This window comes from Streptomyces sp. NBC_01803 (assembly GCF_035917415.1).
GTDB lineage: Bacteria > Actinomycetota > Actinomycetes > Streptomycetales > Streptomycetaceae > Streptomyces.
This window is the reverse complement of record NZ_CP109073.1, coordinates 3642501-3755164: the sequence shown is the minus strand read 5'-3', so window position 1 is coordinate 3755164 and position 112664 is coordinate 3642501. Positions and strand designations below refer to the sequence as shown.

General features: G+C 70.8%; 110 protein-coding genes, 4 tRNA genes, 2 rRNA genes and 1 pseudogene (2 of these 117 cut by a window edge). 52 read left to right on the top strand and 65 right to left on the bottom strand.

The features are described from left to right. The 4 genes from rplK to OIE51_RS17055 form a co-directional block, all read right to left on the bottom strand. Positions 1-402: the 5' portion of a 50S ribosomal protein L11 gene (rplK, locus tag OIE51_RS17070; RefSeq protein ID WP_326598574.1), read on the bottom strand. Its footprint begins 30 nt before the window's first position; 402 of the gene's 432 nt are visible here — the first part of the coding sequence; it begins with the start codon at positions 400-402; its stop codon lies beyond the left edge, outside the window. Between the two features lie 209 nt (positions 403-611). Further along, positions 612-1409 carry a transcription termination/antitermination protein NusG gene (nusG, locus tag OIE51_RS17065; RefSeq protein WP_326598573.1) on the bottom strand — a complete coding sequence of 266 codons (798 nt, stop codon included), beginning with the start codon at positions 1407-1409 and terminating at the stop codon, positions 612-614. Between the two features lie 41 nt (positions 1410-1450). Then, a complete protein-coding gene (gene secE / locus OIE51_RS17060) occupies positions 1451-1732 on the bottom strand; it encodes a preprotein translocase subunit SecE (RefSeq protein WP_442811945.1) in 282 nt (93 codons plus the stop codon). Between the two features lie 70 nt (positions 1733-1802). Next, a tRNA-Trp gene (locus OIE51_RS17055) sits at positions 1803-1875 on the bottom strand. 157 nt (positions 1876-2032) lie between these two features. Here OIE51_RS17055 and OIE51_RS17050 point away from each other — a divergent pair. Together OIE51_RS17050 and OIE51_RS17045 are read left to right on the top strand one after the other, a co-directional pair. After that, complete coding sequence (locus tag OIE51_RS17050; protein WP_326598572.1) at positions 2033-3262, top strand: pyridoxal phosphate-dependent aminotransferase; 1230 nt, start codon at positions 2033-2035, stop codon at positions 3260-3262. Between the two features lie 99 nt (positions 3263-3361). Then, positions 3362-4381, top strand: coding sequence for an adenosine deaminase (locus tag OIE51_RS17045; protein WP_326598571.1), 1020 nt, complete (start codon positions 3362-3364; stop codon positions 4379-4381). Positions 4382-4474: 93 nt separating this feature from the next. On the opposite strand, the gene OIE51_RS17040 is transcribed toward OIE51_RS17045, so the two are convergent. From OIE51_RS17040 to OIE51_RS17005, 8 genes are all read right to left on the bottom strand, one after another. Beyond that, positions 4475-5530, bottom strand: coding sequence for a UDP-N-acetylmuramate dehydrogenase (locus OIE51_RS17040; protein WP_326598570.1), 1056 nt, complete (start codon positions 5528-5530; stop codon positions 4475-4477). Between the two features lie 105 nt (positions 5531-5635). Beyond that, positions 5636-7078: a DHA2 family efflux MFS transporter permease subunit gene (locus OIE51_RS17035; RefSeq protein WP_326598569.1), complete on the bottom strand. Its 1443-nt coding sequence runs from the start codon at positions 7076-7078 to the stop codon at positions 5636-5638. Between the two features lie 165 nt (positions 7079-7243). After that, a complete protein-coding gene (locus OIE51_RS17030) occupies positions 7244-7810 on the bottom strand; it encodes a TetR/AcrR family transcriptional regulator (RefSeq protein WP_326598567.1) in 567 nt (188 codons plus the stop codon). Positions 7811-7870: 60 nt separating this feature from the next. Next, positions 7871-8305: a MaoC family dehydratase gene (locus tag OIE51_RS17025; protein WP_326598566.1), complete on the bottom strand. Its 435-nt coding sequence runs from the start codon at positions 8303-8305 to the stop codon at positions 7871-7873. Beyond that, positions 8302-8766, bottom strand: coding sequence for a MaoC family dehydratase N-terminal domain-containing protein (locus OIE51_RS17020; RefSeq protein ID WP_326598565.1), 465 nt, complete (start codon positions 8764-8766; stop codon positions 8302-8304). The genes OIE51_RS17025 and OIE51_RS17020 overlap by 4 nt, the downstream gene beginning before the upstream one ends. A 108-nt stretch (positions 8767-8874) precedes the next feature. Further along, on the bottom strand, positions 8875-9039 hold the full coding sequence (gene rpmG, locus OIE51_RS17015; RefSeq protein ID WP_077059582.1) for a 50S ribosomal protein L33: 165 nt from the start codon (positions 9037-9039) through the stop codon (positions 8875-8877). A gap of 97 nt (positions 9040-9136) precedes the next feature. Continuing rightward, positions 9137-9209, bottom strand: a tRNA-Met gene (locus tag OIE51_RS17010). Positions 9210-9261: 52 nt separating this feature from the next. Then, positions 9262-9334, bottom strand: a tRNA-Thr gene (locus OIE51_RS17005). A gap of 82 nt (positions 9335-9416) precedes the next feature. Here OIE51_RS17005 and OIE51_RS17000 point away from each other — a divergent pair. From OIE51_RS17000 to OIE51_RS16990, 3 genes are all read left to right on the top strand, one after another. Further along, positions 9417-10622: a hydrolase gene (locus OIE51_RS17000; protein ID WP_326598563.1), complete on the top strand. Its 1206-nt coding sequence runs from the start codon at positions 9417-9419 to the stop codon at positions 10620-10622. A gap of 121 nt (positions 10623-10743) precedes the next feature. Next, positions 10744-11403 (top strand): NAD(P)H-binding protein, encoded by a 660-nt coding sequence (locus OIE51_RS16995; RefSeq protein WP_326598562.1) that lies wholly within the window; start codon positions 10744-10746, stop codon positions 11401-11403. A gap of 40 nt (positions 11404-11443) precedes the next feature. Next, complete coding sequence (locus OIE51_RS16990) at positions 11444-12664, top strand: sialidase family protein (protein WP_442811944.1); 1221 nt, start codon at positions 11444-11446, stop codon at positions 12662-12664. A gap of 221 nt (positions 12665-12885) precedes the next feature. On the opposite strand, the gene OIE51_RS16985 is transcribed toward OIE51_RS16990, so the two are convergent. Next, a complete protein-coding gene (locus OIE51_RS16985; protein ID WP_326598561.1) occupies positions 12886-13161 on the bottom strand; it encodes a helix-turn-helix domain-containing protein in 276 nt (91 codons plus the stop codon). Between the two features lie 64 nt (positions 13162-13225). Here OIE51_RS16985 and map point away from each other — a divergent pair, with 64 nt between their 5' ends. After that, the gene (gene map, locus OIE51_RS16980; RefSeq protein ID WP_326598560.1) at positions 13226-13993 is read left to right on the top strand and encodes a type I methionyl aminopeptidase; all 768 of its coding nucleotides are present in this window, start codon (positions 13226-13228) and stop codon (positions 13991-13993) included. A gap of 400 nt (positions 13994-14393) precedes the next feature. After that, complete coding sequence (locus OIE51_RS16975; RefSeq protein WP_326598559.1) at positions 14394-15983, top strand: alkaline phosphatase D family protein; 1590 nt, start codon at positions 14394-14396, stop codon at positions 15981-15983. Positions 15984-16633: 650 nt separating this feature from the next. On the opposite strand, the gene OIE51_RS16970 is transcribed toward OIE51_RS16975, so the two are convergent. Then, positions 16634-16715, bottom strand: a tRNA-Tyr gene (locus tag OIE51_RS16970). A gap of 136 nt (positions 16716-16851) precedes the next feature. On the opposite strand from OIE51_RS16970, the gene OIE51_RS16965 reads away from it, so the two are divergent. Genes OIE51_RS16965 through OIE51_RS16955 form a run of 3 tightly spaced genes read left to right on the top strand, consistent with a single transcriptional unit; the run spans position 16852 to position 19129 of the window. Continuing rightward, complete coding sequence (locus OIE51_RS16965) at positions 16852-17340, top strand: YajQ family cyclic di-GMP-binding protein (protein ID WP_326598558.1); 489 nt, start codon at positions 16852-16854, stop codon at positions 17338-17340. Between the two features lie 31 nt (positions 17341-17371). Continuing rightward, entirely contained in the window at positions 17372-18487 is a 1116-nt protein-coding gene (locus OIE51_RS16960) for a magnesium and cobalt transport protein CorA (RefSeq protein ID WP_326598557.1), read from the top strand. Between the two features lie 24 nt (positions 18488-18511). Then, complete coding sequence (locus OIE51_RS16955; RefSeq protein ID WP_326598555.1) at positions 18512-19129, top strand: DedA family protein; 618 nt, start codon at positions 18512-18514, stop codon at positions 19127-19129. Here OIE51_RS16955 and OIE51_RS16950 read toward each other — a convergent pair. Together OIE51_RS16950 and OIE51_RS16945 are read right to left on the bottom strand one after the other, a co-directional pair. Then, positions 19126-19431: pseudogene (locus OIE51_RS16950) on the bottom strand (YccF domain-containing protein); the annotation flags it as partial. The gene OIE51_RS16955 and the pseudogene OIE51_RS16950 overlap by 4 nt on opposite strands. A gap of 262 nt (positions 19432-19693) precedes the next feature. Continuing rightward, complete coding sequence (locus OIE51_RS16945; protein WP_326598554.1) at positions 19694-21064, bottom strand: tetratricopeptide repeat protein; 1371 nt, start codon at positions 21062-21064, stop codon at positions 19694-19696. 356 nt (positions 21065-21420) lie between these two features. On the opposite strand from OIE51_RS16945, the gene OIE51_RS16940 reads away from it, so the two are divergent. The 6 genes from OIE51_RS16940 to OIE51_RS16915 all read left to right on the top strand — a co-directional run bounded on the left by OIE51_RS16940 (position 21421) and on the right by OIE51_RS16915 (position 27764). Beyond that, a complete protein-coding gene (locus OIE51_RS16940) occupies positions 21421-21729 on the top strand; it encodes a DUF7848 domain-containing protein (RefSeq protein ID WP_326598553.1) in 309 nt (102 codons plus the stop codon). A 98-nt stretch (positions 21730-21827) separates the two neighbouring features. Then, entirely contained in the window at positions 21828-22232 is a 405-nt protein-coding gene (locus tag OIE51_RS16935; RefSeq protein ID WP_326598552.1) for an ATP-binding protein, read from the top strand. 437 nt (positions 22233-22669) lie between these two features. Beyond that, complete coding sequence (locus OIE51_RS16930; protein WP_442811943.1) at positions 22670-22855, top strand: hypothetical protein; 186 nt, start codon at positions 22670-22672, stop codon at positions 22853-22855. A gap of 113 nt (positions 22856-22968) precedes the next feature. Then, positions 22969-23325, top strand: a complete 357-nt coding sequence (locus tag OIE51_RS16925) for a hypothetical protein (protein WP_326598550.1) — start codon at positions 22969-22971, stop codon at positions 23323-23325. A gap of 80 nt (positions 23326-23405) precedes the next feature. Beyond that, positions 23406-25271, top strand: coding sequence for an FtsK/SpoIIIE domain-containing protein (locus OIE51_RS16920; protein WP_326598549.1), 1866 nt, complete (start codon positions 23406-23408; stop codon positions 25269-25271). A 510-nt stretch (positions 25272-25781) separates the two neighbouring features. Continuing rightward, a complete protein-coding gene (locus tag OIE51_RS16915) occupies positions 25782-27764 on the top strand; it encodes a recombinase family protein (protein WP_326598548.1) in 1983 nt (660 codons plus the stop codon). Here the strand turns inward: OIE51_RS16915 and OIE51_RS16910 are convergent. The 12 genes from OIE51_RS16910 to OIE51_RS16855 form a co-directional block, all read right to left on the bottom strand. Next, on the bottom strand, positions 27691-27861 hold the full coding sequence (locus OIE51_RS16910) for a YccF domain-containing protein (RefSeq protein WP_442811942.1): 171 nt from the start codon (positions 27859-27861) through the stop codon (positions 27691-27693). The genes OIE51_RS16915 and OIE51_RS16910 overlap by 74 nt on opposite strands. A gap of 15 nt (positions 27862-27876) precedes the next feature. Then, on the bottom strand, positions 27877-28737 hold the full coding sequence (gene htpX / locus OIE51_RS16905) for a zinc metalloprotease HtpX (protein ID WP_326598547.1): 861 nt from the start codon (positions 28735-28737) through the stop codon (positions 27877-27879). A gap of 171 nt (positions 28738-28908) precedes the next feature. After that, on the bottom strand, positions 28909-30441 hold the full coding sequence (locus OIE51_RS16900) for an NADH-quinone oxidoreductase subunit N (protein ID WP_326598546.1): 1533 nt from the start codon (positions 30439-30441) through the stop codon (positions 28909-28911). Continuing rightward, complete coding sequence (locus OIE51_RS16895) at positions 30438-32015, bottom strand: complex I subunit 4 family protein (RefSeq protein WP_326598545.1); 1578 nt, start codon at positions 32013-32015, stop codon at positions 30438-30440. The genes OIE51_RS16900 and OIE51_RS16895 overlap by 4 nt, the downstream gene beginning before the upstream one ends. Positions 32016-32021: 6 nt before the next feature. Further along, positions 32022-33929, bottom strand: a complete 1908-nt coding sequence (locus OIE51_RS16890; RefSeq protein ID WP_326598544.1) for an NADH-quinone oxidoreductase subunit 5 family protein — start codon at positions 33927-33929, stop codon at positions 32022-32024. Further along, positions 33926-34246, bottom strand: coding sequence for an NADH-quinone oxidoreductase subunit NuoK (gene nuoK / locus OIE51_RS16885; RefSeq protein WP_326598543.1), 321 nt, complete (start codon positions 34244-34246; stop codon positions 33926-33928). Before nuoK (OIE51_RS16885) ends, OIE51_RS16890 begins: the two co-directional genes overlap by 4 nt. Continuing rightward, positions 34246-34776, bottom strand: a complete 531-nt coding sequence (locus OIE51_RS16880; protein ID WP_326598542.1) for an NADH-quinone oxidoreductase subunit J family protein — start codon at positions 34774-34776, stop codon at positions 34246-34248. Before OIE51_RS16880 ends, nuoK (OIE51_RS16885) begins: the two co-directional genes overlap by 1 nt. Continuing rightward, on the bottom strand, positions 34773-35303 hold the full coding sequence (locus tag OIE51_RS16875; protein WP_326598541.1) for a NuoI/complex I 23 kDa subunit family protein: 531 nt from the start codon (positions 35301-35303) through the stop codon (positions 34773-34775). The genes OIE51_RS16880 and OIE51_RS16875 overlap by 4 nt, the downstream gene beginning before the upstream one ends. Continuing rightward, positions 35300-36259 (bottom strand): complex I subunit 1/NuoH family protein, encoded by a 960-nt coding sequence (locus tag OIE51_RS16870; protein ID WP_442811941.1) that lies wholly within the window; start codon positions 36257-36259, stop codon positions 35300-35302. Before OIE51_RS16870 ends, OIE51_RS16875 begins: the two co-directional genes overlap by 4 nt. Next, positions 36259-37467, bottom strand: a complete 1209-nt coding sequence (locus OIE51_RS16865; RefSeq protein ID WP_326598539.1) for an NADH-quinone oxidoreductase subunit C — start codon at positions 37465-37467, stop codon at positions 36259-36261. Before OIE51_RS16865 ends, OIE51_RS16870 begins: the two co-directional genes overlap by 1 nt. Beyond that, on the bottom strand, positions 37464-37967 hold the full coding sequence (locus tag OIE51_RS16860; RefSeq protein WP_326600660.1) for an NADH-quinone oxidoreductase subunit B: 504 nt from the start codon (positions 37965-37967) through the stop codon (positions 37464-37466). The genes OIE51_RS16865 and OIE51_RS16860 overlap by 4 nt, the downstream gene beginning before the upstream one ends. Positions 37968-38017: 50 nt before the next feature. Next, positions 38018-38389: an NADH-quinone oxidoreductase subunit A gene (locus OIE51_RS16855; RefSeq protein WP_326598538.1), complete on the bottom strand. Its 372-nt coding sequence runs from the start codon at positions 38387-38389 to the stop codon at positions 38018-38020. Between the two features lie 174 nt (positions 38390-38563). Here OIE51_RS16855 and OIE51_RS16850 point away from each other — a divergent pair, with 174 nt between their 5' ends. The 7 genes from OIE51_RS16850 to OIE51_RS16820 all read left to right on the top strand — a co-directional run bounded on the left by OIE51_RS16850 (position 38564) and on the right by OIE51_RS16820 (position 46671). Further along, positions 38564-39802, top strand: a complete 1239-nt coding sequence (locus tag OIE51_RS16850) for a sensor histidine kinase (protein ID WP_326598537.1) — start codon at positions 38564-38566, stop codon at positions 39800-39802. Then, positions 39799-41088 carry a sensor histidine kinase gene (locus OIE51_RS16845; protein ID WP_326598536.1) on the top strand — a complete coding sequence of 430 codons (1290 nt, stop codon included), beginning with the start codon at positions 39799-39801 and terminating at the stop codon, positions 41086-41088. The genes OIE51_RS16850 and OIE51_RS16845 overlap by 4 nt, the downstream gene beginning before the upstream one ends. 66 nt (positions 41089-41154) lie before the next feature. Continuing rightward, on the top strand, positions 41155-41814 hold the full coding sequence (locus OIE51_RS16840) for a response regulator transcription factor (RefSeq protein ID WP_326598535.1): 660 nt from the start codon (positions 41155-41157) through the stop codon (positions 41812-41814). A 179-nt stretch (positions 41815-41993) separates the two neighbouring features. Further along, complete coding sequence (locus OIE51_RS16835) at positions 41994-43898, top strand: 2-oxoacid:acceptor oxidoreductase subunit alpha (RefSeq protein WP_326598534.1); 1905 nt, start codon at positions 41994-41996, stop codon at positions 43896-43898. Beyond that, a complete protein-coding gene (locus tag OIE51_RS16830) occupies positions 43888-44976 on the top strand; it encodes a 2-oxoacid:ferredoxin oxidoreductase subunit beta (protein WP_326598533.1) in 1089 nt (362 codons plus the stop codon). The genes OIE51_RS16835 and OIE51_RS16830 overlap by 11 nt, the downstream gene beginning before the upstream one ends. A gap of 304 nt (positions 44977-45280) precedes the next feature. After that, positions 45281-46180: an EamA family transporter RarD gene (gene rarD / locus OIE51_RS16825; RefSeq protein ID WP_442812061.1), complete on the top strand. Its 900-nt coding sequence runs from the start codon at positions 45281-45283 to the stop codon at positions 46178-46180. A gap of 80 nt (positions 46181-46260) precedes the next feature. Next, positions 46261-46671, top strand: coding sequence for a four-helix bundle copper-binding protein (locus OIE51_RS16820; RefSeq protein WP_326598531.1), 411 nt, complete (start codon positions 46261-46263; stop codon positions 46669-46671). Positions 46672-46685: 14 nt separating this feature from the next. On the opposite strand, the gene OIE51_RS16815 is transcribed toward OIE51_RS16820, so the two are convergent. Beyond that, a complete protein-coding gene (locus OIE51_RS16815; protein WP_326598530.1) occupies positions 46686-47306 on the bottom strand; it encodes a CGNR zinc finger domain-containing protein in 621 nt (206 codons plus the stop codon). A gap of 21 nt (positions 47307-47327) precedes the next feature. Here OIE51_RS16815 and OIE51_RS16810 point away from each other — a divergent pair, with 21 nt between their 5' ends. Next, complete coding sequence (locus OIE51_RS16810) at positions 47328-47780, top strand: VOC family protein (RefSeq protein WP_326598529.1); 453 nt, start codon at positions 47328-47330, stop codon at positions 47778-47780. 85 nt (positions 47781-47865) lie between these two features. On the opposite strand, the gene OIE51_RS16805 is transcribed toward OIE51_RS16810, so the two are convergent. After that, entirely contained in the window at positions 47866-48735 is an 870-nt protein-coding gene (locus OIE51_RS16805) for a LolA family protein (protein ID WP_326598528.1), read from the bottom strand. 187 nt (positions 48736-48922) lie between these two features. Then, positions 48923-49933, bottom strand: a complete 1011-nt coding sequence (locus OIE51_RS16800) for a polyprenyl synthetase family protein (protein WP_326598527.1) — start codon at positions 49931-49933, stop codon at positions 48923-48925. Positions 49934-50067: 134 nt separating this feature from the next. Here OIE51_RS16800 and fahA point away from each other — a divergent pair, with 134 nt between their 5' ends. The 3 genes from fahA (at position 50068) to OIE51_RS16785 (ending at position 53159) form a co-directional block, all read left to right on the top strand. After that, on the top strand, positions 50068-51321 hold the full coding sequence (gene fahA / locus OIE51_RS16795) for a fumarylacetoacetase (RefSeq protein WP_326598526.1): 1254 nt from the start codon (positions 50068-50070) through the stop codon (positions 51319-51321). 298 nt (positions 51322-51619) lie between these two features. Beyond that, positions 51620-52201: a hypothetical protein gene (locus tag OIE51_RS16790; RefSeq protein ID WP_326598525.1), complete on the top strand. Its 582-nt coding sequence runs from the start codon at positions 51620-51622 to the stop codon at positions 52199-52201. A gap of 334 nt (positions 52202-52535) precedes the next feature. Then, positions 52536-53159 (top strand): hypothetical protein, encoded by a 624-nt coding sequence (locus OIE51_RS16785; protein ID WP_326598524.1) that lies wholly within the window; start codon positions 52536-52538, stop codon positions 53157-53159. A gap of 82 nt (positions 53160-53241) precedes the next feature. Here OIE51_RS16785 and nuoN read toward each other — a convergent pair whose 3' ends face one another. From nuoN to OIE51_RS16715, 14 genes are all read right to left on the bottom strand, one after another. Then, complete coding sequence (gene nuoN / locus OIE51_RS16780) at positions 53242-54849, bottom strand: NADH-quinone oxidoreductase subunit NuoN (RefSeq protein ID WP_326598523.1); 1608 nt, start codon at positions 54847-54849, stop codon at positions 53242-53244. Positions 54850-54961: 112 nt separating this feature from the next. Further along, entirely contained in the window at positions 54962-56590 is a 1629-nt protein-coding gene (locus OIE51_RS16775) for an NADH-quinone oxidoreductase subunit M (protein WP_326598522.1), read from the bottom strand. Positions 56591-56600: 10 nt separating this feature from the next. Beyond that, complete coding sequence (nuoL, locus tag OIE51_RS16770; protein WP_326598521.1) at positions 56601-58496, bottom strand: NADH-quinone oxidoreductase subunit L; 1896 nt, start codon at positions 58494-58496, stop codon at positions 56601-56603. A gap of 13 nt (positions 58497-58509) precedes the next feature. Further along, positions 58510-58809 (bottom strand): NADH-quinone oxidoreductase subunit NuoK, encoded by a 300-nt coding sequence (gene nuoK, locus OIE51_RS16765; protein ID WP_326598520.1) that lies wholly within the window; start codon positions 58807-58809, stop codon positions 58510-58512. Further along, positions 58806-59693 carry an NADH-quinone oxidoreductase subunit J gene (locus OIE51_RS16760; protein ID WP_326598518.1) on the bottom strand — a complete coding sequence of 296 codons (888 nt, stop codon included), beginning with the start codon at positions 59691-59693 and terminating at the stop codon, positions 58806-58808. Before OIE51_RS16760 ends, nuoK (OIE51_RS16765) begins: the two co-directional genes overlap by 4 nt. Further along, positions 59690-60319, bottom strand: coding sequence for an NADH-quinone oxidoreductase subunit NuoI (nuoI, locus tag OIE51_RS16755; protein ID WP_326598517.1), 630 nt, complete (start codon positions 60317-60319; stop codon positions 59690-59692). Before nuoI ends, OIE51_RS16760 begins: the two co-directional genes overlap by 4 nt. Beyond that, a complete protein-coding gene (gene nuoH / locus OIE51_RS16750; RefSeq protein ID WP_326598516.1) occupies positions 60312-61685 on the bottom strand; it encodes an NADH-quinone oxidoreductase subunit NuoH in 1374 nt (457 codons plus the stop codon). Before nuoH ends, nuoI begins: the two co-directional genes overlap by 8 nt. Then, positions 61685-64177, bottom strand: a complete 2493-nt coding sequence (locus OIE51_RS16745) for an NADH-quinone oxidoreductase subunit G (RefSeq protein ID WP_326598514.1) — start codon at positions 64175-64177, stop codon at positions 61685-61687. Before OIE51_RS16745 ends, nuoH begins: the two co-directional genes overlap by 1 nt. Beyond that, on the bottom strand, positions 64174-65526 hold the full coding sequence (gene nuoF / locus OIE51_RS16740) for an NADH-quinone oxidoreductase subunit NuoF (protein ID WP_326598513.1): 1353 nt from the start codon (positions 65524-65526) through the stop codon (positions 64174-64176). Before nuoF ends, OIE51_RS16745 begins: the two co-directional genes overlap by 4 nt. Before the next feature lie 5 nt (positions 65527-65531). Beyond that, on the bottom strand, positions 65532-66362 hold the full coding sequence (nuoE, locus tag OIE51_RS16735) for an NADH-quinone oxidoreductase subunit NuoE (RefSeq protein WP_326598512.1): 831 nt from the start codon (positions 66360-66362) through the stop codon (positions 65532-65534). After that, positions 66359-67696, bottom strand: a complete 1338-nt coding sequence (locus OIE51_RS16730; RefSeq protein WP_442812060.1) for an NADH-quinone oxidoreductase subunit D — start codon at positions 67694-67696, stop codon at positions 66359-66361. The genes nuoE and OIE51_RS16730 overlap by 4 nt, the downstream gene beginning before the upstream one ends. Next, the gene (locus tag OIE51_RS16725) at positions 67693-68403 is read right to left on the bottom strand and encodes an NADH-quinone oxidoreductase subunit C (protein WP_326598510.1); all 711 of its coding nucleotides are present in this window, start codon (positions 68401-68403) and stop codon (positions 67693-67695) included. Before OIE51_RS16725 ends, OIE51_RS16730 begins: the two co-directional genes overlap by 4 nt. A gap of 14 nt (positions 68404-68417) precedes the next feature. Further along, entirely contained in the window at positions 68418-68972 is a 555-nt protein-coding gene (locus OIE51_RS16720) for a NuoB/complex I 20 kDa subunit family protein (protein WP_326598509.1), read from the bottom strand. Between the two features lie 16 nt (positions 68973-68988). Continuing rightward, positions 68989-69348 (bottom strand): NADH-quinone oxidoreductase subunit A, encoded by a 360-nt coding sequence (locus tag OIE51_RS16715; protein WP_326598508.1) that lies wholly within the window; start codon positions 69346-69348, stop codon positions 68989-68991. A gap of 619 nt (positions 69349-69967) precedes the next feature. Here OIE51_RS16715 and OIE51_RS16710 point away from each other — a divergent pair. Further along, entirely contained in the window at positions 69968-70765 is a 798-nt protein-coding gene (locus OIE51_RS16710) for a C40 family peptidase (RefSeq protein WP_326598506.1), read from the top strand. A gap of 83 nt (positions 70766-70848) precedes the next feature. On the opposite strand, the gene OIE51_RS16705 is transcribed toward OIE51_RS16710, so the two are convergent. Beyond that, positions 70849-72150 (bottom strand): geranylgeranyl reductase family protein, encoded by a 1302-nt coding sequence (locus tag OIE51_RS16705; RefSeq protein ID WP_326598505.1) that lies wholly within the window; start codon positions 72148-72150, stop codon positions 70849-70851. A 31-nt stretch (positions 72151-72181) separates the two neighbouring features. Next, on the bottom strand, positions 72182-72892 hold the full coding sequence (locus OIE51_RS16700) for a demethylmenaquinone methyltransferase (protein ID WP_326598504.1): 711 nt from the start codon (positions 72890-72892) through the stop codon (positions 72182-72184). A gap of 94 nt (positions 72893-72986) precedes the next feature. Here OIE51_RS16700 and OIE51_RS16695 point away from each other — a divergent pair, with 94 nt between their 5' ends. Continuing rightward, positions 72987-73400, top strand: coding sequence for a hypothetical protein (locus OIE51_RS16695; RefSeq protein WP_326598503.1), 414 nt, complete (start codon positions 72987-72989; stop codon positions 73398-73400). On the opposite strand, the gene OIE51_RS16690 is transcribed toward OIE51_RS16695, so the two are convergent. Then, a complete protein-coding gene (locus tag OIE51_RS16690) occupies positions 73390-74118 on the bottom strand; it encodes a hypothetical protein (protein ID WP_326598502.1) in 729 nt (242 codons plus the stop codon). The two genes, OIE51_RS16695 and OIE51_RS16690, sit on opposite strands and share 11 nt — an antisense overlap. A gap of 34 nt (positions 74119-74152) precedes the next feature. Then, positions 74153-74326 (bottom strand): hypothetical protein, encoded by a 174-nt coding sequence (locus OIE51_RS16685; protein WP_326598501.1) that lies wholly within the window; start codon positions 74324-74326, stop codon positions 74153-74155. A gap of 126 nt (positions 74327-74452) precedes the next feature. Here OIE51_RS16685 and OIE51_RS16680 point away from each other — a divergent pair, with 126 nt between their 5' ends. From OIE51_RS16680 to OIE51_RS16640, 9 genes are all read left to right on the top strand, one after another. Further along, positions 74453-74992: a GNAT family N-acetyltransferase gene (locus OIE51_RS16680; protein WP_326598500.1), complete on the top strand. Its 540-nt coding sequence runs from the start codon at positions 74453-74455 to the stop codon at positions 74990-74992. Positions 74993-75069: 77 nt separating this feature from the next. Continuing rightward, positions 75070-75624: a hypothetical protein gene (locus OIE51_RS16675; RefSeq protein ID WP_326598498.1), complete on the top strand. Its 555-nt coding sequence runs from the start codon at positions 75070-75072 to the stop codon at positions 75622-75624. A gap of 279 nt (positions 75625-75903) precedes the next feature. Next, a complete protein-coding gene (locus OIE51_RS16670; protein WP_326598497.1) occupies positions 75904-77100 on the top strand; it encodes a cytochrome P450 in 1197 nt (398 codons plus the stop codon). 7 nt (positions 77101-77107) lie between these two features. After that, positions 77108-77311 carry a ferredoxin gene (locus OIE51_RS16665; protein ID WP_326598496.1) on the top strand — a complete coding sequence of 68 codons (204 nt, stop codon included), beginning with the start codon at positions 77108-77110 and terminating at the stop codon, positions 77309-77311. A gap of 118 nt (positions 77312-77429) precedes the next feature. Further along, positions 77430-78344: an LLM class flavin-dependent oxidoreductase gene (locus tag OIE51_RS16660; RefSeq protein WP_326598494.1), complete on the top strand. Its 915-nt coding sequence runs from the start codon at positions 77430-77432 to the stop codon at positions 78342-78344. A gap of 127 nt (positions 78345-78471) precedes the next feature. After that, entirely contained in the window at positions 78472-80613 is a 2142-nt protein-coding gene (locus tag OIE51_RS16655; RefSeq protein ID WP_326598493.1) for an alpha-galactosidase, read from the top strand. A gap of 7 nt (positions 80614-80620) precedes the next feature. After that, positions 80621-81520: a carbohydrate ABC transporter permease gene (locus OIE51_RS16650; protein ID WP_326598492.1), complete on the top strand. Its 900-nt coding sequence runs from the start codon at positions 80621-80623 to the stop codon at positions 81518-81520. 11 nt (positions 81521-81531) lie between these two features. After that, the gene (locus OIE51_RS16645) at positions 81532-82506 is read left to right on the top strand and encodes a carbohydrate ABC transporter permease (RefSeq protein ID WP_326598491.1); all 975 of its coding nucleotides are present in this window, start codon (positions 81532-81534) and stop codon (positions 82504-82506) included. 15 nt (positions 82507-82521) lie between these two features. After that, positions 82522-83874, top strand: a complete 1353-nt coding sequence (locus OIE51_RS16640) for an ABC transporter substrate-binding protein (RefSeq protein ID WP_326598490.1) — start codon at positions 82522-82524, stop codon at positions 83872-83874. A 21-nt stretch (positions 83875-83895) separates the two neighbouring features. Here the strand turns inward: OIE51_RS16640 and mqnC are convergent, their stop codons facing one another. The 3 genes from mqnC to OIE51_RS16625 all read right to left on the bottom strand — a co-directional run bounded on the left by mqnC (position 83896) and on the right by OIE51_RS16625 (position 87577). Continuing rightward, on the bottom strand, positions 83896-85092 hold the full coding sequence (mqnC, locus tag OIE51_RS16635) for a cyclic dehypoxanthinyl futalosine synthase (RefSeq protein WP_326598489.1): 1197 nt from the start codon (positions 85090-85092) through the stop codon (positions 83896-83898). A gap of 80 nt (positions 85093-85172) precedes the next feature. Further along, positions 85173-86720: a serine/threonine-protein kinase gene (locus OIE51_RS16630; RefSeq protein WP_326598488.1), complete on the bottom strand. Its 1548-nt coding sequence runs from the start codon at positions 86718-86720 to the stop codon at positions 85173-85175. Between the two features lie 2 nt (positions 86721-86722). Then, complete coding sequence (locus OIE51_RS16625) at positions 86723-87577, bottom strand: menaquinone biosynthetic enzyme MqnA/MqnD family protein (RefSeq protein WP_326598487.1); 855 nt, start codon at positions 87575-87577, stop codon at positions 86723-86725. Between the two features lie 237 nt (positions 87578-87814). Here OIE51_RS16625 and OIE51_RS16620 point away from each other — a divergent pair, with 237 nt between their 5' ends. Further along, on the top strand, positions 87815-88018 hold the full coding sequence (locus OIE51_RS16620; RefSeq protein ID WP_077059682.1) for a cold-shock protein: 204 nt from the start codon (positions 87815-87817) through the stop codon (positions 88016-88018). Positions 88019-88245: 227 nt separating this feature from the next. Here OIE51_RS16620 and OIE51_RS16615 read toward each other — a convergent pair whose 3' ends face one another. Next, positions 88246-90270: an AMP-dependent synthetase/ligase gene (locus tag OIE51_RS16615; RefSeq protein WP_326598485.1), complete on the bottom strand. Its 2025-nt coding sequence runs from the start codon at positions 90268-90270 to the stop codon at positions 88246-88248. 222 nt (positions 90271-90492) lie between these two features. Between OIE51_RS16615 and OIE51_RS16610 the strand changes: the two genes are divergently transcribed. Both OIE51_RS16610 and OIE51_RS26995 read left to right on the top strand, forming a co-directional pair. Next, entirely contained in the window at positions 90493-90723 is a 231-nt protein-coding gene (locus tag OIE51_RS16610; protein WP_442811940.1) for a hypothetical protein, read from the top strand. After that, entirely contained in the window at positions 90723-90890 is a 168-nt protein-coding gene (locus OIE51_RS26995) for a hypothetical protein (RefSeq protein WP_442811939.1), read from the top strand. The genes OIE51_RS16610 and OIE51_RS26995 overlap by 1 nt, the downstream gene beginning before the upstream one ends. Here OIE51_RS26995 and OIE51_RS16605 read toward each other — a convergent pair. The 5 genes from OIE51_RS16605 to OIE51_RS16585 all read right to left on the bottom strand — a co-directional run bounded on the left by OIE51_RS16605 (position 90850) and on the right by OIE51_RS16585 (position 94206). After that, positions 90850-91146 carry a DUF4229 domain-containing protein gene (locus OIE51_RS16605; RefSeq protein ID WP_326598484.1) on the bottom strand — a complete coding sequence of 99 codons (297 nt, stop codon included), beginning with the start codon at positions 91144-91146 and terminating at the stop codon, positions 90850-90852. The genes OIE51_RS26995 and OIE51_RS16605 overlap by 41 nt on opposite strands. 53 nt (positions 91147-91199) lie before the next feature. Then, positions 91200-91727: a GNAT family N-acetyltransferase gene (locus OIE51_RS16600; protein ID WP_326600659.1), complete on the bottom strand. Its 528-nt coding sequence runs from the start codon at positions 91725-91727 to the stop codon at positions 91200-91202. A 44-nt stretch (positions 91728-91771) separates the two neighbouring features. Continuing rightward, positions 91772-92938: an aminofutalosine synthase MqnE gene (mqnE, locus tag OIE51_RS16595; RefSeq protein WP_326598483.1), complete on the bottom strand. Its 1167-nt coding sequence runs from the start codon at positions 92936-92938 to the stop codon at positions 91772-91774. A 35-nt stretch (positions 92939-92973) separates the two neighbouring features. After that, positions 92974-93435: an Lrp/AsnC family transcriptional regulator gene (locus OIE51_RS16590; RefSeq protein WP_326598481.1), complete on the bottom strand. Its 462-nt coding sequence runs from the start codon at positions 93433-93435 to the stop codon at positions 92974-92976. 78 nt (positions 93436-93513) lie between these two features. Next, the gene (locus OIE51_RS16585; RefSeq protein ID WP_326598480.1) at positions 93514-94206 is read right to left on the bottom strand and encodes a UbiX family flavin prenyltransferase; all 693 of its coding nucleotides are present in this window, start codon (positions 94204-94206) and stop codon (positions 93514-93516) included. A 269-nt stretch (positions 94207-94475) separates the two neighbouring features. Here OIE51_RS16585 and OIE51_RS16580 point away from each other — a divergent pair, with 269 nt between their 5' ends. From OIE51_RS16580 to OIE51_RS16570, 3 genes are all read left to right on the top strand, one after another. Beyond that, positions 94476-95564, top strand: coding sequence for a hypothetical protein (locus tag OIE51_RS16580; RefSeq protein WP_326598479.1), 1089 nt, complete (start codon positions 94476-94478; stop codon positions 95562-95564). Between the two features lie 238 nt (positions 95565-95802). Continuing rightward, positions 95803-96453 carry an O-methyltransferase gene (locus OIE51_RS16575; protein ID WP_326598478.1) on the top strand — a complete coding sequence of 217 codons (651 nt, stop codon included), beginning with the start codon at positions 95803-95805 and terminating at the stop codon, positions 96451-96453. Positions 96454-96490: 37 nt separating this feature from the next. Further along, positions 96491-97351, top strand: a complete 861-nt coding sequence (locus OIE51_RS16570) for an Fpg/Nei family DNA glycosylase (protein ID WP_326598477.1) — start codon at positions 96491-96493, stop codon at positions 97349-97351. Positions 97352-97370: 19 nt separating this feature from the next. On the opposite strand, the gene OIE51_RS16565 is transcribed toward OIE51_RS16570, so the two are convergent. After that, positions 97371-98906, bottom strand: a complete 1536-nt coding sequence (locus OIE51_RS16565) for a protein kinase domain-containing protein (protein WP_326598475.1) — start codon at positions 98904-98906, stop codon at positions 97371-97373. 296 nt (positions 98907-99202) lie between these two features. Between OIE51_RS16565 and OIE51_RS16560 the strand changes: the two genes are divergently transcribed. Continuing rightward, on the top strand, positions 99203-100228 hold the full coding sequence (locus tag OIE51_RS16560; RefSeq protein ID WP_326598474.1) for a sigma-70 family RNA polymerase sigma factor: 1026 nt from the start codon (positions 99203-99205) through the stop codon (positions 100226-100228). Here OIE51_RS16560 and OIE51_RS16555 read toward each other — a convergent pair. The 3 genes from OIE51_RS16555 to OIE51_RS16545 all read right to left on the bottom strand — a co-directional run bounded on the left by OIE51_RS16555 (position 100115) and on the right by OIE51_RS16545 (position 101459). After that, complete coding sequence (locus OIE51_RS16555; RefSeq protein WP_326598473.1) at positions 100115-100474, bottom strand: hypothetical protein; 360 nt, start codon at positions 100472-100474, stop codon at positions 100115-100117. The two genes, OIE51_RS16560 and OIE51_RS16555, sit on opposite strands and share 114 nt — an antisense overlap. Positions 100475-100521: 47 nt before the next feature. Then, positions 100522-100947: a GNAT family N-acetyltransferase gene (locus OIE51_RS16550; RefSeq protein ID WP_326598471.1), complete on the bottom strand. Its 426-nt coding sequence runs from the start codon at positions 100945-100947 to the stop codon at positions 100522-100524. 62 nt (positions 100948-101009) lie between these two features. Then, positions 101010-101459, bottom strand: a complete 450-nt coding sequence (locus OIE51_RS16545; RefSeq protein WP_326598469.1) for an ATP-binding protein — start codon at positions 101457-101459, stop codon at positions 101010-101012. Positions 101460-101608: 149 nt separating this feature from the next. Here OIE51_RS16545 and OIE51_RS16540 point away from each other — a divergent pair, with 149 nt between their 5' ends. The 7 genes from OIE51_RS16540 (at position 101609) to OIE51_RS16510 (ending at position 109242) form a co-directional block, all read left to right on the top strand. Continuing rightward, positions 101609-102484 carry a helix-turn-helix domain-containing protein gene (locus tag OIE51_RS16540; RefSeq protein WP_326598468.1) on the top strand — a complete coding sequence of 292 codons (876 nt, stop codon included), beginning with the start codon at positions 101609-101611 and terminating at the stop codon, positions 102482-102484. 8 nt (positions 102485-102492) lie between these two features. Next, on the top strand, positions 102493-102684 hold the full coding sequence (locus tag OIE51_RS16535; protein ID WP_326598467.1) for a DUF397 domain-containing protein: 192 nt from the start codon (positions 102493-102495) through the stop codon (positions 102682-102684). A gap of 106 nt (positions 102685-102790) precedes the next feature. Then, a complete protein-coding gene (locus tag OIE51_RS16530; protein WP_442812059.1) occupies positions 102791-103618 on the top strand; it encodes a hypothetical protein in 828 nt (275 codons plus the stop codon). Then, positions 103608-104912, top strand: coding sequence for a hypothetical protein (locus tag OIE51_RS16525; protein ID WP_326598465.1), 1305 nt, complete (start codon positions 103608-103610; stop codon positions 104910-104912). Before OIE51_RS16530 ends, OIE51_RS16525 begins: the two co-directional genes overlap by 11 nt. After that, a complete protein-coding gene (locus tag OIE51_RS16520; protein WP_326598464.1) occupies positions 104909-106471 on the top strand; it encodes an SCO6880 family protein in 1563 nt (520 codons plus the stop codon). Before OIE51_RS16525 ends, OIE51_RS16520 begins: the two co-directional genes overlap by 4 nt. A 66-nt stretch (positions 106472-106537) precedes the next feature. Next, on the top strand, positions 106538-107953 hold the full coding sequence (locus OIE51_RS16515) for an ATP-binding protein (RefSeq protein ID WP_326598463.1): 1416 nt from the start codon (positions 106538-106540) through the stop codon (positions 107951-107953). 38 nt (positions 107954-107991) lie between these two features. After that, the gene (locus OIE51_RS16510; protein ID WP_326598462.1) at positions 107992-109242 is read left to right on the top strand and encodes a type VI secretion protein; all 1251 of its coding nucleotides are present in this window, start codon (positions 107992-107994) and stop codon (positions 109240-109242) included. 6 nt (positions 109243-109248) lie between these two features. On the opposite strand, the gene OIE51_RS16505 is transcribed toward OIE51_RS16510, so the two are convergent. From OIE51_RS16505 to OIE51_RS16495, 3 genes are all read right to left on the bottom strand, one after another. After that, positions 109249-109731: a GNAT family N-acetyltransferase gene (locus tag OIE51_RS16505; protein WP_326598461.1), complete on the bottom strand. Its 483-nt coding sequence runs from the start codon at positions 109729-109731 to the stop codon at positions 109249-109251. A 126-nt stretch (positions 109732-109857) separates the two neighbouring features. Continuing rightward, positions 109858-109974: ribosomal RNA gene (gene rrf / locus OIE51_RS16500) — 5S ribosomal RNA — on the bottom strand. Positions 109975-110036: 62 nt separating this feature from the next. Then, a 23S ribosomal RNA gene (locus OIE51_RS16495) occupies positions 110037-112664 on the bottom strand (it continues 477 nt past the right edge of the window).

Below are 112664 nucleotides of genomic sequence, written 5' to 3'. Positions count from 1 at the left end.
GGCGGTGCCGGCGATGATCTTCTCGGCGGCGTCCAGGTCGTTGGCGTTGAGGTCGGGCAGCTTGGTGGTGGCGATCTCCCGGACCTGGGCGCGCGTGATCTTGGCGACCTTGGTCTTGTGGGGCTCGCCGGAGCCCTTCTCCACGCCCGCGGCCTTGAGGATCATCTTGGCGGCCGGCGGGGTCTTGGTGATGAAGGTGAAGGAGCGGTCCTCGTAGACCGTGATCTCCACCGGGATCACCCAGCCGCGCTGCGCCTCGGTCGCGGCGTTGTAGGCCTTGCAGAACTCCATGATGTTCACGCCGTGCTGGCCCAGGGCCGGACCGACGGGCGGCGCCGGGTTGGCCGCGCCGGCCTGGATCTGGAGCTTGATCAGCCCAGTGACTTTCTTCCTTGGAGCCATTCGCTCTCTCCGGGTCCTTGATGCATGAGGGGATGAGCCCCCGGGAATGTCGTGCGGCGACCCGCACGAAGACATACCGCACAACGGTAACGGCTCCCGCCGCGCGGCCAAAATCAGCCTCCTCGGGCGAGGAGACCGGCCCGGGCGACGGCAGGCCCCCGGCCCGCGGATTCACCGCCGACCGGGGGCCTGTCACCGCCCCACTGGGCTCAGTTCTTCTGGATCTGGTCGAAGCTCAGCTCGACCGGGGTCTCCCGGCCGAAGATCTCGACCAGGCCCTTGACCTTCTTGGAGTCCGGGTTGATCTCGTTGATCGTCGCCTGCAGCGTGGCGAACGGGCCGTCGGTGACCGTGACCGAGTCGCCGACCTCGAAGTCCAGCACCTGGACCTCGACCTTGCGGCCCCCGCCTCCGCCGCCCTCGGCGGCGGCCTCCGCCGCGGCCTTCTGCTCGGCCTCGGGCGCGAGCATCTTGACGATCTCGTCCAGGGTCAGCGGATACGGGTCGTAGGCGTTGCCGACGAAGCCGGTGACACCCGGGGTGTTCCGCACCACGCCCCAGGACTCGTTCGTCAGGTCCATCCGCACCAGGACGTAGCTGGGAAGCTTGTTCTGCTTGATCGTCCGGCGGTCGCCGTTCTTGATCTGGACGACCTCTTCCTGCGGCACCTCGACCTGGAAGATGTAGTCCTCGACGTTCAGCGAGACGGCCCGCTGCTCCAGGTTCGTCTTCACGCGGTTCTCGTACCCGGCGTACGTGTGCACGACATACCACTCACCCGGCAGGACGCGCAGCTCCTCGCGGAGCTGGGCGACAGGGTCGACGGGCTCCGCGACCGCGGGCTCCTCGACGGCCTCCGCGGGCTCCTCGACGGCCTCCGCCTCTTCCGCGGTCTCCGCCTCTTCGACGATGTCGTCGCGCGCGGTGTCTTCTTCGACGATGTCGTCGCGCGCGATGTCCTCGCCCTCGGCGTCGGGCGCGGCGTCGTTCGGGATCGGGTCAGACACGGTAGCTGCTTCTTCCTGACTTTCGGACGAGGGGAGGAACATCAGCCGAAGACATACTCGACGACTCGGCTGAATCCCCAGTCAAGCACGCTCAGGATGCAGATGACGACGATCACGAAGAAGATCACCGCGGAAGCGTAGGTCGACAACTGGCGCCGGGAAGGCCACACGACCTTGCGCAGCTCCGCGATCACCTGGCGGTAGAACAGCGCGAGCCTGGCCAGCGGCCCCTTCTTCGCGCGCTTTCCGCGACGGCCGGTTTTGCCCTCGCCCCGGGGCTCCCGGGGCTCTGGCGTCTCCACGGAGTCCGTGATCCCAGCCACTCGTCCTCACCTGATCCCGGTCATGGTCAAAAGCCGCCCGGCCACCCGGACGGCTGTGTATTTCGTGTAGCAGGGCCGGAGGGACTTGAACCCCCAACCGCTGGTTTTGGAGACCAGTGCTCTACCAATTGAGCTACGACCCTTTGCCGTGTGGTCCCGACAACGTACCGCATCGAGCGCCACCGCAGAGGAGTGTACGTGGTGAAGCGCCCGCCGTCGAACGGCCGCTGACGTGCCCGCCCGGCACAACCGCGGGAGCCCGGGTGCCGCGCCACGGGGCCGTCTGGAACGATGCCTCCCATGACCCTCGCTTCCTCCTCTCCCGCAGCGCGCCGGGTCTCGGCGCGGATCGGCGCTATCTCCGAGTCGGCGACGCTGGCCGTCGACGCCAAGGCCAAGGCGCTCAAGGCCGCCGGGCGCCCGGTGATCGGATTCGGCGCCGGTGAGCCGGACTTCCCCACCCCCGACTACATCGTCGAGGCCGCGGTGGCGGCCTGCCGCAACCCCAAGTACCACCGCTACACCCCGCCCGGCGGCCTTCCCGAGCTGAAGGAGGCCATCGCCGCCAAGACGCTGCGCGACTCCGGCTACGCGGTGGAGGCGGCGCAGGTCCTGGTGACCAACGGCGGCAAGCAGGCCATCTACGAGGCGTTCGCCGCGCTGCTCGATCCGGGTGACGAGGTCATCGTGCCCGCGCCGTACTGGACCACCTACCCCGAGTCGATCCGGCTGGCCGGCGGCGTGCCGGTCGAGGTGGTCGCCGACGAGACCACCGGTTACCGGGTCTCCGTCGAGCAGTTGGAGGCGGCCCGTACCGAGCGCACCAAGGTGCTCCTCTTCGTCTCACCGTCCAACCCGACCGGCGCGGTCTACTCGCGCGAGGAGACGGAGGAGATCGGCCGCTGGGCCGCCGAGCACGGGCTGTGGGTGCTGACGGACGAGATCTACGAGCACCTGGTCTACGGGGAGGCGCGCTTCACATCGCTGCCGACGCTCGTGCCGGAGCTGGCCGACCGCTGCGTCGTCGTCAACGGCGTCGCCAAGACGTACGCGATGACCGGCTGGCGGGTGGGCTGGGTGGTCGGCCCGAAGGACGTGGTCAAGGCCGCGACCAACCTCCAGTCGCACGCGACGTCCAACGTCGGCAACGTCGCCCAGATCGCGGCCCTGGCCGCCGTCGCCGGGGACCTGACGGCGGTGGAGCGGATGCGCGAGGCGTTCGACCGCCGCCGCCGCACCATCGTTCGGATGCTGAACGAGATCGAGGGCGTCACCTGCCCCGAGCCGGAGGGCGCGTTCTACGTCTACCCGTCGGTCAAGGCACTGCTGGGCAAGGAGATCCGCGGCAGGCGCCCGGCGACCAGCCTGGAGCTGGCCGGGGTGCTGCTGGAGGAGGCCGAGGTGGCGATCGTGCCGGGCGAGGCGTTCGGCACTCCCGGCTATCTGCGGCTGTCCTACGCGCTGGGCGACGACGACCTGGTCGAGGGCGTCTCCCGGCTGCAGAAGCTGCTGACCGAGGCCGCGGACTGACCGATCCACCGGGTCACGCGCCCGCCCGCCAGTTCGGGCGGGCGCACATCCGGGGCATGCGACTACCGGCCGACGCGGCGGATACGGCAAGATCTTGGGATGGATCGTGTTCGTGACGTCCGCGCTCTGCCGAAGGCTCACCTGCATCTGCACTTCACCGGCTCGATGCGCCCCGGCACTCTGATGGAGCTCGCCGACAAGTATGGCGTCCACCTGCCGGAGGCCCTCAGCAGCGGTCGCCCGCCCCGACTGCGGGCCACCGACGAGCGCGGCTGGTTCCGCTTTCAGCGGCTGTACGATGTCGCCCGCTCCTGCGTGCGCGCCCCCGAGGACATCCAGCGACTGGTGCGCGAGGCGGCGGAGGAGGATGTCCGGGACGGTTCGCGCTGGCTGGAGATCCAGGTCGACCCGACCTCGTACGCGCCCCGGCTGGGCGGGCTGTCCCCGGCGCTGGAGATCATCCTGGACGCGGTGGAGACCACCGCGCGCGAGACCGCTCTCGGCATGCGTGTGGTGGTGGCGGCCAACCGCGTCAGGCACCCGCTGGACGCGCGGACCCTGGCCCGGCTCGCGGTCCGGTACCGGGACCGGGGCGTCGTCGGGTTCGGCCTGTCCAACGACGAACGGCGCGGCTTCGCCCGGGACTTCGACCGGGCGTTCGCCATCGCCCGGGAGGGCGGGCTGCTCGCGGCGCCGCACGGCGGGGAGCTCTCGGGCCCGATGAGCGTGCGGGACTGCCTGGACGACCTGCGCGCCGCCCGGGTCGGGCACGGGGTGCGGGCCGCCGAGGACGCGCGGCTGCTGGAGCGGCTCGCGGAGGCACGGGTGACGTGCGAGGTGTGCCCGGCGTCGAACGTGGCGCTCGGCGTGTACGACAAGCTGGCCGACGTGCCGCTGCGCACGCTGTGGCGGGCGGGGGTGCCGATGGCGCTGGGCGCGGACGACCCGCTGTTGTTCGGCTCGCGGCTGGCGGCGCAGTACGAGATCGCGCGCGAGCACCATGGGTTCACGGACCCGGAGCTGGCGGAGCTGGCCCGGCAATCGGTGCGGGCCTCGGCGGCGCCGGAGGACGTGCGCGGCAAGATCCTGCTGGAGATCGACGAGTGGCTGGCGCTGTGACCAGCCGTTGGTGAGCCGGCCGACGGTGACCGAGCGACGGTGACCGAGCGACGGTGACCGGCTGGCCGGGACCGGACCGACCGGCCGGGACGGTCAGAGGGCGGTGCCGACCAGCACCGGCTCGTTGACCAGCGTGACGCCGAACGCCGCCCGCACGCCGTCCCTGACCTCGCGGGCCAGGGTGAGCAGGTCGGCGGTGGCGGCGCCGCCGCGGTTGGTCAGTGCCAGGGTGTGCTTGCCGGAGATGCGGGCCGGGCCGGTGCCGTAGCCCTTGGTGAAGCCGGCCCGGTCGATGAGCCAGGCGGCGGAGGTCTTGGTGCGGCCGTCGCCGGCGGGGTAGGCGGGCGGGGCGGCGTCGGGGCCGAGGCGCTCGGCGACGCGGGCGCGGAAGGCGGCGAACTCGGCGTCGTCCAGGACGGGGTTGGTGAAGAAGGAGCCGGCCGACCAGGTGTCGTGGTCCTCGGGGTCGAGCACCATGCCCTTGCCGGTGCGCAGCTTGAGCACGGCGTCACGGGCGTCGGCGGCGGGGACCCGGTCGCCGGGCGCGACGCCGAGCAGGCGGGCTGTCTCGGCGTACCGGATGGGCGCGGAGAGCCCGCCCGCGTCCTGGAGCTCGAAGCGGACGCGGAGCACGGTGAAACGGTCGGGGTCGGCCTTGAAACGGCTGTGCCGGTAGGCGAATCCGCAGGCGGCGCCCGGGAGGGTGACCACGGCGCGGTCGGCGCGGTCGTAGGCGACGACCTCGGTGAGGACCGTGGAGACCTCCTGGCCGTAGGCGCCGACGTTCTGGATGGGGGTGGCGCCGGCCGAGCCGGGGATGCCGGCCAGGCACTCGATGCCGGCGAGCCCGGCGTCGACGGTGCGGGTGACGGCGTCGGACCAGACCTCGCCGGCGGCCAGCTCCAGGCGGGCGCCGTCCAGGCGGAAACCGGTGGTGGCGACTTGCAGGGCGGTGCCGGGGAAGCCCTCGTCGGCGACGACGAGATTGCTGCCGCCGCCGATGATCAGCAGCGGCGTTCCGGTGTCGTCGGCTTCCCGGACGGCCGCGACGACCTCGTCGTCGGTCTCCGCGACGACGAGCCGCGTGGCCGGTCCGCCGAGGCGGAGGGTGGTCAGCGGGGCGAGCGGCGCGTTGAGGATCTCCTGCACCCCGCCAGAATACGGCGGCCCGGCCGCCCGCCCGGATGGGCGGCGGCCGGGCGACCGGGCGGCCGGGCGACCGGGCGGCACGGGGGTCAGCGGGCGACACGGGGGTCAGCGGACGTCCGCCGGCACGGGAACGGGGTGGGCGGGGCCGCCTGCCCCGGCGGGGACGGCGGCGGTCCGGCGCCGGGAGGGCGCGGTCAGGACCGCCGCCGAGGCGGCGACCAGCGCGGCCACCGCGATCCACAGCGCCGGGACCAGGCCGTCGGTGAACGCCTGCGGGGTCTCGTAGCCGCCCTGGCCGGCGAAGACGGAGGCGAGCAGCGCGACGCCGAGGGCGCCGCCGACCTCGCGGAGCGCGTTGTTCACCCCGGAGGCGACGCCCTCCTGCCCGACCGGGACGGCTCCCATCACCATCGCGCCGGTCGGCGCGAAGAACATCGCCATGCCGATCCCGCAGAGCACGAACGCGGGCACCTGGCTGCCGTAGCTGACGCCGGGCTCGGCGAGCAGCGCGAACCAGCCGATGCCACCGGCCATCAGGGCCAGCCCGGAGGCGACGATCGGCCGGCCGCCCACACGGTCGGTCAGCGCACCCGCGATCGGGGCCACGATCAGCGGCGCGGCGGTCCACGGCAGCATGCGCAGCCCGGCCTCCTGCGGGTTGTAGCCCTGGATGAGCTGGAGGAACTGGGTGAGCAGGAAGATCGAGCCGAACATCCCGACGTACATCAGCAGGCTGGCCACGTTGACGGCGGTGAAGGTGCGGTCGCGGAAGAAGCGCATCGGCAGCATGGGGACGGGGGTGCGCAGCTCCCACCGGACGAACGCGAACAGCAGCGCGGCGCCCAGCAGGAAGCCGGCCAGGACCGGGCCCGAGGTCCAGCCGTGCTCGTGGCCGCGCACGATGGACAGGACGACACCGAAGAGACCCGCGCTGGCCAGGGCGGTCCCGACGAGGTCGAGGCGGTTGTTGGGGCCCCGGCTCTCGGTGAGGCGGAGGCGGATGAGGGGCAGGACGGCCAGGCCGACGGGGATGTTCAGCCAGAAGATCCACTGCCAGGAGAGGTGTTCGGTGATGGCGCCGCCGACGAGCGGACCGCTGGCGATGGCGAGGCCGCTGACCGCGCCCCAGATGCCGAACGCGACGCCGCGCCGCCCGGCCGGGACGACGGCGGAGATGAGGGTGAGGCTCAGCGGCAGGATGATCGCGGCTCCCGCGCCCTGGGCGGCGCGGGCAGCGATCAGCGCCTCGGTGGAGCCGGCGAGGGCGGCGGCGGCGGACGCGACGGTGAAGAGCGCGACACCGACGCCGAAGATCCGGCGGCGGCCGAACCGGTCGCCGAGGGCGGCGCCGAGCAGCAGGAGACAGGCGAAGGGGAGGGTGTAGCCGTTGACGATCCATTCCAGGTCGGACAGATCGCCGCCGAGATCGTCGCGGAGGACGGGGAGCGCGGTGGTGACGACGAGGTTGTCGAGCGCGGACATGAACGTGGCCGCGCCGGTGATGATCAGCGTCCAGACGACGAGGCCGCGGGGGGCCGGGTCCTGCATGACTCCTCCACAGAGACATAGGTAGTGATTGATCAATAACTTTCTGTCGCCTACGTGACCCCGGGAGAGCCACCAAGACGGGAAAGGGCGGGGATGACGGGACGGGATGGGACGGGATGACGGGAGAGCGAGAAGAGGGGCAGCGGCGAGGGAAGGGGGCGCCGATCAGCCGGAGGGCTGGTAGATGTCGGCGCAGGCCGCCCAGACCCGGTGCCCTTCGGGGAAGCCGAGAGCCACCAGCGTGTTGATGAGCATCCCCACGCCGACGAAGTCGCCGATCTCCCGGTCGTCGGCGCCCAGCAGCAGGCGCGCCGAGTCCCACAGCTTCTCCCAGGCGGCCCGGACCTCGTCGCCGAACTGGTGGTCCCCGGCGGAGGCCGCGTTGTTCACCGCGACGAACATCTGGAGCTGGAACATCGGGCGGTCGCGATCGGTGATCAGCTCCGCGTACGCGGCGCTCATCGCCTCCCGCGCGGCCTGCGGATCCAGCCCCTCGGCCGCCCGCTCGAACACCTCGCGGACCTCGTCGGTGCACCGTCGCGCCGCCGCCAGGAAGATCGCCCGCTTGTCCGGGAAAAGCCGGAAGAGATACGGCTGGGAAACGCCCACCCGGCGGGCGATCGCGGCCGTCGAGGTGCCCGCGTACCCACCGTGGGCGAACTCGGTGATGGCCGCGCGGATGACGCTCTCGCGCCGCTCCTCCGCGGACATCCGGCTGCTCTCCTTGGCCATACGAGCAAGTTAGTGGTCAATCACTAATCTCGTCAAGCCGCCCGCGTGACCGTCCCGCGGTCAAGCCAGCCGGACGACCGCGCGGGCCATGCCGAGAACCTTCAGCCCCGCGCTGCGCGCGATGAGGTCGACGCGAACCGTGCGGGCCTCGTCGTCCAGCTTGGCCGCCACGGTCCCGGAGACCTCGATCAGGGCGCCCGCGTCGTCGTCGGGCACCACGACCGGCTTGGTGAACCGCACCCCGTACTCCACGACGGCCGCCGGGTCCCCGGCCCAGTCGGTGACCACCCGGACCGCCTCGGCCATGGTGAACATGCCGTGCGCGATCACGTCCGGCAGCCCGACCTCCTTGGCGAACCTCTCGTTCCAGTGGATCGGGTTGAAGTCCCCCGACGCGCCCGCGTACCGCACGAGCGTGTCGCGGGTGACCGGGAAGGCGGCGGCGGGCAGCTCGGTGCCGGCCTCGACGTCCGCGTAGGCGATCCTGGCCGTCATCGCTGCTCTTCCCCATCCTCTTTCTGGCGTGCCACCAGCTTGGTGTACGCGGTCACCACGTGCTCCCCCGCGGCGTCGTGGACCTCGCCGCGGACGTCCAGGATCTCGTTGCCCGCCATGGACCTGATCGACTCGATGGTGGAGGTGACCGAGAGCCGGTCCCCCGCCCGCACCGGGCGCGAGTAGACGAACCGCTGGTCGCCGTGGACCACCCGGGCGTAGTCGAGGCCGAGCTTCGGGTCCTGGATGACCTGTCCGGCCGCCTTGAACGTGATGGCGAACACGAACGTCGGCGGCGCGATCACGTCCTCGTGCCCGAGCTCCCCGGCCGCCACCGGGTCCGTGTATGCCGGGTTGGCGTCCCCGATCGCCTCGGCGAACTCGCGGATCTTCTCCCGGCCGACTTCGTACGGCGCGGTGGGCGGATAGCTCCGCCCGGCGAAGGACTGGTCAAGGGGCATCGGCAGAATCCTCAAATTCCCGGCCATCGGCCTGTCACAAAACGCCGAGGCCGCCCCCGGCATGGGAGCGGCCTCGGCGGTGAACCACTGATCGGTGTCGTGGGACGGTCAGCGCGTCTCGCGGTGAGCCGTGTGCGCGTTGCAGCGCGGGCAGTGCTTCTTCATCTCCAGACGGTCCGGGTCGTTGCGCCGGTTCTTCCTGGTGATGTAGTTCCGCTCCTTGCACTCCACGCAGGCCAGCGTGATCTTCGGGCGGACGTCGGTGGCAGCCACGTGAGTGCTCCTAGGACGGATGGACGGGTCGAACAGGAATGGAACACAGAGAAGAGTAGCCGATCAGAGGGCCAACCCTGTAATCGGCTACGTGACGTAGCGGCGACCGGACTTGAACCGGTGACACAACGATTATGAGCCGTTTGCTCTACCGACTGAGCTACGCCGCCACGAGGTGGACAGCCGCCCCCACAGTCACGTGTGGGAGACTCCGCACCTCAGAGCCCCAAAACGGAATCGAACCGTTGACCTTCTCCTTACCATGGAGACGCTCTGCCGACTGAGCTATTGGGGCGAGCGCTCAAGAGATTACACGCTCTGACCCGGAAGGCGAAATCCGTAAAGGCCGGGCCAACCGGCCTCTAGGCTCGCACACGATGCCAGAGCGTCTAGTACTCAGCGGGCCGCGGCTCTCCGACGGCCGGACCGTCGACGTCCGGCTGAGCGGCGGCCGGGTCGAGGCCGTCGGCACCCCCGGCAGCCTGTCCACCCCGGACGGGGACGGCGGCTCGCGCCTCGACCTCACCGGCTACCTGCTGCTCCCCGCCCCCGCCGAGCCGCACGCCCACCACGACACGGCCCTGACCGGGGCCCGGACCGTGGCGGCGCCCCCGCCCGACACCCCGCGCGACCTGCGCCGCCGCGTCACCGAGGCGGTGCTCGCCCAGCTCGGCCACGGTGCGACCGCCCAGCGCAGCCACGTCCGGGTCGGGGACGCGCGCGGCCTGACCGCGTTGGAGGCCGCCCTGGACGTCCGGCGCGCGCTGCGCGGCCTGGCGGATCTCGCCACCGTGGCCGCGCCCCGGCTGCTGACCGGCCTGGCCGGCGCCGACAACCGCGCCCAGCTCCACGACGCCGCCAAGATGGGCGCCGACGCGCTGGGCGGCTGCCCCGACGTCGATCCCGACCCGGCCGGCTATCTCGACATCGTCCTCGGCCTGGCCGGCGACCACGGCCGCGCCGTCGACCTGCACACCGAGGGCGACGACCCGGTCCGGCTCGCCCGGCTGGCGTCCGCCGCCGCCGCGCACCGGCCGGGGGTGACGATCGGCCCGTGCACCGGGCTCTCCCTGCTGCCCCCGGCCGCCGCCGCCCGCGCCGCCGACCGGCTCGCCGCCGCCGGGATCACCGTCGTGTGCCTGCCGCAGGGCCCCTGCGCGCTCTCCCCCGGCCACCGGCCCGGACGGATCACGCCGGTCCGCCTCCTCACCACCGCGGGGGTCCGCGTCGCGGCGGGCGGCGGGGCGCTGCGCGACGCCGCCAACCCGGTGGGCCGCGGCGATCCGCTGGAGGCGGCGTTCCTGCTGGCCTCGCGCGGCGAGTGCGGCGCGCCGGACGCCTATGCCGCCGTCAGCGGGCGGGCGCGGGCCGCGCTGGCGCTGCCCGAGGTGCGGATCGACGCCGGGTTCCCGGCCGAGTTGCTCGCGGTCCGCGGCGAGACGATCGCGGAGGCGCTGTCGCTCGCCTACAGCCGGCTGGTGATCCACCGGGGCCGGATCGTGGCCCGGACGAGCGCGGTGCGCGAGTACGGCGATCCGCCGCCGTCGAACGGGCTCGGGCTGCCCCGGCAGGCGACCGGGTAGAACCCGCCCCAGCCCGCGTTCCGGCGATCCGCGTGCGGCGGGCGGCGGGCGGCGGGCGGCGGGCGATCGGCGGGCGCACGGCGATCCGCGTCCGGCGATCGGCGGGCGTACGGTCGGACGCATGCGCACAGTGATCGCTGGAGGACATGGCAAGATCGCCCGCCGCCTGGAACGGCTGCTGGCCGGGCGCGGGGACGAGGTCTCGGGCCTGATCCGCAGACCTGACCAGGCCGGGGCACTGCTCGCGGCCGGGGCGGAGCCGATCGTCTGCGACCTGGAGTCGGCGGGCGTGGACGACGTCGCCCGGCACCTGGAGGGCGCGGACGCGGCCGTCTTCGCGGCGGGCGCGGGCCCGGGGAGCGGCGCCGCGCGGAAGGAGTCGGTGGACCGGGCGGCGGCCGTGCTGTTCGCGGACGCCGCCGAGCGGGTCGGGGTCCGCCGGTTCGTCGTGGTCTCGGCCATGAACGTGGACGAGGAGCCACCACCGGGCACCGATCCGGTGTTCGCCGCGTATCTGCGGGCCAAGGGCGCCGCCGACGACAACGTCCGGGCCCGTTCCGGCCTGTACTGGACGATCCTGCGCCCCGGCCGCCTCACCGACGACCATGGCACGGGCCGGGTCCACCTGGCGGCGAAGGCCCCGCGCGGCGCGGTCACCCGGGACGACGTGGCGGCGGTGCTGATGACGCTGCTGGACAAGCCGGGCACGGCGGGGCTGACACTGGACCTGATCAACGGGGACACGCCCATCCCGGCGGCGGTCTCGGCCGTCTTGCGCTGATCGGGCGGGTCCGTTGCCCTGTCTGGACTAGGGTCCGGGCATGTTCCCCTTCTCCCGGGCCAGACGGGTTCTCGTGGTGACGGCGGCGGTGGCCGCGTTGGGCGCGATAACGACGGTGGTGGTGGCGATGACGGATTCCGGTGCGGACCCCGGGACGGACTCGCGGGCGGCGTGCGCGTCGTCGGTGCCGTTCACGGCCGGCACGGACGGCTATGACACGTACCGGATCCCGGCCGCCGTCACCACGCCGGACGGCACGCTGCTCGCCTTCGCCGAGGGCCGCCTCGGCGGCGCGGGCGACACCGGCCACATCGACGTGGTGGCCCGGCGTTCGACGGACGGCGGCTGCACGTGGGAGCCGCTGACCGTGGTGGCGGCGGGCGGCGGTGACACCCGGGGCAACCCCGCGCCCGTGGTCGATCCGGCCTCCGGACGGGTGGTGCTGCTGACCTCCTTCAACGGCGGCGAGGTGACCGAGGCCGCGATCATGCGCGGCGAGGTCACGGCGCGGGAGAGCCGTCGGGTCTTCGTGCAGACGAGCGACGACGACGGCAGGACGTTCACCGGGCCGAGGGAGATCACCGCGGACGTCAAACTGCCCGACTGGCGCTGGTACGCCACGGGTCCCGGCCACGCGATCGCGCTGACGCGCGGGGCGCGCGCGGGGCGGCTGGTCGTCCCGGCCAACCACTCGGTCGCGCCGCCGCCGGGCTCGCCGGACACCGGCGAGGAGCCGAGGTACTACGGCGCGCACGCGCTGCTGAGCGACGACGGCGGCGAGACCTGGCGGATCGGGTACGTGGACGGCACGTACGAGGGCCTGGTCAACGCGAACGAGTCATCCGTCGCGGAACTCCCGGACGGGCGGCTGTACTTCAGCTCCCGCGACCAGAACGGCACGGGCCCGGGGAACCGGGTCGGCGCGTACTCGGCCGATGGCGGCGAGTCGTTGGAGGGCGACGGCTACGCGGCGCAGCGGGATCTGGACGCCGTGCCGGTGGTGCAGGGCAGTGTGGTGGGGATGGGCGACGGCCCACTGCTGTTCTCCGGGCCGTCGAACCCGGACGCGCGGAAGGCCCTGACGGTGTGGCGCAGCGACGACGGCGGCCGGACGTTCGACCGGCTCCGGTCCCTGTCGGCCGATCCGGCGGCGTACTCGGACCTGGTCGAGCTGGACGACGGGACGGCCGGGGTGTTCTTCGAGACGGGCGCCGAAGGGCCGTACGAACGGATCGAGTTCCGGCGGATCGAGGGCCTCTAGGCCGCCGGGCCGTCCAGGCCCTTGAGGAACCGGGCGCCGCGCGCGGTGTCGGGGTGACCGCTTCCGGCACGCGCCACCGACGGACGAGCGTGTCCTCGGCCGGCTCCCGGGTGGCGCGCGTCTCGCCCAGGTGTCCCGGGACCAGCGGCGGTCGACGCGGAGTCGTTCGAGGGTGGCGGTGAGCCCGCGGGTGGCCCGCACACCGAACCCACCGTCGAGATTCACGCCGAAAGCGCCTGCTCACCGCAGTCGCTGTCCCGCACGCAGGCGGCGGCCAATTCGTCCAAGGACACCTCCAGCGCTGCGGCCAGGGCCGCCACGGTGAAGAACGCCGGAGTCGGCGCCCGACCGGTCTCGATCTTGCGCAGCGTCTCCGCCGACACCCCCGCCGCCGCGGCGACGTCCACCATGCTGCGGTCGCCGCGCGCCTGACGCAGCAGCGCGCCGAACCGCTCTCCGCGCTGCCGTTCCCACGGGGTCAAAGGAGTTCTCACCATGCCCGTGATACTAATACCGGTATAAGAATTGGACGTCGGCGCGTGAGGCAGGGAGTCGCAGGACATGGTGGAGATCAAGACCGATACGGCGCTGGACGCGATGCGCGAAGCCGGGCGCGTCGTGGCCCAAACCCTCGCCGCCGTCCAGGAAGCAGCGGGCGTCGGGGTGTCCCTGCGGGAGCTGGACGAAGCGGCCCGCACCGTTCTGAAGAAGGCCCGGGCCCGCTCGCCCTTCCTCGGCTACCGGCCCTCCTTCGCCCCCACCCCCTTCCCCGCGGTGATCTGCGCCTCGGTCAACGACGCCATCGTCCACGGCATCCCCACCCACTACCGCCTGCGCGACGGCGACCTGGTCAGCATCGACTGCGGCGCGGAGCTCGACGGCTGGACCGGCGACGCCGCCATCAGCTTCACCGTCGGCACCCCCCGGCCCGCTGACGTGGAGCTGATCAACGCCGCCCAGCGCGCCCTCGACGCCGGCATCGCCGCCGCCACCCCCGGCAACCGCGTCGGCGACATCTCCCACGCCATCGGCGCCGTCGCCGCAGCAGCCCGCTGCGGCATGCCCGCCGACTTCGGCGGCCACGGCATCGGCCGCCACATGCACGAAGACCCCCACGTCCCCAACCGGGGACGCCCCCGCCGCGGCTTTCCCCTCCGCCACGGCCTGACCCTCGCCATCGAACCCATGCTCATGGCGGGCGGACACGACGGCTACCGCACCGGCACCGACGGCTGGACTCTCCTCACCACCGACGGCAGCCGGGCAGCCCACATCGAGCACACCGTCGCCATCACCGAAGAAGGCCCCCGCATCCTGACCCTGCCCTGATCCGGGCAGCGAACCGTCGCAGCGCTGACCATCCCCACGCCCACCCGCATGTTCACCGCGAGCCCGCGCGCCCGCGCGGGCAGGCCGGAAATCGGCACATCGGAGCCGCGAGTTCCCGCTCCACCACCTTCGGTTTTCACGAACTCGCGGGAATCACGGCCCCGCTCCGGCGTGCCGCTGGTGCTTCTGTTCCTGCCGCCGCTGGCCGCCGTCGTCCTGATGCCGGGCGACGGTCGCCCGAGCGACCCCTGCCCGCGTGACCTGACCGCGCGTGACCTGACCGCCGGGCCGCAACATTGGCCAGGTATTTACTGAGCGTTATGCCTCAGGGCATCCGGTATCGCCGGTAACGGACCATGCTGCTCAACTGCCACATATGACAAGCACCAGGAGGTTCCCCATGACGGCGCAGCATTCCGGAAGATCCGTCGGTCGGCGGGCGATACTGCGGGGCGGTGCCGTCGCGTCGACGGCGCTCGCCCTGCCGACGGCGCTGTCCGGCATGGCGCCCGCGCTGGCCCTCAGCGGACGGCCCGCCGCCCGCTGGGGCGTGCAGGTCGGGGATGTGACCAGCTCCTCGGGACTGATCTGGGCGCGGGCAGACCGCCCGGCCCGGATGATCGTCGAGACCTCAGCGACCGAATCCTTCCGCAACGCACGCCGCTGGCGCGGCCCGATCGTCGGTCCCGGCACCGACTTCACGGGGACCACCGCGCTGCGCGGTCTGCCGCCCGGCGAGCAGGTGCACTACCGGGTCGTGCTCGCGGACCCGGACGACCCGCGGCGCACCGGTGAGCCGGTGACCGGCACCTTCCGCACCGCGCCCGTACGGCGGCGCGGCAATGTGCGATTCGTGTGGTCGGGCGACCTGGCGGGACAGGGCTTCGGCATCAACCCGGAGATCGGCGGCTACCGCGTCTTCGAGGAGATGCGCCTGCGCGACCCGGACTTCTTTCTCCTCAGCGGCGACAGCATCTACGCGGACGAGCCGATCAAGGAGAGCGTGACCCTGCCGGACGGGCGGGTCTACCGGAACATCACCACGGACGAGAAGGCGAAGGTGGCCGAGACCCTCGCCGAGTTCCGGGGGAACTTCCGCTATAACCTCCTCGATGAGAACCTGCGGCGTTTCAACGCCCAGGTGCCTTCGATCGTGCAGTGGGACGACCATGAGGTGACCAATAACTGGTACCCCGGCGAGATCCTGGACGACGCCCGCTACACGGAGAAGTCCGTGGACGTCCTCGCGACGCGGGCCAGGCAGGCGTACGCGGAGTACTTCCCGATCTCGACGCTGCCCACCGCCGGCGCCCAGGAGGGTCGCGTGCACCGGGTGGTGCGGCACGGGCCGCTGCTGGACGTCTTCGTCCTCGATATGCGCACCTTCCGCAACGCCAACTCGCCCAACCGGCAGCCCGAGGACACCCAGGGCATCCTCGGGCGGGAGCAGTTGGACTGGCTCAAGCGCGAGCTGTCCAGGTCGCGGGCGGTGTGGAAGGTCATCGCCGCCGATATGCCGCTGGGGGTCGTGGTGCCGGATTACGGCACCCCGGACTTCGAGGCCGTCGCGAACGCCGACCCGGGCGCCCCGCTCGGCCGCGAGCTCCAGATCGCCGAGTTGCTGCGCTTCATCAAACACCGGCGGATCACCGGCACGGTGTGGCTGACCGCGGACGTGCACTACACCTCTGCGCAGCACTACCAGCCGTCGCGGGCCGCGTTCACCGATTTCGAGCCGTTCTGGGAGTTCGTCACCGGCCCGCTGAACGCCGGTGGCTACCCGGCGAATGACCTGGACGGCACCTTCGGCCCGGAGCTGGTCTTCGTCAAGGCCCCGGACCGGCTGGAGGTCTCTCCCGTCGAGGGCTACCAGTTCTACGGCGAGGTGGACATCGACGGCGCCAGCGGCGAGCTGACGGTGCGGCTGCGCGAGGTGGGCGGCACCGTCCTGTTCACCAAGGTGCTCCAGCCGGGCCACGTGGGTCAGTAGCCACTTCCCCGCCACCCCCCCTTCCCCGCCGCTCCCGCACGGGGAGGGAGGGGTGTGGTGCCCGACGAGCATCAGACGGATCGAGCGACGCCGAAGCCAGGACGCACCGCCTCCACCTCGACCGCGGCTTCACTCACGCAGGCCCACCACCCGCCTCACCAAGGCGGCCGAACAGCTGCCGGGCCAGGACCGGTTCGGACGTCGTGCGGCGTCCGGTTCGTTCTTGCCGTCCTCCAGGGCCTTGCGTGGCTGCCGGCACACGGCCGCCACCGTCTCCGGTCCCGGGGTGCGCCCCAGGCTCGGTACGACCTCCGACACGCGGCTGTCTCACCTGGCTGGCGTTCGGGGGTCGACCCGCAGACCGTTGCCAGGCGGGCGGGGCACAGCATCACCGTGCTGTTCCGGGTCCACGCCAAGTCCATTGAGAACAGCGACGATGCCGCGAACATGAAGATCTCCGCGCGCCTCAGCGGAGAGACCAAGCGACCCTGAGGGTATCCGCGCTGTCCCACCCGTACCCCACACGCACTGGTCAGCAGGCGGAATCCGGTGCGGCAAAAAGGAACACAGGGCACGCCTGTGATGTCGATGGGCGAACAGGGAAGGCCCCTCACCTGCTGAACCGCAGGTCAGGGGCCTTTTTCGCTGGGTGGCGGCGCCAGGATTCGAACCTGGGAAGGCTGAGCCGGCAGATTTACAGTCTGCTCCCTTTGGCCACTCGGGCACACCGCCTCGCAACGCGGTAAACGATACCCGATCTCGGGGGGTGGTCCGCCACTCGGTTGTGTGGGGTGGTTCGGGGTAGCGGGTGGCTAGGCTGAGCGCCGACCCAGCCCGATGAGCCAGAGCACGAGGAGCCAGACACACCATGGCCGACTCCAGTTTCGACATCGTCTCGAAGGTCGACCGGCAGGAGGTCGACAACGCGCTGAACCAGGCGTCCAAGGAGATCTCCCAGCGCTACGACTTCCGCGGTGTCGGCGCGTCGATCGCGTGGTCCGGGGAGCGGATCGAGATCCGGGCCAACGCCGAGGAGCGGGCCATGGCCGTGCTCGACATCTTCCAGTCGAAGCTGATCAAGCGCGGCATCTCCCTCAAGGCGCTGGACTCGGGCGAGCCGCAGGCGTCCGGCAAGGAGTACCGGCTGTACTCCACGGTCAAGGAGGGCATCTCCACCGAGGACGCCAAGAAGGTCACCAAGCTGATCAGGGACGAGGGCCCCAAGGGCGTCAAGGCGCAGGTCCAGGGTGACGAGCTGCGGGTGAGCTCCAAGAGCAGGGACGCGCTGCAGGAGGTTCAGCGGCTGGTGCGGGAAGCCGATTTCGACTTCGCGGTGCAGTTTGTCAACTACCGCTGACTCCATGGCGGACACAGGAGGTTCCGTGTCGATGATCCGCAGTCTCCGCAAGGCCGTCCGGCTGACGCAGCGCCGGCCGGGGGGTGACGGGACCTCGCAGGGCAAGGTGGACCTGAGCCACCCGGCCCGCTCCCCGTTGGGCACCGCGGTCGTCAACTGCGCGGCCTACCGCGGCGGCGTGCGCCACGACGGTCACCGGTCGCCCGAGGAGGCGCTGAACTACATCCGCAGGCGGCCGGGGCGCGGATTCGTGTGGATCGGGTTGCACGAGCCGACCGAGGAGGAGTTCGCGGGGATGGCGGAGCTGTTCGGGCTGCATCCGCTGGCCGTGGAGGACGCGGTCCACGCGCACCAGCGGCCGAAGCTCGACCGTTACGACGAGACGCTGTTCATGGTGCTGAAGACGGTCCGCTACGTCGAGCACGCGGCGCTCACCGCCACCAGCGAGGTGGTGGAGACCGGCGAGATCATGATCTTCACCGGCAAGGACTTCGTGGTCACCGTCCGGCACGGCGGGCACGGCTCGCTCGGTCCGCTCCGGGAGCACCTGGAGGCCGACCCCGGGCATCTGGCCAAGGGGCCGTCCGCCGTGCTGCACGCCATCGCGGACCATGTGGTGGACCACTACCTGGATGTCTCCGAGGCGGTCAGGGACGACATCGACGAGGTGGAGCTGTCGGTCTTCGCCGGCATCCCCGGGCGCGGCGCCGATCCCGGGCAGATCTACCAGCTCAAGCGCGAGCTGATGGAGCTGAAGCGGGCCGTGACGCCGCTGGCCCGGCCGCTCCAGCAGCTCTCCGACAACGGGCTGCCGCTGATCGACCCGGACATCAGGCGGTACTTCCGGGACGTCGAGGATCACCTGTCGCGGGTGAGCGACCAGATCTCGGGCTTCGACGCGCTCATCGACTCGATCCTTCAGGCCAACCTCGCCCAGGTGACGGTGGCCCAGAACGAGGACATGCGCAAGATCACCTCATGGGCGGCGATCATCGCCGTGCCCACCATGGTTTGCGGCGTCTACGGCATGAACTTCGAGCACATGCCGGAGCTGGGCTGGACGTTCGGCTATCCGCTCGTGTGGGGCGTGATCCTCAGTTCGTGCTTCCTGCTCTACCGGGGGTTCCGGCGCAACGGATGGCTGTGAGACCGGCGGTTTAGTCTTGGCCTCGTGGACAACGCGATCCTCGACGCGATCGAAGGCTTCATCGCCACCCCCTGGGTGTATGTGGCTCTCTTCGCCGTCGCGAAACTCGACGGCTTCTTCCCCGTGGTGCCCAGTGAGACCCTGGTGGTCACCCTGGGGGTCTTCGCGGCGGCGGACGGAAATCCGAATCTGGCCCTCATCATCATCGTCGCGGCTCTCGGCGCCTTCACCGGGGACCATATTTCCTACTTCATAGGCCGGAAATCGGGCGATCGCATCTACGCGCGGCTGAAACCCGAGGGGCGCACCCGGAAGGCATACGACCGGGTGGGTGACATGCTGGAGAAGCGCGGCGGGCTCATGCTGATCATCGCCCGCTACATCCCGGGCGGCCGGACGGCCGCCACGCTGACCACGGGCGCCACCAAGTACCCGTTGCGGTCATTCTCCGCCTACGACGCGATCGCCGCGTCGAGTTGGGCGATCTACTCCGCGATGATCGGCTTCATCGGCGGGGCGGCATTCGAGAAGAACCCGCTGCGCGGCGTCGCCCTCGGGCTCGGCCTGGCCCTGGCGCTCGCCGGCCTCCACGAGGGAGTGCGCTTCATCCGCGAGCGCCGGGCGGCGGCCAAGGTCGACTAGGACCAGCGGTACCGGGGGTACGGATCGCTGGTCGGCACGACCTCGCGGCCCAGCGGCATCAGCGAGACCGGCACCATCTTGAAGTGCGCGATGCCGAACGGGATGCCGATGATCGTCACGCAGAAGGCGATCCCGGCCACGATGTGGCCGATAGTGATCCAGATCCCGGCGACAATGAGCCAGATCACATTGCCCACCCCGGACGCCACGCCCGCGTCCCGGCGCTCGGTGACCGTGTAGCCGAAGGGCCACAGCGCGTAGCCCGCGATGCGGAAGCAGGCGATACCGAACGGGATCGGGATCCGGCGAGCAGGATCGTCCCAGCGCCGTGATCAGGTTCCGCTTCGCGTTGGCGTAGGCGCTGACCTGAGGACACGCCCGACGCGGGCGCCTGTGGTCCCGATCGCGCCACGCCCGGCACCAGACCCCCTGAGGCTCTGGCTCCCTCCGGAGGGAGCCAGAGCCTCACGCATGCGTGTGCGAGCCCCACAGCGGCTCTCAGCGCTGCGTGGAAGGGGACTCCGACAGTCACCGAGACGCCATCGTTACGGCGCCGCTCAGCGCTCACGCCTCCAATTCGGGACGCGCTGTTGCGACCAACTCGCGGAGGTGGTTCCGGAAATCCTGGGTGAGTGCTTCACGCGGATACCGCTTCACAAGTTCATCGCTAAGTTCTCCGGCTACCAGGAGAAGCGAGGGCAGTGACTTCCTCGGCGTTTGGAGCGCCCTTTCACCTATGGCTACTGCCTCTTCAAGCTCACCCGCACGCGCCGCCGCTACTCCCAGCGTGAGGCGCGCCTCAGCCACCCGCATCGGAGACGCTTCGGTGCCGTCAGGCGCAGTACTGAGTCTGATCACCTCGTTGGCGTGAGTTGAAGCCCGGTCGTCGTCTCCCAGCATGCGGTAAGCGTCCATTTCGTAGAAATCCCACTTTTCAGGATCGATTACGAAATGGTGCTCTCGGTGTTCGGGTCTCGGCAAACGTTCCAACCGGGCTCGCCCCGCGTCCAGGGCGTCGCGGACTTGGCGAGCATTTCCGACCCGCGCATATGATTTTGCCGATTGTGCATAAAGCTGCACGCCGACGCTGTGTGTAGAATCCGCTCGGTGTCCGGACTCCACGGAGTCGAGCGCCTCGGAGTATTGACCTTGCGTCAGAGAGAACCATGCTCCGAGTTCAAACGACCAGGCCACGATCTCACTATGCCCGGACTCCTGCCCAATTCGGAATGCCGTCGCCCGGCTGAGGTCAGCGGCTTCCCGCTGTCCCATGTCATATTCGAGGCAGCCGCCGAGAAGGAAAAGCCACCCTGCCGACACCAAAAGCTCTCGGTGCTGTTTTAGCGTGGTACGCCCATTCAGCAAGTCCGTGACGTAGCGAATTCCCGTTCGCGTCTCCTCGTGAAGCTTCTCGGCAGGCATGTACGGGTACGATCGGCACAACCTGTCAATCACGAGCGTAATGGTGTCCATGTCACCAGGACTAATGTCGGTAGCATTTAGTCGGCGGGCCAACTCCATTACCTCCCAGGGGCCGTGCTCTGCGGCAAGAGTGAAACTTCTATCAGCTTGCCGCGCACTGGGAAGGCTGGCAATGGGCCGATCGACCCCAACCTTATCCCGTTCGGCTCTATCGCTTTCCCAGGGGCGGGGGCCCAACGCCAGTAGGTAACCGGGAATCCGCAAACCATCGGCGATCTCAACGACTTTCTTGTATGAGGGCTGGTACGGAGGATCGGGCGGCGTGCGATGGGCATACTTGCTTACCCGATTTGAATCAACACCGATCGCATCCCCAATTCTCTTGAAACTGATGCCACCATACTTATTGGCTAGACGGAATAGCTCGCCGAAATCGTAGTGCGCAAGTGCACTACGTACGTCAGCTCGTTCCAGCACGGTGGGCGGCAGAGCCGCCGGGGGTTTGTTGATCATTCTGCGTCCCCGCATTGATCGCGATCTCTTCAAGGAGTACCACAAGACCCACGTTCGGAAGTCTACCCACGTTGGGGGCCCCACGATGAGGCCCCCAACGTGGGGGATCCCGTGGAGAGATCCGCGCGTCACTGTCGTGGTATGCAGCGTGAATCGGAGAGGCAGAAGGCGGGTGCTCGGCCCGAGCCTGGGGCGGTCGTGCGGGATGTCCGTGGCGATGTCGGCCGTGTCATGGACTATCAGGGCGGGCGAGTGTGGCTGCGCCCGCTGACCGGTGGCCGTGAGTGGGACGCAACTCCTGGTGACGTGCGGGTGATCAGTAACAGCGGCGCCGCCGTTGCGCGCGGAGGTGCGGAGTGATCCGCCGGACGATCATCAAGGCCGCTGAGTGGCAATTGTTCCAAGCAAACTCCGCTCTCACCGAGATCGGCGACGAGGACGCGCCACGAACAATCTTCCGTGTCGCGTGTGTGGATTGCGGTGCGGAGTCCGAGGCGGCGAACAACGAGTCACTGCCGGTGGAAATGTGGACGCTGAAACACACAGGCGCGAATCCGGATCATCGCCGGTACCGGTCCACGATGGAATGTTTCTGGATCGTCCTTCCCGCCCCCGGTAACCCCTACTACGACTTGGAGAAGAGAGGGGGTGATCATCCACTATGACCAGAGGTGCGGGCGGCGGTATTCCGGCGTCTGTCCGCGCGGGGCATCGGCCCCTTCCGCCACCCATTCCCCTGCAATTGGCAGCCGTACCCACGGCCTTGGGCATCGCGCGCCTTCAGACCCAAAGCGTGCTCGTGTCATGGGGTGTGGGTCCATCAAAGATCAATGACGCGCGACTCGTCACGTCCGAGTTGATCGCCGACGCGGTGCGCGAATCCTACGCAAGCGAACAGCCGCCCACCTACGCCGAATTAGCTGCCATAGCAACACTGACGCTGACATTACGGCCGGTCAGTTTAGGGGTGGCGATAGAGGTATTCGACAGAAACCCCAACCGCCGGCGTCCGGCCAGTCCGGAAAACACGCCCAAAAGCAAATATGGCCGACTGCTTCTAAATGGACTATCAACTGACTGGGGCGCGGTCCACGTGGTCGAGAAAAAACGGTACGTCGGACAAATGGTGTGGGCCTTGGTGAACTGCCGCGCCATGTGGAACCAGTAGCCGAGAAACAACCGGAAACTTCCCGGGAAAGAGTCCCGGGGAAAGGAGGAGATAGCTCCGGACTCCATAACTCAAAAACCGCGCCGCCCCTGGGGCTGGAAACCGTTAGGGCGGCGCGGCTGGGAGACGCAACGGTCACCCGGTACTCAGTGTACCGGGGCCGTTGTGCTGTGCGTAACGGCTTTTCAGAAAGGTTGTGATCTCTGAGGTTTGGGGAGGTGAGCAGCACTGTTAAGCGGAGTTAGGGAGTGCCGTACGGGACGTCGGTGCGCCTGTGGCGCGATGGCGACGGATGCGGGTGACGTGTGTACCAAGTGCACGCGGCGTGCGCGCTGGTCGCGGCGGAAGTCCGGTCGCGGTTTCCGGCCGGGCCGGTAGCCGTAACTCGGCCCGTATCCAGATATCTGTAGGTGTAGGGAGGTGAGAACTTTTTGACAGTGAATCTGTCGGTCGTCGGCATACTCAGCGTGCTGGTATTCGTGCTGTGCCGGTATGCGGGGCTGCGGATTTCCCATGCCGCCGTGTGTGTGGTGCTGGGTTTCTACCTGGCGTCATCCAGCATGGCGGGCCCGATTTCGGAGGCGATGAGTGGCCTCTTCGACGTGATCCAGGGCCAAGGGTGACCCGGTGAGGTCGTGACATGACGGTATCCAAGGGCGTCCCGCGCGCAAGGTGCGCGCGGGACGCGGATACCGGAAAAGTAAGTAGATCCCGATCAAAGGAGGTCGTCACACATTTGACAATCAACGATGAATTCGCTCGGCTTCTGCCGCGCGTGGAAATAGACCTGGAGGCCATCAACAACGCATGGGGTGCGCTGGAACGGGTGAACCACTGCGGCCGGTGCCAGGCCGACGGGCTGGCTCTGCTCCTGCATTTCTCCGCGCGTACCGTCGATTCCGCGCGGTACGCCATCGAAAACCGTCGTATGGCCGATCAGTTGGCCGAAGCGCGGGAGTCGGCCGCGAATCTGCGGGCGGCGATCCGTGCGGCTCTTTCCGCCGCTGCCGACGGGGAGCATGACCCGTTGTGGTTCCTGCGGGACGAGTACACCGCACAGCGGAACTCAGCGCCTCACCGGGAAAGGCGGTGACGTATTTGAGGCATCCGAACCCAAGGCAATTCCGCCGACAGCGGCGCGCGTGGCGACGCGACCGCGACACGGTCGGTTTCATGCTCGTGAACAGCGAACCGGTATTCGTGGCTATGCTGGGAATACTGAGCCGGTTCGTGTGGCGCCACCGGTCGGCACTCGCCCCGGTATCCCTCGCGGGAATCGCGTTTCTCGCATCCGCTGTCGCGCACGTCCGCTACCCGCATGCGTGGGTTTCCCTGATCGTGGCCACGGTCGTCATAGGCGTGGCTCTGGGTATTCCGCACACGGTTCTGAAGAGGAGCCCTGCCGGTGTGCGCGTCGCAACGGTATTGGCGCGGACGTGGTCGGCCTGCGGAATGGACCGGCCGACGGAGCGGGCGTACGGCGCCGTTGTGGTGGTCGTAGTCGGCGGGTGGTCGGCGCTGGCTATCTCCATGGGCCCGTATACCCGGCCGCTTCCAGCCGTGTGGCTGGCGGGAATCGCGGTGTGCGGTATTCCGTGGTGGCTGCATCGTCGGCGGCGCGCCCGTGTCCGTGTGGAGCGGATCACGGCCGACTGGCCGACTCTGGCGGAAAGCATGGGCCTTCCCGGATCCCGGATCGCCTCGGCAGTCGCCGATGCGTGGGGATTCTCGGCACGGCTCAGGCTGAGGAAAGGGAGCACCGTAACGGATGCGGTCGGCCGGATACCGTCGATCGAATCGGCACTCGGTATGCGTGCCGGATCGGTGCGGATCCTTCCCGACGCCAGGAGGGCCGACCGGTGCGTTATGCGAGTAGTCGAAAGAGACCCGCACGCAGAACCCCTCGCATGGCCCGCCCCGGCTGCGGCGAGCATCAACAGGCCAATCATTCTGGGCCTTTTCGAGGATGCCCGCGAAGTGGCCGTCTCCTTCCTGCGCCGCCATGTCCTCGTAGGCGGTGTGGTCGGCTCGGGAAAGTCGGGCATCGTGAATGTCATCCTCGGCGCACTCGCGGCCTGCCGCGATGCGGTGGTCTGGGGAATCGACCTCAAGGAAGGAATGGAACTCTCCCCATGGAAACCATGCCTCGGACGGCTCGCCACGACCGGGAAACAAGCAACGGAACTCCTGCGGAACGGAGTCGCGGAACTGGAACGCCGCGCCCGCATCCTCACCACGCAGGGGCGCCGTGTCTGGGAACCGGCCCCCGGCCATCCGGCACTCGTCATCGTGATCGACGAATACGCCGAACTACCGGAAGAGGCACGCGAATACGCCGATTCGATCGCACGGCGGGGGCGGGCGGTGGCCGTGACCCTGATTGTCGCGACACAGCGGCCGACACAGAAAACGATGGGAGGCGCCACACGGACACAGATGGATATCCGCATATGCCTGCGGGTGCGGGAACGCCGTGACGCTGACCTGATCCTGGGGCAGGGATTCTCCAAACAGGGCTGGAACGCCGACGCGCTCACCCTTCCCGGGAGTTTCCTGATATCCGGCCCCGAACACCCGAACGCCGACCGGGCACGCGCCTGGGAAGTCACCGATGACGCTGTCATCCGGCATGTCACCGACCACGGTGCCAGGCGCCCGCGACTGCCCGCACCCGCCGTCGCCCCGTCCGAGGCACTGAGCACGCCTCAGAGGCCCGGGGAGGGCGCGGCCGGTACCAGCGCCACACGGGCGCCCGTGGCTCCGGAAGCGGCCTTGTGGGCGGCGCTGCGCCGCGCCGGTGCGGGCGGGGCTTCGGTGGACGGGCTCATGTCAGCGTCGGGCATGGGGCGGAGCTGGGTCTACTACCGGCTGCGGGAGCATGCCGACGCAGGCCGCGCGGTGCAGCTCGCTCGCGGCCGTTGGCGCGCCGCCGACGACCAGGGGCGCGAGAGCGGCCCGGGTCCGGCCGGGCCGACCCGGACACGCCGCGCCCGGCGAGCGCGCCGCCGACTGCGGCCCCCGAACCGCGACACACAGTAACCGCCGAACGTCCAGACGGCTCGCACGCGCCTGCGCGCGTAGGGCCCGTGCTCATCCATGGACGTGGACGTGGACGAGCACAACGAGTAACCGTGACAGGTCCCGCCCCGGGGTGATCGCCCCGGGGCGGGACCGGGAAGGACCGAAATCCACAGAGGGAGGAATGCCTATGGCCGAACATCACGAATTCTCTGCCGCAGATCCGGCTAACACTCGCGAAGAACAAGAACCAGTCATGGAAGCCAGAAAGGAAACCGAGGACATGAGCCCGAAGCAGGATATTGCCCGCCCGGAAGCGACCGTTCGTGTCATCTGGCGGACTGATATCAGCTTCACTCGCGCGGAGCGGGAGTGGTTGCTACGCCTGCTATTCCGTCACAGGACTAGTGACGAAAGTGAGTTATCGGCTCCTGACAGGGCGTCCGGCGATGGCGTATGCTCTACGGAACACAACGTGCCCCGGCGGCGGCGGCAACCGCCCCGGGGCTGGCCGACTGCTTGGGAGCCGACATGGCCTATAAAACCACACCCGCCCCTGCCCCCGTCCAGGCGGTGGCCAAGATGACGCCAGTCCGTGTCCTGCGGGCGGTGGACTACCTTCGCGTTTCGACGGAGGAGCAGAAAAAGGGCTACGGCGTCGCAAGCCAGGGGAAGAAGACTCGCGGCTACATCGCGAAGAAATCCTGGAAGCACGTGGATACTTACACCGACGACGGCGTAAGCGGCAGCCTTGAGGCCGAGGATCGGGACGACCTTAAGCGGTTGATGGAGAACGCTCGCGCTCACGCATTCGATGTGGTCGTGGTGAAAGAAGGCCGGGCCATCGGACGCACGGGGCGCGCTTTCTGGCGCTGGGTCTGGGCCTTGGAAGATCTCGGAATTTTCGTCGCCATTGCGGATGGCGATATCGACAACACCACTCCGGACGGTCGCTCTGAGATGCGTAGTCAGGCTGACTACGCTGAAAGGGAGTGGGAGAAGATCCGGAGTCGCACACAGGGAGGGCTACAGGAGAAAGCACTCGATGACGGATCGCCACACATTGGGGGTCCGCCTCCCTTCGGTTACCGGGTGGAACACAAAGGGGAGAGGGGTTCCTACCTGGTCATTGACGAGTCGGAGTCGGCCGTCATTCTCCAGGTTTATGGATGGATGGTGGGCAGCGAACGACTGACCCTCCGCCAATGTGCTGCCAGACTCAACGCAGAAGGAAAACTCTCCCGTCGGGGCAAATTGTGGTCATACGCCAATGTCCGCGATCGGATTATGTCCCGCGCGGTGCTCGAAGGGGCAATCGTCTTCCGAGGGGACAATGCTAAGAGGGACAACGACGGAAATCTCCTATTCGGCGAGTCCGTCACCATCAAGTTGCCTCGGATTCTGACCGAAGAACAGGCGGCAGCGATGCAGCGAGTTGTCAGAAAGAACAAGAAGTCGACTGTCCAGGAAGGTAGCGACGGATGCTTTCCGCTTTCGGGGCGAGTTATCTCGTTGTGCGAATCTCCGCTAACGGGGCACACCCGAGGGGGTAAGCAGCGCTTCTACCGTTGCACAGGGAAGTTGGCTCAAATTCCTGGCGAAGAGACGTGCAACTGCGCTCCTTCGTACGTGAGTGCTGAAGCCATTGAAGTTCCGGTATGGCAAGAGCTAGTGAAGGTTCTCGGTAATCCTGCACAGCTTGAAGAACTCGCCTCCGAGTGGCTTGGTATGACAGTGGGGAATTCCACCGCATCGATCGAAAGGGTAGCTGAGCTTGATCGGCAGATCGACGCTCAGCGAAAGGCAATTTCCGCTGTGATGGCTATGGCGGCAAAGGAAGCGATCGCAAGGGGCGAGGATGCGCCGGAGGATTACATTCATGAGGCGACAAAGACGCTGACTGATGAACTGGCCCAGTTGCAGGGCATGCGCAAAGAGGCCGCTGACTGGCTTGCCGAGCAAGAGGATGCAGACAGGAGGGCAAAAGACCTCAAGGCGCTTGCGAGAATGGCGCATGACCACTTGGGAAGCATGACTCTTCAGGAGCAATCCGAGTTCGCGGAGCTGATTGACCTGAAGGTCTATCTCGAAGGTCCCGCCGGAATGGGAAAAGGCGGTGCCCCCTGCTCCATCCGGGGTTGGTACACGTCGATGCAGCGTGACATTCCTGCCGAAGGGCTGACAGACGACCAATGGGAATTGATTGCGCCCCTGCTGTCCGGCGGACGCCCCGCCATCCTTCGCCGGACAATTGATGCTCTGCTGTACAAGGCCCGGACGGGTGAGCCCTGGCACGCCGTAAGGGCGGCATGCGGGGCAACTCAGACCACCGCGAATTACCACTTCAAGCGGTGGTCCGCAGACGGTACGTGGGCCCGGATTGACTCTCTTCTGACCGATGTTCCCCGCGTCCCTGTACCCGTCGGCGTGGCTTCTCCTCCTATGCGTATCGAGGGGAAAATCGATCCCCGGTTGATGCTGCTACCGGGTGAGCGATCCGGAAGGGGATGGTGACGATCAGGACGAAGCAGATCAGCCCGGCCACGGCATAGCCCAGGGCTATCCACAGGCCCGAGAAGATCAGCCATAGGAGATTCAGAAGTGTCTTCACGCCCTCAGCATGGCGTCAGAACCGGCCGCCCGCCATGCGCTCCAGCCGGGCGACACGCTCGGCCATCGGCGGGTGCGTGGAGAACATCCGGGCCAGGCCCTCGCCTCTGCGGAACGGGTTGGCGATCATCATGTGACTCGCCGTCTCCAGCTGCGGCTCGGGCCGCAGTGGGCGCGCCTGGGTGCCGGCCTCCAGCTTGCGCAGGGCGCTGGCCAGCGCCATGGGGTCGCCGGTGAGCTGGGCGCCGGACGCGTCCGCCTCGAACTCCCGGGAGCGACTGACGGCGAGCTGGATGAGCGAGGCGGCGATCGGGCCGAGGATCAGGATCAGCAGCATCCCGAGGATGCCGGGCCCGTCCTCGTCGTCGCGGCCGAAGGGGATGAGCCACGCGAAGTTGACCAGGAACATCACCACGGAGGCCATGGCACCGGCCACCGACGAGATGAGGATGTCCCGGTTGTACACGTGGCTGAGCTCGTGCCCGATGACGCCGCGCAGCTCCCGCTCGTCGAGCAGGCGCAGGATGCCCTCGGTGCAGCAGACGGCCGCGTTGCGGGGATTGCGGCCGGTGGCGAAGGCGTTGGGGGCCTCGGTCGGGGAGATGTAGAGCCGGGGCATCGGCTGCCGGGCCTGCCCGGCCAGCTCGCGGACCGTGCGGTAGAGCTCCGGCGCCTGGAACTCGCTGACCGGCCGGGCGCGCATGGAACGGAGGGCGAGCTTGTCGCTGTTCCAGTAGGCGTAGCCGTTGGTGGCGAGGGCGATCAGCAAGGCGATGACCAGCCCGGCCCGGCCGAAGAAGCTGCCGATGACCAGGATCAGCGCGGACATGCCGCCGAGCAGGGCGGCTGTCCTCAGTCCGTTGTGCCGGCGGTGCACGGTGTGCCCTCCAGTAGCGCGGTGTGGGGGTGCCCGGAAGGATCCGGATGTCGGAGTTTCTCCACTAACAGTGGACACTCCCGATGTGCACAACGCCATACGGGGGAATTCCGTTCCCCCGCACACCCCGCGCGGCCCCCACACCACGGCCTTGGAACGCCCTGAAACGCCCTAGAAAAGCGTTCCCGAGGCGAACGTGAGAATGATCTGCGGGGCTCCCGACAGCACCACTCCGGTGAGCGCGGCGAGGCCGATCGCGCCGGTCAGGGGCACGGCGGGCCACCGGGCGGCTGCGGGCTCGGAAACCGCGGCCCCGTCCGCGGCGGGCTCGGAAACCGCGGCCCCGTCCGCGGCGGGCCGCTGGAACAGGTACGCCGTCCAGCGCAGGTAGTAGTACAGGGCGATGACCACGTTGACCGCCATCACCACCGCCAGCACGCCGAGGTCGGCGTCGACGGCCGTCTCGAAGACCGCCACCTTCGCGAAGAGCCCGATGACGCCCGGCGGCAGCCCGGCCAGGCAGAGCAGGAAGAAGGCCAGGGCGAGGGCGGCGGCCGGCTGCCGGGCGTACAACCCCCGGTAGTCCGCGAGCCGGTGCGCGGACCGCTGCCGCGCGACGTGCGCGGCCACGGCGAACGCGCCGAGGTTCACCACGCCGTACATCAGGGCGTACGCCACGGCGGTGCCGATGGTGTCCGTCGCGTACGCCGCCGCGGCGACCGGGACCAGCAGATAGCCCGCCTGCCCGATCGAGGACCAGGCCAGCAGCCGGACCGCGCTGTGCGGGGCCTCCGGATCGGTGCGCAGCGCGGCGACGTTGCCCGCCGTCATGGTGAGCCCGGCCAGCACGCCTGTCACCGGCCCCCACAGGTCCCCGTAGCCGGGGAAGGCGCCGGTGGTGACGAGGATCAGCCCGGCGATGCCCGCCGTCTTGCCGACCACCGACAGGTAGCCGGCCACCGGCAGCGGGGCGCCGACGTAGGTCTCGGGCACCCAGAAGTGGAACGGCACCGCCGCCGTCTTGAAGGCGAAGGCGACCAGGGTCAGCGCCACCCCGGCCTCGGCGAGCGTGGCGAGCCGGGGATCGGCGTCCGGCAGGCCCGCCGCGATCCCGTCGAGGTAGAGACTGCCGGAGCCCGCGTAGACGAAGCTGACGCCGAGCAGCCCGACGGCCGTGGCGGTGACGGAGGACAGGAAGAACTTCAGCGCCGCCTCGGGCCCGGCGCCGCCGCCGCGCCGCAGCCCCACCAGCGCGTACGCCGGGAGGGTGGTGACCTCCAGGGCGATGATCAGCGTCGCCAGGTCGCGGGCGGCGGGCAGCAGCGCGGCGCCGGCCGCCGAGGACAGCAGCAGGAACCAGAACTCCCCGCCCGGCATCTCGCCGTCCTCGGTCTCCGGGATGGACAGCAGCGCGGCCAGGAAGGCGCCGCCGAGCACCAGGAGCTGGACGGTCACGGCGAACCGGTCCGCCACATAGCTGCACAGCTCCGGATCGTCCGGCAGGCAGAACGTGGTCCGGTCTCCGTCCCGCAGCGGCAGCAGGGCGAACGCGGCCAGCGCCAGCGCCGCCGCCGCGCCCCAGCCGAGCAGGGCCTTGCGGGCGGCGGGCAGGAACAGGTCGGCGACGAGCACCGCCACCGCGGCGACGGCGGCGATCACCGGCGGCGCGATGACCGCCCACTCGACGGTCTGGACGAGGTTCATCTGACGACTCCCGGCAGGAGGCTCTGCACGGCCGGATCGGTGAGGTCGAGCAGCACGGCGGGCCACAGCCCGGCGAGCACGGTGAGCGCGGCCAGCGGCGCGAAGGCGGCGTACTCGTAGCCGCGCAGGTCGGGCAGCGCGCCGCCGTCGGCCGGGCGGTCGCCCATGCAGACGCGACGGACGACGAGCAGCAGATACGCGGCCGTCAGCAGGGTGCCGAACGCGGCGACCGCCAGATAGGTGAGGAACGCCGGCCGGCTGAGCCCGTCGGCCGGGTCGAACGCGCCGAGCATCGCCAGCAGCTCGCCCCAGAACCCGGCCAGCCCCGGCAGCCCGAGGGAGGCCACGGCGGCGAACGCGAGCAGCCCGCCGAACCGCGGCGATCGCCCGTAGAGCGCGGCGCCGCCCGCTCCCGCCAACCGGTCCAGGTCGGTGGAGCCGGTCCGCTCCTTCAGGGCGCCGACCAGGAAGAACAGCAGCCCGGTGATCAGCCCGTGGGCGATGTTCGCGAACAGCGCGCCGTTCACCCCGGTGGGGGTGAGCGTGGCCACGCCCAGCAGCACGAAGCCCATGTGGCCGACCGAGGAGTACGCGATCAGCCGCTTGAGGTCCCCGCCCGCGCCCTCCCGCACCAGGGCGAGGCAGGCCAGCGAGCCGTAGACGATGCCCGCCACGGCGAACGCGCCGAGGTACGGGGCGAACGTCTCCATGCCCTCGGGGGCCACCGGCAGCGCGATGCGGACCAGCCCGTAGGTGCCCATCTTCAGCAGCACCCCGGCCAGCAGCACGGACCCGGTGGTGGGCGCGGCGGTGTGCGCGTCCGGCAGCCAGCTGTGCAGCGGCCACATCGGTGTCTTGACGGCGAACCCGATGCCGAGCGCCAGGACGGCGAGCACCTGCGTGGTGTGCGTGAGCCCCTCGCCGTGCGCCCCGGCGAGGGCGACCATGTCGAACGTCCCGGCCTGGACGCCGATCAGCAGCAGGCCGAGCAGCATCACCACCGAGCCGAGCACGGTGTACAGCACGAACTTCCAGGCCGCCGCCGCCCGTCCGGCGCCGCCCCAGCGGGCGATGAGGAAGTACATCGGGACGAGCACCGTCTCGAAGGCGAGGAAGAACAGCACCAGGTCGAGCACGGCGAACGTGGCCAGCGTCCCGGCCTCCAGCAGCAGCAGGAGCGCGACGAACGCGGCGGGCCGCGGGCCGTCCGGCGGCCGGAAGTAGCTGTGCAGGGCGCACAGGAACGTGAGCAGCGCGGTCAGCAGCAGCAGCGGCAGCGAGACACCGTCCACGCCGAGGTGCAGCCGGACGCCGAGCGCGGGGATCCAGCTCACGTCGCTCTCGGCCTGTATCGCGCCGGGGTCGTCGTGGTCGAACGCGGCGGTCAGCACCAGCGTGGCCACGAGCACGAGCCCGGAGACGGTCACGCCGTGCCGCAGCACGTCACGGTCGGGGCCGTGCCGGCCGCGCAGGCCGGGCGGCGCGGGCAGCAGCGCGGCCACCGCGCCCAGCAGCGGCAGGACGACGACGGCGACCAGCAGCAGTCGCGTCGCGGTGTCGTTCAGGCTGATCATGGGCGGTCACTTCCCCGTGACGACGAGGACGGCGGCGACGGTCAGGATGAGGGCCCCCGCGGCCAGGGCGCTGAGATAGGTCTGGATGTTGCCGGTCTGGGCGCGGCGGGTGAGGGTGCCGAGCAGGCCGGTGCCGTTGGCGGCGCCGCGCACGTACGTGTCGACGACGGCCGCGTCGAGGAAGCGCACCAGCCGGGCGGCGGCCCGGACCGGCCGGACGAACGCCGCCGCGTAGACGGCGTCCAGGTGGAAACCGGCGGCGGCGTGCCGGTGCAGCCGGCCGAGCAGCACCGGCCCCGGGTCGACCGGCCGGTCGCCCTCGTACGCCCGCCGCCAGCCCGCCCAGGCGATCAGCGCGCCGAACAGCGCGGCCCCGGTGGCCAGCGCCGAGGTGGCCGGGGACGGGGCGAGCGAGCCGCCGTCGAACCAGTCGGGCAGCTCCCGGTAGGCCAGGCCGAGCGCCAGGGCGGGCAGCGCGAGCAGCCACAGCACGGCGGTCATCGCCGGGCTCGCGCCCTCCCCGACCGGCACCGGCTCCTCCCGGACGCCGGCCGGATCGTGGAAGGCGACCAGCCACAGCCGCGCCGCGTAGGCGGCGGTGACCAGCGCCGTCGCCAGGCCCGCTACCAGCACGATCCAGCCCGCGGCGGCCGGGACGCCGTGCGCGGAGTCCAGCGCGGCGTGCTCGGCCGCGCCCAGCACGGCCTCCTTGGAGAAGAACCCGGAGAACGGCGGCACGGCGGCCAGCGCGAGCAGTCCGATCGTCATCGCCCAGAAGGCGTCCGGCGCCCGCCGCCGCAGGGCGCGCAGCCGCGACATGGCGGTCAGCGAGCCGGTGCCCGCGGTGTGGATGAGCACCCCGGCGGTGAGGAACAGCAGCGCCTTGAACGCGCCGTGGGTGAGCAGGTGGAAGACGGCGGCCTCGCGGTCCGCGACGGCGAGCGCGCCGGTCATGTAGCCGAGCTGGCCGATGGTGGAGTAAGCCAGTATCCGTTTGACGTCGTCCTGGGCGAGCGCGGCGAGGGCCGAGCCCAGCATGGTCAGCGCGGAGACGACGGCGAGGACAGTGAGGGCGGCGGCCGAGGCGGTGAAGACCGGCAGCAGCCGGGCGACGAAGTAGACGCCCGCGGCGACCATGGTGGCGGCGTGGATGAGCGCGGAGACGGGCGTCGGGCCGGCCATCGCGTCCGGCAGCCAGGTGTGCAGCGGCACCTGTGCCGACTTGCCGGCCACCCCGGCGAGCAGCAGCAGCGCCACCAGCGTGGGGTGGTCGAGCGCGAAGGACGAGGACGGCGAGGAGAGCCGGTCCGCGATGGCGCTGATCCGGAACGTGCCCGCGTCGCCGGCCAGGATCAGGATGCCGATCAGGAACGGCACGTCACCGAGCTTGGTGACCAGGAACGCCTTCAGCGAGGCGGCGCGGGCCGCCGAGGTCTCCCAGTAGTGGCCGACCAGGAAGTAGGAGGCGATGCCCATGACCTCCCAGCCGGTCAGCAGCACGATCAGATCGTCGGTGTAGACGACCAGCAGCATCGCGGCGGTGAAAAGGGAGACAAGGGCGGCGTACGACGGGTAGCGGGCGTCGCCGCGCATGTAGCCGGTGGAGTAGAGCTGGACGCAGCCGGCGACGACGGTGACCAGCACGGCCACCAGAACGGCGTACCCGTCGAGGTGCAGGGCCAGCTCGATGGGCAGCGCGTCGTTCCCGGTGCGGGTGAGGCGGGTGGCGGCGTCGATCGGCTCGTCGCCGCCCTGACGCAGCGCCACGAAGACCGCGAGGGCGGCGGAAAGCAGCGTGGGCAGCACGGCGAGCGGGCGCGCGAACTCCGGGGCGCGCCGACCGGTGAGCAGGATCAGCGCCGCGGCGGCGAAGGGCAGCAGCGGGACGAGGACGGCGGCGGTCGTGGTGTTCACGTGACGGGCTTCTTCTCCCGGAGCTCGGTGAGCCGGTCGACGGCCGTGGTGCCGCGTCGTCGGTGGACGAGCAGGACGATGGCGAGGCCGATACCGATCTCCGCGGCGGCGAGGGCGATGAGGAAGAGCGTGAAGACCTGGCCGGCGTGGGTGGCGTCGCGCAGCCAGACGTCGAACGCGACGAGGTTGAGACCGACGGCGGCGAGCATCAGCTCCACCGACATCAGCACCAGGATGGCGTTCCGCCGGGCCAGGACGCCGTACAGGCCGACGCCGAACAGCAGCGCGGAGAGCACGGCCGGGTAGACGAGGTGCATCAGCCCTCACCGTCCTTGCGGGACAGGACGATGGCGCCGACCAGCGCGGCGAGCAGCAGGACCGACAGCGCCTCGAAGGGCAGCACCCAGACGCGGAACAGGCTCTCGCCGACCGGTCCGGTCTCGCCGTGCGGGGTGTCGAGGTCGATCCAGGCGGTGCGGAAGGCGTCGACGACCAGGGTGACGAGGGTGGCGGCGGCGGCCAGGGCGACGACGAGGGCGACGGGGCGGTTGCCGGAGTCGGCCTCGGCGGACGGGCCGATGGGCGCCTTGGTGAGCATCAGCCCGAACAGCAGCAGGACGACGACCGACCCGAGGTAGATCAGGACCTGCACCCAGGCCACGAACTCGGCGGTGAGCAGCAGGTACTGGACGGCGAGCCCGCCGAGGGCGACGACCAGCCAGAGCGCGGCGTGCACGAGTTGCTTGGTCGTGACGCACAGCACGGCGGCGCCGAGGACGACGAGGCCGGTCAGGATGAAGACGATCTCCTGTCCGGACGGCGAGAGATATCCGTTGCCGCCGGTCACGTTCCCTCCCCCGCGCGCGTCTCCCGTTCCGCCGCCTTGCGGGCGGCGGCGATCTCCTTCGGCTCCTCGGCCGCCGGGTCCAGCGGCGGCGGCTCGGGCACGGTCCACATCCACTCGCGCAGCCGGTCGCGCTCGTGGGTCAGCTCGTGGATGTCGGTCTCGGAGTACTCGAACTCCGGGGACCAGAACAGCGCGTCGAACGGGCACACCTCGACGCAGATCCCGCAGTACATGCACAGCGAGAAGTCGATGGCGAACCGGTCGAGGACGTTGCGGCTGCGCTCCCGCCCGCCGGGAGCGGTGGCGGGGAGGGTCTCCTTGTGGGAGTCGATGTAGATGCACCAGTCGGGGCACTCGCGGGCGCAGAGCATGCAGACCGTGCAGTTCTCCTCGAACAGCGCGATCACGCCCCGGCTGCGCGGCGGCAGCTCGGGCTGGACCTCCGGATACTGCCGCGTGACGGCGCGGCGCGTCATCGTGCGCAGCGTGACGGCCAGCCCCTTGACGAGACCGGATCCGAAGCTCATGCGATCACCACCCTGACGACTCCGGTGAGGGCCACCTGCGCGAGGGCGAGCGGCACGAGCACGGTCCAGGCGAACTTCTGGATCTGGTCGGCGCGCAGCCGCGGCCAGGCCACGCGGGCCCAGATGACGAGGAAGGCGAGGCCGCCGGTCTTCAGCAGCATCCACAGCCAGCCGAGCTGGTCGGCGGCCGGGCCGTGCCAGCCGCCGAGGAAGAGGACGGCGGTCAGGGCGCAGATGACGACGATGCCGGCGTACTCGGCGAGGAGGAAGAGGGCGAAGCGGAGGCCGGAGTACTCGGTGTAGGCGCCGAAGACGATCTCCTCGTTGGCGATCGGCGCGTCGAACGGCGGCCGTTGCAGCTCGGCGAGGCCGGCGGTGAAGAAGACGAAGGCGCCGGCGAGCTGCCAGGGCACCCACCACCACTCGAACTCGGCCAGGATGCCGGGGAGGCTGAGCGTTCCGGCGGCCATGGCGACGGAGGCGGCGGTGAGGAGGAGCGGCAGCTCGTAGGCCATGAGCTGGGCGGCGGTCCGCATGCCGCCGAGCAGCGAGTACTTGTTGGCGGAGGCCCAGCCGCCCATGAGCGCCCCGAGGACGCCGACGCCGAGAACGGCGAGCACGAAGAGGATTCCGGCGTCGAGGATCTGGCCGACCATCCCGTCGGGGCCGAAGGGGATGGCGATGAGGACGATCAGGTACGGGATGAGCGCGACGGCGGGCGCGAGCTGGAAGACCCGGCGGTCGGCCCCGGCGGGGACGATGTCCTCCTTCTGCGCGAACTTCACACCGTCGGCGACGAGTTGGGCCCAGCCGTGGAACCCGCCGGCGTGCATCGGGCCGACGCGGCCCTGCATGTGGGCCATGACCTTGTGCTCGCTCTGCCCGACGAGGAGGGGCAGCACGAGGAAGGCGAGCAGCACGGCGAGAAGCCGCGCGCCGACATCGAGAAGATCCATCAACGACCGCCTCCGTCGGTATCGCTGTCGGTATCGCTGTCGGTATCGCGGTCGCTGTCGTCGGAGGGAACCTGATTCCACGGCACATCGGTCCGCCGCCGCGCCGCCTCACCAGCCGACGCGGAGCCGGCCTCCCGACTCGCCGAATCCTCGTCGGTGGAGCGGTCCGGGCGGGACGCGGGGCGGCCCTCCCCGGCAGACGCCGTCGTGCCCGCCTCCGGCGCGTCATCGCGCCGGCTCGCCGAACCCTCGCCCGCCGAGCGGTCCCGACGGGACGTGGGGCGGCCCGCCGCGGCAGACGTCTCGCCGCCCGCCTCCGGCGCGTCGTCGCGCTGGCTCGCCGAGCCCTCGCCCGCCATGCGACTCCGACGGGACGCGGCCCGGCCCTCCCCGGCAGACGCCGTCGTGCCCGCCTCCGGCGCGTCGTCGCGCCGGCGCATCGAACCCTCGCCCGCCGAGCGGTCCGGGCGGGACGCGGGGCGGCCCTCCCCGGCAGACGCCGTCGTGCCCGCCTCCGGCGCGTCGTCGCGCTGGCTCGCCGAACCCTCGCCCGCCGTGCGACTCCGGCGAGACGCGGCCCGGCCCTCCGGCGGGGAGGCGCCCGTGCGGCGGGGGGGTCTGGCCGCCGGGAGGTCGGGGAGCTGGCCCTTCAGGGGGCCCCATTCGTTGGGGTCGGGGACGCCGGGGGGCAGCATCTGGCGGCGCTTGGGGCCGCCGTGGGCCGATTCGCCCGGCTCCTTCGCGCCGGGCCACGCCTTCGCCACCCTCGCCGCGAGGACGAAGTCCTTCCGCAGCGGGTGGCCCTCGAAGTTCTCCGGGAGCAGCAGCGGAATCAGCTCCGGGTGGCCCGGGAAGTCGATGCCGAACATCTCGTGCGTCTCCCGCTCGTGCCACGACGCCCCCGCGTACACGCCGGTCACGGTCGGCAGCGCCGGGTTCTCGTGCGGCACGGTCGTCCGCAGCAGCAGGCGGCGCGGTGGGGTGCCGAGGGCGGCGACGTGGGCGCAGACCCGGAAGCCGGTGCCCGGTTCGTCCACGGCGCTCAGCCAGTCGAAGAACGCGCAGCCCAGTTCGTCCCGCGCCGTCCGCAGCGCCTGGGGCCAGGCGGCCGGTGGCACGTCGACGGTCAGCACCTCGTACGCCTCCGACGCCTCCGCGCCCTCCCCGAAGATCTCGGCGGCGGGACGCGGCAGCCAGCCGACCGTCACCGCCCGCTCCCCTCGGGAGTGGCCGGGGTGACGAGACCGCTGGTCAGGGCCGCCGGGGAGGCCGTGTACCGCTCGGGGACCGACTCCGCCGCGATCTTCTCCTGGAGGGTGAGGATGCCCTGCATGAGCGCCTCGGGCCGGGGCGGGCAGCCGGGCACGTAGACGTCGACCGGGATGATCTGGTCGACGCCCTTGGTCACGGCGTACGAGTCCCAGTACGGGCCGCCGCAGTTGGCACAGGCGCCGAACGAGATCACGTACTTCGGTTCCGGCATCTGCTCGTAGAGCCGCTTGACCGCCGGCGCCATCTTGTCGGTGACCGTTCCGGCGACGACCATCAGGTCGGCCTGGCGCGGTCCGGGCGCGAACGGGATCACGCCGAGCCGGATGAAGTCGTGCCGCGCCATCGACGCGGCGATGAACTCGATCGCGCAGCAGGCGAGTCCGAAGTTGAACACCCAGAGGCTGTAGCGACGGCCCCAGTTCAGGACCACCTTCATCGGCTCGGGCGCCAGCCGCGCCAGCGGACCGAGGGTGGGCTTGACCGGCGTCAGGTCCACGTCAGGACTCCCTTCTTCCAGGCGTACAGCAGTCCGACGCCGAGGAAGCCCAGGAAGATGAACATCTCCACCAGCGTCGTCCCGCCGAAGCCGTCCGCCGCGAAGACCGTCGCCCAGGGGAAGAGGAAGACGGAGTCGACGGCGAAGATCACGTACAGGAAGGCGTAGACGTAGAACCGCACCTGCGTGTGGGCCCAGCCCTCCCCGACCGGGTCGACGCCGGACTCGTACGTCAGCAGCTTCTCCGGCGTGGGGACCACGGGCCGCAGCAGCCGGTTCGCGCCGAACGCGACGGCGACGAACAGCACGCCGACGACCGCGACCAGACCGACGACCGAGTAGCCGTGGAAGTAGTCGGGCACGGTTCGGCCTCCGACAGCGAGCGGGAACGGGAAGTGAGGACTGACTGCACGGGAGTCTAGGGGTGGTGACCCGCTTGTGACCACGGCGGTCTCCCGAGGGGTGGGGATAGCCCCACCGCGGTTGACCGACGTACCCCATGGCGGCCGTTCCCGCCGCCCGGCACTCTTGGGGCCATGACCAGCACCATCACCGCCCCCGGGACCGGCGCGAGCGCCGAGGCCCCCGCGCCGCTGCCACCGCCGCGCGCCCCCCTGGGCGCGCAGACGTGGCGGGAGTGCGGGTACTTGCTGTCGAGCTGGCCGCTCGATCTGATCGCGTTCTGCTACGTGCTGGCGTGGATCTACGCCGGGGTGCTGCTCTCGGTGACGGTGATCGGCCTGCCGGTGCTGGCCCTCGGCCTGCTCGGCTGCCGCCGCTTCGGCGCCTGGGAGCGAGCCCGGGCCAGGGCGCTGCTGAAGCTCCGCATCGACGAGCCGAGCCCGCTGAGCGGCGCGCGGCGCGGCGCCGGCTTCTTCGGCTGGGTGTGGGCGGGACTGAAGGATCCGGTCGGGTGGCGCACCGCGCTGTTCTTCGTGGTGCGGCTGCCATGGACGACGCTGACCTGCTGGGTGACATGCGCCGCGCTGTTCGTCGCCTGGCCCGCGCTGCCGTGGCTGGCGCGCTGGATGACCAACGTGGACCGGGCGCTGGTGCGCGGCCTGCTGTCGCCCTCCGACGAGTTGGAGCGGCGCATCGCGGAGCTGGAGTCGGACCGTGTGACGGTGACCGACACGGCCAGCGCGGATCTGCGGCGGATCGAGCGGGATCTGCATGACGGGGCGCAGGCGCGGCTGGTGGCGCTGGCGATGGGGCTGGGGATGGCGAAGGAGAAGCTCACCGAGGATCCGGCGGCGGCGGCCCGGATGGTGGACGAGGCGCACGGCGAGGTGAAGCTCGCGTTGCGGGAGCTGCGGGATCTGGCCCGGGGCATCCATCCGGCGATCCTGACCGACCGGGGCCTGGGCCCGGCGCTGTCCGCCGTCGCCTCCCGCTGCACCGTGCCGGTCCGGGTCACGGTCGAGACGGCCGCCCGGCCGGCCCCGGCCATCGAGGGCATCGCGTACTTCACCGCCTCCGAGCTGCTGCAGAACGTCAGCAAGCACTCCGGCGCCGCGCACGCCTCCGTCGACGTCTGGCGGACGGAGACCCGGTTGATGCTCCAGGTCATGGACGACGGCCGGGGCGGCGCCGACGCCACCGCCGGCTCCGGCCTCGCCGGACTCGCCGAACGACTCGCCGCCGTCGACGGCCTGCTCGCCGTCCACTCACCACCCGGCGGCCCGACCACCGTCACCGCCGAACTGCCCTGGCGCGAGCGCACGTCACCGGCGGCCGACGCCTCGGAACCGGAACCGGAAGGAGCCCCCCGATGACCGTGCTGCGTCTGCCCTTCACGGCCCGCACCTGGCGCGAGGGCCTGTACGGGCTGCTGAACCTCCCGATGGCGCTGATCGGGTTCGTCGTCGCGGTGGTCGGCCTGTCGGTCAGCGGCGGGCTGCTGGTGACGTTCGTCGGACTGCCGCTGATGGCCGCCGTGCTGCTGGTGCTGCGCCTGTTCGGGCGGCTGGAGCGGTTGAGGGCCCGGCTGCTGCTGCGCCTGGACGTGGCCGAGCCGGAGCCGTCGCGACCGCGCGAGGGCCGCCGGGGGCCGCTGGCCTGGACGGGCGCGATGCTGCGCAGCAACGTGTCGTGGCGGTCGGCGGCGTACGCCCTGCTGCACCTGCCGTGGGGCGTGTTCACGTTCGCCGTGGTGATCGCGCTGTGGGCGGCGGGCTGGTCGTTGCTGACGTACCCGCTGTGGTTCTGGACGATCCCCACCTACACCGACGAGCCCGGGGTCGGGGTCAACACGGACGGCCAGGGCGGTGGCTGGAGCTGGGACGGACCGCTGGAGGTGGTCATGGCCGCCGTGCTCGGACTGCTGGTGCTGATCGCCGCCGCTCCCCTGATCCGGGGCATGGCGGCGGTGGACCGGCTGCTGGTGTCGAGCCTGCTCGGCCCGTCGGCGGCGGCGACGCGGATGTGGCAGCTGGAGTCGGACCGGTCGGTGGTGGTGGACGCCTCGGCCGCGGATCTGCGGCGGATCGAGCGGGATCTGCATGACGGGGCGCAGGCGCGGCTGGTGGCGCTGGCGATGGGGCTGGGGATGGCGAAGGAGAAGCTCACGGAGGATCCGGCGGCGGCGGCCCGGATGGTGGACGAGGCGCACGGCGAGGTGAAGCTCGCGTTGCGGGAGCTGCGGGATCTGGCCCGGGGCATCCATCCGGCGATCCTGACCGACCGGGGCCTGGGCCCGGCGCTGTCCGCCGTCGCCTCCCGCTGCACCGTGCCGGTGACGGTGGAGGTGGAGCTGGGGTCGCGCCCGGCGGAGGCGATCGAGGGCATCGCGTATTTCACGGCCTCCGAGCTGCTGCAGAACGTCAGCAAGCACTCCGGCGCGCGGCGGGCGGGGATCGACCTGTGGCGGGCCGGGGACCGGCTGATGCTCCAGGTCACGGACGACGGCCGGGGCGGCGCCGACGCCACCGCCGGCTCCGGCCTCGCCGGACTCGCCGAACGACTCGCCGCCGTCGACGGCCTGCTCGCCGTCCACTCACCACCCGGCGGCCCGACCACCGTCACCGCCGAACTGCCCTGGCGCGAGCGCACGGCCCCCTGATCCGGCGCGAGGTGAGATCCTGCGCGGGAGCTTGCCATCGTGAACGGAACATAGGGGGAACCGGACGTGCGAGTAGTCATCGCCGAGGACTCGGTGCTGCTGCGGGAAGGGCTGACCCGATTGCTGGGCGACCGGGGGCACGACGTCGTCGCGGGGGTCGGGGACGGGGAAGCGCTGATCAGCGCGGTGCGAGAGCTGGCGGACGGGGGTGAGCCGCCCGACGTCGTGGTGGCGGACGTGCGGATGCCGCCGACGCACACGGACGAGGGCGTGCGGGCGGCCGTGCGGCTGCGGCAGCGGTATCCGGAGCTGGGGGTGCTGGTGCTCTCGCAGTATGTGGAGGAGCAGTACGCCACGGAGCTGATCGCCGGGTCCAGCCGGGGAGTGGGCTATCTCCTGAAAGACCGGGTCGCCGACGTCAGCGAGTTCGTGGAGGCGGTGACCCGGGTCGCGTCGGGCGGCACGGCGCTGGACCCGGAGGTCGTCGCACAGCTGCTCGGACGCAGTCGCAAGCAGGACGTGCTCGCCGGGCTCACCCCCCGGGAAAGGGAAGTCCTAGGACTTATGGCGGAGGGCCGAACGAACTCGGCCGTCGCTCAACAACTCGTTGTGAGTCACGGAGCGGTCGAAAAGCACGTTAGCAACATCTTCATGAAACTCGGCTTGGCGCAGAGTGACACAGATCACCGGCGGGTCTTGGCGGTTCTGACCTATCTCAATTCCTAGCCTCCTGACAGGCTGGAACAGGGATCTCCGCGGGAGCAAGGGCGGGGTGCGGGGGGCTGGTTGAGGGTGCGGGAACGCCATGGGACCGGGGTACGTCCCATCATGTGATCACCTTTAGGTAGGTAACCCTTACCCACGTACCATGGCCGGGATGAGCCGCCTCGAAGGAGGACTGAGCAGTGACCACTGAGGTCGACCAGGGAAGCCGGGACAGCGGAAGCGCCAAGGACATCAGGCGCCTGGACCGGGTGATCATCCGGTTCGCCGGGGACTCCGGGGACGGAATGCAGCTCACGGGCGACCGTTTCACCTCGGAGACGGCTTCCCTCGGGAATGACCTGTCCACACTGCCGAACTTCCCGGCGGAAATCCGTGCCCCCGCCGGCACGCTGCCGGGTGTCTCCTCCTTCCAGCTCCACTTCGCCGACCACGACATCCTCACTCCGGGCGACGCCCCGAATGTCCTGGTGGCGATGAATCCGGCGGCGTTGAAGGCGAATCTTCCCGATTTGCCGCGCGGCGCCGAGTTGATCGTGAACACCGACGAGTTCGGTGCCCGCGCCCTCGCCAAAGTCGGTTACGAAAGCAATCCCCTGGAGGACGGCTCCCTCGACGGGTTCGCGCTGCACAAGGTGCCGCTGACCACGCTGACGGTCGAGGCGCTGAAGAACTTCGATCTCACGCGCAAGGACGCGGGCCGCTCGAAGAACATGTTCGCGCTCGGCCTGCTGTCGTGGATGTACCACCGGCCGACCGAGGGCACCGAGGCGTTCCTGCGGGCCAAGTTCGGCAAGCGCCCGGAGATCGCCGAGGCGAACATCACGGCGTTCCGCGCCGGGTGGAACTTCGGGGAGACCACCGAGGACTTCGCCGTCTCCTACGAGGTGGCCCCGGCCGCCTCCGCGTTCCCGGCCGGCACCTACCGGAACATCTCGGGGAACCTGGCGCTCGCCTACGGCCTGATCGCCGCCGCGCGGCGGGCCGATCTGCCGCTCTTCCTCGGCTCGTACCCGATCACGCCCGCCTCGGACATCCTGCACGAGCTGTCCCGGCACAAGAACTTCGGCGTCCGCACCTTCCAGGCCGAGGACGAGATCGCGGGCATCGGCGCGGCCCTGGGCGCGGCCTTCGGCGGCGCGCTCGGCGTGACCACCACCTCGGGCCCCGGCGTCGCGCTCAAGTCCGAGACGATCGGTCTGGCCGTCTCGCTGGAGCTGCCGCTGCTGATCGTGGACATCCAGCGCGGCGGCCCGTCCACCGGCCTGCCGACGAAGACCGAGCAGGCCGACCTGCTCCAGGCGATGTTCGGCCGCAACGGCGAGGCGCCGATGCCGATCGTGGCCCCGGCCACACCAGGCGACTGCTTCACCGCGGCCCTGGAGGCGGCCCGTATCGCGCTGACCTACCGCACCCCGGTCTTCCTGCTCTCCGACGGCTATCTGGCCAACGGCTCCGAGCCGTGGCGGGTGCCGGAGGCGGATCTACTGCCGGACCTGCGCGTCCAGTTCGCCGCCGGGCCGAACCACACGCTCGCCGACGGCACCGAGGTCTTCTGGCCGTACAAGCGGGACGAGGTGACGCTGGCCCGGCCGTGGGCCGTCCCCGGCACCCCCGGGCTGGAGCACCGCATCGGCGGTATCGAGAAGCAGGACGGCACGGGCAACATCAGCTACGACCCGGCCAACCACGAGTTCATGGTCCGCACCCGCCAGGCCAAGACGGACGGCGTCGACGTCCCCGATGTCGTCGTCGACGACCCGAGCGGCCGGGCGAAGGTGCTGGTGCTGGGCTGGGGCTCGACGTTCGGGCCGATCACCGCCGCCGTCCGCCGCATCCGCCGGGCCGGCGGGGAGATCGCCCAGACTCATCTGCGTCACCTCAACCCCTTCCCGGCCAACCTCGGGAAGGTGCTGCGGGCCTACGACCGGGTCGTCCTGCCCGAGATGAACCTCGGCCAGCTCGCCACCCTGTTGCGCGCCAGGTACCTGGTGGACGTCCGCTCCTTCACCCAGGTCAATGGCATGCCGTTCAAGGCCGAGCAGCTCGCATCCGCTTTCAAGGAGGCTGTCGACGATGTCCACTGAGACGCCCATCCCGGCCCGCACCGCGCTGGCGCTCGTCCCCACCGCCGACAGCCGTCAGACCGCGAAGGACTTCAAGTCGGACCAGGAGGTCCGCTGGTGCCCCGGCTGCGGCGACTACGCCGTGCTGGCCGCCGTCCAGGGCTTCCTGCCGGAGCTCGGCCTGGCCAAGGAGAACATCGTCTTCATCTCCGGCATCGGCTGCTCCTCCCGCTTCCCGTACTACATGAACACCTACGGGATGCACTCGATCCACGGCCGCGCCCCGGCGATCGCCACCGGCCTGGCCGCCGCCCGCCGGGACCTGTCGGTCTGGGTCGTCACCGGCGACGGCGACGCGCTGTCGATCGGCGGCAACCACCTCATCCACGCGCTGCGCCGCAACGTCAACCTGAAGATCCTGCTGTTCAACAACCGGATCTACGGGCTGACCAAGGGGCAGTACTCGCCGACCTCCGAGCCGGGCAAGATCACCAAGTCGACGCCGATGGGCTCGCTCGACACCCCGTTCAACCCGGTCTCGCTGGCGCTGGGCGCCGAGGCGTCCTTCGTCGCCCGCACCATCGACTCCGACCGCAAGCACCTGACGGGCGTGCTCCGCGCCGCCGCCGAGCACCACGGCTCGGCGCTGGTGGAGATCTACCAGAACTGCAACATCTTCAACGACGGCGCCTTCGAGGTCCTGAAGGACAAGGACCAGGCGCTGGAGGCCGTGGTCCGGCTGGAGCACGGTGAGCCGGTCCGCTTCGGCGCCCCGGCGGAGGACGGGCTCGGCGCCAAGGGCGTCGTGCGCGACCCGGCGACCGGGGAGCTGAAGGTGATCGACGTCGCCACCGAGGGCACCGACGGCATCCTGGTCCACGACGCCCACGCCGCGTCCCCGGTCACGGCGTTCGCGCTCTCCCGCCTGGCCGACCCGCACACCCTGCACCGCACCCCGATCGGTGTGCTGCGCAGCGTCGAACGCCCGGTCTACGAGGACCAGATGGCCGAGCAGCTGGAGGAGGCGGTCGAGCGGCAGGGCAAGGGCGACCTGGCCGCGCTCCTGACCGGGAACGACACCTGGACCGTCAAGGGCTGACGGCTCCGACAAGGACTGATGGCCCGTCAAGCCTGCCCGCGCCATCGCCTGCCCGCGCCATCGCCTGCCCGCACCATCGCCCGTCAGCACCACCGCCTGCCCGCACCACCGCCTGCCCGCACCATCGCCCGTCAGCACCAAAGGGCTGAAACGGGAATGACAACCCGCCCGCCCGGCGCTACCTTCGTGGAGGCGTCGGGCGATGGGGTCCCCCGGGCGAGCCCGGGGTGGGGAGGCAGTGGTGAGCACAGTCGGCGGCACGGCGAGCCGGGCGGGACTGACCTACGGGCTCGCGGCGTTCGGCATGTGGGGCCTGCTCCCGCTCTACTGGCACCTGCTGGACACGACGCCCGCCGCCGAGGTGCTGGCCCACCGCATGGCGTGGTCGCTGCCGACCGCCGTGCTCATGCTCGCCCTGGTGCGCAGCTGGAGCTGGATACGGCCGCTGCTGCGCCAGCCGAAGCGGCTGGGCATGCTGGCGCTCTCCGCGACGCTCATCTCGGTGAACTGGTACATCTTCATCTGGGCCGTCGCCGAGGACCGGGTGCTGGAAGCCTCGCTGGGGTATTTCATCAACCCCCTCTTCACCATCGCGTTCGGCGTGCTCCTGCTCTCCGAGCGGCTGCGGCCCGCGCAGTGGGCGGCCGTCGGCATCGGCGGCACGGCGGTGATCGTGATGAGCGTCGCCTACGGGCAGGTGCCCTGGATCTCGCTGGCGCTCAGCACCAGCTTCGCCACCTACAGCCTGCTCAAGAAGCGGACCGACCTGGATGGGCTGGCGGGCTTCAGCGCCGACTCGGCCCTCCAGTTCCTGCCGGCGCTCGGCTTCCTCGTGGTGATCGGGGCGCGCGGCGACGCCACGTTCACCGGGGAGGGCGTCGGGCACGCGCTGCTGCTGGTCGTCAGCGGGCTGGCCACCGCGCTGCCGCTGATCTTCTTCGGCGCCGCCGCCGTCCGCGTCCCGCTGTCCACGATCGGCCTGATGCAGTACATCGCGCCGACCACCATGTTCCTGCTCGGGGTGCTGGCCTTCCGCGAGGAGATGCCGCCGGAGCGCTGGGCCGGCTTCGCGCTGGTGTGGATGGCGCTGTGCGTGCTGACGTGGGACGCCCTCCGCCAGGCGCACCGAAACCGCAGGACGGCCGCCGTGGCCCGCCACACCCCGCCGGTGTTCGAGCCGCGCCCGGCAGCGGTGACGGACTGACGCTGTTTCCCGAGCCCGCTCACCGGTTACCCGGGGCGGGACATAACGGCTCTTCCGACACCCTGTGGGAGCGATCAATCATGACCATGGCGATCGACGACATGCTGCGCACCTATCCCGCCGACCTCGGCAGGGTGGACCGCGACCAGCTCAGGCGCTGTATCGAGGAGTGCATGGTCTGCGCCCAGGCGTGTACCGCCTGCGCGGACTCCTGTCTCTCCGAGGAGCAGGTCGCGGACCTGGCCAAGTGCGTCCGCACCGATCTGGACTGCGCGGACATCTGCGAGGCCACCGCGCGGGTGCTCTCCCGGCACACCGGCTACGACGCCAACGTCACCCGCGCTCAGCTCATGGCGTGCGCCACCGTCTGCAAGGCGTGCGCCGAGGAATGCGAGCGGCACGCCACCACGCACGAGCACTGCCGCGTGTGCGCGGAAGCCTGCCGCCGCTGCGAGCGGGCGTGCGACGACCTGCTGGCTTCGCTGGGCTGACCCGCCCACGGGCGTCAGCCCTTTCCCTCCTCCGGCTCTCCGGAGCGGCGGGCCCGGGCCCGCGAGGCCCGCACCTTGTGGCGGTTGCCGCAGTGCTCCATCGAACACCAGCGGCGACTGCCCGGCCGCGAGGTGTCCACATAGACCAGATGGCACCTCTCGCCGGAGCACATCCTGATCCGGTCCCGGAACGGGCCGGTCAACAGCTCCACCGCGTCCCGCGCGACCGTGGCGAGCAGCCGCTCGCCCGTCAGCGGGCCGGCCCAGGCCCGCTCGCCGTCCGGGCCGGCCGACGGGGCCAGCGCCGGGCGAGCGGCGGCCTCGTTCACGACGGCGAGGTCGGCGGGCGTCACCGGAGCGCCCTCGGCCCGCGCCAAGGCCAGCCGCCACAGCGCGTCCCGCAGCGCTCTGGCCGCGACCAGCTCCTCGGGCGACACCGCGACGGCGGGCGTCGGCGTCAGCCGGGAGCTCCCGGCCCAGTCGGCCAGATCAGCGGGCTCGTGCAGCACCTCGTACCGCGCGAACGCGCTGGGGCCTCCGGTCGGCAGCAGCTCCAGACAGAGGGTGCCGGGATCGAAGCGATACGGCGCGCCGGTGGCGGAACGCAGGACGAGACCTGTTGCGGACGACGTCATGTAACTACTATAAGTAGTTACATGGCACTGCACTGGAAGCTGGTCATCGATACCGAGGACGCCCCCGCGCTCGCCGATTTCTGGGCCGCCGCCCTGGACTACGTGGTGGAGGACAACAGCGCGCTGATCGAACACCTCCTGGCCGCCGGGCAGATCGGCCCCGACCTGATCGCGGAGCGGCACGGCCGCAAGATCTTCCGCGGCCTCGCGGGCGTCCGTCACCCCGACGACCCCTACGACGAGGTGACCGGCGCCGGCCGCGGCCGACGGCTGCTCTTCCAGGACGTCCCCGAGTCCAAGACCGTCAAGAACCGCCTGCACATCGACATCCACGGCGAACACGGCACGCTCGAAGAGCTGGTCACCCGCCTCGAAGGGCTGGGCGCCACCCGCGTCGAGGAGCAGAACCAGGGCCCGGCGGGCCACTGGTGGGTCATGCGCGACCCGGAGGGCAACGAGTTCTGCGTGACCTAGCCGCCGGGGCGGGGGCCGCGCCGGGGCGGCGCGTCCGGAGCCGCCCCCACGCGGCCCCGGACGGCGCTCCCACCCCCGGGATGGCTTACCTGGCGAGGTCGTCCGGCAGGAGGTCCGGGAGGATGCCCGCGAAGGGGTCCTCCGGGTCGACCTCCAGGACCTCCGCGTCGCCGGGCGGCGTGAAGTCGAAGACCCCGCCGGCCGGCTTGGCGTAGTCGATCTGGGAGAACGCCACGTCCAGCGACCGGCCCCCGTCGGCCTGAGCCGTCAGGGCCAGCGGGACGCCCGTCTCGGCGTCGATGGAGATCCGGGCCGACTCCACCTCCGTCCGCGCCGCGTCCTTCGGCTCGACCAGCAGCTGATACGCGCTGCGGCCCGCGACCCGGGCCGTGCCGTCCACCGATATGTCGGCGTGCTCGCCCGCCGCCTCCAGGAACCGCTGGGCGGCCTCCTGCGGCGTGAGCCCGCCGAGCCACTGGGCCGGGTCCCGCTCCTCCGCCTCGAAGCCCTCCGGCACCTCGGTGCGCAGGACCGTGTTGCTGTCGGAGTCATACGCCCAGAGCTCGTCGCCGTTGTGAATCACGGCGAACTCCTCGGAGCCGCTGACCACCGCCAGCCGCTGAAGCTCCGGGCCGTCCACCGCGACCCGCAGCGTGCTCTCCCCGGCGGCCAGCTCAGCGAGCCGGCCCGCCGGGCCCTCTATCCCGCTCAGCACGCCGCCCAGCATCCCGCCCAGGTCCGGGATGCCCAGATCGGCGTCCACCTCGACCGTGCCCGAGAGCTGGGCCGTCTCCGACTCCGCGACCCGCGCCAGCAGCTCCTCCGCCGTGACGTCCGGCAGCTCGGGGCCGCTGTCACTGGCGATCGCGGGCCACAGGCCCGCCCCGACCGCCGCGATCCCGGCCACCACCGCGACCGGGACGGCCGCCCGTCGCACCGCACTGTTCCAAGCCATCAGATGCCCCTCCACTCGCCGCTCGGCACAACCAATTGCACCAGGCCGGGGCGAGTCCGGCATCCGCCGAGAGTTGGCAATCCGCGTACGACCAGGGGATGACCGCGGCCCCCCGCACGCCGCCCCGTCCCGTAAGGGTCTGCCCCTACCCCGCCGGGGTTCGCACCGGGAAACGGGCCGGCCGCGGCTACACCGTGCGGTCCGCCACCACGTCGCACAGGTGGGCGAGTGCCGCCTTGGCCGGCACGTCGGGCAGCGGGTCGAGCGTCTGCCGGGCCAGCCGCGCGTACGACCACGCGTCGCTCTTGGCGACACCGAGCGCCGGATGGGCGCGCAGCCGGGCCAGCGCCTCCGCGTGACGCGCGTCATCCGTCAGATCGCCGTCCAGCAGCTCGCACAGCTCGCGGTCCTCCGGCGAGCCGCCCTGGGCGGCCATCTCCCGCAGCCGCAGCACCGGCAGCGTGGCGACACCCTCGCGCAGGTCGGTCCCCGGCGTCTTCCCCGACTCCTGGCCGTCGCTGGCGATGTCCAGCACGTCGTCGGCGAGCTGGAACGCGGTCCCGATCCGCTCCCCGTACAGCGCCATGACGTTCATGACGGACTCGGGCGCGCCCGACATGAGCGCGCCCAGCCGCCCAGCCACCGAGATCAGCGAGGCCGTCTTGCCCTCGATGACCTCCAGGTAGTGCGCTATCGGGTCCTCCCCCGCGCGCGGCCCGGCGGTCTCCTGGATCTGACCGGTCACCAGGCGCTGGAACGCCTCCGCCTGGATGCGCACCGCGTCCGTCCCCAGATCGGCCGCTATGGTCGAGGCGCGGGAGAAGAGGAAGTCCCCGGTCAGCACCGCCACCGAGTTGTTCCAGCGGGCGTTGGCACTCTGCACGCCCCGCCGCATGTCGGCCTCGTCCATGATGTCGTCGTGGTACAGCGTGGCCAGGTGCGTCAGCTCCACCACCACGGCCGCCGGGACCACACCGGGCGCGTGCGGATCGCCGAACTGGGCAGCCAGCAGCAGCAGCAGCGGCCGGAACCGCTTCCCGCCCGCGCGCACCAGGTGCTGCGCGGTCTCCGTGATGAAGGGGACGTCGCTCTTGGTGGCCTCGAACAGCCTCGCCTCGACAGCCGCCAGACCCGCCTGAAGCTCGGCGTTCAGGGGCTCGTCCCGCACGCTCACCCCGAAAGGACCCACGACGATCACGAGCGTTCTCCCCTGTGTCCGGTGAGTTGTCTCCGGCAGCGTAACCGGTCGGAGGGGGCGCCTCCCAGGCGGCCACGCCTGCGGAAGACGACGACCGCGACGGACCGATTCCGGACCCGGTCTAGGGTGTGGCCATGCCAGACCCCACGCCAGAGCCCGGCCTGTTCGGTGTCGACAACCTCCCTTACGGCCTGTTCGGCGCGGCCGGCGAATCCGGCGGTCCCGACGGTCCCGACGGTCCCGGCGGGCGCCGGATCGGCGTCCGGTTCGGGGACCGTGTGCTGGACGTGGCCGCCGCCGCCCGCGCGTTCCGCTCCCCGCACGCCGGCCTGCTCGCGGCCCCCTCGCTCCATCCGTTGCTCGCGGCCGGACGTCCGGTCTGGCGGGCCGTGCGCGCCGAGTTGCGCGACTGGCTCGGCTCCCCCGCCCACCGGGCGCGCGTGGAGCCGCTGCTGCTGCCCCTCGACGCGGTCGAGCTCCACCTGCCGTTCGAGGTGGCCGACTACGTCGACTTCTACGCCAGCGAGCACCACGCGACCAACGTGGGCCGCATCTTCCGCCCGGACGGCGCGGCGCTGACGCCCAACTGGAAGCACCTTCCGATCGGTTACCACGGCCGGGCGGGCACGGTCGTGGTCTCCGGCACCCCCGTCGTCCGCCCGTGCGGGCAGGGCCGTCCCTCGGTGGGCACCGACGCGCCCGCCTTCGGGCCCACCCGGCGGCTGGACATCGAGGCGGAGGTCGGCTTCGTCGTCGGCACGCCGTCGCCGATGGGCCGGGCCGTGCCGCAAACCGCCTTCCGCGACCACGTCTTCGGGGTCTGCCTCCTCAACGACTGGTCCGCGCGCGACATCCAGGCATGGGAGTACGTACCGCTCGGCCCCTTCCTCGGCAAGTCTTTCGCCACTTCCGTCTCCCCCTGGATCACCCCGCTCGACGCCCTCGACGCGGCCCGCGTGGCGCCGCCCGAGCGGGACCGCCCGCTGCTGCCCTACCTGGACGACGGCGGCCTGGAGCCGGGCGGCCTCGACCTGCGGCTGACCGTGCGGCTGAACGGACACCCGGTCTCCGAGCCGCCGTTCGCCACCATGTACTGGACAGCCGCCCAGCAGCTCGCCCATATGACGGTGAACGGCGCGAGCCTGCGCACCGGCGACCTGTTCGCCTCGGGCACGGTCAGCGGCCCCGAGCCGGGCCAGCGCGGCTCGCTGCTGGAGCTGACGTGGGGCGGTCGCGATCCGCTGGCGCTGCCGGACGGTGGCGCGCGCACGTTCCTGGAGGACGGCGACGAGGTGACGATCTCCGCCTGGGCGCCCGGCCCCACGGCCGGCTCGCGTATCGGTCTCGGTGAGGTCACGGGAAGGGTGGCACCGGCCTCGGCGGGGTGAGCGGCCGACGACGTGACGTGCGCGAACGTTCGCGGTGACGCTGCGCGTCCGTCCGGCCACGGGTTTGTCAAGTCCCTTATGGGGACGGCACCTTACTCTGCGGAAAGCGAGGCCCCGCGCGCGCCCCCGGCCCCCTCGTGGCGGGGCCCGGGCACCGGGCCGCATGTCCCGGTATCCGGCCAGGTGACGAGACACGTATCAGCTCAGCGGCTTTTGCCATAGACATGTAACACTCTGATCCACGCGGTCGACAGCCCTGTAACCTGCCGTGACCACGTTCAAAATCGAGGGGACATCCATGCGTAGGTCCATACGGCTCGCCCTGCCCGCGGTTGCGGCTGCGACGCTTCTGCTCAGCGGCTGTGGCGACGACGACAGCGACGGCGGCAGCCCGCTCTCCCCGGGGGGCGACGGCGGCCAGGAGCAGGAGCAGGGCGGGGACACCGGCGGCGAGGAGACCTCCTCGGGCTCGGACGGCGAGCAGACCGGTGACACCGGGGGCGACAGCGGCGGGGACAGCGGCGGCCAGGCGGGCGCGGCCCCCAGCGCGGAGGACCTTGAGGGCATGTGGCTGGAGGGCTACGAGGAGGCCGACAGCTCCCTGATGTTCTCCTCCGGCTCCGTCACCTACATCGAGGACAGCGGCGCCGAGGGCGACGTCTGCTACGGCGAGCTGAGCGGCGGCGGCTTCACCGTCGAGTGCAGCCAGATGGGCACCAGCACCTGGCCGGACACCGAGGCCACGCTGACCCTGGACGGCGGCACGCTCAACGTCGTCTGGGCCTCCGGCACGACCGAGTCCTACGAGTCGATCGGCGACATGGGTGACCTCGGCGATCTGGGGGACCTGGAGCAGGAGCTGGAGGACCTCGGCTACTGAGCCGGGCCCGGCACGAGCACATCGCAGGAGGCACGACGGTGGTCCGGACCCCGCGCGGGGTCCGGACCACCGTCACATCATCGACGACCCGTGTCCCAGCTCTCTCACAGGTGACGGCACCATGCTCCACGGAAGGGGAGGCCCTGTGCGATTCCGGACGGCGGCGGACGGTCGCGGGGGCGCCACCGAGGGCGAGGGTCACGGTATTCGGCCAGGTGACGACACACGTATCAGCTCGGCGGCGATTGCCATGAGCCTGTAACGCTCTGGTCTACCCGGCCCGACGCGACGGTAACCTGCCGTGACCATGCTAAAAAACGAGGGGACACCACCCATGCGCAGGCCCATACGGCTCGCCCTGCCCGCGATCGTGGCGGCGACGCTTCTGCTCAGCGGCTGTGGCGACGACGACAGCGAGGGCAACCCGTTCGCGCCGGACGGCAACGCCGGCCTGGAAGAGGGCGGCGGGGACAACGGCAACATCCCGGGCGCCGACGGCGGAAACGTCCCGGGCGGGGACAGCGGCGCCGACGGCGGAGAAAGCGGCAACATCCCGGGCGCCGACGGCGGGAGCATCGCCGGCGCCGCCGGCGGGGCCAGCGGAGGCGGCGGAGACAGCGGGGCCGGCGCCATCGGCGGCGACTCGGGCGGCGGCGGTGGCTCGGGCGGCGGCTCCGCTCCCACCGCGGAGCAGCTCGAAGGCATGTGGCTGGAGGGCTCCGCCTCGGAAGACAGCTCCCTGATGTTCTCCTCCGGCTCCGTGACCTACGTCGAGGACAGCGGCGCCGAGGGCGACGTCTGCTACGGCTCCCTCGTCGGCACCGGCATCACGGTCGAGTGCAACCAGTTCGGCAGCGCCCTGTGGCCCGACACCCAGGCCACGCTGAGCCTGAGCGGCAGCGTTCTCACCGTCACCTGGGCCTCCGGCACCACCGAGGTCTACGAATCCGTGTACTGAGCGGGCACGACGGTGGCCCGGACCCCCGGGGGGTCCGGGCCACCGTCACTTCGGCGGCTCGGGGCCTCACGGCCTCACGGCCTCAGCGGACGAACACCCCGGCGTCGCTCGCCAGATCGAGGAAGTACTGCGGCGCGACGCCCAGCACGACCGTCACCGCCGCCGCGAGCCCGACCACCGACATCGTCAGCGGGCTGGGGATGACCACGGAGGGCCCGTCAGCCTTCGGCTCGCTGAAGAACATCAGCACGATCACCCGGATGTAGAAGAACGCGGCGATGGCCGAGGCCAGCACGCCGACGATGACCAGGCCCATCGCCCCCGCGTCGGCCGCCGCCCGGAACACCGCGAACTTCCCGGCGAAGCCCGAGGTGAGCGGGATGCCGGCGAACGCCAGCAGGAACAGCGCGAAGACCGCCGCCAGCAGCGGCGAACGGCGGCCGAGTCCCGCCCACTTGGACAGGTGCGTGGCCTCGCCCCCGGCATCCCGGACCAGCGTCACCACGGCGAACGCGCCGAGCGTCACGAACGAGTACGACGCCAGGTAGAACAGCACCGACGACACCCCCTCCTCGCTCACCGCCACCACGCCGGACAGGATGAACCCGGCGTGCGCGATCGAGGAGTACGCCAGCAGCCGCTTGACGTCGGTCTGCGTGATGGCGATGACCGCGCCGACCACCATGGAGGCGATCGCCACGCCCCACATCACCGGCTCCCAGTCCCACCGCAGGCCCGGCAGCACCACGTACAGCAGCCGCAGCAGCGCGCCGAAGGCGGCGACCTTGGTGGCGGCGGCCATGAACCCGGTGACCGGCGTCGGGGCGCCCTGGTACACGTCCGGGGTCCACATGTGGAACGGCACCGCGCCCACCTTGAACAGCAGTCCCATCATCACCATGGCCCCGCCGATGAGCAGCAGCGCGTCGTTGCCCATCGTGGAGGCCAGCCCCGGGTCCATCTCGGCGGGCCGGCCGCTGACGACGTCCGCGATGCCCGCGTACGACAGGGTGCCCGCGTAGCCGTACAGCATGGTGATGCCGAACAGCAGGAACGCCGAGGCGAAGGCCCCCAGCAGGAAGTACTTGACGGCCGCCTCCTGCGACAGCAGCCGCCGGCGGCGGGCCAGCGCGCACAGCAGGTAGAGCGGCAGCGACAGGATCTCCAGCGAGATGAAGAGGATCAGCAGGTCGTTGGCCATGGGGAAGAGCAGCATCCCGCCGATGGCGAACAGCAGCAGCGGGAAGATCTCGGTCGTGGTGTGACCGGCCTTGACCGCCTCCCGCTCGGCCTGACCGCCCGGCACCGCCGCCGGCTGGGCGACGAAGGAGTCCACCGGCCTGCCGTGCGCGGTCGGCTCCAGCCGGCGCTCGGCGAAGAGGAACACCGAGGCCAGGCCGACCAGCAGGATGATCCCCTGGAGGAACAGCGCCGGCCCGTCCACCGCCAGCGCGCCCATGCCCGCGATCTGCGCCTCGCTGGTCGCCCGGCCGTCGGCGGCGAGCCCGACCACGGCGGCGAACGCCCCGGCCAGCGCCACCGCGGCGGTGATCACCTCGGCGGGGTAACGGGCGCGGCGCGGCGCGAACGCCTCGATCAGCACACCGATGACAGCGGCGCCGAACACGATCAGGCTCGGCGAGAGCGCGATCCACTCGATGTCCGGAGCCTCAAGCTCGCCCGGGTTCATGCTGTGCCTCCCACGTTCGCCCCGCCGCGGCAGCGGCTCATGACACTGTCGGTCGCGCGGCTCGGCGCGGCCGTCGTCGATGTCCGCGGCCCGGCGGCCGCGCGCTCGTCGTTCACCGCGTGGCCTCCACTTCAGCGTTCTCAGCGATGGTGTGCTGTGGTCCCGGATCGGTCTGGTCCACGTCGGACAAGGTGTGCTCGACCGCCGGGTTGACGATGTCGGTGAGCGGCTTCGGGTAGACGCCGAGGAAGATCAGCAGCCCGATCAGCGGGGCGACCACCGCCAGCTCCCGCGCCCGCAGGTCCGGCAGCTTCTCCAGGCCCGCCTTCACGGGGCCCGTCATGGTGCGCTGGTAGAGCACCAGCACGTACAGCGCCGCCAGCACTATCCCGGCGCAGGCGATGATGCCGACCGTCTGGTGCCGGCTGAACGTGCCCACCAGGACCAGGAATTCACTGATGAAGGGCCCCGTGCCGGGCAGCGACAGCGTGGCCAGCCCGCCGATGAGGAACGTCCCGGCCAGCACCGGCGCCGTCTTCTGCACGCCGCCGTAGTCGGCGATGAGCCGCGAGCCGCGCCGGGAGATCAGGAACCCGGCGACCAGCATCAGCGCGGCCGTGGCGATGCCGTGGTTGATCATGTAGAGCGTGGCGCCGCCCTGCCCCTGGCTGGTCATCGCGAAGACACCCAGCACGATGAACCCGAAGTGGCTGACGGACGCGTAGGCGATCAGCCGCTTCATGTCCCGCTGACCCAGCGCCAGCAGCGCGCCGTAGATGATGCTGATCAGCGCCAGCACGAGCACGACCGGGGTGGCCCAGTCACTGGCCTCGGGGAAGAGCCCGAGGCAGAAGCGGAGCATCGCGAAAGTGCCGACCTTGTCCACGACGGCGGTGATCAGCACGGCGACCGGTGCCGTGGCCTCGCCCATGGCGTTGGGCAGCCAGGTGTGCAGCGGCCACAGCGGCGCCTTGATGGCGAAGGCGACGAAGAAGCCCAGGAACAGCCACCGTTCGGTGCTGGTCGCCAGATCCAGCTCGCCGGAGGCGCGGGCCTGGAGGATCTCCTGGAGGGAGAAGGTCCCCACCTCCATCTGATCGGCGGTCGCCACGTACAGCCCGATCACCGCGGCGAGCATGATCAGCCCGCCGGCCAGGTTGTAGAGGAGGAACTTGACGGCCGCGTACGACCGCTGGCGCGACTGCCCCTCCTCGTCCAGCCCGCCGGCCCGGTCCCCGAAGCCGCCGATGAGGAAGTACATCGGGATGAGCATGGCTTCGAAGAAGATGTAGAAGAGGAAGATGTCGGTGGCGGCGAAGGACATGATGACCATCGCCTCGACCATGAGCATCAGCGCGAAGAAGCCCTGGGTGGGCCGCCACCGCCGGGTCACCGACGCCTCGCCCTCGGCCTCGTCGGCGTCGTTCCAGCCGGCGCCGATGAGGAACGGGACCAGCACCGCGGTCAGCGCGATCAGCACCGCGCCGATGCCGTCCACGCCCAGCTCGTAGCGGACCCCGAAGTCCTCGATCCAGGACCGGGACTCGGTGAGCTGGAAGCGGTCGGCGCCCGCGTCGGTGTCGAAGCGCAGCAGCACCGCGACGGCCATGCCGACCGTCGCCAGCGAGAACAGCAGGGCGAGCCACTTGGCGGCGGTGCGCCGCGCGGCGGGCACGGCGGCGGTGACGACCGCGCCGAGGGCCGGGGTGAGAGCCGTGGCCGTGAGCAGGGGAAATGACATAGGAGACCTCTCAGACCGCCCTCATCAGCAGGGTCGCGGCGATGAGCACTGCCGCTCCCCCGAACATGGAGACCGCGTACGACCGGGCGAATCCGTTCTGGACCCGCCGCAGCCGCCCGGACAGCCCGCCGAACGAGGCGGCCGTGCCGTTGACCAGACCGTCGACCAGCTTGTGGTCGAGGTAGACCAGACCGCGGGTGAGGTAGTTGCCCGGAGTGACGAACGCGGCGTGGTTGAAGTCGTCCTGGAGCAGGTCGCGCCGGGCCGCACGGGTGGCCAGCCGGCCCGCCGGCGCGACCACCGGCACCGGCCGGCGGCCGTACTGGAACCAGGCCCCGGCCACGCCCGCCACCATCACGGCGGTCGCGGCCAGCCCGACCGTGCCGTGGCTGACGGGCGAGTCGCCGTGCGCCAGCCCGGTGACCGGCTCCAGCCAGTGGACGAACGCCTCGCCCGAGTCGAACAGGAAGCCGGCGAAGACCGAGCCGAAGGCCAGCAGGATCATCGGGACCGTCATGGTGAGCGGCGCCTCGTGCGGGTGCGGCTCGTGCCCGTTCGCGTCCGGCTGCCACCGCTTCTCGCCGAAGAACGTCATCAGCATGATCCGCGTCATGTAGTACGCGGTCAGCGCCGCGCCCAGCAGCATCACGCCGCCGAGGATCCAGCCCTCGGTGCCGCCCTTGGCGAACCCGGCGTAGATGATCTCGTCCTTGGAGAAGAAGCCGGACAGGTACGGGAAGCCGATGATGGCCAGATAGGCGAGGCCGAACGTGGCGAAGGTGACCGGCATGTGCTTGCGCAACGCGCCGTAACGCCGCATGTCCACCTCGTCGTTCATGGCGTGCATGACCGAGCCGGCGCCGAGGAAGAGCCCGGCCTTGAAGAAGCCGTGCGTGACCAGGTGCATGATCGCGAAGACGTAGCCGAGCGGACCGAGGCCGGCGGCCAGCATCATGTAGCCGATCTGCGACATCGTGGACCCGGCCAGGGCCTTCTTGATGTCGTCCTTCGCGCACCCGACGATCGCGCCGAACAGCAGCGTCACCGCGCCGACCGTGACCACGACGGTCTGCGCGTCCGGCGCGGCGTTGAAGATCGCGCCGGAGCGGGTCACCAGGTACACGCCCGCGGTCACCATCGTCGCCGCGTGGATCAGCGCCGAGACGGGGGTCGGGCCCTCCATCGCGTCACCGAGCCAGGACTGGAGCGGCACCTGCGCCGACTTGCCGCAGGCGGCCAGCAGCAGCATCAGCCCGATGCCGGTCAGCGTGGCCTCGCTCGCCTCCGTCGCGCCACCGAGCACCGGCTCGAAGGCGAACGTGCCGAACGTCGTGAACATCAGCAGGATCGCGATCGACAGACCGACGTCGCCGACCCGGTTGACGATGAACGCCTTCTTCGCCGCCGTCGCCGCGCTCGGCTTGTGCTGCCAGAAGCCGATCAACAGGAACGAGGCGAGGCCCACGCCCTCCCAGCCGACGTACAGCAGCAGGTAGTTGTCGGCGAGGACGAGCAGCAGCATCGCCCCGAGGAAGAGGTTCAGATAGGCGAAGAAGCGCCGCCGCCGCTCGTCGTGCGCCATGTAGCCGACCGAGTAGAGGTGGATCAGCGTGCCCACGCTCGTGATCAGCAGCACGAAGGTCATCGAGAGCTGGTCGAGCTGGAACGCCACGTCCGCCCGGAAGTCGGCGACCGGCACCCAGCTGAACAGGTGCTCGTGGAGCGTGCGCTCCTCGCCCTCCTTGCCCAGCAGGTCGAGGAAGAGCACCGCGGCGAGGGCGAACGACGTCGCGGCCAGCGCGGTGGCCAGCCAGTGGCCCACGCGGTCCAGGCGCCGCCCGCCCACCAGGAGCACGGCGGCGCCGAGAAGTGGCGCGCCGACCAGCAGTCCGATCAATGACTCCACTGTTCTGACCCCTTTAGAGCTTCATCAGGCTGGCGTCGTCGACCGAGGCCGAGTGGCGGGAACGGTAGACGGTGACGATGACGGCCAGCCCCACCACGACCTCGGCGGCGGCCACGACCATGACGAAGAAGGCCATGATCTGGCCGTCGAGGTTGCCGTGCATGCGGGAGAAGGTGACCAGCGAGAGGTTGGCGGCGTTGAGCATCAGCTCCACGCACATGAACACCACGATCGCGTTGCGCCGCAGCAGGACTCCGCTGGCGCCGAGCGTGAACAGCAGGGCGGCCAGGAAGAGGTAGTTCTCCGGGTTCACTGGCGGACCTCCTCGGCGTCCTCGGCGGTGTCGGAACCGTCCGTGCTCTCGATGGCCGGGGCCTTGGGGGCGGGCAGGTACGCCTGCCCGTGATAGCGGGCGGCGCGGTTCTCCAGCGCCGCCACATCGGCCACCGACTGCCGCTGCACCTCGCGGATCTGGCCCCGGCCGCGCAGCGTCTCGTTCATGGTCAGCTCGGCGGCGGTGCCGTCGGGCAGCAGGCCGGGGAGGTCGACCGCGTTGTGCCGGGCGTAGACGCCGGGCGCGGGCAGCGGCGGCAGGTGGTCGCCGCGCACGCGCTCCTCGGCCTGCTCGCGTTGGCTCTTGGTCCGCTCGATCCGCTCACGATGCGTCAGCAGCGTGGCGCCGACGGCGGCGATGGTCAGCAGGACGCCGGTCACCTCGAACGCCACCACGTAGCGGGTGAAGAGGAGCGAGGCCAGGCCCTGGACGTTGCCGTCGGCGTTGGCGCGGGACAGGCCGGTGAAGGAGCCGACGGACGCCTGGCCGATGCCGGCGATCAGCAGGATGCCGAGCCCGAGCCCGCAGCCGGCGGCCAGCCAGCGCTGCCCCTTCAGGGTCTCCTTGAGCGAGTCGGCGCTGCTGACGCCGACGAGCATCAGGACGAAGAGGAACAGCATCATGACCGCGCCGGTGTAGACGACGATCTGCACCATGCCGAGGAAGTAGGCGCCGTTGGCGAGGTAGAACGTCGCCAGGATCACCATCGTGCCGGCCAGGCAGAGCGCCGAGTGCACCGCGCGGCGCATCAGCACGGTGCCGAGCCCGCCCGCCACGGCCAGCGGGCCCAGCAGCCAGAACTGCACGGCCTCGCCGGTCGAGGTGGATGTCTCCGCCGCGAGGGCGGTGGCGAGGGCGCTCATGCCTCCACCTCCGAGGAGCCGCGGTCGGTGGCCGGGTCGTGCAGCCGGGTGGCGGCGGCCACGGCGTCGTCCTCGGCGAGCTGCTCGCCGGTGACGGGCTGCCGGACGGTGCCGGGGGCCGCGCCGCGCACCTCGCCCCGGTAGTACGCCTGCTCGTCGGTGCCGGGGTACATGGCGTGCGGCGGGGCGACCATGGTGTCCTCCAGGCCGGCCAACAGCTCTTCCTTGGTGTAGATGAGGGAGGCGCGGGTCCGGTCGGCGAGCTCGTAGTCGTTGGTCATGGTGAGCGCGCGGGTGGGGCACGCCTCCACGCACAGGCCGCACAGGATGCAGCGCAGATAGTTGATCTGGTAGACGCGGCCGTAGCGCTCGCCCGGGGAGTACCGCTCCTCCTCGGTGTTGTCCGCGCCCTCCACGTAGATGGCGTCCGCCGGACACGCCCAGGCGCACAGCTCGCAGCCGATGCACTTCTCCAGGCCGTCCGGGTGCCGGTTGAGCTGGTGGCGACCGTGGAAGCGAGGCGCGGTCGGCTTCTTCTCCTCCGGGTACTGCTCGGTGAGCCGCTTCTTGAACATGGCCTTGAAGGTCACGCCGAAGCCGCCCACGGGATTGTGGATCTCAGGCATCGTCGCCCTCCCTTCCTGGTTCGGTGCTTCCGGCGGTGTCTCCGGGGGGGTCGGCGGCGACGGCCGCCTTGGCCTTCTCGGCCCGCGAGGGACGGCGGGGCACGGGCGGCAGGGTCTGGCCCGGCAGCGGCGGCACGGGATAGCCGCCGGCCATCGGGTCGAACGGCTCCTCCGGGCGGCCGGCCTCGGCCTCCTCGCGCCGCTGGTCGGCGCGGTCGCGGAAGAAGTCCACGACGAAGGAGAGCAGGAGAAGGAGCAGCACGCCGCCGGCCACCCACATCACGATGTCGCGGAACTCGTAGTCCTCGTTCTGCATCGCCCGGACGGTGGCGACGAGCATCAGCCAGACCAGGGCGATGGGGATGAGGACCTTCCAGCCCAGCACCATGAACTGGTCGTAGCGCACGCGGGGCAGCGCGCCGCGGATCCAGACGAAGAAGAAGATGACGCAGACGAGCTTGGCGGTGAACCAGAGCAGCGGCCACCAGCCGGTGTTGGCGCTCTCCCAGAAGCTCAGCGGCGCCGGGGCCCGCCAGCCGCCGAGGAAGAGGGTGACCATCAGGGCGGAGACCGTGACGGTGTGGATGTACTCGGAGAGCATGAAGAAGGCGAACTTGATCGACGAGTACTCCGTGAGATACCCGCCGACGAGGTCGCCCTCGGACTCCGGCATGTCGAACGGCGGCCGGTGGGCCTCGCCGACCATCGCGATCATGTAGATGAGGAACGAGACCGGCAGCAGGATCACGAACCACCGGTCGTCCTGCGCGTCCACGATGGCCGAGGTGGACATCGAGCCGGAGTAGAGGAAGACCGCCGCGAAGGACAGACCCATCGCGACCTCGTAGGAGATGATCTGCGCCGTGGCCCGCACGCCGCCCAGCAGCGGGTAGGTCGAGTTGGACGACCAGCCGGCGAGGACCGTGCCGTAGACGGCGATCGCCGCGGTGGCCAGCACGTACAGCAGCGCGACCGGGAGGTCGGTGAGCTGGAGCACGGTCCGGGTGCCGAAGACGCTGACCGGGTGGTCGGCCGGGCCGAACGGGATCACCGCGATCGCCATGAACGCGGGCACGGCGGCGAGGATCGGCGCCAGGATGTACAGCGCCTTGTCGGCGCCCCGGACGGTGATGTCCTCCTTGAGCATCAGCTTCACGCCGTCGGCGAGCGACTGGAGCATGCCCCAGGGGCCGTGCCGGTTGGGGCCGATGCGCAGCTGCATCCAGCCGAGCACCTTGCGCTCCATGACGATGCTGATGAGCACGCAGCCCATCAGGAACGCGAAGCAGAAGACCGCTTTGATCAGGACCAGCCAGAACGGGTCGTCGCCGAACATCGACAGGTCCGGCTCCTGCGCCAGGATCATCACGCGCTCACCTCCTCGGTGGCCTCGTTGGCGATGCGGACGACGTGTCCCGGACCGGTGCCCAGGTCCTCGTGGGCGCCGGACCCCGTGGAGTTGAGCGGGATCCAGACCACGCGGTCGGGCATCTCCCCGGTCACCGCGAGCGGCAGCGTGACGCTCCCGGCGGGCCCGGTGACGGTCAGCGCGCCGCCGTCCTCGACGCCCGCCTCGCGGGCGGTGGCGGGGGAGAGCCGGGCGACCGCGGCGTGCCGGGTGCCGGCCAGCGCGTCGTCGCCGACCTGGAGCACGCCCTGGTCGAGCAGCAGCCGGTGCCCGGCGAGCACGGCCTCGCCCGGTCCGGGCGCGGGCAGCTCGGTGGGCGTCGTGGTCGGGCCGAGCGGCAGGTCGCCGCGCCAGTCGGCCAGTCCGTCCAGCTCCTGCCTGATGGTGCGCAGGTCCGGCAGGCCGAGGTGGACGTCCATGGCGTCGGCGAGCATGTGCAGCGCGCGGGCGTCGCTCTGCACCAGCCGGCGCGTCATCTGGGCGGGCTGGATGGCGGGCGAGAACGGCCGGGCGCGGCCCTCCCAGTTGAGGAACGTGCCGCCCTTCTCGACCACGGCGGCCACCGGCAGCACCACGTGAGCCCGCTCGGTGACCTCGGTCGGCCGCAGTTCGAGGCTGACCAGGAAGCCGTCGCTCGCCACCGCGTCCAGCGCGGCGCGGGCGCGGGCCGGGTCGGGCAGGTCGGCCACCTCGACGCCGGCCACCACCAGGGCGCGGATGCCGCCGTCCGCCGCGGCCTCCACGATCTGGCCGGTGTCCCGGCCCGGCCGGTCGGGCAGGGACGCGACGCCCCAGGCGACGGCCACCTCCTGACGGGCGCGGCCGGAGGACTCGGGACGTCCGCCGGGCAGCAGGCCGGGCAGGGCGCCGACCTCGATCGCGCCGCGCTCACCGGCCCGGCGCGGAATCCACAGCAGCTGGGCGCCGGTGGCCGCGGCGGCGGCGACCGCCGCGGTGAAGGCGCCGGGCACGGTGGCGAGCCGCTCCCCGACGATCAGCACCGTGCCGGGGGCGCGCAGCGCCTCGGCGGCCCGCCGCCCGCGCTCGTCCGGAGCGTCGCCGTCGGCCAGCGCGTTCAGCCAGGCGGGCTCGGTGCCGGGGGCGGCGGGCAGCAGCGTGCCGCCGGTCTTGGCCAGGCCGCGGGTGACGTGGGTGGCGATGGCGAAGATCCGCTGGCCGTGCTTGCGGTTGGCCTTACGCAGCCGCAGGAAGACGCCGGGCGCCTCCTCCTCGGACTCGAAGCCGGCCAGCACCACGGCGGGCGCGGCCTCCAGCGCCCGGTAGGTCACCCCTTCCCCGGCCAGCGCCAGGCCGCGCCCGGCGACCCGGGAGGCGAGGAACGCGGCCTCCTCGGCGCTGTGTGCCCTGGCCCGGAAGTCGATGTCGTTGGTGGCGAGCGCGACCCGGGCGAACTTGGCGTAGGCGTAAGCGTCCTCGACGGTGAGCCGGCCACCGGTCAGCACGGCCGCGCCGCCGGCCCGGGCCGCGGTCAGCCCGGCGGCGGCGGCGCGCAGCGCCTCCGGCCAGCTCGCGGGCTCCAGCTCACCGGTCGCGGCGTTGCGCACCAGCGGCCCGGTCAGCCGGTCCGGCTGCTGGGCGTAGCGGAACGCGAAGCGGCCCTTGTCGCAGATCCACTCCTCGTTGACCTCGGGATCCTCGGCCGCCAGCCGCCGCATCACCTTGCCGCGCCGGTGGTCGGTGCGGGTGGCGCAGCCGCCCGCGCAGTGCTCGCAGACGCTGGGCGAGGAGACCAGATCGAAGGGGCGGGAGCGGAAGCGGTAGGCGGCGGAGGTCAGCGCGCCGACCGGGCAGATCTGGATGGTGTTGCCCGAGAAGTACGACTGGAACGGGTCGCCCTCGCCGGTCCCGACCTGCTGGAGCGCGCCCCGGTCGAGCAGCTCGATCATCGGGTCACCCGCGATCTGCTGGGAGAACCGGGTGCAGCGCGCGCACAGCACGCACCGCTCGCGGTCGAGCAGCACCTGGGTGGAGATCGGCACCGGCTTCTCGTAGGTCCGCTTGACGCCGTCGAACCGGGTCTCCGGGGCGCCCGCCGTCATCGCCTGGTTCTGCAGCGGGCACTCGCCGCCCTTGTCGCAGACCGGACAGTCCAGCGGGTGGTTGATCAGCAGCAGCTCCATCACGCCGCGCTGCGACTTCTCGGCGACGGGCGAGGTGAGCTGCGTCTTGACGACCATGCCGTCGGTGCAGGTGATGGTGCAGGAGGCCATCGGCTTGCGCTGGCCCTCGACCTCCACGATGCACTGGCGGCAGGCGCCCACCGGGTCCAGCAGGGGGTGGTCGCAGAAGCGGGGGATCTCGATGCCCAGCCGCTCGGCGGCGCGGATCACCAGGGTGCCCTTGGGCACGGAGATCTCGATGCCGTCGATCGTCAGCGTGACGAGGTCCTCCTGCTTGGCGGCGGTCTCGGCGTCGGTGGTGACCGTCACGTGCTCACCTCCTGGTGTGCTTGCTGGCCCTGGTCCGCCCAGGCGGTGGACCGGGCCGGGTCGAAGGGACAGCCGCCCCCGGTGATGTGCCGCTCGTACTCGTCGCGGAAGTGCTTCAGCGAGGAGAAGATGGGCGCGGCGGCGCCGTCGCCCAGGGCGCAGAAGGACTTGCCGTTGATGTTGTCGGCGATGTCCGCGATCTTGTCGATGTCGCTGAGCAGCGCCTTGCCCGCCTCGATGTCGCGCAGCAGCTGGACCAGCCAGTAGGTGCCCTCGCGGCAGGGCGTGCACTTGCCGCAGGACTCGTGGGCGTAGAACTCGGTCCACCGGGTGACGGCCCGCACCACGCAGACCGTCTCGTCGAAGCACTGGAGCGCCTTGGTGCCGAGCATGGAGCCGGCCGCGCCCACGCCCTCGTAGTCGAGGGGGACGTCGAGGTGCTCCTCGGTGAACATCGGCGTCGAGGAGCCGCCCGGCGTCCAGAACTTCAGCCGGTGGCCGGGCCGGATGCCGCCGCTCATCCGGAGCAGTTCGCGGAGCGTGACGCCGAGCGGCGCCTCGTACTGGCCGGGGCGGACCACGTGCCCGGAGAGCGAGTAGAGCGTGAAGCCGGGGGACTTCTCGGTGCCCATGGAGCGGAACCACTCCTTGCCCCGGTCCATGATCGCGGGAACCGAGGCGATGGACTCCACGTTGTTCACCACGGTGGGGCAGGCGTACAGGCCCGCCACGGCCGGGAAGGGCGGGCGGAGCCTGGGCTGGCCGCGCCGGCCCTCCAGCGAGTCCAGCAGCGCCGTTTCCTCGCCGCAGATGTACGCGCCGGCGCCGGCGTGGACGGTGATGTCCAGGCCGCCCCCGGCGCCGAGGGCGCCCTCGCCGAGGTAGCCCGCGGCGTATGCCTCGGCCACGGCGGACTGGAGCCGGCGCAGCACGGGGACGACCTCACCGCGCAGGTAGATGAAGGCGTGGTTCGAGCGGATGGCGTGACAGGCGATCACGATGCCCTCGATGAGGGCGTGCGGGTTGGCGTAGAGCAGCGGGATGTCCTTGCAGGTGCCCGGCTCGGACTCGTCGGCGTTGACCACGAGGTAGTGCGGCTTGTCGTCGCCCTGCGGGATGAACTGCCACTTCATGCCGGTCGGGAAGCCGGCGCCGCCGCGCCCGCGCAGCCCGGCCTCCTTCACATAGGCGATGACGTCGTCCGGCGGCATCGCCAGCGCCTTGGCCATGCCCCGGTAGCCGCCGTGCGCACGGTAGACGTCGAGGGTCCAGGACCCGGGCTGGTCCCAGAACGCCGACAGCACCGGGGAGAGCAGCTTCTCCGGGTCGATCTCGGTCACTTCGGACATGGTGGTCACTCACCCTCCCCGGTCACCGGACCCGCGGGGTGGTGCGGGTCGGAGGCCGAGCTCGGCTGCGGGGCGTCGTGGGAGCTGGGGTGCGTCGGATAGTCCCGGCCCGTGGGGGGCTCGGGCCGGCGCGGGGCCGCCACGGTCGCGGGACCCCGTTCGCCCTTGGCGAGCCGGAGCCCGGCCAGCGAGGCGGGGCCCGCGCTGCCGCCGGCCGCGACGGCGCCGGGGCGCTCGTCGGGGAAGCCGGCCAGGATGCGGGCGGTCTGCCGGAAGTCGCACAGGGGCGCGCCGCGGGTGGGCGCGACCTCACGGCCGGCGCGCAGGTCGTCGACGAGCCGCTTGGCGGACTCGACGGTCTGGTTGTCGAAGAACTCCCAGTTGACCATCAGGACCGGCGCGAAGTCGCAGGCGGCGTTGCACTCGATGTGCTCCAGGGTGACCTTGCCGTCCCCGGTGGTCTCCCCGTTGCCGACGCCCAGGTGCTCGCGGAGCGCGGCGAAGATCGCGTCGCCGCCCATGACCGCGCACAGGGTGTTGGTGCAGACGCCGACCTGGTAGTCGCCGGAGGGCTTGCGGCGGTACATCGAGTAGAACGTGGCGACCGCCGTCACCTCGGCGGTGGTCAGGCCCAGCACCTCCGCGCAGAACCGCGTGCCGGTGCGGGTGACATACCCCTCCTCGGACTGCACGAGGTGCAGCAGCGGCAGCAGCGCGGAGCGGCTGTCGGGATAGCGGGCGATCACCTCCGCCGCGTCCGCCTCCAGCCGGGCGCGCACCTCCGCCGGGTAGGTGGGCGCGGGCAGGTCCGGCATGCCGAGATGCACGTCCGTCATCGGTCGACGCCTCCCATCACGGGGTCGATGGACGCCACGGCGACGATGACATCGGCGACCATGCCGCCCTCGCACATCGCGGCCATGCTCTGGAGATTGGTGAAGGAGGGGTCACGGAAGTGCACCCGGTACGGGCGGGTGCCGCCGTCGCTGACCATGTGCACCCCCAGCTCGCCCTTGGGGGACTCGACGGCCGTGTAGACCTGCCCCGGCGGGACCCGGAAGCCCTCGGTGACCAGCTTGAAATGGTGGATGAGGGCCTCCATGGAGGTGCCCATGATGTTCTTGATGTGGTCCAGCGAGTTCCCCAGGCCATCGGGACCGAGGGCGAGCTGCGCGGGCCAGGCGATCTTCTTGTCGGCGACCATCACCGGGCCGGGCTCCAGCCGCTCCAGGCACTGCTCGATGATCCGCAGCGACTGGTGCATCTCCTCCAGGCGCAGCAGGAAGCGGCCGAAGGAGTCGCAGGTGTCGGTGGTCGGGACCTCGAAGTCGTAGGTCTCGTACCCGCAGTAGGGATCGGTCTTGCGCAGGTCGTGCGGGAGGCCGGCCGAGCGGAGGATCGGGCCGGTGGCGCCGAGCGCGAGGCAGCCGGCCAGGTCGAGATAGCCGATGTCCTTCAGGCGGGCCTTGAACACCGGGTTGGTGGTGCAGAGCTTGTCGTACTCCGGCAGGTTCTTCCGCATCTTCTTGACGTACTCGCGGATGGCGTCCACCGCGCCGGGCGGCAGGTCCTGGGCGAGGCCGCCGGGCCGGATGAAGGCGTGGTTCATCCGCAGGCCGGTGATCAGCTCGAAGAGGTCCAGGGTGTGCTCGCGGTCGCGGAAGCCGTACACCATGACCGTGCTGGCGCCCAGCTCCATGCCGCCGGTGGCGATGCACACCAGGTGGGAGGAGAGGCGGTTGAGCTCCATCAGCAGCACGCGGACGACGGTGGCGCGGTCGGGAATGTCGTCGGTGATGCCGAGCAGCTTCTCCACGCCCAGGCAGTACGCCGCCTCGTTGTAGAACGGGGTGAGGTAGTCCATGCGCGTGACGAACGTCGTGCCCTGGGTCCAGGTCCGGTATTCGAGGTTCTTCTCGATGCCGGTGTGCAGGTAGCCGATGCCGGCCCGGGCCTCGGTGACCGTCTCGCCGTCGATCTCCAGGATGAGCCGCAGCACGCCGTGCGTGGAGGGGTGCTGCGGACCCATGTTGACGATGATCTTCTCGTCGTCGCCGCGCTCGGCGACGCCCTGGGCCACCTCGTCCCAGTCACCGCCGCTGACGGTGTAGACGGTGCCTTCCGTGGTCTCCCTGGCCTCCGCGGGCCGGGTCGCGTGTGTGGTCATCAGGTGTACGACCTCCGCTGGTCGGGTGCCGGGATCTGGGCGCCCTTGTACTCGACGGGGATGCCGCCGAGCGGGTAGTCCTTGCGCTGCGGGTGGCCCTGCCAGTCGTCGGGCATCATGATCCGGGTCAGCGCGGGGTGGCCGTCGAAGACGATGCCGAAGAAGTCGTAGGTCTCGCGCTCATGCCAGTCGTTGGTCGGATAGACCGGGACGAGGGACGGGATGTGCGGGTCGCTGTCCGGCGCGCTGACCTCCACGCGGATGAGCCGCCCGTGCGTGAGCGAGCGCAGATGGTATACGGCGTGCAGCTCGCGTCCGGTGTCCGCCAGGTTGTGCACCCCGCTGACCCCCGTACAGAGCTCGAAGCGCAGGGCCGGGTCGTCGCGGAGCGTCCGGGCCACCCGGGGCAGGTGTTCGCGGGCGATGTGGAACGTGATCTCGCCGCGGTCCACCACGGTCTTCTCGATCGCCTGCCCCGGATCGACGCCCTGCTCCTCCAGAGCCCCTTCGAGCTCGTCGGCGACCTCGTCGAAATACCCGCCGTAGGGACGTGAAGTGGCTCCGGGCATCCGGACGGTGCGGGTGAGGCCGCTGTAACCGGTGGTGTCGCCGCCGTTGTTGGCGCCGAACATCCCACGCCGGTGCGCGATGGCCTCCCCGGCCTCCCCCCGGGCGGCGGGCAGCTCGTTTGTGTTTGTGTTCTCGTTCACCTGCTCACCACCGCTCACCGGAGGAGACCCTTCATCTCGATCGTCGGCAGCGCCTTCAGCGCCGCCTCCTCCGCCTCGCGGGCCGCCTGCTCGCGGTTGACGCCGAGCTTCTCCTCGCGGATCTTGGCGTGCAGCTTGAGGATCGCGTCCATCAGCATCTCCGGGCGCGGCGGGCAGCCGGGCAGGTAGATGTCGACCGGGACGACGTGGTCGACGCCCTGGACGATGGCGTAGTTGTTGAACATGCCGCCCGAGGAGGCGCAGACGCCCATGGAGATGACCCACTTGGGGTTGGGCATCTGGTCGTAGATCTGGCGGAGGACCGGCGCCATCTTCTGGCTGACCCGGCCGGCCACGATCATGAGGTCCGCCTGCCGGGGCGAGCCCCGGAAGACCTCCATGCCGAAGCGGGCCAGGTCGTAGCGCCCGGCCCCGGCCGTCATCATCTCGATGGCGCAGCAGGCCAGGCCGAAGGTGGCGGGGAAGACGGAGGACTTCCTGGCCAGCCCGGCCATGTTCTCGACGGTGGTGAGCAGAAAGCCGCTGGGCAGCTTCTCTTCGAGCCCCATCAGGAGTGCCTCTCTCCTAGTCCCATTCGAGTCCTCCGCGGCGCCAGTCGTATGCGTACGCGACGCCGATGAGTCCCACGAAAACCAGCATCTGAGCGAGCCCGAACATCCCCAGGGAGTCGAAGTGGACGGCCCAGGGATAGAGAAAGACGATCTCGATGTCGAAGATGATGAAGAGCATCGCCGTCAGGTAGTACTTGACGGGGAATCTTCCGCCGCCGGCCGGCTGCGGGGTGGGCTCGACTCCGCACTCGTAGGCCGACAGCTTCGCCCGGTTGTACCGCTTGGGGCCGATGAGAGCGGCCAGGACCACCGAGAAGACGGCAAAGCCGGCTCCCAGGGCCCCTAGTACGAGGATGGGAACATACGCGTTCACCGCACCTCGCTCCTTCCAGTCGACGGCGACTGCCAGCACGAAGATCACTGCTATGTGAGTCAGTTCACAAAGCTGGAGGCATCCTATGCCTCACCGCCTGTGACCTTCGACACGGGGTCGCCCAACAATCTTTGTGATCTCTCCCACCTCACCGAAGCCGAGGTCGGAGCACCCGTTCAGGATGCGCCACACAAGGTAGTTGGCCAACGACGCGACAGGAAGGGAGCCGGGCATTCGACCCGTAATCGGGTGGCTTGCACTATCACCGGCGGTCACGGGCGGGCAAATTCGCACGCGGAACCGGCCCGATGGTAGAGCGCCCGGTCGTTCAACTGATGAAGGGACGTGAAGGCGGTATGGGGAAGTGACGTGCGCCACGCCCCGGGTCGGTAACGAGGCGGCAACATTGATCGAACGGGCCCGGCATGCTAGGCCCGCGACCACCACCCGACAATCCGGACAACCAGCAGGACACGGCGGAAGGCGGACGCCCGGGGCCCGCTTCCGCCGGAAGCGACGTTCCGGACAAAGCGCCCGGCAACTCGGCGCGTACACGTCCACTGTGGCGCATCACACGTTAATTGAGATCAACCGCCCGGTGCTGATAGCCGTTATCCCCATGTCCCCAATCCGTTATCAAGGCCGGCACCGAAAACCTCGCTCGTCGCGTGCCGGCAGCCTCATACGTGGCGGCGTCCTGACGGGCGTCGTCGGTTCGGTCGCCGTCACCGGCGCGACCACCCCCGCCTCCGCCGACGAGAAGCCGACCGAGTCGACCGGAGAGCTCCCCACGCTGGACACCGTCCTCGCCCACAGCGCCACCCGGGCAGCCGAGGCCACCGAGGCGTACGTCAGCGAGACCCAGATCCAGAACGAGTGGCAGCAAGCCCAGGACCGCGCCGTCGCGCAGGCCCGTGAGGCCGCCGCGGAGCGCCGCGCGGAGCAGGAAGCGGCCGAGCGCCGGGCCAGGGAGCGCGAGGAGCGGGAAGCCGCCGCCGCGCGGGCCCAGGAGGCGGCCACGGCCACCACCAGCGCGGCCCCGGCCGCCTCCCCCGTGAGCGGCGGCTCCGGCGCCGCCATCGTGAACTTCGTCCGTGCCCAGCTGGGCGACGCGTACGCCCTGGGCGCCACCGGCGACAGCGCCTGGGACTGCTCCAGCCTCGTGCAGGCCGCCTACGCCACCGTCGGCGTCTCCCTGCCGCGCGTCGCCGCCTCACAGTCGACCGCGGGCACCCAGGTGTCGCTCGACGCCCTCCAGCCCGGCGACATCCTCTACTGGGGCGGCCTCGGCAGCGCCTACCACGTCGCGATCTACACCGGGAACGGCACCTTCATCGGCGCGCAGAACCCCTCGACCGGCGTCGCGGAGCGCGACCTGGGATGGGACAGCCCGTCCGGAGCCATCCGCGTCCTCTGAATCCTCCGATCGGGCCGGATCCCCCGATCGGGGCCGATCCCCCGATCGACCCCCGTCCGTGGGTCACGCCCCGCCGCCTCGCGTCAGGCGCGGGGCGTGACCTTCGTCAGCGCGTTGATCACCCGGTCGACGGCGTCCCCGTCGCGCGGGTCCGTCAGGTTCGCCAGCAGCTTCAGCAGGAACCGCATGGCGCCCGGGTGGTTCAGCCCCCGCTGGGTGGCCAGCCGCATGAACTTCGGCTGGCTGATCATGTGAGCGAAGGCCCGGCCCAGCGTGTAGTAGCCGCCGTAGGTCTCCTTCAGCACCCGCGGGTACCGCGCCAGGGCCTGCTCGCGCTGCGCGGGCGTCCGCCGGATCAGCGCGCCGCTGATCACGTCGGCCGCGATCCGCCCGGACTCCATGGCGTAGGGGATGCCCTCACCGTTGAACGGGTTCACCATGCCGCCCGCGTCGCCCACCAGCAGCAGCCCGCGCGCGTAGTGCGGCTGCCGGTTGAACGCCATCGGCAGCGCCGCGCCCCGTATCGGCGCGGTCATGGTCTCGGGCGTGAAGCCGTACTCGGCCGGCATGCTCGCCGTCCACGCGCGCAGCACCTCGCGCCAGTCCGGGTCCTTGCCGGAGGAGGACACCTTGATGGCGCCGAGCCCGACGTTCGCCGTGCCGTCGCCCATCCCGAAGATCCAGCCGTAGCCCGGCAGCAGCCGGTCCTGCCCGTCGCGCCGGTCGTGCAGCTCGAACCAGCTCTCCAGGTAGTCGTCGTCGGAGCGCTCACTCGTGAAGTAGGTCCGGACGGCCACCGCCATGGGCCGGCGCGCGTCGCGGTGCAGGCCCATCGCCAGGGACAGCCGCGACGAGTTCCCGTCGGCGGCCACGACGAGCGGCGCGTGGAACGTCACGCGGCGCTTGTCCTCCCCCAGCTGCGCCTCGACGCCGGTGATCCGCCCGGTCCGCTCGTCGCGCACCGGCCCGGACACGTTGCACCGCTCGAAGAGCCGGGCGCCCGCCTTCTCCGCCGCCCGCGCGAGCTGCTCGTCGAAGTCGTCGCGCTTGCGGACCAGCCCGAAATCCGGGTACGAGGCCAGGTCGGGCCAGTCGAGCAGGAGCTGCCGGCCGCCGCTGATGACGCGCAGCCCCCGGTTGCGCAGCCAGCCCGCCTCCTCGGAGATGTCGATCCCCATGGCGACGAGCTCCTTGACCGCGCGCGGCGTGAGTCCGTCCCCGCACACCTTCTCGCGGGGGAAGGCCGTCTTCTCCAGCAGCAGCACGTCGAGCCCGGTGCGGGCCAGGTGGTACGCGGTCGCCGAGCCGGCCGGCCCGGCCCCGACGACGATGACGTCGGCGGTGTTCTGTTCGACGGCGGTCTCGGCCACGAAAGGCTCTCCCATTCGGTTGGGTCCGCGCGGGACTGGGGATCGGTCAGGAGTCTAGGGGCCGGGAGGATTTGACCGCCCGGTGGAGGGCCACCACGCCGCCCGACAGATTCCGCCAGGCGGGCCGGTGCCACCCGGCCGCCCCGATCCTGGCGGCCAGCGCGGGCTGGTCCGGCCAGGCGCGGATGGACTCGGCCAGGTAGACGTACGCCTCCGGGTTGCTGGAGACGCGGGTGGCGACCACGGGCAGCGCCCGCATCAGGTACTCGCTGTAGACGGTCCGGAACGGCGCCCACGTCGGGTGGCTGAACTCGCAGACCACCAGCCGCCCGCCGGGCACGGTCACCCGCAGCATCTCGCGCAGCGCGGTGTCGGTGTCCTCGATGTTCCGCAGTCCGAAGGAGATGGTGACGGCGTCGAACACCCCGTCGGCGAACGGCAGTCGCGTCGCGTCCCCGGCCGTGAACGGCATCCACGCGGTGCGCCGCTTGCCCTCGCCCAGCATGCCGAGGCTGAAATCGCACGGCACGGTGAACGCCCCGGCGGCGGCGAACGGCTCCGAGGAGGTGCCGGTCCCGGCCGCGAGGTCGAGCACCCGCTCCCCCGGCCGGGCGTTGACCGCCCGGGCCACCTCCCCGCGCCATCGCCGGTTCTGCCCGAGGGCCAGCACGTCGTTGGTGAGGTCGTAACGCGCCGCGACGGCGTCGAACATCGCGGCTACTTCGCGGGGCTTCTTGTCCAGGGAGGCACGGGTCACTGGGTCATTCTCACCGATGCCCCGCTGCTCCGTTCGTGGGACTTGCCCGATACGGACGTGATCGGTGCGCGGTGGGGCCACTACGGTGCCTGCCATGACTCACCGATCCCAGCCCTCCCGCGCCCTGTGCCTCGCCGGACTGACCACGGGTGCCCTGCTCGCCTCGGCGGGCGGCGCGTCGGCGGAGATCCTGCCGGACGACCTCGGCGTCGGCACGGTGCCGGTGGTGGCCGACACGGTGAACGGGGTGGTGGCGACGACGACCGGCTCGCTCCAGTCCGCCGTCGATCCGGCCCTCGATCTCCAGCTCGACCCGCTCGCCAACACCACGACCGACCCGCTGTCCAACGCGGCGGGCACCCAGGTGGCCGACTTCCCCGGCCTCAGCACGGCCATGCTGACCGGTCCGGTCACCGAGGGCGCCTCCGCCCGTGAGCTGCCCGGCGAGGTGCTCACCCGGCTCCTCGGCGGTCTGCCGGTGGCCCTGCCGCCGCCCGTCAGCGGGTGACGGCGTCGTCCCAGCCGATGCCGTGCAGGCGGTTGACATGGCTGCGGAACAGCAGCAGCACCGCCGCCGCCACCCGCAGATCCCACCAGTCGGCGCGCACCTCCAGCGAGTCGAAGCGCTGCGAGCTGCCCGGTGAGGTCAGGTAGTCCAGCACCACGTCGCCGTCGACGCGCAGCCGCGTCCGGCGCGGGGACATCACCCCCTCGAACTGGAGGAAGGTGAGGAAGACCAGCGCGGAGCTGAACGGCATCAGGATCCACCAGACCACCCACCACACCAGGCGCCCCTTGTGCCCGACGGCCGCCGCCGGGCGCCCGGTCTGCCACACGGACCACCGCACCCGCCGCCCCCATCCGGCCGGCCTGCGGGTCACCACGGCCAGCCGTCCGCCCCGCGCGTCCAGCACCTCGTAGCACGCCTCGCGGCGCCGGGGGGCGGACGTGGTCACCACCCGGGCCAGCACCTGGCGCCGGTCGGCGTCCGCCCACAGCACGAAGCGCCGCCCGCCGCGCCCGCGCGCCCGGAGGTAGTCGTCGAGCGTGCCGTCGCCCTCGGTCAGCTCCCGCTCGGGCCGGCCGACGACGCGCCACTCACCGCGGCCGACCCGCCGCACCCCACGCGCCCTGACCTCGCGCGCGACGGCCCCGGGCAGTCCGAGGTCGGCATGAGGCCGCAGATCCGGCCCGCCGGGCTCGTGCAGCCAGAGAATGGTCCTCACGGTCCTCACAAGCTCGGGACCCTACCGAAAACGGTCACTCCTCACGTTCCGCCTCCCGCTCGGCCACCACGCCCTCGTAGGCGTCGACCTCGTCGAGCGTCGCCGCGTCCCAGATCTCCGTGACCAGTTCGCGCGCCGCGGCTTCGTCGATGCCGTCCGCCGCCATCTCGACGAGCCGCTTGGTCCAGGTCTCGATGAGTTCACCCATACCCTCATTGGACCGCGATCCGGACCGCCCAGCGACTTCTCGGCGTGCGTGCGGGCGCGCGGACGGGCAGACGGGCGGACGGGCGGACGTACGGGCGGGCGGGCGGACGCGCGAGAGGATGCGGGCATGGCGGGCATGGCGGGCATGAATGGTCAGGACGTGCGGCTGCGGCCGTTGGACGAGGCGGGGCTGCCCGCGCTGCTGGCGGCGGCCGTCGCGGACGCGGACCCGCTGGAGGTGATGCCGCCGGTGGCCGGGCCGGCCGGGTGGACGGAGCGGCGGCGGGCCGCGTTCCTGGCGTTCCACCGGTCGCGGGCGCTGGCGGCCGAGCCGGTGGAGACGGTGTACGCGATCGTTGTCGGCGGCCGGGTGGCGGGCGCGGCCCGGCTCTGCCCGCCGCCGGCGGCGGGACCGCGCGCGGGCGATGGCCCCGCCGGCACGCTGGAGGCGGGGCTGTGGATAGGCCACTCCCGACGCGGCATGGGGGTCGGCGGCGCGGTCCTGCGCGACCTGGTGGCGCTCGCCCGCGCGTCGGGCGCGGCGTGCCTGTACGCGGAGACCACCCCCGGGAACATGGCGATGCGCCGCGTCCTGGCCTCCCTGGGCGCCCGGACGGCGGAGGAAGACGGCGAGGTCAGAGCCTGGGTGGAGCTGGGGCGGTCTTGATCCGGGCCTCCCTCCTTGGCTACCTTGACGCCTCCGTCCCGCCCCCGTCCCGCGTCCGCATGGGAGGACCCGCCTACGTGAAGCGTGCCATCGAGGAGGCTCGAAGACTCGCCCGGGACGGAAGTGACTTCGTTGACGTGATCGCGGCGCTCCGGGAGCTGGACGGCTTCCAGCTCACGCCGTTCAACCTGCTGGTGATCCTCCGCCAGGGCCTGGGCGTCACCTTCCTGGAGTCGCCGGAGCTGCTGCGCTTATACGACGTCGAGCTCCGCCCCGTCGTACCGGCCGCCGAGATCAACCGGGCGGCCAACCCGTTCCTGGTGCGGTACCGGGCGAAGGACTTCCTGATGGCGACCGAGGACCCGGGCATGCAGCGGTACTTCGGCGACATCGCCCGCTTCATGGTCGCGGAGTTCGGCATCACCTACGCGGAGGCCGTGGCGCGGGTCAACGAGGCGTTCAAGGACCAGGAGTTCGGCGCGTACCCGGACATCATGTGCCACGAGCTGCCCGAGTACTGGGCGTACGGCCTCTACTACGGCGCCGTCCGGTACTGGGACGAGTACGCCGACCGCTCGGCCTGGACGGCGCGGCCGGCGCCCGACAAGGACTCGGTCTGCTGGACCCTGTGACCACCGCGCCCGGCCCCTGGCGTCAACGCGGCGCATGACGATTCACCCTTCCGGGACGCGCGAGCGGCGGGAACCGGTCACGTCACCAGCGCCGAGATCCCCGGCCACCCCCCGCTGACGCCACATACGCCGGGCGGAGCGGGACGGCCGGGACGCGCCGCCTGCCGCCCCGGCCCCCGAAACCCCGCCCCACCGGATTGTCCGAAGATCATCCGAACCGCCTTCCCGGCGCCGCCCGCCCGCGGTCTGATACTCGCCAGCGATGTGGAAGGCGAATCCATGGACCAGGCCACACCGACCACCTACACGACCGTGCGCGACGGGATCTTCCACCCGCCGCCGCACATCGAGGCGCTGCGCGCCCACGCGCCCCTCGCCCGGATGACATTCGCCGACGGACACCTCGGCTGGCTCGCGACCGGCTACGCCGTCTCACGGGCCGTGCTCGCCGATCCCCGCTTCAGCGCGCGGGGCGAGCTCAAGCACCCGCCCGTACCGCGCGTCGGGGAGTTGGAGCAGTCCCCGAGCGCGCCGCCCGGCATCTTCATCCAGCATGACAACCCCGAGCACCAGCGCTACCGGCGGCTGCTCGTCGGGCAGTTCACCGTCCGCCGCATGCGGCTGCTCACCGACTGGATCGAGAAGGTGACCGAGTCGCACCTGGACGCCATGGAGCGGATCGGCTCACCCGCCGACCTCTTCGAGAACTTCGCGCTGCCGCTGCCGTCCCTGGTGATCAGCGAGATGCTGGGGGTGCCCTATGCCGACCGGGAGCGCTTCCAGCACGACACGGCCGTCTGGAGCAGCTTCAACTCCGATCTGGAGGAGCTGGCCAAGGCGTTCGGCGGCCTGACCATGTACCTCCATAACCTCGTGGTGCGCAAGCGGTCCGCGCCCGAGGACGACATCCTCAGCGGCCTGATGGCGGCCGACCCGGAGCTCACCGACGAGGAACTGACGTCGATCGCCTACCTGCTGCTCGTCGCCGGGCACGAGACGACCGCCAACCAGCTCGCCCTGGGCGTCCTCGCCCTGCTGACCAATCCCGCTCAGCTCGCCGCGCTGCGCGCCGACCCGTCCCTGACGGACAACGCGGTCGAGGAGTTGCTGCGCTACCTCAGCATCGTGCACCACGGCCCCACCCGGGCGGCGCTTGAGGACGTCGAGGTGGACGGGCGGCTGATCAGGAAGGGTGAGGTGGTGATGGTGTCGCTGACGGCGGCGAACCGGGACCCTGAGCGGTTCGACCACCCCGAGCTGCTGGACGTCACCCGCTCCGCCACCTCGCACCTCGGGTTCGGCCACGGCGCCCACCAGTGCCTCGGGCAGCAGCTCGCCCGGATCGAGCTGCGCGTCGGGCTGACGGCGCTGCTGCGGCGCTTCCCCCACCTGCGCCTGGCCGTGCCGCCCGAGGAGATCAGGCTCCGGCACGACATGCAGGTGTACGGGGTCTACGAGCTGCCGGTCGCGTGGTAGGCGCCCGGTGAGGATCGAGGTCGACACGTCCCGCTGCTGCGGGGCGGGCATGTGCGCGCTGACGGTCCCCCAGGTGTTCGACCAGAGTGAGGACGAGGGCACGGTCGTGCTGCTCGATCCCCGCCCGCCGACCGGACTGCACGGCGCCGTCCGGCAGGCCGCGCAGCTCTGCCCGTGTCAGACGATCACGGTGACGGAGCGGCGCGCCTGAGCGCCCCGGGGCGTCGCCCGGCACCCGCCCGGGCGGCGCCCCGCCGTGCCACCGGCACCCGAACGGCGGCCGGTTCCACCGGGACGAACGGGGACGTTCCGGCATATCGTCCCCTCCCATGAGAATCGGAATCGGCCTGCCCAACGCCGTCCCCGGCCGTTCGCCCCGCGAGGTCGGGCGGTGGGCCCAGGAGAGCGAGCGCCTGGGGTTCCACTCCCTGGGGACGATCGACCGCCTCCTCTATGACGTCCTCGACCCGCTCGTCACCCTCGGCGTCGCCGCCGCCGTCACCGAGCGCGTCGAGCTGCTCCCCACGGTGCTGAACGCCGGCTGGCGCCGCAACGCCGTCCTGTTCGCCAAGCAGCTGGCCACCGTCGACCTCGTCTCCGGCGGACGGCTGACCGCAGGTCTCGGCATCGGCGGCTGGCCGGACGACTTCGCCGCGAGCGGCGCCCCGGCCACCGGGCACGGCAGGATCCTCGACGACACGCTGGCCACGCTGCGCGCCGTCTGGGACGGCGAGGTGACCGGCGCCGCCGGACCCGCGCCGCTGCCCGGCACGGACCGGCCCGGCCTGCTCATCGGCGGCACCGTCCCGCGCTCCTTCGCCCGCGCGGCCCGCTCCGGCGACGGCTGGGTCGCGCCGCTCATGGGCGACGCGCTGCTCACCGCCGGCGTCGGACACGTCCGCGCGGCGTGGCGGGCCGCGGGCCGCACCGACCGGCCCCGGGTGGTCACCGGGCGCTACTTCTCCTGCGGCCCGGACGCGGAGGCCGTCGCCTCCCGGTACATCGCCCACTACTACGGGCCCGAGGAGAAGTCCCCGTACTACGCCCCGGTGCGCGCCGACGTGCTGGACTCCGACGCGAAGCTGAGCGCCTCCCTGGCGGCCCTCGCCGGGGCGGGAGCCGACGACGTCGTGCTGTATCCGTGCTCCGCCGCGCCCGTGCAGGTGGGCCTGCTGGCCGGGGCCCTGGAGCGAGCGGGAGCCCGCCACGAGCCTGCCTTCACGTTCCGCGCCGCGAGCGCCTGACATCACCCGGAGGTTACGCGGAGGCAAAACCCGCCACACAAACTCTTGACACTCCCCTCTGATTACAACATATTCACACAGCAACAAACACACCCGAAAGCGATCACTCATAGGGGAGGTGCGTGCCGTGACCGAACCCAACGGCATCCTGCATCTGCGCGCGGCGCGCACGAGTCTCGTTCTGGACACCCGGGGACCACGGATCCCCCGCGTGCTGCACTGGGGCGCCGACCTCGGCGAGCCGACCGGGGACGACCTGGCCCGGCTGGCGGACGCCGCGGTCATGCCGTCGCCCGCCGGCACCATCGACATCACCCCGCCCGCCGGGCTGCTGCCCGAGCACGCCACGGGATGGTCCGGGCTCCCCGGTCTGGTCGGGCACCGGGAGGGCGGCCGGGACTGGTCCCCGCTGTTCGATGTCACGGACCTGGAGCGGAACCGCTCATCCCTCCGCGTCGCGGCGGCCGACGCCCAGGCCGCCCTCAGCCTCCGCATCGAGCTGAAGCTGACGCCGTCCGGCCTGATCCGCACCCGCGCGGCGGTACGCAACGACGACCCCACCCGCTCGTACACCGTCGACGCCCTGGCCCTGGCCCTCCCCGTGCCGGTGCAGGCCGCCGAGCTGTTCGACCTCACCGGCCGCTGGGCCCGTGAGCGGGCACCGCAGCGGCAGCCGTTCACCGTCGGCTCCCGGGTCAGGGAGACCCGGCGCGGACGGACCGGGCACGACGCCCCCCTGCTCCTGGCGGCGGGCACGCCCGGCTTCGGCTTCGGCACCGGCGAGATATGGGGCATCCACCTGGCCTGGAGCGGGAACCACAAGGTCTCCGCCGAACGCCTGGACACCGGCGAGGCCGTCATCGGCGCCGGCGAGCTGCTGATGCCCGGCGAGATCACCCTCGCGCCCGGCGGTGAGTACACGGCGCCGTGGCTGTACGCGGCCCACAGCGACCAGGGGCTCGACGCGCTCTCCGCCCGCTTCCACGAGTACCTCCGCGCCCGCCCCTCCCACCCGGTGAGCCCCCGCCCGGTCATCGTCAACACCTGGGAGGCCGTCTACTTCGATCACGACCTGGACAAACTCAAGCGCCTGGCCGACCTCGGCGCCGAGGTCGGCGCCGAGCGGTACGTCCTGGACGACGGCTGGTTCCGCCACCGCCGCGACGACCACGCCGGGCTCGGCGACTGGTACGTGGACGAGACCATATGGCCCGACGGGCTGCACCCGCTGATCGACCACGTCCACGGCCTCGGCATGGAGTTCGGGCTCTGGGTGGAACCCGAGATGATCAACCCCGACTCCGACCTGGCCCGCGCCCACCCCGAGTGGATCCTCGCCACCGGCGGCCGGCTGCCCGGCACCATCCGGAACCAGCAGGTCCTCGACCTCACCCACCCCGAGGCGTACGCGTACATCCTCGAGCGGCTGGACGCCCTGCTCTCCGAGTACGACATCGCGTACCTGAAGTGGGACCACAACCGCGAGTTGTCCGACGCGGGCCACTCCCCGCACGGCGAGCCCGCCGTCCACGGCCAGACCCACGCCGTCTACCGCCTGATGGCCGAGCTGCGCGCGCGCCGGCCCGGGCTGGAGATCGAGTCCTGCTGCGGCGGCGGCGGGCGCGTCGACCTCGGCATCCTGGAGCACACCGACCGGGTCTGGGGAAGCGACTGCATCGACGCCCTCGAACGACAGGCCATCAACCGCTGGACCCAGCTCCTCCTCCCGCCGGAACTCATCGGCGCGCACGTGGGCGCCCCCCGCTCCCACGTCACCAGCCGGGTCCACGAGCTGTCCTTCCGCGCCGGCACCGCGCTCTTCGGCCACTTCGGCATCGAGTGGGACCTGATGAGCGCCACCGAGGCCGAACGTGCCGAACTCGCGCGCTGGGTCGCCGACTACAAGCGACTCCGCGGCCTGATCCACTCCGGCTCCGTCATCCGCGTGGACCACCCGGACCCCGCTCTGACGGCGTACGGCGTCGTCGCCCAGGACCGTTCGGAGGCCGTGTTCGCGCTCGCCTCCGTGGCGACCCCCCTCACCACCCCGCACGGCCGGGTCCGGCTGCGCGGCCTCGACCCCGACGCCCGCTACCGGGTCGAGGTCCTGCCCCCGGGGGAGACGACCCCGGGACTCGAACGCGGTCGGCCCGACTGGTTCGCACCCGGCGGCACCACCCTGCCGGGCCGCCTCCTGGAACTGACCGGGCTTCAGATACCGCACCTCCACCCCGACCAGATCGTTCTGGTCACCCTTACAAGGAAGTGAGGGGCCCATGTCCACTGCTCCCACCGACGCCCCCCGCTGGCGCAGCAGAGAGACAGCCGTCGCGTACGCCTTCCTGGCGCCCGCCCTGCTCGGCTTCCTCACCTTCTACGCCTGGCCCACCCTGCGCGGCCTCCATCTGAGCCTCACCGATTACGACCTGCTCACCGCCCCCGAGTTCACCGGGCTGGACAACTACCGCAGGCTGGTGGAGGACGACGTCTTCTGGAACTCCCTGTGGGTCACCCTCCAGTACGTCGTCATCAACATCGGCGTGCAGACCGTGCTCGCCATCGGGCTGGCGGTGCTGATCCACCGCCTCACCCGGTCCACGGTGATCCGCGGCATGATCCTGCTGCCCTACCTGATATCCAACGTGGTGGTGGCCATGGTCTGGTACTGGATGGCCGACTACAACCTCGGCATCCTCAACGAGACGCTCGCCTGGGCCGGCATCGACCGCATCGGCTTCTTCGGCGACCCCGACTGGGCCATCCCCACCATCGCCCTGACCAACGTCTGGCGCCACCTTGGCTATACGGCGCTGCTGATCTTCGCCGGGCTCCAGACCATCAACCGCGACGTGTACGAGGCCGCCGCCATCGACGGCGCCGGTGAGGTGCGGATCTTCTTCCGCATCACGCTGCCCCTGCTGCGGCCGGTCCTTGCCCTCGTCATGATCCTCACCGTCATCGGGTCCTGGCAGATCTTCGACACCGTCGCCGTGACCACGCAGGGCGGTCCGGTCGATACGACCCGGGTCATCCAGTACTACATCTACGACCAGGCGTTCACCCGCTTCGACTTCGGTTACGCCTCGGCGATCGCGGTGGTCCTGTTCCTCATCCTCGCCGGTGTGGCCCTGGCTCAGCTCAAGCTGATGCGGGCCGGCGAATCCGACCAGTCCTGAAGGAGGCCGTGATGACCGCTGTTGTTCAGCCGGCCGGCACCGACCCACTCCGCTCCGAGTCCACCACGACCGCCACCTCCACCCGGCCGGCCCACCGGCTCCGCACACGGCGACCGTTCAGCCCCGGCCGCGTCCTCGCTTGGACCGCCCTGGTGCTCTTCATCGCCATCACCATCGCGCCGTTCCTGTGGATGCTGCGCACCGCCCTGTCCAACAACCGGGTGCTGTTCACGGAGCCGTCCTCGTGGCTGCCCGTGGACTTCACCTGGGGCCCGCTGGAACGGGTGCTCGGCACCGCGACCAGCGCGGAGGCACAGGCCGAGGGCGGCTCGGGCGCGTCCCTCGACTTCTGGCTCTACCTGCGCAACTCGGTGATCGTCTCCACCGTGATCACCGTCGGCCAGGTGTTCTTCAGCGCGCTGGCGGCCTACGCCTTCGCCCGGCTGCGCTGGCCGGGCCGGGACAAGGTCTTCTTCCTCTTCCTCACCGCGCTGATGGTGCCGCCGATCTTCACCCTGCTGCCCAACTTCGTGCTGATCAAGAACCTCAACCTGCTCAACACCCTGCCCGGCATCATCGCGCCGTTCCTCTTCATGACACCCTTCGCCGTCTTCTTCCTGCGGCAGTTCTTCCTCGGCATCAACCGGGAGGTCGAGGAGGCGGCCCTGATCGACGGCGCCGGATACCTGCGGGTCTTCTTCCGGATCATCCTGCCGATGAGCTCCGCCCCGATGGCCACGCTCGGGATCCTCACGTTCATCAACGCCTGGAACGAGTACTTCTGGCCGCAACTCGTCGGCCAGGAGGAGGGCGTGCGCGTCCTCACGGTGGCGCTCGGCGCCTTCCGGGCGGCCACCCCGCAGACCGGACCCGACTGGGCGGGGCTGATGGCCGCGAGCCTGGTGGCCGCGGTGCCCACCATGCTCCTCTTCCTCGCCTTCGGCCGGAAGATCGTCAACTCCATCCAGTTCTCCGGCGTGAAGTAGAAGAGAGGCGCAGCCATGCGAAGCACCACACGACGCGCCCGCGCGGTGGCGGCCGGAGCGACGGTCGCCCTCGCCGTCCCCCTCGCGGCCTGCGGCAGCCCGGTCGGCGCCGGCGGGGCCACGACGATCACCTACTGGCTGTGGGACGCCAACCAGCAGCCCGCCTACCAGGAGTGTGCCGACGCCTTCGAAGAGGCGAACCCCGACATCAACATCCGCATCGAGCAGCGCGGCTGGGGCGACTACTGGACCGGCCTGGCGCTGGGCTCCGTCGCCGAATCGGCACCGGATGTCTTCACGGACCACCTGGCGAAGTACCCGGACTACGTCAGCCGCGATCTGCTGCTGCCGCTCGACGAGTTCATCGAGCGCGACAACGTACCTCTGGAGATCTACGAGGAGGGGCTGGCGGACCTGTGGGTCGGCCAGGACGGCCACCGATACGGCCTGCCCAAGGACTGGGACACCATCGCCCTCTTCTACAACAGGGAGATGATCGAGGAGGCGGGCCTCACCGAGGAGGACCTGAGCGGCATCACCTGGAACCCCGAGGACGGCGGCACCTACGAGGACCTCATCGCCCGGCTCACCGTGGACGCCAACGGGGTGCGGGGCGACGAGCCCGGCTTCGACAAGAACCACGTGGCGGTCTACGGCCTGTGGATGGAGAACGGCGGAGGGGAGAACCACGGCCAGACCCAGTGGTCGATGTACGCCGCCTCCAACGGCTGGCAGCCCACCGACACCAACCCGTGGGGCACCGGCTACAACTACGGCGATCCCGCCTTCCTGGAGACCATCGCCTGGTACAAGTCCCTCATCGACAAGGGCTACATGCCCACCCTCGCGGCCCAGCGGGGCGTCCAGAGCAGCGACCAGCTCGCGGCGGGCCGTGCCGCCATCGCTCCGAACGGAAGCTGGATGACCGGCACGTTCTTCGGTTACCAGGGCCTGGATGTCGGCGTCGCCCCGACCCCCATCGGCCCCTCCGGCGAACGGGCCAGCATGTTCAACGGGCTGGCCGACTCCATCACCGCGGGCACCGAGCATCCGGAGGAGTCGTGGGAGTGGGTGCGGTACCTGGCCTCACCGGAGTGCCAGCGCATCGTCGCCCAACACCGCGTCGTCTTCCCCGCCATCACCGAGGCATGGCAGATCGCGGAGGAACGATTCGCCGAGGAGGGCATCGACGTCTCCGCGTTCACCGAGCAGGTGGTCGACGGCACCACGTTCATGCTGCCCATCACGGACCACGGGGCCGATGTGTCCGCGCTGCTCACCCCGGCCATGGAGGCGGTGCTCTCCGGCCAGGCCCCCGTCGAGTCGCTCATCGGTGTGAACGAGGAGATCAACGCCCTCTTCGAATGAGCCGCGCGGGCCGGGGACCGCTCAGCCCGCGCTGACCACCTTCAGCTCCGGGTGGGCCGTGCCGCCCTCGATCGCCGTCGAGGACAGGTGGGACACCACACGGTCGTCCACCGGGTCGTTCGCCGGATCGTCGTGGACCACCAAGTGCTCGTATGTGGTGGCGCGCTGGGCCGGGACGCGGCCCGCGGCGCGGATGAGGTGCAGCAGCTCCATCCGGTTCGACCGGTGCTTCGCGCCGGCGGAGGAGACCACGTTCTCCTCCAGCATCACCGAGCCGAGGTCGTCCGCGCCGTAGTGCAGCGAGAGCTGGCCGACCTCCTTGCCCGTGGTCAGCCATGAGCCCTGGATGTGGGCGACGTTGTCGAGGAAGAGGCGGGCGATCGCGATCATCCGCAGATACTCGAAGAGCGTCGCCTGCGTCCGGCCCTTCAGGTGGTTGTTGTGCGGCTGGTAGGTGTAGGGGATGAACGCCCGGAAGCCACCGGTGCGGTCCTGCGTGTCGCGGATCATCCGCAGGTGCTCGATCCGCTCGGCGTTGGTCTCGCCGGTGCCCATCAGCATGGTGGAGGTGGACTCCACGCCCAGCCGGTGCGCGGTCTCCATGATCTCCAGCCAGCGCTCGCCGGACTCCTTCAGCGGCGCGATCGCCTGCCGCGCCCTGGCCGGCAGCAGCTCGGCGCCGGCCCCGGCGAACGAGTCGAGGCCGGCGGCGTGGATGCGGCGGATCGCCTCCTCGGCGGTGACGCCCGAGATGCGGGCCATGTGCTCGACCTCGGACGCGCCCAGCGAGTGGATGACGAGCTGGGGGAACCGCTCCTTGATCGCGGCGAAGTGCCGCTCGTAGTACTCCACGCCGAAGTCCGGGTGGTGGCCGCCCTGGAACATGATCTGGGTGCCGCCCAGCGCCACGGTCTCCTCGCAGCGCCGCAGGATGTCGTCGAGGTCCCGGGTCCACGCCTGCTCGCTCTTGGGCGCGGCGTAGAAGGCGCAGAACTTGCAGGCCGTCACGCAGGCGTTGGTGTAGTTGATGTTGCGCTCGATGATGTACGTGGCGATCTGCTCGGTCCCCGCGTACCGGCGGCGGCGTACGGCGTCGGCCGCCTGCCCCAGCGCGTGCAGCGGCGCGGACCGGTACAGCGCGAGCGCCTCCTCGGGACTGATCCGGCCACCTCCGGCGGCACGGTCGAGCACGGTCCGCAGGTCAGCGCTCTCGCCCATCGGGCATCCCTTCGACGCGAATCGCAACGACCGTCCCAGCGTACGCCAGCGCATCGAAGGCCCTCGGGCCGGTGGGTGCCTCAGGGGCGGCGCAGCTCGCCCTCCAGATCGCCACCGGGCTGGTTGCTCGTGTAGCGCAGCGCGCCGGCGTCGTCGAGGCTCAGGATGACCTCGAAGTCGCCCTCGACGCAGAAGTTGGTCTGCGAGGACTCCTCCTGGTCGACCCGGGCGTCGAAGGTGATCTCCCGCTCACCGACCTCCTTGAGCGTCAGCCGGTCCACGCAGGTGGACAGGCCCATCGCGTCCGAGGAGGTCGCGGTGCCGACCCGGTCGCCGACCCGGCCGTTCTCCAGGGTGAGGGCCAGCGGGCCGCCGGGCAGGCCGAGCACGGTCAGCTGGCCCTCCCACTCCCCCACGTACTCGGCCGGCAGCGCGTCGCCGCCACCGCCGCCGTCGTCACCGTCACTGTCACCGCCGCCGTCCGTGCCGTCCGAGCCGCCCGATCCGGCGGAGTCCCCGGAGCCGTCGAGCAGGCCCGCCCCGAGCACGCCGCCGAGCAGCAGCAGGACGCCGAGGGCCACGGCCGGGACGACCAGCCGGGCCCGCCGCCGTCCCGGCGGCGAGTCGGCGGAGGTCCCGGACCCGAACGGCGGGGTGGTGATCCCGGCGGTGTGCGTCGTCGGCGGCCCGAACATCCCGGCCGGCGCGGACGCGACGGCCTCCGGGGGAACCTCCTCCAGATCAAGCAGCCCGACCGCGCGGCGGCTGACGTCCTCGACCACCGGCTGGGGCAGCCAGCCGGGCCCGACGAGGCCGGCCGCGCCGCCTTCGCCCGCGCAGGCGGCGGCCACCTCCTTGAGGGCGGGCCGGGCGGCCGGGTCCTTGGCCAGGCAGGCGGCGACCAGGCCGCGCAGATCCTGGGGCACCGCGTCCAGGCTCGGCTCCTCGTGCACGACCTGGTACAGCAGGTGCGGCGCGCTCTCCCCGGTGAACGGCGGACGGCCGCCGGCGGCGAAGGCCAGCACCGCGCCGAACGCGAAGACGTCCGTCTCCGGGCCGACCTGACGGCCCATGACCTGCTCGGGCGACATGTAGCCGGGCGAGCCGACCGTCGCGCCGGTCGCCGTGAGCTGGGCCGTGGCGTCGGTGGCGCGGGCGATGCCGAAGTCGATCAGCCGCGGGCCCTCCAGGGCGAGGAGCACGTTGGACGGCTTGACGTCCCGGTGCACCAGCCCCCGCTCGTGGACGGCGGCCAGCGCCTCGGCCAGGCCGGCGGCGAGCGCCAGCACGGTGTGCCGGGGGAGGGCGCCGTGGGCGTCCACGGCGCGGTGCAGATCGGGGCCGGCGACATAGCCGGTGGCCACCCAGGGGATCTCGGCGTCCGGGTCGGCGTCCAGCACGGGGGCCGTCCAGGCGCCCCCGACGAGCCGGGCGGCGGCCACCTCGCGGGCGAACCGGGCGCGGAACCGGGCGTCGGTGGCGTAGTGCGGGTGGACGACCTTGACCGCCACGGTGCGACCGCCGGCGCTGCGCCCCAGATAGACCCGCCCCATGCCGCCCTGGCCGAGCCGGCGCACAATGCGGTACGCGCCGATGGCGCGCGGATCGCCGGCCTGGAGCGGCTCCATCGTCACGCCTCCCGGGGGTCGAGCAGCTCCACGCGGGCGGAGCCCGACTCCGGCAGGCCGGTGCGGCGGGCGAACTCGGTGATGCCCGCGAGCTGGCGGGGACCGAACCGGAAGTCCAGGGTGGTGAAGTACCGCTCCAGCGCGTCGGCGTCGAAGTCCTCCCAGCGGGCGGCCTGTTCGGCGACCTTGTGCACCTCGGTCAGGGACAGGTCGCGGGAGGCCAGGAACGCTCGGTGGACCTCGCGCACCATCGCGGGCTCGCGGCGCAGATAGTCGCGGCGGACGGCCCAGACGGCGAAGACGAACGGCAGCCCGGTCCACTCGTGCCACATCCGTCCCAGGTCATGGACGTCCAGGCCGAGCCGCGGGGCGTCGTGCAGGGAGGCCCGCAGCGCGGCGTCGCCGATGAGCACGGCCGCCTCGGCCTCCTGCATCATCAGGCCGAGGTCGGGCGGGCACGTGTAGTACACGGGCCGGACGCCGAAGCGCTCGTCGAGCAGCAGCCGGGCCAGCCGCACGGAGGTGCGGGAGGTGGACCCGAGAGCGACGCGCGCCCCGTCCAGTCGCTCCAGCGGCACCTGCGACACGATGACGCAGGACATGACCGGACCGTCGCAGCCGACCGCGATGTCGGGGAGGGCGACGAGCTCATCGGTATGGCGGAGGAATTCCAGCAGGGACACCGGACCCATATCGAGCCGGCCGCTCACGAGGAGTTCGCCCAGCTTCTCCGGGGTGTCCTTCGTCAGCTCCAGGTCCAGCAGGCTGCCCGTCCTGGCGAGACCCCAGTACAGAGGAAGGCAGTTCAGGAACTGGATGTGGCCGACACGGGGACGGATCCGGTGGTGTGTAGTCACCCTTGGGAGGGTACGCCTGAGGTCGTGCGAGCCGACGGTCAGGGACAGGTCCATCCGATGGGTGATCTCTGCTCTTCCGACCGTGCGGGACGCATGCTAGGCTCGAGGAGAGTTGCAGTTTGGTTTCCCTTGCAGTACGAGCCTGCGGAGCATGTGACCGCGGGCTTTCGTCGTTTTCAGGCTTCAATGCAGGTTCTGGAGCAGGGCGACCCTTTTAGGCCCAGGGAGGGCTTATACATGGCTACCGGAACCGTCAAGTGGTTCAACGCCGAGAAGGGCTTTGGCTTCATCGCCCAGGATGGCGGCGGCCCTGATGTCTTCGTCCACTATTCCGCGATCAACGCCAACGGTTTCCGTTCTCTTGAGGAGAGCCAGGCCGTGACGTTCGACGTCACCCAGGGCCCGAAGGGTCCGCAGGCGGAGAACGTCACCGTCGTCTGAGGCCAAGGCCCCCGGGCCGCCGGTCTCGGCGTTGTACCACTAAGGAGCCCCCGCCCCGGCGGGGGCTCCTGCCTTTCTCTGAGGCTTACTGGATCCTGAGGCGTTCCACGACTCTGAGGCTTACCGGCCTTTCCGTTCCTTTCCGTCCTCTTCACGCCTTTCCATGCCCTTCCGCGCCTTTCCGCGCCTTTCCGTGCCTTTCCGTGCCTGTCCACGCCGAAGCCGGCTCAGCGCTCGACCACGCCCTTGCGGTAGAGCTGATTGACCTCGGTCGCGTAGTCCCGCAGGACGGCGGCCCGGCGGAGCTTCATCGACGGCGTCAGGTGGCCGGAGTCCATGGTGAAGTCCCGCGGCAGCACCTTGAAGCGGCGGATCGACTCGGGGGTGGAGACGAAGCTGTTGGCGTCGTCTATGGCCCGCTGGAGGTGGCGCAGCAGCTCGGGGTCGGTGATGAGCTTGCTCATCGGGATCCGCTTGCGGCCGGTGATCTGCTGCCAGTGGGCGAGGCCGTCGGGGTCCAGCGTGATCAGCGCCGTGAGGTAAGGGCGGTCGTCGCCGACCACCATGCACTGGCTGACCAGCGGGTGGGCGCGCAGCGCGTCCTCCAGCGGCGCGGGGGCGACGTTCTTGCCGTTGGACGTGACGATCAGGTCCTTCTTGCGGCCGGTGATCGTCAGATAGCCGTCCTGGTCCATGGAGCCGATGTCCCCGGTGGCGAGCCAGCCGTCGGCGTCGGTGGCGGACACCACCTCGCGGCGCTCGGCGTCCCAGTAGCCGCTGAAGATCTGGGCGCCGCGCACCAGCACCTCGCCGTCGGCGGCGATCCGCACGTCGGTACCGGGCATGGGCCAGCCCACGGTGCCGATCCGGGGGGCGTGCGGCGGGGTGACGGTGACCGCCGCGGAGGTCTCGGTCAGGCCGTAGCCCTCGTAGATGTGGACGCCGGCGCCCTCGAAGAACGTGCCGAGCTGCCTGCCCAGCGGCGAGCCGCCGCAGACGACGTGCCGGAGCTTGCCGCCGAGCGCGGCCCTGATCCGCCGGTAGACCAGCACGTCGTACAGGGCGCGGGCCAGCCGCAGGCCGATGCCGGGGCCCCTGACGGCGCTGAGCGGGGTCTCGGTGGTGATCCCGTTGTGGCGGGCGAGGCGCATGGCCACGGGGCTGAGCGCCGGACCGTTGACGGTGCTGTGCTGGGCGGCCTCGGCGGCGACGCCGAACCGGCGGGCGACGCGCGCCGCCCGGTCGAACGAGGCGGCCCGGCCCATGCTCTCGGCGGTGGCGCGGCCGGTGTTGTACACCTTCTCCAGCAGATAGGGGATGGCGAAGAGGAACGTCGGCTGGAAGCCCGCGAAGTCGGCCAGCAGCTCGTCGGTCTGCACGCTGGGCGCGTGGCCGAGACGGACCCTGGCCCGCAAACAGCCGATGGCGAGGGTGCGGCCGAGCACGTGGGCGAGGGGCAGGAAGAGCAGGGTGGAGGCGGGCTCGTCCACGGCGAACTCGTACATCGGGTAGAGCAGCTCGATGCCGTTGTCCACCTCGGCGAACATGTTGGCGTGGGTGATCACGCAGCCCTTGGGCACGCCGGTGGTGCCCGACGTGTAGATGATGGTGGCGGCCAGCCAGGGCGCGAGCAGGGAGCGACGCTCTTCGACGGCGGAGTCCGGGATGTCGTGGCCCACGGCGGCGATCTGGCCGATGGCGCTGGTCTCGGTGCCGGAGATGGCGGTGATCTGCCACAGGTGTTCCAGGTCGGGCAGCTCGGACCGGAGGGCGGTGAGCATCCGGGCTTCCTCGACCCCCTCGACCGCGCAGGCCCGCACCCCCGCGTCGCGCAGGATGTAGCTCACCTGATGCGGGGAGGAGGTGGGGTATATCGGGACCGAGATCAGACCGGCGGCCCAGGCGGCGAAGTCCAGCAGGGTCCACTCGTAGCGGGTGCGGGACATGATGGCGATCCGGTCGCCGGGACGCAGCCCGTGGGCTATGAGGCCCTTGGCGACGTCCATCACCTCCGTGGCGAACTCGGCGCAGGTGACGTCGCGCCAGGTCCCGTCGCGATACTTGCGGCTGAGGGCGATGTCGTCGGGCGCCTCCTGCGCGTTCACGAACGGGATGTCGGCGAGGCTGCCCTCCTCGACGGCGGGCGCGAGCTGGGGCATGGAGGCTCCGGTGACGACGCCTCGCTCGATGCGCAGGTCCGGATAGAGAAGGGACGGAGTGGTGGGTGGGCTCTTGACGTGCGTTCCGGACATGTAAACCGTCCTCCCCGGTGCGACCCTGGACTGGGTGGATCTCATGATTCTGCCCAGTTCAGAGCGGATTGACCGGTCCTTTCACCGGAACTACCACTCACGATCTTGTACCTGGCTCAGCATGACCGAAAATACACATGGAAAACAATGGTCTTGTCACCTACTGACACATCTCCACCGGTCTGTCGTCCTTGACGGGAGCGTCCGACATGCTCTCGTGCCATGACGCGCCCCCCACCCCGCCGGACCGGGACCCTCGCCGGTGTTCTCTGTCTCGCCCCGATCCTCGCCTGGTCCTCCCCGGTCGGCGCGGAGGACCAGGAGCCGGCGTTCGCCGCCGAGCTCGACCGGCTGCTCGCCGACCCGCGCCTCGACGGCGGCCGAGCGAGCGTCGTCGTGCGCGACGCGGCCGACGGCGAGACGCTGTGCGAGCGCGGCGCGGAGACCGCCTGATGCCCGCCTCCACCACCAAGCTGCTCACCTCGGCCGCCGCCCTGGCCATCCTCGGCCCCGACCGCCGCTCAGGCGGCGGTCTTCACCTCGGGCGTCCGGGACGAGGCGCCGCCCCGGCCGGACCGGTCACTCGGTGGCCTCGTCCTCCATGCCGCGGTTGGCGTTGAGCCGCTGCCGGGCGCGGGCGATGTCCGGGGCGATCTCCCGCGACATGGCGTCGCGCTGTCCGCGCAGCGCGACCAGGCTGATCGGCGCGGAGACGACGATGGCGAGCAGCATCAGCCACAGCGGGTTCGCCACGCCGATGGACTCGGGGATGACGCCGACGTAGGCCAGTATGGCCAGGACGACGAAGCAGCCGGCGAAGACGGCCAGCCGCATGCCGGTGTACTGGAGCGTGGCGCGCCTGGTGCTGTTGCTCACGGTGGGGTCCCTCCCTTTCGAGCCCTTCCAGTCAAACACAGCCGCCGCGGCGGTCAGCCGAGGGGCAGCCACATGGTGACGTCGTCGCGGAAGTCGTTCTCGCCGACCTTGATGGCGCCCGGCACACGGCCCGTCTCGCGGTAGCCGCAGGCGGCGTAGAACCGCTCCAGGCCGAGGCCACCGCGGCAGGTCAGACGTATGCCGCAGATCTCCGGGCCGATGCGCTGGGCGGCCGAGGCGGCGGCGGCCATCAACTCCCGGCCGGCGCCGGCGCCCTGCCGGTCGGGGTGGATCATCACGGTCTTCAGCCACACCCAGTGCCGCATCAGCGGATGGGCGTTGAGCGAGAAGAACGCCGTCCCCACCGGCCGACCGCGTTCGGTGGCGGCGACCAGCAGCCGGGTGGTGCCCTCGGCCATGCCCACCAGGTGTCTGCGCAGCGCCGGGCGCACGTCGTCCGGCGTCACGGTCGGCAGGAAGCCGACGGCGCCACCCGCGTTGACGACGTCGGCCCACAGCGTGGCCAGCTCGTCCCGCAGCGCCGGGCTGACCGGCGGGTCCAGCACATAGCGCGCCCGCACGCCGCGGCGCGCGTCCGCCGCGTTCACGTCCGTTCCCACGCCACTCACACCCGCATCGGCTGCGGTGCCTCACGCCGGTCCGGGTCGGGGCCGCCGTACTCGCGGACCACCTCGTACCGGGTGTTGCGCTCGACCGGGCGGAAGCCGGCGTCGCGGATCAGCTCCAGCAGGTCCTCGCGGGTGAGCTTGTCGGGGGTGCCGAAGTTGTCCGCGTCATGGGTGATCTTGTACTCCACGACCGAGCCGTCCATGTCGTCCGCGCCGTGCTGGAGGGCGAGCTGCGCGGTCTGCACGCCGTGCATCACCCAGAAGACCTTGACGTGCGGCACGTTGTCGAACAGGAGGCGGGAGACCGCGAACGTCTTCAGCGCCTCGGCGCCGGTCGCCATCGTGGTCCGCTCCTGGAGCCGGTTGCGGACCTTGCCGTCCTTCATGTCCACGAAGTCGTGCTGGTAGCGCAGCGGGATGAAGACCTGGAAGCCGCCGGTCTCGTCCTGGAGCTCACGCAGCCGCAGCACGTGGTCCACGCGGTGGCGAGGCTCCTCGATGTGCCCGTACAGCATGGTCGAGGGCGTCTTCAGCCCCTTGGAGTGCGCCAGCCGGTGGATGCGCGACCAGTCCTCCCAGTGGGTCTTGTGGTCGACGATGTGCTGCCTGACCTCCCAGTCGAAGATCTCGGCGCCACCGCCGGTCAGCGACTCCAGACCGGCGTCGATCAGCTCGTCGAGGATCTCGGAAGCGGGCAGACCGGAGATGGTCTCGAAGTGGTGAATCTCGGTCGCGGTGAAGGCTTTCAGCGACACCGACTCCGGCAGCGCCTCCTTCAGCGCCCGCAGCGAGCGCGGGTAGTACCGCCAGGGCAGCGTGGGGTGGAGACCGTTGACGATGTGCAGCTCGGTGAGCTGGTCGCCCTCCATGGCCCGCGCCAGCCGCACCGCTTCCTCGATACGCATGGTGTACGCGTCCTTCTCGCCCGGCTTGCGCTGGAACGAGCAGTACGCGCACGAGGCGGTGCACACGTTGGTCATGTTGAGGTGACGGTTGACGTTGAAGTACACGACGTCACCGTTCTTGCGCGTCCGTACCTCGGTGGCGAGGCCGCCGAGCCAGGCGAGGTCGTCCGACTCGTACAGGGCGACGCCGTCCTCGCGGGTCAGCCGCTCACCGGCGCGGACCTTCTCCTCCAGCTCCCGCTTGAGCCCAGCGTCCATACGTCGCGCCTCCTCGTCATCCGGCTCCACCGAGCCTACGCCCGCTCCCGGTCGGGCAAGTCCCCGACCCTGTTCTCCCACTTGGTCGACAGCACGATGGTGGTCCTGGTGCGCGAGACGCCCTGGGTGCCCGACAGCCGCCGGATCGTGCGCTCCAGCCCGTCCACGTCACCCGCCCTGACCTTCAGCATGTACGAGTCGTCCCCGGCGATGAACCAGCAGTCCTCGATCTCCGGCAGGTCGCGCAGCCGCCCGGCGACCTCCTCGTGGTCGACGGTGTCGGAGAGCTGGATGCCGATCAGCGCGGTCACCCCCAGCCCCAGCGAACGGGCGTCCACCGTCGCCCGGTATCCCGTGATCACCCCGGCCGCCTCCAGCCGGTTGATGCGGTCGGTGACACTGGGCCCCGAGAGACCGACGAGGCGGCCCAACTCGGCGTACGAAGCCCGGCCGTTTTCGCGCAGCGCCTGGATGAGCTGCTTGTCCACCGCGTCCATCGTCGCAGCGCCTTCCTGGTACTCGTCCCCTGGTCGATCGATTGCACAGATGAATCTAAGGCATTCGACCCCGGCGACCTACGAGTGCCTGGTCGGACGGCCGCTGGCGCCCAGCTCGCCCTGCCAGCGGCGGTAGAGCGCGTGTGGTACGCCGACCGCGTCCAGGGCGCGGCCCGCGACGAAGTCGACCAGGTCCTGGAGGTGCGTCGCCCCGGCGTAGAACGCGGGCGAGGCGGGCAGCGCGACCGCGCCCGCCTCGTCGAGTGTCACCAGGTGCCGCAGCGTCTGGCCGTCCAGCGGCGTCTCCCGGACGGCGACGACCAGCGGCCGGCGCTCCTTGAGCGTCACGCTCGCCGCGCGCTGGAGCAGGTCCTTGGACAGGCCGAGCGCGACCCCGGCGACGGCCGCCGTGGAGGCCGGGACGATGAGCATGCCCCGGGCCGGATAGGAGCCCGAGGAGGGCCCGGCCGCCAGATCGCCCGCCGCCCAGTACCGCACGTCGCGCGCGATCCGTTCCGGCTCGACGGGGAACGTCTGCGGCTTGCCGTCCGCGCCGGCCGCCAGCCAGCTCCCCAGGTCCGCCGCCCAGTGCGCGTCGCGGAACGAGATCCCCGTCTCGTCCAGCAGCGTCAGCCGGGCGGCCCGGCTGACGACGAGGTCCACCGCCTCGCCGGCCGCGAGCAACGCCCGGAGCACGGCCGCCGCGTACGGCGTCCCCGACGCCCCCGACACCCCGACGATCCACGGCCGGCGCTGCTGTCTGACGTACATACCGGTCAGGCTAACGGGCGGTCCGTTGCTAACAGGCCGCTTACCGGACGGTGACGCCTCGGCCACATACGGCGCCCCGGCCGAGTGCCGGAGGTGGGGCCGTGGAAACTTGACCTTGGGACACCCCGTGCCCCGCACCGCCCACGGACAGGAGAGACGACATCGGTACCCGCCCGCCGCGCCGCCCCACCGGCCGCCCGTTCCTGACCCGGCTCGTCGCCCTCGGCGGCGCGGCGCTCCTCGTCACCGCGACGGGAGCCTGCCAGGTCGTGCAGAACGCCAGGGCCGGGCTCCAGGTCTCCGACGCGGTCGACGAGCTCCTGTCATGGGAGGCGCTGACGACCGTCGCGACCGTGGACGCCACGCCCGAGGAGGTCTACGACTACCTGCTGCGGGCGGGCGCCGGAAGCGGCCGGGAGCCGTCGATGGACGCGGCGCGGCTGCTGGCCGACCTGGAGCTGACCGTCTCGGTGGGCGACCCCGAGGGCGAGACCCGGATGAAGGACATCGGCCCGGACGACCCGCTGAACAGCGCGATGACGGTGAACTTCGGAGGCCGCGACATCGCCGGGGTCAAGATGCTGAACGGCCACGCCTACGCCCGCGTCGGTGGCCAGGCCATCGTGGAGGACGTGTACGGCGGCGACGAGGCGGCCGTCGCCCGAGCCGAGCGCTTCGATCGGGACGCCGCCCGCCTTCCCGCCGCCCTGGCCACCGCCGAGCTGGCGCTGCGCGGCGAGTGGGTCGAGGTCGAGCCGTTCGCCTACGAGGCGTACGCCGAGGCCCTCAACGAGCACGGCGACGTCGATCCGGCCACCGCCGAGGCCCTGGCCGGGGTACTGACCGACGGCGGCGCGATGCTGGACCCGGGCGCGCAGTGGGACCTGGCGGGCGGTCTGGAGAGCACGCTGCGGTCGGGCGGCTCGCTGCGCCGGACCGGCGAGGCGCACGGCGCGGACACGGTCGAGGTCCACCTCCCGGCCGGGGAGGCGTACCGGGCGCTGGGACCGGTGCTGACGCTGCTGACCGAGCAGTGCGAACGCTTCGGCCTCCCGCCCGTCGTCTCGGCGCCGGCCGACCCGTCGGCCGAGGTGACGGCGGAGCTGGCGATCCGCAACGGCGTGCTGACGAACGCCACGTTCGACCTCGGCCAGTTCGGCCCCGAGGGCGCGGGCTCGCTGCCGCTGAACCTGTTCCTGGCGGGCGGCTCCGCGCTGAATCTCGACCCACCGGAGACGACCACCGGCCCGCTCACCCCCGCGGACCTGACGGTGGCCCTGCTGTACCTGGCGGAGCAGAACGAGTCCCGCGCCGAGGACGAGTCCCGCGCCGACGTCCCGGGCCCGATTCAGCCCTAGCCCATGCAGCCCTGGCCCGATGCAGCCCGAGGGTGCCGCGCGGGCGGTTCCGCGGCCTGCCGCCGGCGGGCCCCGGCCGGGAATCTCCGGCTCAGGGCACCGGGGCCCTTCTTCCTGATGTTCGCGGGGCCGGATCCCGGCGGGGGCCGGATCCCGGCGGGCCGCGACGCTTTCCCAGACCCGCTCCGGCACCTCGCGGGGCCAAGACAGGCCCTGGCCGCCCGCATAGGCTCGACGCATGGACATCGTCAACCCGGCCCTCAGCGACTACCTCCTGGCCCACTGCACCCCCGCCGACGACGTGCTGCGCGATCTCGCCGCCGAGACACGGCGGGCGCTGCCCGACCATCTGAGCATGCAGATCACCCAGGACGAGGGCGCCTTCCTCACCCTCCTGGTCCGTCTCACCGGCGCCCGCCGGGCGGTGGAGGTCGGCACGTTCACCGGCTACTCCTCGATCTGCATCGCGCGCGGCCTGCCCGCCGACGGCCGGCTGCTGGCCTGCGACGTCAGCGACGAGTGGACGTCCGTCGCCCGCCGCTACTGGGAACGGGCGGGCGTCGCCGACCGCATCGACCTGCGCCTCGCGCCCGCCGCCGAGACCCTGCGGGCGCTGCCGTCCGGGGAGACCGTCGACTTCGCGTTCATCGACGCCGACAAGACCGGCTATCCCGTCTACTACGAGGAGCTGGTCACCCGCCTGCGCCCCGGCGGCCTGATCGTGCTCGACAACATGCTCCGCGCCGGCCGCGTCGTGGACCCGGCCGCGCAGGACCCGGCGGACATCGCGATCCGTGAGATGAGCGACATCATCGCCGCCGACAAGCGCGTGGAGTCCGTGCTGCTGCCGCTGCGCGACGGCGTCACCCTCGTCCGCAAGCTCGCCTGAGGCCCAAAAGCCCCGAGCCGGGCCTACGCTGGAACACATGCCCGAACTACCAGAAGTCGAGGCATTGCGCGCATTCCTCACCGACCACCTCGTCGGCCACGAGGTGGCCCGCGCGATGCCGGTCGCGTTCCACGTTCTCAAGACCTACGAGCCGCCGCTGACCGCCCTGGAGGGCAGGACGGTCACGGCGGTGGACCGGCACGGCAAGTTCCTCGACATCGGCTTCGGGGACCTGCGCCTGATCGTCCACCTCGCCCGGGCCGGCTGGCTGCGCTGGCAGGACAGCCTCCCCGCCGCTCCCCCGCGCCCGGGCAAGGGCCCGCTCGCGCTGCGCGTCGCGCTCACCGGCGGGGCCGGCTTCGACCTCACCGAGGCCGGCACGCAGAAACGTCTCGCCGCCTACTGCGTGCGTGCCCCCGCCGAGGTGCCCGGCATCGCCCGGCTCGGCCCCGACCCGCTGGATCCCGGCTTCACCGCGGACACGTTCGCCACCCTGCTGCGCGGGGAGAACCGGCGGCTCAAGGGCGTGCTGCGGGACCAGGGCGTGCTGGCGGGCATCGGCAACGCCTACTCGGACGAGATCCTGCACGCCGCCCGCATGTCGCCGTTCCGGCTCGCGGTCCGGCTGACCGACGAGGAGGCCGCCGCCCTGTACGCGGCGATGACCGACACCCTGCGCGCGGCCGTGGACCGCTCGCGCGGCCTGGCGGCCGGGCGGCTGAAGGCGGAGAAGAAGAGCGGCCTGCGCGTGCACGGCCGCGCGGGCGAGCCGTGCCCGGTCTGCGGCGACACGATCCGCGAGGTGTCGTACCGCGACTCCGCCCTTCAGTACTGCGCGACCTGCCAGACCGGCGGGAAGCCGCTGGCCGACCGCCGTCTGTCACGCCTGCTGAAGTGACGGCCCGGGGCCCGCCGCCTCACGTCGGATCGGCCTCCTCCGCCTCCACGGCGACGCCGTGCGCCCGCACGATCTCGGCGAGCCCGCCCTCGTACGGCCGGCTGACCGCCGAGAACCACCAGCCGTCGTCCTCCCGCACCAGCTCCCCGACGGTCAGCCCGGTGGCGTGCGCCGGGCCGCTGGGGAAGCCGTAGCACAGCAGCTCCATATCGTTGCCCGGGTCGATCAGCCGCGCGTGCAGCAGGCCGATCCCGGACAGGTCCTGGCCGCGGGCCTCCGCGTCGTGGATGGACAGCACGAAGACGACCCGCTCGGCGTGCGGCCCGAGCCGGGGCAGCTCGACGCGGAACAACGCCTCCGGGTCGTCGCCGCCCAGCCGCATCCCGATGCCGCGCGGCTCGGGGTTGTTGTAGAAGACGAAGTGGTCGTCCGACAGCACTTGGCCCGCCGCGTCGACGATGAGCGCGCTGGCGTCGGCGTCCATGCCGTCGGGCGCCCGCCAGTCGAGCCCGACGGTGAACGAGGCCGCGCCCGGCAGCACGTCCGCCAGCCGCATCCGCTGCCCGGTGGCCAGCGGCAGCCGCCCGCCGCCCGGCCGCGGACAGCTCGCCAGCAGCACCGCGCGCGGATCGCGCCGGGAGTCCACGCGCGTCGGCTGGTACGGCGCCGCCACGGCCGCCACGACGGGCGCCGCCGGGACGTGCGCGGCGAGCACCGAAAGGCCGCGCAGCCGCTCGGCGACCTCGGCCGCGCTGCCGGGACGCTCCTCGGGACGCTTGGACAGCATCGACAGGATCAGCTCGTCCCAGCCCGGCGGCAGTCCGGGCCGCAGCGCGCTGGGCGCGGTCGGCGCGCTTTCCATCTGCTGGCGCAGCAGCTGGTAGAGGGAGGCACCGTGGAACGGCGGCCGACCGGCGATCAGCGAGTACAGCACGCAGCCGGTGGAGTAGAGGTCGCTGCGGGTATCGACCGGGCGGCCCTCGATCTGCTCCGGCGACATGTAGGCCGGGGTGCCGACGACGACACCCGTCGAGGTGAGCCGCGCGTGGTCGCTGGACTCGGCGAGGACGGCGGCGATCCCGAAGTCCAGCACGCGGGCGAGACCGTCCGGGCCGACCATCACATTGGCCGGCTTCAGGTCCCGGTGGACCACGCCCGAATCGTGCGCCACGGCCAGCGCGCGGCAGACGTGCTCGCCCCAGCGCGCGACCTCGCCGAGCGCGGGCAGCTCCTCGGTCAGGAGCTGGTCGAGGGAGCGCCCGCGCAGCCGCTCCATGACCAGGTACAGAACGGAGTGCGCGTCGCCCTCGAACCGGGCCTCGCCGACGTCGTGCACGGTGACGATGAACGGGCTGGAGAGGCCGGCCAGCAGCTTGGCCTCCCGCTCGAACCGTTCCCGCGCCCGCGGATCGCGGCCCGCCGTGACGGTATTCACGATCTTGACGGCGACCTGCCGTTCGAGCCGCAGGTCCAGCGCTTCCCAGACGGTGCCGCTGCCCCCGGCGCCCAACTGCCGACCGAGCCGGTACCGGCCGTCGAGAACCCGGTCCTGCATGCCCACGCACCCCCTGACGTCACCCCGCGGTACCGATACTTTAAGCGGCTCGGACGCGGCCCGGAGGGGGTGCGCCGAGGTCGGGGAAAGAGGCGCGCCGACACGGCCGGAGCCGCGCGGTGTCGAACGACGCTCGATTGTCAGTGCCCGTGGCTACGCTGTGCCCCAGTTGGACTCGCACCGCTCACGACCCGCCCGCCGAAGCCACCCAGAGCCACCCAGAGCCACCGAACCAGTCGGACAGCCAGTCAGACCGCCAGTCGTCGTCTCAGCCAGGATCAGCCAGGAGCCACGCGATGAGCACATCCGCCGCCACCGCCGGAGCGTCACCGACCGCCGCACCGCCACCCGTCACGGAGCTCCAGTTGGAGCAGCACCGCAAGGAGCTCACCGGGTATTGCTACCGGATGCTCGGCTCGGCCTTCGAGGCGGAGGACGCCGTGCAGGAGACCATGGTCCGCGCCTGGCGCGGCCTTGGCCGCTTCGAGGGCCGCTCCTCGCTCCGCTCCTGGCTGTACCGGATCGCGACCAACGTCTGCCTGACCATGCTCAGCGGCAGCAGCCGCCGGGCGCGCCCGATGGACCTCAGCTCCCCGACGCCGACCGCCTCGGCGGTGCTCGGCCCACCGCTGCCGGAGACGGCGTGGATCGAGCCGATGCCCGACAGCCGCACGCTGCCGGACCCGGCGGAGAAGGCCGAGCAGCGCGACTCCGTCCGCCTGGCGCTCGTCGCCGCCCTCCAGCACCTGGCGCCCCGGCAGCGCGCGGTGCTGATCCTGCGCGAGGTGCTGAGCTGGAAGGCCGGCGAGGTCGCCGAGCTGCTGGACACGACGGTCGCCTCGGTGAACAGCGCGTTGCAGCGCGCCCGCGCGACCCTCGCCGCCACCGGGCTCACCGACGCCGACCCGTCGCGGCCACTGTCCGACGAGCACAAGGCGCTGCTGAGCCGCTATCTCGACGCCTTCGAGCGCTACGACATGGACGCCCTCACCGCCCTGCTGGCCGAGGACGCCACGCTCTCGATGCCGCCCTATGACCTGTGGATGCGCGGCCCCTCCGACATACGGGAATGGATGCTGGGCCAGGGCATAGGGTGCGCCGACTCCCGCCTGATCCCGACCTGGGCGAACGGCGCGCCCGCCTTCGGGCAGTACCGGGCGGAGCCGGACGGCGGCCACAGCCCGTGGGCGCTTCAGGTCATAGAGGTCTCAGACGGCCGCATCACCGGGATCAACGCGTTCCTGGACACCGCGCGCCTCTTCCCGCTCTTCGGGCTGCCCGCCCATCTCCCCAAGTCCGAGCCAGCCCAGGAGCCCCTGTAACCCACCCCCGACATTGAGGAACTGGACGCGGCAGCCGAGCCGTTTCGCGGTCAGCCGCATCCGGGCCAGTGCCTCGACCACCACCGCGTTGGACGCTCCCCCGCCGGGGGGCGCCACCAGCGCGGACACGTCCACGGTCAGGACGGCCGCGCCGCCACGCCGCGCGTGCGCGGCCAGCCGTTCGCACAGGCCCGGCACATCGTCGCGGGCCACCGGCCCACGCACGACGAACACCTCACCACCCACCGCTGTCTCCTTCCCCTCGGAAAGAAGACCACCGCCCGGGGGAGAACTCATCGGGGCAGCGGCTTGACCCAGCGTGCCCAGTCCGTCTGCCGCTCATAGCCCGCCGCCGTCCAGGCCCGGTGCGCGCGTTCGTTGTCGTTCAGCACCATGGCGTCGGAGCGCCGCCCGCCCAGCGCGGCGAACCGCCACTCGGCCGCCGCGATCAGCAAGGTCGCCACGCCCCGCCGCCGCCACTCGGGCGCCACCGCCAGCCGGTAGAGGTGGCACCGCCACCCGTCGAACCCGGCGATCACCGTCCCGACCAGCTCCCCGTCCCGCTCGGCCAGCAGCAGCGCCTCGGGGTCCCGCGCGACCAGCCGGGTCACGCCCTCCTGGTCGTCGCTCACGCTGCCCCCCTGGGCTGCCTCCGCCCAGAACGCCAGCACCCGCTCGGTCTCCTCGGCCCTCGCGGCCCGCACCCGGATGTCTCCCATGTCCCCACCCCATCATGCTCGTTCCCGGGACGACCACGGCTTTCCCGCGCCCGCCCCCGCCCTCAGGCCCAGCCCTCCAGCGTGAACCAGACGGTCTTGCCCCGGCCCGGGACGTGGTGGCAGACACCCCACTCGGTGGCGTAGAGCGACAGCAGCAACAGCCCCCGCCCGTGCTCCGACTCGGGGTCGGGCACACCGCACGGCAGCCGGAGGTCACCCGGGGCGTCGTCGTGGACCAACACCCGGACCGTGCCACTCGGCGTCCACTCCGCGTACAGCTCCACGGGCGCCCCCGACAGGCAGCCAAGCGCCGCCGCCACCGCGTTGGTCACCACTTCCGAGGTCAGCAACGCCGCCGTCTCCACCACCCCGGACCCGTCCGGTACGACCGGGGTCAGCGCCGTGCGCACCGCGTCCCGCGCGCTGCGCACCCACCGCGGCTCGGGCGGAAAGGTGAGCGTGAAGTCGGTGACGGGCTTACCGGCCAGAGCGGCGGCGGGCAGGGTACACATGCGGACCTTCCTCCAACGACCGGAACGGCCCCCCGACGGTAGAGTGCGCGGTCACACAGATACAACCCTCCGCGACCTATCCGCTTCCATGAGTGACAAACCCCCATACCCTCTGACCGAACCGTCGAGTCTGTGAAGGAAATTGACGCATGGGACTGCGCCTGAAGCCGACCCAACGACAGCGACGCCTCGGTCACGAGCTGCGCAAGCTGCGCGAAGCGGCCGGCATGGGAGCCGCGGAGGCATGCGAACGGGCCGGTCTGAACAAGCCGCACCTCAGCCATATCGAGGCGGGCCGCACCGCCTGCCCCGAGCCGCGCCTGCGCGCCCTCCTGAGCGCCTACGGTTGCAGCGATACGACCCTCACCAAGGCGCTGATCGAGCTGACCAACGCCACCGGCAAAGGCTGGTGGCGGGCCTACCGGGACACCGTGGACGACCGCGGCCAAGACCTGGCCGAGCTGGAGTCCACCACGACCGCCTACCGCGCCTTCGACTGGCTGCACGTACCCGGGCTGCTCCAGACCCCCGCCTACATGCGGGCGTTGTTCACCAAGGAGAACCCGGGCGACGACGGCGACCTCGACGCCTACGCCGGCTTCCGCCTGCGCAGACAGCGCGTCCTCACCGAGCGGCCCGCCCCGACCTTCGAGGCCGTGATCCACGAAGCCGCGTTCCACATGGGCTTCGTGGACCGCGAGACCATGCTGGGACAGCTCGACCACCTCGTGGAGCTGGCGCGGTTACCCCAGGTCAGCATCCGCCTCCTGCCGTTCCGGTGCGCCGCCTACCCGGCGACCCCCGGCTCCCCCTTCACCATTCACGACGCGTCCGCACCCGAACTGTCCACGGTCTACGTCGAGCAGCCGAACACCCCGCTGTTCCTCTGCGACCCCTGGCACGTCGAGCACTTCGCGGCGGACTTCGCGCGGATCAGCGGCATTTCCCTGGAGCCCCTGGATCCCGGCGCGGCGGGCGAGCAGAGTTCGCTGGGACTGATCCAGCACCTGCGCTACGTCCTGTAGGAGGGCCCGTGACCGATTCGCGCTGGCAGAAGTCCAGTCTGAGCACCGGCAACCCGAACCAGAACTGCCTCGAAGTCGCCACCGCCCCCGACAGCCGCCACATCCGCCTCCGGGAGAGCACCTCCCCCGCCACCATCCTGACCACCACCCCCACCCGCTGGGCCGCGCTCCTGCGCCATCTCAAGGCCGGCGATGCATAGAGCGGACGTGATATCAACCGCGCCTGCACAGGGGCCGAACGTCAGTGGAGGGCGCTAACGTCGTGTGAGGAGGTAATAGACTCGCTGCTGTTGAGGGGGCGTGATGGTGAGCTACGACGACGATTACGACGACACGCGCGCCCGCGGCATCCCCGCGCAGACCCGCACCCGGCTCCCGGACCAGCCCGAGTCGGCCTCCCGCCGCCCGCCCACCTCCCCCGGCCGCAGCATGGTGACGATCATCGGCGTGATCGTCATCCTCCTCGCCGCGATCGTCTTCGCCAACCAGACGCGCGGCGGCGACGGCGACTCGTCGTCCGACGAGCCCAGCGACGAATCCGCGCAGGCGACATCCCCCACCGGCGAATCCCCGGTCGACGGCTCGACCAACGGCATCCCCGCGGGCTTCCCCCAGACAGAACAAGGCGCCCAGAGCGCCGCGGCGAACTACGCGGTGGCCCTCGGCGGCACAGAGATGTTCGACGCGGACGAGCGGCGGCTGATCGTCGACACCGTCTACGCACCCTCCATCGCGGCCGATCGCCTGACCGAACTCGACGCGGCATACTCGGACCCGGGGTTCCTCGACCGGATCGGCCTCACCGCGGCCGGCACCGCCCCCGACGGTATGACCTTCGTGTCCCGGGTCAGCCCCGTCGGTGCCAGCGTCGCCGCGTTCGACGGCGCCAGTGCCACCGTATCCGTCTGGTACTCCGCGCTGTTCGGAGTGGCCGGCACCGACTCCACCAACCCCGTCACCGAGAGCTGGTACACCAGCACATACGACCTGGTTTGGGCCAACGACGACTGGAAGGTCACCGACTTCACGCAGGAAGACGGGCCCGCTCCGGTCGGGCGCGATCAACGCGCCTCAACGGCAGAGGAGATGGCCGATGCGATCGAGCAGTTCGGAGGGTTCACGTATGCACGCTGATCCTCGGCCACGCGCCTTCCGGCGAGCTTCCACCGTCACCGGCTCGCTCCTCGGCGCCCTCACGGGTCTCCTCTCGACCGGGCTGGCCCTCGCACCGCGCGCCTCCGCCGCCGAGAACGACGAGGAATGCGATCTCATCCGCGGCCCCGCCCGGGATTACTGCGAGGGTGATGGCGAGTCCGGCGGGTCAGGCGGGGATGGGGGGGGCGGGGGGATCGATGATCCGCTCGGTGACTCGCTCGACCCGCTCTCCTCCCTCGCCCGGGGCTGCGCCGACGCCGCCGCGTGGATCGTCAACGAGTTGTCCGATCTCGTCGAAGAGACCACCACCGTCGACTTCACCAACGCCTCGTTCCTCCGCCAGTACGCCGTCGTCTTCGCCGCCTCCACGGTCCTGACGCTCGTCCTGTGGCTCCTCGCCATCGTCAAGCGCGCCATCCGCGGCGTGCCGCTGTCCACCGCGCTGTCCGAGGCCGTCGGCTTCCTCTGGCTCACCGTCATGGCCTCCGCCTTCACCCCCCTCGGCCTCTACGTCGTCGTCTCCGCCACCGACGGCGTCACCGACGCGATCGTGGCCGGCACCGGGGACAACTCCGACGCGTTCTTCGGCGACTTCGCCGCCGCCCTCGAAGCGGGCGAGGAGATCGGCGGCGGACCGATCATGCTGATCGTCGTCTCCCTGATCTCCATCCTCGCCGCCGGCGTCCTCGCCCTGGAGCTCGTCATCCGCACCGCGATGCTTTACGTCGGCGCGCTCCTCGGCACGGCCGTCTACGCCGGCCTGGTCGACAAGAACCTCTGGGGTCATGTCCGCCGCTGGGCCGGGATCATGGTCGCGGTCATCCTCATCAAGCCCGTCATCGTGATCGTGCTCGGCCTCGCCGGCGCGCTCACCACCGACGACGGCCCCACCGCCGTCTCCTCGATCATCTCCGGGCTGGCCATCATCCTCCTGGCCATCTTCGCGTCCGCCATGATCTACCGTTTCGTGCCGGGCTTCGGCGACGAGATCGTCAGCCAGCGCCAGATGCGCCAGGACACGTCGAGCCACGCCGCCAAGGCCGCGATCGCCACCCCGGCCACGATGCTCCGCCAGGGCATGAGCACCCACGGCACCCGCGACGGCGGCTCCGGCGGCGGAGGCGGAGGCGGAGGTGGCGGCGGACGCCCGGCCAACCCGCTGGCCGGCGGAGTCGCCGCGCACGGTACCCGTTCCGGGCAGACCGGATCGTCATCGTCTTCCGGCCCCAGCGGCCGCACCGGGAACCAAGGAAATCGAGGAGGTAGCCGGTGAGTGCCCCGCCGCAGACCTTCACCAGGCGCCGTACGTATCTGATCGGGCGGGCCAGGCCACAGGCCATCGTCGGCAAGAACCGCGAGACGGGTGAGATCGCCCTCATCGTCATCGGCGCGTTCCTCGGCATGATGAGCGGCCTGCTCGTCCCCATCCTCCCGCTGCGCATCGTCGGCCTCGGCGGCTTCCCCGTCCTGGCGTTCGCCGCGGTCTACATGCCGTACAACGGCCGGACGTTCTACAGGTGGTTCGAGATCTCCCGGTCCTTCCGCCGCACGCTGCGCCGCGGCGCCACGTACCGGTCCGGTGCCGTGGAGGCCGGCACGGCACTCGACGGCCGTGAGGTCGAGGTCGGCGCGCCCCCCGGCGTCGGCCGGGTCCGTTGGCTGGCCGCCGCGTTCGGCCCCGACGAGCTGGCGGTCCTCCTGCACAGCGACCGCAGGACCATCACCGCCGCCATAGAGATCGAGGGCCCGGGCGTCGGCCTGCGCGACAGCGAGGACCAGGAGGCCCTGGTCGAGCGGTTCGGCACGCTGCTGAAGCACGTGGCGAACGGCGACGGCCACGTCACCCGCCTCCAGATGCTCGCCCGCACCCTGCCCGCCGACCCCGACGCGCACGCCAACGACGTGCGCGAGCGCGGCGACGTGTCGTCGCCGCACTGGATCCAGGAATCCTACGAGCAGTTGCAGTCCATGGTGTCGACCTCCAGCGAGCAGCACCGCGCCTACCTGGTGGCCTGCATGCACCACTCGCGCGATCTGAGCAGCGAGGCCCAGGCCCTCGCCCGCGCCTCCCGCGTCTCGCGCCCCTCGGCCGGGCAGCGCCGCATGACCCAGGACGAGGCGCTGGCCGTCGTCATGGCGCGCGAGCTCACCGACATCTGCGCCCGGCTGGCCGAGGCCGACATCCGCGTCCGGCAGCCGCTCGGGGAGGCCAGACTCGCTTCCCTCATCCACTCGATGTACGACCCGGACCACCCCATCGACCACATCCAGGCCATGTCCAAGCGGAACGCCTGGCCGGCCGAGCTGGACGCCAGGGAAGCGACGTATCTCCAGGCCAAGACCCGCGAGTCGGACACCCGCGAGCCGTGGTGCCACGCCACCGCCTGGGTCAAGGAGTGGCCGATGACCCCCGTCGGGGTCAACTTCCTGGCCCCGCTCCTCGTCCACACCCCGGACGTGATCCGGACCGTCGCCGTCTGCATGGATCTGGAGCCGACCGAGATCGCGATCGAGCGCATGCTGACGGAGAAGACCAACGACGAGGCCGAGGCGTCGCGCGCCGCCAAGATGAACCGCACGGTGGACCCGCGCGATGTCGCCGCCCACGGCCGCGTCGACCAGCGGGGTGACGATCTGGCCTCCGGCGCCGCCGGGGTGAACCTCGTCGGCTACATCACCGTCTCCTCCCCCCACCCCGAATCCCTCGCCCGCGACAAGCGGACTATCCGTGCGTCAGCTGGTAAGTCATATTTGAAGCTTGAGTGGTGCGACCGCGAGCACCACCGCGCGTTCGTCAACACGCTTCCCTTCGCCACCGGCATCCGGCGATGAGCACCACGGCGTGAACGACGGGACGGACGAGAGGGACGTGATGAACGTGAAGGAGGTGCTGCCACCATGTCGCCGCGCGATCCGCTGACCGCCATCACCGACGCGTTCACCAGCCTGCTGTTCGGCAGGACGGAGACGACCCGGTTGCCCGTGCGTACCTCCACCGGGCAGGCCCAGGCCGTCTATCTGCCCACCGCCGCGCCCGGCTTGGGCGACTCCGGGGTGATCATCGGCCGCGAGGTCTACTCCGGCAAGGGGTACATCTACGACCCCTTCCAGCTCTACGGCCAGCAGCTTCCCGCCCCGCACTGGCTGGTGCTCGGCGAGTCCGGCAACGGCAAGTCCGCGCTGGAGAAGACCTATGTGCTACGCCAGCTCCGCTTCCGCGACCGGCAGGTCATCGTGCTCGACGCCCAGGGCGAGGACGGCGTCGGCGAGTGGAACCTCATCGCGCAGGAGCTGGGCATCACCCCGATCCGCCTCGACCCGATGGCGGCCCTCGACGGCGACGTCCGGCTCAACCCCCTGGACCCGGCGATCACCACGACCGGCCAGCTCGCCCTGCTGCGCACGATCATCGAGGTCGCCCTCGGCCGTTCGCTGGACGAGCGCGCCGGCTTCGCGCTCAAGGTGGCCCACGCCTACGTGAACCAGACGGCCGCCGGACGCCAGCCGATCCTCACCGACATCGTGGAGCGGCTGCGCCACCCCCTCCCCGAATCGGCCGACGCGATGAACGTCGAGCTGGAGGACGTCCGCGCCTGGGGACTCGACGTGGCCCTGGTCCTGGACCGGCTCGTGGACGGCGACCTGCGCGGCATGTTCGACGGCCCGACCTCGGTCGGCATCGACCTCGACGCGCCTCTCATCGTCTTCGACCTCTCCCACATCGACCGCAACTCGATCGCGATGCCGATCCTGATGGCGATCGTCGGCGTCTGGCTGGAGCACACCTGGATCAGGCCGGACCGGAAGAAGCGCATCTTCCTGGTCGAGGAAGCCTGGCACATCATCAACTCGCCGTCGGTGGCCCAGCTCTTCCAGCGCCTGCTGAAGTTCGGCCGCCGGCTCGGCCTCTCCTTCGTCGCCGTCGTCCACCACCTCTCCGACGTGGTGGACGGCGCCGCCGCCAAGGAGGCCGCCGCCATCCTCAAGATGGCGTCCACCCGCACCATTTACGCCCAGAAATCCGACGAGGCAAGAGCCACCGGTCAGGTCCTCGGCCTGCCGCGCTGGGCCGTGGAGATCATCCCGACCCTCACCCCCGGCATGGCCGTCTGGGACGTCAACGGGAATGTCCAGGTGGTCAAGCACCTGGTCACCGAGGCCGAGCGCCCACTCGTCTTCACCGACCGCGCCATGACGGAATCCTCCGCCAAGACGCTGGCGGAGGACGAGGCCCTTCTCGTCGGCGAAGACCCCTTCGAGGCGGAGACGGAAGCCCGCGTGATGTCCTTCGAGAAGCGGCAGGGAGTCGGGTAGCGCGCCGGACAGGGCGCCGTCACCCAGGAGCCAGGAAGATGTCCCACGACCAGCGCGCATCCCAGCCACCCGGCCGGAACACCGCCCGGAGCGGCGGCGGCGTGCCCGACGCACTGCTGGTCGGCACGCTCGCGGCGCTCGTCGGCCTGACCGCGTTCTCCTGGTCGGCCACCTGTCTGGCCGGCTGGCTGGGGCACGGTGAGTGGCCGCGGGGCGTGTCCTTCCCGCACACGGCGCACGCGATGCGCTCGCTGCTCATCGCGCCCGGCGACGTCCCCGCCGCGTGGCCGGACGCCGCCCCGGAGACGCTGCCGACCGCGTCACTGTTGTGGCTCGTCTTCCTCGGCCAGGTGGCGATCCTGTTCGCCACGGTGCTGTGGGTGATGGTCCGCATGGCGCGCTGGCGCGCCCGCCGGTCCGCCCCGCACCCGGAGCCGGAGCCGGAGCCGGAGCCGGCACGGACCGCCCCGGTCGAGGCCCCACCCGTGCGGTCCGAGCCGCGGCCGGCGCACCACGAGCCCGAGATCCCGGCCGTCGCCGTCCCCGCCCCGAACCCGCCCCTCCCACCCGTCGCGCATGAGCGGCCTGACCCGGCGGCAACGGCAGTGCCGGACACGCCCGAAGGGCTGGTCGTCCTGGACGCGGACGGCCGCCTGTGGTCCACGACCGGCCGTCGGCGCCGCACGCTCGGCCCGGTGCACGTCTACGATCCGGGACATGTCACCGACGCCGCCGTCCGCCTGCGCTGGGCTCCCCAGCGCGGCTGTGAGGACATGCCACTGGCCCGGCGCCGGGCGGCGGCGCTGCTGGCCCCGTTCCGCCCGGTCGAGCCCGTGTTCCGGCTCGACGCCGAGGCGGCCGAGACGCTGCTGCGCTGCTATCTGCACGCGGCGGCTCTCGCGGGCGCCCCCTTCACGCAGGTGCAGCGCTGGGCGCACGGCAGATCCACGAGCGAGCCCGCGAAGATCCTACGCACCCACTCCCGCGCGGCGGGCGGCGCGTCGATGGAGCTGGAGAGCACGCTGACCTCGCATCCGGGACGCCGCGACGCGGCTCTGCGGATCATCGGCCGGGCACTGGCGGGCCTGGACCAGCTCCATATCCGTCAGGCGTGCACCCCCGGCCGCGCCGACGGGCTCGTGCTGGACAATCTGGCGGGGGAGAACGCGACCCTCTACATCGTGGGCGAGCACAAGGAGACAGCCGGCCTGCGCGCCGCTCTCCTGGACGCGCTCACCATGACCCAGCCCGCACTGGCCGTCGTTGACGGCGGCGACGGCAGCCGCTGAGGGCGCTCAACCGGGCTTGAGAGCCAGCTCGTAGGCCCGCAGGGACACGTCTCGCGGGTCCTTGTCCGTGCCACCGGTCGGCCGGAAGCCGAGCGATTCGTAGAACCGGGCCGCGCGCTTGTTGCTCTCATGCACCCGCAGCCGCACTTCGAGTCCGTCGGCCCAGTCGATGGCGGCCCGCATCAACGCGGTGGCCAACCCGGTGCCCCGGTGCTCGGGCAACATGTAGACCCCGACCACATACACGAGCCGGCGTTTGCCGAAGGCGCCGACCATCCCACCCCACGTCCCGTCGTCCGTCTCGCCGATGAAGATCACGCTCTCGTTCCCCGCGGCGCGGCGCTCCCACTCATGACGGGTCAGGCGCACGGCCTCCTCATAGGGCTCGAAGAAGGCCACCGGCGCAACGGGATCCTGGAGGGCGGCAAGACGCAGTTCTCTGAGCTTTTCCCAGTCGTCGCGATGCGTCTGCCGGATCTTGTACGCCATGGGCCGATGGTTGCACCCGGGCAGGCGGACCGCAATGCCCTTACCCCGGATCTGCCTTGGCCATAAACACGACTAAGGCCCGCCGACAAATTTCGGCGGGCCTTACTCATCTGCATTCTAAAGATTGTCCGGCGGTGTCCTACTCTCCCACACGGTCCCCCATGCAGTACCATCGGCGCTGGAGGGCTTAGCTTCCGGGTTCGGAATGTAACCGGGCGTTTCCCCTCCGCCATGACCACCGGAACACCCTGAGGGTATCCCTACGGTTCTCTGGCTTCGAGATTTCACAGTGGACGCGAGCATCTGCGGACAAGCCCTCGGCCTATTAGTACCGGTCAACTCCACCCCTCACAGGGCTTCCATCTCCGGCCTATCAACCCGTTGGTCTCACGGGGGCCTTACCCCATCAAGTGGGTGGGAGTCCTCATCTCGAAGCAGGCTTCCCGCTTAGATGCTTTCAGCGGTTATCCCTCCCGAACGTAGCCAACCAGCCATGCCCTTGGCAGAACAACTGGCACACCAGAGGTTCGTCCGTCCCGGTCCTCTCGTACTAGGGACAGCCCTTCTCAAGACTCCAACGCGCACAGCGGATAGGGACCGAACTGTCTCACGACGTTCTAAACCCAGCTCGCGTACCGCTTTAATGGGCGAACAGCCCAACCCTTGGGACCAACTCCAGCCCCAGGATGCGACGAGCCGACATCGAGGTGCCAAACCATCCCGTCGATACGGACTCTTGGGGAAGATCAGCCTGTTATCCCCGGGGTACCTTTTATCCGATGAGCGACGGCGCTCCCACAAGCCACCGCCGGATCACTAGTCCCTGCTTTCGCACCTGCTCGACCCGCCAGTCTCACAGTCAAGCTCCCTTGTGCACTTACACTCACCACCTGATAACCAACCAGGCTGAGGGAACCTTTGGGCGCCTCCGTTACTCTTTAGGAGGCAACCGCCCCAGTTAAACTACCCACCAGACACTGTCCCCGATCCGGATCACGGACCCAGGTTAGACATCCAGCACGATCAGAGTGGTATTTCAACAATGACTCCGCACCGGCTGGCGCCGGCACTTCACAGTCTCCCACCTATCCTACACAAACCGAACCGAACACCAATATCAAGCTATAGTAAAGGTCCCGGGGTCTTTCCGTCCTGCTGCGCGAAACGAGCATCTTTACTCGTAATGCAATTTCACCGGGCCTATGGTTGAGACAGCCGAGAAGTCGTTACGCCATTCGTGCAGGTCGGAACTTACCCGACAAGGAATTTCGCTACCTTAGGATGGTTATAGTTACCACCGCCGTTTACTGGCGCTTAAGTTCCCAGCTTCGCCCCGAAGAGCTAACCGGTCCCCTTAACGTTCCAGCACCGGGCAGGCGTCAGTCCGTATACATCGCCTTACAGCTTCGCACGGACCTGTGTTTTTAGTAAACAGTCGCTTCTCGCTGGTCTCTGCGGCCACCCCCAGCTCAGATGGTAAACACCCTCACCAGGAACGGCCCCCTTCTCCCGAAGTTACGGGGGCAATTTGCCGAGTTCCTTAACCATAGTTCACCCGAACGCCTCGGTATACTCTACCTGACCACCTGAGTCGGTTTAGGGTACGGGCCACCATGAAACATCGCTAGAGGCTTTTCTCGACAGCATAGGATCATCCACTTCACCACAATCGGCTCGGCATCAGGCCTCACCCACATGTCGCACGGATTTACCTGCACGACGGGCCACACCCTTACCCCGGGACAACCACCGCCCGGGATGGACTACCTTCCTGCGTCACCCCATCACTCACCTACTACCCCATCGGGCCACCGGCTCCACCACTCCCCCATCACCCGAAGGATCAAAGGGCGGCTTCACGGGCTTAGCATCAAGAGATTCAGCGCTGGCGCTTCACGGCGGGTACCGGAATATCAACCGGTTATCCATCGACTACGCCTGTCGGCCTCGCCTTAGGCCCCGACTTACCCTGGGCAGATCAGCTTGACCCAGGAACCCTTAGTCAATCGGCGCACACGTTTCCCACGTGTGAATCGCTACTCATGCCTGCATTCTCACTCGTGAACCGTCCACAACTCGTTTCCACGGCTGCTTCACCCGGCACACGACGCTCCCCTACCCACCACACATAGTGCAGTGACACGACTTCGGCGGTGTACTTGAGCCCCGCTACATTATCGGCGCAGAATCACTCGACCAGTGAGCTATTACGCACTCTTTCAAGGGTGGCTGCTTCTAAGCCAACCTCCTGGCTGTCTCTGCGACTCCACATCCTTTCCCACTTAGCACACGCTTAGGGGCCTTAGTCGATGCTCTGGGCTGTTTCCCTCTCGACCATGGAGCTTATCCCCCACAGTCTCACTGCCGCGCTCTCACTTACCGGCATTCGGAGTTTGGCTAAGGTCAGTAACCCGGTAAGGCCCATCACCTACCCAGTGCTCTACCTCCGGCAAGAAACACACGACGCTGCACCTAAATGCATTTCGGGGAGAACCAGCTATCACGGAGTTTGATTGGCCTTTCACCCCTAACCACAGGTCATCCCCCAGATTTTCAACTCTGGTGGGTTCGGGCCTCCACGCGGTCTTACCCACGCTTCACCCTGCCCATGGCTAGATCACTCCGCTTCGGGTCTTGGGCATGCTACTCAACCGCCCTCTTCGGACTCGCTTTCGCTACGGCTACCCACCAACAGGTTAACCTCGCAACACACCGCAAACTCGCAGGCTCATTCTTCAAAAGGCACGCAGTCACGACAACCGAGCGCAAGCACTCGACTGCGACGCTCCCACGGCTTGTAGGCACACGGTTTCAGGTACTATTTCACTCCGCTCCCGCGGTACTTTTCACCATTCCCTCACGGTACTATCCACTATCGGTCACCAGGGAATATTTAGGCTTAACGGGTGGTCCCGCCAGATTCACACAGGATT

What these genes read in the sequence shown, in the direction of transcription:
- OIE51_RS16645 (WP_326598491.1), top strand. Translation starts at nt 81,532, where the DNA reads ATGACCGCTGTTGTTCAGCCGGCCGGCACCGACCCACTCCGCTCCGAG.
- OIE51_RS16995 (WP_326598562.1), top strand. Translation starts at nt 10,744, where the DNA reads ATGCGCACAGTGATCGCTGGAGGACATGGCAAGATCGCCCGCCGCCTG.
- fahA (WP_326598526.1), top strand. Translation starts at nt 50,068, where the DNA reads ATGCCAGACCCCACGCCAGAGCCCGGCCTGTTCGGTGTCGACAACCTC.
- OIE51_RS16895 (WP_326598545.1), bottom strand. Translation starts at nt 32,015, where the DNA reads ATGATCAGCCTGAACGACACCGCGACGCGACTGCTGCTGGTCGCCGTC.
- OIE51_RS16850 (WP_326598537.1), top strand. Translation starts at nt 38,564, where the DNA reads ATGACCAGCACCATCACCGCCCCCGGGACCGGCGCGAGCGCCGAGGCC.
- OIE51_RS16630 (WP_326598488.1), bottom strand. Translation starts at nt 86,720, where the DNA reads ATGGAGCCGCTCCAGGCCGGCGATCCGCGCGCCATCGGCGCGTACCGC.
- OIE51_RS16775 (WP_326598522.1), bottom strand. Translation starts at nt 56,590, where the DNA reads ATGTCATTTCCCCTGCTCACGGCCACGGCTCTCACCCCGGCCCTCGGC.
- OIE51_RS16660 (WP_326598494.1), top strand. Translation starts at nt 77,430, where the DNA reads ATGAGAATCGGAATCGGCCTGCCCAACGCCGTCCCCGGCCGTTCGCCC.
- nuoN (WP_326598523.1), bottom strand. Translation starts at nt 54,849, where the DNA reads ATGAACCCGGGCGAGCTTGAGGCTCCGGACATCGAGTGGATCGCGCTC.
- OIE51_RS17000 (WP_326598563.1), top strand. Translation starts at nt 9,417, where the DNA reads ATGCCAGAGCGTCTAGTACTCAGCGGGCCGCGGCTCTCCGACGGCCGG.
- OIE51_RS16960 (WP_326598557.1), top strand. Translation starts at nt 17,372, where the DNA reads ATGATCCGCAGTCTCCGCAAGGCCGTCCGGCTGACGCAGCGCCGGCCG.
- OIE51_RS16785 (WP_326598524.1), top strand. Translation starts at nt 52,536, where the DNA reads ATGCGCAGGCCCATACGGCTCGCCCTGCCCGCGATCGTGGCGGCGACG.
- OIE51_RS16985 (WP_326598561.1), bottom strand. Translation starts at nt 13,161, where the DNA reads ATGGTGAGAACTCCTTTGACCCCGTGGGAACGGCAGCGCGGAGAGCGG.
- map (WP_326598560.1), top strand. Translation starts at nt 13,226, where the DNA reads ATGGTGGAGATCAAGACCGATACGGCGCTGGACGCGATGCGCGAAGCC.
- OIE51_RS16610 (WP_442811940.1), top strand. Translation starts at nt 90,493, where the DNA reads ATGACGCGCCCCCCACCCCGCCGGACCGGGACCCTCGCCGGTGTTCTC.
- OIE51_RS16820 (WP_326598531.1), top strand. Translation starts at nt 46,261, where the DNA reads ATGACCATGGCGATCGACGACATGCTGCGCACCTATCCCGCCGACCTC.
- OIE51_RS16545 (WP_326598469.1), bottom strand. Translation starts at nt 101,459, where the DNA reads ATGTGTACCCTGCCCGCCGCCGCTCTGGCCGGTAAGCCCGTCACCGAC.
- OIE51_RS16620 (WP_077059682.1), top strand. Translation starts at nt 87,815, where the DNA reads ATGGCTACCGGAACCGTCAAGTGGTTCAACGCCGAGAAGGGCTTTGGC.
- OIE51_RS17035 (WP_326598569.1), bottom strand. Translation starts at nt 7,078, where the DNA reads ATGCAGGACCCGGCCCCCCGCGGCCTCGTCGTCTGGACGCTGATCATC.
- OIE51_RS16575 (WP_326598478.1), top strand. Translation starts at nt 95,803, where the DNA reads ATGGACATCGTCAACCCGGCCCTCAGCGACTACCTCCTGGCCCACTGC.
- OIE51_RS16720 (WP_326598509.1), bottom strand. Translation starts at nt 68,972, where the DNA reads ATGGGGCTCGAAGAGAAGCTGCCCAGCGGCTTTCTGCTCACCACCGTC.
- OIE51_RS16510 (WP_326598462.1), top strand. Translation starts at nt 107,992, where the DNA reads ATGTCCCACGACCAGCGCGCATCCCAGCCACCCGGCCGGAACACCGCC.
- OIE51_RS16710 (WP_326598506.1), top strand. Translation starts at nt 69,968, where the DNA reads ATGTCCCCAATCCGTTATCAAGGCCGGCACCGAAAACCTCGCTCGTCG.
- OIE51_RS17050 (WP_326598572.1), top strand. Translation starts at nt 2,033, where the DNA reads ATGACCCTCGCTTCCTCCTCTCCCGCAGCGCGCCGGGTCTCGGCGCGG.
- rarD (WP_442812061.1), top strand. Translation starts at nt 45,281, where the DNA reads ATGTGGGGCCTGCTCCCGCTCTACTGGCACCTGCTGGACACGACGCCC.
- OIE51_RS16590 (WP_326598481.1), bottom strand. Translation starts at nt 93,435, where the DNA reads ATGGACGCGGTGGACAAGCAGCTCATCCAGGCGCTGCGCGAAAACGGC.
- OIE51_RS17020 (WP_326598565.1), bottom strand. Translation starts at nt 8,766, where the DNA reads ATGCCCCTTGACCAGTCCTTCGCCGGGCGGAGCTATCCGCCCACCGCG.
- OIE51_RS17045 (WP_326598571.1), top strand. Translation starts at nt 3,362, where the DNA reads ATGGATCGTGTTCGTGACGTCCGCGCTCTGCCGAAGGCTCACCTGCAT.
- OIE51_RS16845 (WP_326598536.1), top strand. Translation starts at nt 39,799, where the DNA reads ATGACCGTGCTGCGTCTGCCCTTCACGGCCCGCACCTGGCGCGAGGGC.
- OIE51_RS16615 (WP_326598485.1), bottom strand. Translation starts at nt 90,270, where the DNA reads ATGTCCGGAACGCACGTCAAGAGCCCACCCACCACTCCGTCCCTTCTC.
- OIE51_RS16680 (WP_326598500.1), top strand. Translation starts at nt 74,453, where the DNA reads ATGGCGGGCATGGCGGGCATGAATGGTCAGGACGTGCGGCTGCGGCCG.
- OIE51_RS16550 (WP_326598471.1), bottom strand. Translation starts at nt 100,947, where the DNA reads ATGGGAGACATCCGGGTGCGGGCCGCGAGGGCCGAGGAGACCGAGCGG.
- nuoE (WP_326598512.1), bottom strand. Translation starts at nt 66,362, where the DNA reads ATGACGGACGTGCATCTCGGCATGCCGGACCTGCCCGCGCCCACCTAC.
- OIE51_RS16540 (WP_326598468.1), top strand. Translation starts at nt 101,609, where the DNA reads ATGGGACTGCGCCTGAAGCCGACCCAACGACAGCGACGCCTCGGTCAC.
- OIE51_RS16685 (WP_326598501.1), bottom strand. Translation starts at nt 74,326, where the DNA reads ATGGGTGAACTCATCGAGACCTGGACCAAGCGGCTCGTCGAGATGGCG.
- mqnC (WP_326598489.1), bottom strand. Translation starts at nt 85,092, where the DNA reads ATGGGCGAGAGCGCTGACCTGCGGACCGTGCTCGACCGTGCCGCCGGA.
- OIE51_RS16570 (WP_326598477.1), top strand. Translation starts at nt 96,491, where the DNA reads ATGCCCGAACTACCAGAAGTCGAGGCATTGCGCGCATTCCTCACCGAC.
- OIE51_RS16505 (WP_326598461.1), bottom strand. Translation starts at nt 109,731, where the DNA reads ATGGCGTACAAGATCCGGCAGACGCATCGCGACGACTGGGAAAAGCTC.
- OIE51_RS16515 (WP_326598463.1), top strand. Translation starts at nt 106,538, where the DNA reads ATGTCGCCGCGCGATCCGCTGACCGCCATCACCGACGCGTTCACCAGC.
- OIE51_RS16790 (WP_326598525.1), top strand. Translation starts at nt 51,620, where the DNA reads ATGCGTAGGTCCATACGGCTCGCCCTGCCCGCGGTTGCGGCTGCGACG.
- nuoF (WP_326598513.1), bottom strand. Translation starts at nt 65,526, where the DNA reads ATGTCCGAAGTGACCGAGATCGACCCGGAGAAGCTGCTCTCCCCGGTG.
- OIE51_RS16565 (WP_326598475.1), bottom strand. Translation starts at nt 98,906, where the DNA reads ATGCAGGACCGGGTTCTCGACGGCCGGTACCGGCTCGGTCGGCAGTTG.
- mqnE (WP_326598483.1), bottom strand. Translation starts at nt 92,938, where the DNA reads ATGGACGCTGGGCTCAAGCGGGAGCTGGAGGAGAAGGTCCGCGCCGGT.
- OIE51_RS17030 (WP_326598567.1), bottom strand. Translation starts at nt 7,810, where the DNA reads ATGGCCAAGGAGAGCAGCCGGATGTCCGCGGAGGAGCGGCGCGAGAGC.
- OIE51_RS16805 (WP_326598528.1), bottom strand. Translation starts at nt 48,735, where the DNA reads ATGGCTTGGAACAGTGCGGTGCGACGGGCGGCCGTCCCGGTCGCGGTG.
- OIE51_RS16585 (WP_326598480.1), bottom strand. Translation starts at nt 94,206, where the DNA reads ATGTACGTCAGACAGCAGCGCCGGCCGTGGATCGTCGGGGTGTCGGGG.
- OIE51_RS16560 (WP_326598474.1), top strand. Translation starts at nt 99,203, where the DNA reads ATGAGCACATCCGCCGCCACCGCCGGAGCGTCACCGACCGCCGCACCG.
- nuoI (WP_326598517.1), bottom strand. Translation starts at nt 60,319, where the DNA reads ATGCCTGAGATCCACAATCCCGTGGGCGGCTTCGGCGTGACCTTCAAG.
- nuoH (WP_326598516.1), bottom strand. Translation starts at nt 61,685, where the DNA reads ATGATCCTGGCGCAGGAGCCGGACCTGTCGATGTTCGGCGACGACCCG.
- OIE51_RS16965 (WP_326598558.1), top strand. Translation starts at nt 16,852, where the DNA reads ATGGCCGACTCCAGTTTCGACATCGTCTCGAAGGTCGACCGGCAGGAG.
- OIE51_RS16915 (WP_326598548.1), top strand. Translation starts at nt 25,782, where the DNA reads ATGGCCTATAAAACCACACCCGCCCCTGCCCCCGTCCAGGCGGTGGCC.
- OIE51_RS16705 (WP_326598505.1), bottom strand. Translation starts at nt 72,150, where the DNA reads ATGGGAGAGCCTTTCGTGGCCGAGACCGCCGTCGAACAGAACACCGCC.
- OIE51_RS26995 (WP_442811939.1), top strand. Translation starts at nt 90,723, where the DNA reads ATGCCCGCCTCCACCACCAAGCTGCTCACCTCGGCCGCCGCCCTGGCC.
- OIE51_RS16760 (WP_326598518.1), bottom strand. Translation starts at nt 59,693, where the DNA reads ATGAGCGCCCTCGCCACCGCCCTCGCGGCGGAGACATCCACCTCGACC.
- OIE51_RS16815 (WP_326598530.1), bottom strand. Translation starts at nt 47,306, where the DNA reads ATGACGTCGTCCGCAACAGGTCTCGTCCTGCGTTCCGCCACCGGCGCG.
- OIE51_RS16650 (WP_326598492.1), top strand. Translation starts at nt 80,621, where the DNA reads ATGTCCACTGCTCCCACCGACGCCCCCCGCTGGCGCAGCAGAGAGACA.
- OIE51_RS16830 (WP_326598533.1), top strand. Translation starts at nt 43,888, where the DNA reads ATGTCCACTGAGACGCCCATCCCGGCCCGCACCGCGCTGGCGCTCGTC.
- OIE51_RS16975 (WP_326598559.1), top strand. Translation starts at nt 14,394, where the DNA reads ATGACGGCGCAGCATTCCGGAAGATCCGTCGGTCGGCGGGCGATACTG.
- nuoK (WP_326598543.1), bottom strand. Translation starts at nt 34,246, where the DNA reads ATGCACCTCGTCTACCCGGCCGTGCTCTCCGCGCTGCTGTTCGGCGTC.
- OIE51_RS16860 (WP_326600660.1), bottom strand. Translation starts at nt 37,967, where the DNA reads ATGAAGGTGGTCCTGAACTGGGGCCGTCGCTACAGCCTCTGGGTGTTC.
- OIE51_RS16670 (WP_326598497.1), top strand. Translation starts at nt 75,904, where the DNA reads ATGGACCAGGCCACACCGACCACCTACACGACCGTGCGCGACGGGATC.
- OIE51_RS16990 (WP_442811944.1), top strand. Translation starts at nt 11,444, where the DNA reads ATGTTCCCCTTCTCCCGGGCCAGACGGGTTCTCGTGGTGACGGCGGCG.
- OIE51_RS16900 (WP_326598546.1), bottom strand. Translation starts at nt 30,441, where the DNA reads ATGAACCTCGTCCAGACCGTCGAGTGGGCGGTCATCGCGCCGCCGGTG.
- OIE51_RS16875 (WP_326598541.1), bottom strand. Translation starts at nt 35,303, where the DNA reads ATGAGCTTCGGATCCGGTCTCGTCAAGGGGCTGGCCGTCACGCTGCGC.
- OIE51_RS16920 (WP_326598549.1), top strand. Translation starts at nt 23,406, where the DNA reads ATGCTCGTGAACAGCGAACCGGTATTCGTGGCTATGCTGGGAATACTG.
- OIE51_RS17025 (WP_326598566.1), bottom strand. Translation starts at nt 8,305, where the DNA reads ATGACGGCCAGGATCGCCTACGCGGACGTCGAGGCCGGCACCGAGCTG.
- OIE51_RS16810 (WP_326598529.1), top strand. Translation starts at nt 47,328, where the DNA reads ATGGCACTGCACTGGAAGCTGGTCATCGATACCGAGGACGCCCCCGCG.
- OIE51_RS16695 (WP_326598503.1), top strand. Translation starts at nt 72,987, where the DNA reads ATGACTCACCGATCCCAGCCCTCCCGCGCCCTGTGCCTCGCCGGACTG.
- OIE51_RS16640 (WP_326598490.1), top strand. Translation starts at nt 82,522, where the DNA reads ATGCGAAGCACCACACGACGCGCCCGCGCGGTGGCGGCCGGAGCGACG.
- OIE51_RS16870 (WP_442811941.1), bottom strand. Translation starts at nt 36,259, where the DNA reads ATGGATCTTCTCGATGTCGGCGCGCGGCTTCTCGCCGTGCTGCTCGCC.
- OIE51_RS16525 (WP_326598465.1), top strand. Translation starts at nt 103,608, where the DNA reads ATGCACGCTGATCCTCGGCCACGCGCCTTCCGGCGAGCTTCCACCGTC.
- OIE51_RS16945 (WP_326598554.1), bottom strand. Translation starts at nt 21,064, where the DNA reads ATGATCAACAAACCCCCGGCGGCTCTGCCGCCCACCGTGCTGGAACGA.